At 71.3% G+C, this 114,845-nt stretch carries 101 protein-coding genes, 1 tRNA gene and 3 pseudogenes (1 of these 105 running past the window's edge); 53 read left to right on the top strand and 52 right to left on the bottom strand.

Annotation, left to right across the window (positions count from 1 at the left end; all coding sequences use genetic code 11):
* Positions 1-760 carry the 3' portion of a LysR family transcriptional regulator gene (locus AB0E78_RS08700; protein WP_361829727.1) on the top strand. Its footprint begins 194 nt before the window's first position, so only the last 760 of its 954 coding nucleotides appear in the window; the start codon falls outside the window, past its left edge; the stop codon is at positions 758-760.
* Positions 761-984: 224 nt separating this feature from the next.
* Positions 985-1,236, top strand: a complete 252-nt coding sequence (locus tag AB0E78_RS08695) for a hypothetical protein (protein ID WP_361829725.1) — start codon at positions 985-987, stop codon at positions 1,234-1,236.
* 93 nt (positions 1,237-1,329) lie between these two features.
* Here AB0E78_RS08695 and AB0E78_RS08690 read toward each other — a convergent pair.
* Positions 1,330-2,394, bottom strand: a pseudogene (locus tag AB0E78_RS08690) (pectate lyase); the annotation flags it as partial.
* Positions 2,395-2,673: 279 nt separating this feature from the next.
* On the opposite strand from AB0E78_RS08690, the gene AB0E78_RS08685 reads away from it, so the two are divergent.
* From AB0E78_RS08685 to AB0E78_RS08675, 3 genes are read left to right on the top strand one after another with little or no spacing between them, the layout of a single operon-like run.
* The gene (locus tag AB0E78_RS08685; protein WP_361829724.1) at positions 2,674-3,483 is read left to right on the top strand and encodes an alpha/beta hydrolase; all 810 of its coding nucleotides are present in this window, start codon (positions 2,674-2,676) and stop codon (positions 3,481-3,483) included.
* Complete coding sequence (locus AB0E78_RS08680) at positions 3,483-4,847, top strand: SpoIIE family protein phosphatase (protein WP_361829722.1); 1,365 nt, start codon at positions 3,483-3,485, stop codon at positions 4,845-4,847. The genes AB0E78_RS08685 and AB0E78_RS08680 overlap by 1 nt, the downstream gene beginning before the upstream one ends.
* On the top strand, positions 4,844-5,200 hold the full coding sequence (locus AB0E78_RS08675; protein ID WP_361829720.1) for an STAS domain-containing protein: 357 nt from the start codon (positions 4,844-4,846) through the stop codon (positions 5,198-5,200). Before AB0E78_RS08680 ends, AB0E78_RS08675 begins: the two co-directional genes overlap by 4 nt.
* Here the strand turns inward: AB0E78_RS08675 and AB0E78_RS08670 are convergent.
* Positions 5,157-7,106, bottom strand: coding sequence for a glycoside hydrolase (locus AB0E78_RS08670; RefSeq protein ID WP_361829718.1), 1,950 nt, complete (start codon positions 7,104-7,106; stop codon positions 5,157-5,159). The two genes, AB0E78_RS08675 and AB0E78_RS08670, sit on opposite strands and share 44 nt — an antisense overlap.
* 283 nt (positions 7,107-7,389) lie before the next feature.
* Here AB0E78_RS08670 and AB0E78_RS08665 point away from each other — a divergent pair, with 283 nt between their 5' ends.
* Positions 7,390-8,559 carry an MFS transporter gene (locus AB0E78_RS08665; RefSeq protein WP_361830414.1) on the top strand — a complete coding sequence of 390 codons (1,170 nt, stop codon included), beginning with the start codon at positions 7,390-7,392 and terminating at the stop codon, positions 8,557-8,559.
* A gap of 88 nt (positions 8,560-8,647) precedes the next feature.
* Here AB0E78_RS08665 and AB0E78_RS08660 read toward each other — a convergent pair whose 3' ends face one another.
* Positions 8,648-10,006: a hypothetical protein gene (locus AB0E78_RS08660; RefSeq protein WP_361829716.1), complete on the bottom strand. Its 1,359-nt coding sequence runs from the start codon at positions 10,004-10,006 to the stop codon at positions 8,648-8,650.
* Positions 10,007-10,119: 113 nt separating this feature from the next.
* Here AB0E78_RS08660 and AB0E78_RS08655 point away from each other — a divergent pair, with 113 nt between their 5' ends.
* Together AB0E78_RS08655 and AB0E78_RS08650 are read left to right on the top strand one after the other, a co-directional pair.
* The gene (locus tag AB0E78_RS08655) at positions 10,120-11,391 is read left to right on the top strand and encodes a molybdopterin-dependent oxidoreductase (RefSeq protein ID WP_361829714.1); all 1,272 of its coding nucleotides are present in this window, start codon (positions 10,120-10,122) and stop codon (positions 11,389-11,391) included.
* On the top strand, positions 11,391-11,912 hold the full coding sequence (locus AB0E78_RS08650; protein ID WP_361829713.1) for a hypothetical protein: 522 nt from the start codon (positions 11,391-11,393) through the stop codon (positions 11,910-11,912). The genes AB0E78_RS08655 and AB0E78_RS08650 overlap by 1 nt, the downstream gene beginning before the upstream one ends.
* Here AB0E78_RS08650 and AB0E78_RS08645 read toward each other — a convergent pair.
* Genes AB0E78_RS08645 through AB0E78_RS08635 form a run of 3 tightly spaced genes read right to left on the bottom strand, consistent with a single transcriptional unit; the run spans position 11,855 to position 13,967 of the window.
* Positions 11,855-12,547: a methyltransferase domain-containing protein gene (locus tag AB0E78_RS08645; protein ID WP_361829711.1), complete on the bottom strand. Its 693-nt coding sequence runs from the start codon at positions 12,545-12,547 to the stop codon at positions 11,855-11,857. The two genes, AB0E78_RS08650 and AB0E78_RS08645, sit on opposite strands and share 58 nt — an antisense overlap.
* Positions 12,544-13,209 carry a DUF2064 domain-containing protein gene (locus tag AB0E78_RS08640; protein ID WP_361829709.1) on the bottom strand — a complete coding sequence of 222 codons (666 nt, stop codon included), beginning with the start codon at positions 13,207-13,209 and terminating at the stop codon, positions 12,544-12,546. Before AB0E78_RS08640 ends, AB0E78_RS08645 begins: the two co-directional genes overlap by 4 nt.
* Positions 13,206-13,967, bottom strand: coding sequence for a glycosyltransferase family 2 protein (locus tag AB0E78_RS08635; RefSeq protein ID WP_361829707.1), 762 nt, complete (start codon positions 13,965-13,967; stop codon positions 13,206-13,208). Before AB0E78_RS08635 ends, AB0E78_RS08640 begins: the two co-directional genes overlap by 4 nt.
* A 124-nt stretch (positions 13,968-14,091) precedes the next feature.
* Here AB0E78_RS08635 and AB0E78_RS08630 point away from each other — a divergent pair, with 124 nt between their 5' ends.
* Together AB0E78_RS08630 and AB0E78_RS08625 are read left to right on the top strand one after the other, a co-directional pair.
* Positions 14,092-14,943: a response regulator transcription factor gene (locus AB0E78_RS08630; protein WP_361829705.1), complete on the top strand. Its 852-nt coding sequence runs from the start codon at positions 14,092-14,094 to the stop codon at positions 14,941-14,943.
* A gap of 4 nt (positions 14,944-14,947) precedes the next feature.
* A complete protein-coding gene (locus tag AB0E78_RS08625; protein WP_361829704.1) occupies positions 14,948-16,060 on the top strand; it encodes a HAMP domain-containing sensor histidine kinase in 1,113 nt (370 codons plus the stop codon).
* Positions 16,061-16,384: 324 nt separating this feature from the next.
* Here the strand turns inward: AB0E78_RS08625 and AB0E78_RS08620 are convergent, their stop codons facing one another.
* Complete coding sequence (locus tag AB0E78_RS08620) at positions 16,385-17,434, bottom strand: NAD-dependent epimerase/dehydratase family protein (protein ID WP_361829702.1); 1,050 nt, start codon at positions 17,432-17,434, stop codon at positions 16,385-16,387.
* A 97-nt stretch (positions 17,435-17,531) separates the two neighbouring features.
* Between AB0E78_RS08620 and AB0E78_RS08615 the strand changes: the two genes are divergently transcribed.
* Positions 17,532-17,798: a hypothetical protein gene (locus AB0E78_RS08615; RefSeq protein ID WP_361829700.1), complete on the top strand. Its 267-nt coding sequence runs from the start codon at positions 17,532-17,534 to the stop codon at positions 17,796-17,798.
* A gap of 27 nt (positions 17,799-17,825) precedes the next feature.
* Entirely contained in the window at positions 17,826-17,954 is a 129-nt protein-coding gene (locus AB0E78_RS08610; RefSeq protein WP_361829698.1) for a hypothetical protein, read from the top strand.
* Between the two features lie 48 nt (positions 17,955-18,002).
* Here AB0E78_RS08610 and AB0E78_RS08605 read toward each other — a convergent pair whose 3' ends face one another.
* From AB0E78_RS08605 to AB0E78_RS08595, 3 genes are all read right to left on the bottom strand, one after another.
* Complete coding sequence (locus AB0E78_RS08605) at positions 18,003-19,409, bottom strand: carboxyl transferase domain-containing protein (protein ID WP_361829697.1); 1,407 nt, start codon at positions 19,407-19,409, stop codon at positions 18,003-18,005.
* Complete coding sequence (locus tag AB0E78_RS08600; RefSeq protein WP_361829696.1) at positions 19,402-20,856, bottom strand: acyl-CoA synthetase; 1,455 nt, start codon at positions 20,854-20,856, stop codon at positions 19,402-19,404. Before AB0E78_RS08600 ends, AB0E78_RS08605 begins: the two co-directional genes overlap by 8 nt.
* A 98-nt stretch (positions 20,857-20,954) precedes the next feature.
* Positions 20,955-22,244, bottom strand: coding sequence for an SLC13 family permease (locus tag AB0E78_RS08595; protein WP_361829695.1), 1,290 nt, complete (start codon positions 22,242-22,244; stop codon positions 20,955-20,957).
* 275 nt (positions 22,245-22,519) lie between these two features.
* On the opposite strand from AB0E78_RS08595, the gene AB0E78_RS08590 reads away from it, so the two are divergent.
* The 3 genes from AB0E78_RS08590 (at position 22,520) to AB0E78_RS08580 (ending at position 25,512) form a co-directional block, all read left to right on the top strand.
* Complete coding sequence (locus AB0E78_RS08590; protein ID WP_361829693.1) at positions 22,520-23,269, top strand: FCD domain-containing protein; 750 nt, start codon at positions 22,520-22,522, stop codon at positions 23,267-23,269.
* Between the two features lie 150 nt (positions 23,270-23,419).
* Entirely contained in the window at positions 23,420-24,109 is a 690-nt protein-coding gene (locus tag AB0E78_RS08585) for a triacylglycerol lipase (protein WP_361829692.1), read from the top strand.
* A 113-nt stretch (positions 24,110-24,222) separates the two neighbouring features.
* Complete coding sequence (locus tag AB0E78_RS08580; protein ID WP_361829690.1) at positions 24,223-25,512, top strand: DUF3533 domain-containing protein; 1,290 nt, start codon at positions 24,223-24,225, stop codon at positions 25,510-25,512.
* A 1-nt stretch (position 25,513) separates the two neighbouring features.
* Here AB0E78_RS08580 and AB0E78_RS08575 read toward each other — a convergent pair whose 3' ends face one another.
* The 4 genes from AB0E78_RS08575 to AB0E78_RS08560 form a co-directional block, all read right to left on the bottom strand.
* A complete protein-coding gene (locus AB0E78_RS08575; RefSeq protein WP_361829688.1) occupies positions 25,514-26,560 on the bottom strand; it encodes a YncE family protein in 1,047 nt (348 codons plus the stop codon).
* A 105-nt stretch (positions 26,561-26,665) separates the two neighbouring features.
* Positions 26,666-27,202 (bottom strand): NUDIX hydrolase family protein, encoded by a 537-nt coding sequence (locus tag AB0E78_RS08570; protein ID WP_361829687.1) that lies wholly within the window; start codon positions 27,200-27,202, stop codon positions 26,666-26,668.
* Positions 27,203-27,388: 186 nt separating this feature from the next.
* Positions 27,389-29,227 (bottom strand): ABC transporter ATP-binding protein, encoded by a 1,839-nt coding sequence (locus tag AB0E78_RS08565; RefSeq protein WP_361829686.1) that lies wholly within the window; start codon positions 29,225-29,227, stop codon positions 27,389-27,391.
* Positions 29,224-30,918: an ABC transporter ATP-binding protein gene (locus tag AB0E78_RS08560; RefSeq protein ID WP_361829684.1), complete on the bottom strand. Its 1,695-nt coding sequence runs from the start codon at positions 30,916-30,918 to the stop codon at positions 29,224-29,226. Before AB0E78_RS08560 ends, AB0E78_RS08565 begins: the two co-directional genes overlap by 4 nt.
* A gap of 147 nt (positions 30,919-31,065) precedes the next feature.
* On the opposite strand from AB0E78_RS08560, the gene AB0E78_RS08555 reads away from it, so the two are divergent.
* The 4 genes from AB0E78_RS08555 to AB0E78_RS08540 all read left to right on the top strand — a co-directional run bounded on the left by AB0E78_RS08555 (position 31,066) and on the right by AB0E78_RS08540 (position 33,914).
* Complete coding sequence (locus tag AB0E78_RS08555) at positions 31,066-31,608, top strand: FABP family protein (protein WP_361829682.1); 543 nt, start codon at positions 31,066-31,068, stop codon at positions 31,606-31,608.
* Between the two features lie 150 nt (positions 31,609-31,758).
* Positions 31,759-32,274 (top strand): lytic polysaccharide monooxygenase auxiliary activity family 9 protein, encoded by a 516-nt coding sequence (locus AB0E78_RS08550; protein ID WP_361829681.1) that lies wholly within the window; start codon positions 31,759-31,761, stop codon positions 32,272-32,274.
* Positions 32,275-32,349: 75 nt separating this feature from the next.
* The gene (locus AB0E78_RS08545; RefSeq protein ID WP_361829679.1) at positions 32,350-33,429 is read left to right on the top strand and encodes a dihydrodipicolinate reductase; all 1,080 of its coding nucleotides are present in this window, start codon (positions 32,350-32,352) and stop codon (positions 33,427-33,429) included.
* A 5-nt stretch (positions 33,430-33,434) separates the two neighbouring features.
* Positions 33,435-33,914, top strand: a complete 480-nt coding sequence (locus tag AB0E78_RS08540) for a carboxymuconolactone decarboxylase family protein (RefSeq protein WP_361830412.1) — start codon at positions 33,435-33,437, stop codon at positions 33,912-33,914.
* 13 nt (positions 33,915-33,927) lie between these two features.
* Here the strand turns inward: AB0E78_RS08540 and AB0E78_RS08535 are convergent, their stop codons facing one another.
* Both AB0E78_RS08535 and AB0E78_RS08530 read right to left on the bottom strand, forming a co-directional pair.
* Positions 33,928-35,571, bottom strand: a complete 1,644-nt coding sequence (locus tag AB0E78_RS08535; protein WP_361829677.1) for a GMC oxidoreductase — start codon at positions 35,569-35,571, stop codon at positions 33,928-33,930.
* A 109-nt stretch (positions 35,572-35,680) separates the two neighbouring features.
* Positions 35,681-36,520, bottom strand: a complete 840-nt coding sequence (locus tag AB0E78_RS08530) for a polyphosphate kinase 2 family protein (protein WP_361830411.1) — start codon at positions 36,518-36,520, stop codon at positions 35,681-35,683.
* 249 nt (positions 36,521-36,769) lie between these two features.
* Here AB0E78_RS08530 and AB0E78_RS08525 point away from each other — a divergent pair, with 249 nt between their 5' ends.
* The gene (locus tag AB0E78_RS08525) at positions 36,770-37,441 is read left to right on the top strand and encodes a helix-turn-helix domain-containing protein (RefSeq protein WP_361829675.1); all 672 of its coding nucleotides are present in this window, start codon (positions 36,770-36,772) and stop codon (positions 37,439-37,441) included.
* Positions 37,438-38,703 (top strand): MFS transporter, encoded by a 1,266-nt coding sequence (locus AB0E78_RS08520; RefSeq protein ID WP_361829673.1) that lies wholly within the window; start codon positions 37,438-37,440, stop codon positions 38,701-38,703. Before AB0E78_RS08525 ends, AB0E78_RS08520 begins: the two co-directional genes overlap by 4 nt.
* Positions 38,704-38,716: 13 nt before the next feature.
* Here AB0E78_RS08520 and AB0E78_RS08515 read toward each other — a convergent pair whose 3' ends face one another.
* Positions 38,717-39,883, bottom strand: a complete 1,167-nt coding sequence (locus AB0E78_RS08515; RefSeq protein ID WP_361829671.1) for an NAD(P)/FAD-dependent oxidoreductase — start codon at positions 39,881-39,883, stop codon at positions 38,717-38,719.
* A gap of 139 nt (positions 39,884-40,022) precedes the next feature.
* Here AB0E78_RS08515 and AB0E78_RS08510 point away from each other — a divergent pair, with 139 nt between their 5' ends.
* From AB0E78_RS08510 to AB0E78_RS08470, 9 genes are all read left to right on the top strand, one after another.
* Positions 40,023-40,742: a TetR/AcrR family transcriptional regulator gene (locus tag AB0E78_RS08510; RefSeq protein WP_361829669.1), complete on the top strand. Its 720-nt coding sequence runs from the start codon at positions 40,023-40,025 to the stop codon at positions 40,740-40,742.
* A gap of 21 nt (positions 40,743-40,763) precedes the next feature.
* Positions 40,764-41,354 (top strand): dihydrofolate reductase family protein, encoded by a 591-nt coding sequence (locus AB0E78_RS08505; protein WP_361829667.1) that lies wholly within the window; start codon positions 40,764-40,766, stop codon positions 41,352-41,354.
* Positions 41,355-41,499: 145 nt separating this feature from the next.
* Positions 41,500-42,807 carry an extracellular solute-binding protein gene (locus AB0E78_RS08500; protein ID WP_361829665.1) on the top strand — a complete coding sequence of 436 codons (1,308 nt, stop codon included), beginning with the start codon at positions 41,500-41,502 and terminating at the stop codon, positions 42,805-42,807.
* Entirely contained in the window at positions 42,804-43,796 is a 993-nt protein-coding gene (locus tag AB0E78_RS08495; protein ID WP_361829663.1) for a sugar ABC transporter permease, read from the top strand. Before AB0E78_RS08500 ends, AB0E78_RS08495 begins: the two co-directional genes overlap by 4 nt.
* A gap of 10 nt (positions 43,797-43,806) precedes the next feature.
* Positions 43,807-44,619 carry a carbohydrate ABC transporter permease gene (locus tag AB0E78_RS08490; protein WP_361829661.1) on the top strand — a complete coding sequence of 271 codons (813 nt, stop codon included), beginning with the start codon at positions 43,807-43,809 and terminating at the stop codon, positions 44,617-44,619.
* Between the two features lie 39 nt (positions 44,620-44,658).
* Positions 44,659-47,826 (top strand): alpha-mannosidase, encoded by a 3,168-nt coding sequence (locus AB0E78_RS08485; RefSeq protein WP_361829659.1) that lies wholly within the window; start codon positions 44,659-44,661, stop codon positions 47,824-47,826.
* A gap of 80 nt (positions 47,827-47,906) precedes the next feature.
* Positions 47,907-49,616: a hypothetical protein gene (locus AB0E78_RS08480; RefSeq protein ID WP_361829657.1), complete on the top strand. Its 1,710-nt coding sequence runs from the start codon at positions 47,907-47,909 to the stop codon at positions 49,614-49,616.
* A complete protein-coding gene (locus tag AB0E78_RS08475) occupies positions 49,613-50,473 on the top strand; it encodes an ROK family protein (protein ID WP_361829656.1) in 861 nt (286 codons plus the stop codon). The genes AB0E78_RS08480 and AB0E78_RS08475 overlap by 4 nt, the downstream gene beginning before the upstream one ends.
* A gap of 31 nt (positions 50,474-50,504) precedes the next feature.
* Entirely contained in the window at positions 50,505-51,539 is a 1,035-nt protein-coding gene (locus AB0E78_RS08470) for a LacI family DNA-binding transcriptional regulator (protein ID WP_361830409.1), read from the top strand.
* 17 nt (positions 51,540-51,556) lie between these two features.
* Here AB0E78_RS08470 and AB0E78_RS08465 read toward each other — a convergent pair whose 3' ends face one another.
* Together AB0E78_RS08465 and AB0E78_RS08460 are read right to left on the bottom strand one after the other, a co-directional pair.
* Positions 51,557-52,174, bottom strand: coding sequence for a CGNR zinc finger domain-containing protein (locus AB0E78_RS08465; protein WP_361829654.1), 618 nt, complete (start codon positions 52,172-52,174; stop codon positions 51,557-51,559).
* Positions 52,175-52,304: 130 nt separating this feature from the next.
* On the bottom strand, positions 52,305-53,429 hold the full coding sequence (locus AB0E78_RS08460; RefSeq protein ID WP_361829652.1) for an NADH:flavin oxidoreductase: 1,125 nt from the start codon (positions 53,427-53,429) through the stop codon (positions 52,305-52,307).
* A gap of 278 nt (positions 53,430-53,707) precedes the next feature.
* Between AB0E78_RS08460 and AB0E78_RS08455 the strand changes: the two genes are divergently transcribed.
* The 4 genes from AB0E78_RS08455 (at position 53,708) to AB0E78_RS08440 (ending at position 59,717) form a co-directional block, all read left to right on the top strand.
* A complete protein-coding gene (locus AB0E78_RS08455) occupies positions 53,708-54,802 on the top strand; it encodes a diaminopropionate ammonia-lyase (protein WP_361829650.1) in 1,095 nt (364 codons plus the stop codon).
* A gap of 76 nt (positions 54,803-54,878) precedes the next feature.
* A complete protein-coding gene (locus AB0E78_RS08450; protein WP_361829649.1) occupies positions 54,879-57,482 on the top strand; it encodes an AAA family ATPase in 2,604 nt (867 codons plus the stop codon).
* A gap of 101 nt (positions 57,483-57,583) precedes the next feature.
* Positions 57,584-58,987, top strand: coding sequence for an FAD-binding oxidoreductase (locus AB0E78_RS08445; protein WP_361829647.1), 1,404 nt, complete (start codon positions 57,584-57,586; stop codon positions 58,985-58,987).
* A 55-nt stretch (positions 58,988-59,042) separates the two neighbouring features.
* Positions 59,043-59,717, top strand: a complete 675-nt coding sequence (locus tag AB0E78_RS08440; RefSeq protein WP_361829645.1) for a DUF6629 family protein — start codon at positions 59,043-59,045, stop codon at positions 59,715-59,717.
* On the opposite strand, the gene AB0E78_RS08435 is transcribed toward AB0E78_RS08440, so the two are convergent.
* The 19 genes from AB0E78_RS08435 to AB0E78_RS08345 all read right to left on the bottom strand — a co-directional run bounded on the left by AB0E78_RS08435 (position 59,659) and on the right by AB0E78_RS08345 (position 79,411).
* The gene (locus AB0E78_RS08435; RefSeq protein WP_361829644.1) at positions 59,659-61,455 is read right to left on the bottom strand and encodes an acyl-CoA dehydrogenase; all 1,797 of its coding nucleotides are present in this window, start codon (positions 61,453-61,455) and stop codon (positions 59,659-59,661) included. The two genes, AB0E78_RS08440 and AB0E78_RS08435, sit on opposite strands and share 59 nt — an antisense overlap.
* 115 nt (positions 61,456-61,570) lie before the next feature.
* Entirely contained in the window at positions 61,571-61,975 is a 405-nt protein-coding gene (locus AB0E78_RS08430) for a GntR family transcriptional regulator (protein WP_361829643.1), read from the bottom strand.
* Positions 61,976-62,045: 70 nt separating this feature from the next.
* On the bottom strand, positions 62,046-63,020 hold the full coding sequence (locus AB0E78_RS08425) for an ABC transporter permease (protein WP_361829641.1): 975 nt from the start codon (positions 63,018-63,020) through the stop codon (positions 62,046-62,048).
* Positions 63,017-63,961 carry an ABC transporter ATP-binding protein gene (locus tag AB0E78_RS08420; RefSeq protein WP_361830407.1) on the bottom strand — a complete coding sequence of 315 codons (945 nt, stop codon included), beginning with the start codon at positions 63,959-63,961 and terminating at the stop codon, positions 63,017-63,019. Before AB0E78_RS08420 ends, AB0E78_RS08425 begins: the two co-directional genes overlap by 4 nt.
* 185 nt (positions 63,962-64,146) lie before the next feature.
* Complete coding sequence (locus tag AB0E78_RS08415) at positions 64,147-65,241, bottom strand: mechanosensitive ion channel family protein (RefSeq protein ID WP_361829639.1); 1,095 nt, start codon at positions 65,239-65,241, stop codon at positions 64,147-64,149.
* Between the two features lie 115 nt (positions 65,242-65,356).
* Complete coding sequence (locus AB0E78_RS08410) at positions 65,357-66,256, bottom strand: hypothetical protein (protein ID WP_361829637.1); 900 nt, start codon at positions 66,254-66,256, stop codon at positions 65,357-65,359.
* A complete protein-coding gene (locus tag AB0E78_RS08405) occupies positions 66,253-67,275 on the bottom strand; it encodes an SPFH domain-containing protein (protein ID WP_361829635.1) in 1,023 nt (340 codons plus the stop codon). Before AB0E78_RS08405 ends, AB0E78_RS08410 begins: the two co-directional genes overlap by 4 nt.
* A 117-nt stretch (positions 67,276-67,392) precedes the next feature.
* The gene (locus AB0E78_RS08400) at positions 67,393-68,205 is read right to left on the bottom strand and encodes an SAM-dependent methyltransferase (RefSeq protein ID WP_361829633.1); all 813 of its coding nucleotides are present in this window, start codon (positions 68,203-68,205) and stop codon (positions 67,393-67,395) included.
* An 85-nt stretch (positions 68,206-68,290) separates the two neighbouring features.
* A complete protein-coding gene (locus tag AB0E78_RS08395) occupies positions 68,291-69,028 on the bottom strand; it encodes an Asp/Glu racemase (RefSeq protein WP_361830405.1) in 738 nt (245 codons plus the stop codon).
* 80 nt (positions 69,029-69,108) lie between these two features.
* Positions 69,109-69,609 (bottom strand): MarR family winged helix-turn-helix transcriptional regulator, encoded by a 501-nt coding sequence (locus AB0E78_RS08390; protein ID WP_361829632.1) that lies wholly within the window; start codon positions 69,607-69,609, stop codon positions 69,109-69,111.
* Positions 69,610-69,648: 39 nt separating this feature from the next.
* The gene (locus tag AB0E78_RS08385) at positions 69,649-70,497 is read right to left on the bottom strand and encodes an alpha/beta hydrolase (protein ID WP_361829630.1); all 849 of its coding nucleotides are present in this window, start codon (positions 70,495-70,497) and stop codon (positions 69,649-69,651) included.
* The gene (locus tag AB0E78_RS08380; RefSeq protein ID WP_361829629.1) at positions 70,494-71,153 is read right to left on the bottom strand and encodes an isochorismatase family protein; all 660 of its coding nucleotides are present in this window, start codon (positions 71,151-71,153) and stop codon (positions 70,494-70,496) included. Before AB0E78_RS08380 ends, AB0E78_RS08385 begins: the two co-directional genes overlap by 4 nt.
* Positions 71,150-71,842, bottom strand: coding sequence for an SRPBCC family protein (locus AB0E78_RS08375; protein ID WP_361829628.1), 693 nt, complete (start codon positions 71,840-71,842; stop codon positions 71,150-71,152). Before AB0E78_RS08375 ends, AB0E78_RS08380 begins: the two co-directional genes overlap by 4 nt.
* The gene (locus AB0E78_RS08370) at positions 71,842-72,369 is read right to left on the bottom strand and encodes a (2Fe-2S)-binding protein (RefSeq protein ID WP_361829627.1); all 528 of its coding nucleotides are present in this window, start codon (positions 72,367-72,369) and stop codon (positions 71,842-71,844) included. The genes AB0E78_RS08375 and AB0E78_RS08370 overlap by 1 nt, the downstream gene beginning before the upstream one ends.
* Positions 72,366-74,738: a xanthine dehydrogenase family protein molybdopterin-binding subunit gene (locus AB0E78_RS08365; protein WP_361829626.1), complete on the bottom strand. Its 2,373-nt coding sequence runs from the start codon at positions 74,736-74,738 to the stop codon at positions 72,366-72,368. Before AB0E78_RS08365 ends, AB0E78_RS08370 begins: the two co-directional genes overlap by 4 nt.
* The gene (locus AB0E78_RS08360) at positions 74,735-75,583 is read right to left on the bottom strand and encodes an FAD binding domain-containing protein (protein WP_361829625.1); all 849 of its coding nucleotides are present in this window, start codon (positions 75,581-75,583) and stop codon (positions 74,735-74,737) included. Before AB0E78_RS08360 ends, AB0E78_RS08365 begins: the two co-directional genes overlap by 4 nt.
* 66 nt (positions 75,584-75,649) lie before the next feature.
* Positions 75,650-77,047 carry an MFS transporter gene (locus tag AB0E78_RS08355; protein WP_361829624.1) on the bottom strand — a complete coding sequence of 466 codons (1,398 nt, stop codon included), beginning with the start codon at positions 77,045-77,047 and terminating at the stop codon, positions 75,650-75,652.
* Positions 77,048-77,064: 17 nt separating this feature from the next.
* Positions 77,065-78,336, bottom strand: coding sequence for an FAD-dependent monooxygenase (locus tag AB0E78_RS08350; protein WP_361829622.1), 1,272 nt, complete (start codon positions 78,334-78,336; stop codon positions 77,065-77,067).
* A gap of 43 nt (positions 78,337-78,379) precedes the next feature.
* Positions 78,380-79,411 carry a hypothetical protein gene (locus AB0E78_RS08345; RefSeq protein WP_361829620.1) on the bottom strand — a complete coding sequence of 344 codons (1,032 nt, stop codon included), beginning with the start codon at positions 79,409-79,411 and terminating at the stop codon, positions 78,380-78,382.
* A 396-nt stretch (positions 79,412-79,807) separates the two neighbouring features.
* On the opposite strand from AB0E78_RS08345, the gene AB0E78_RS08340 reads away from it, so the two are divergent.
* The 6 genes from AB0E78_RS08340 to AB0E78_RS08315 all read left to right on the top strand — a co-directional run bounded on the left by AB0E78_RS08340 (position 79,808) and on the right by AB0E78_RS08315 (position 86,168).
* A complete protein-coding gene (locus AB0E78_RS08340) occupies positions 79,808-80,944 on the top strand; it encodes an ROK family transcriptional regulator (RefSeq protein WP_361829618.1) in 1,137 nt (378 codons plus the stop codon).
* 46 nt (positions 80,945-80,990) lie between these two features.
* Complete coding sequence (locus tag AB0E78_RS08335) at positions 80,991-82,247, top strand: sugar ABC transporter substrate-binding protein (protein WP_361829617.1); 1,257 nt, start codon at positions 80,991-80,993, stop codon at positions 82,245-82,247.
* Positions 82,244-83,209, top strand: a complete 966-nt coding sequence (locus AB0E78_RS08330; RefSeq protein WP_361829615.1) for a sugar ABC transporter permease — start codon at positions 82,244-82,246, stop codon at positions 83,207-83,209. The genes AB0E78_RS08335 and AB0E78_RS08330 overlap by 4 nt, the downstream gene beginning before the upstream one ends.
* Positions 83,202-84,056 (top strand): carbohydrate ABC transporter permease, encoded by an 855-nt coding sequence (locus tag AB0E78_RS08325; RefSeq protein WP_361829614.1) that lies wholly within the window; start codon positions 83,202-83,204, stop codon positions 84,054-84,056. The genes AB0E78_RS08330 and AB0E78_RS08325 overlap by 8 nt, the downstream gene beginning before the upstream one ends.
* Positions 84,057-84,135: 79 nt before the next feature.
* Positions 84,136-85,161 (top strand): Gfo/Idh/MocA family oxidoreductase, encoded by a 1,026-nt coding sequence (locus AB0E78_RS08320; RefSeq protein ID WP_361829612.1) that lies wholly within the window; start codon positions 84,136-84,138, stop codon positions 85,159-85,161.
* Positions 85,158-86,168 (top strand): Gfo/Idh/MocA family oxidoreductase, encoded by a 1,011-nt coding sequence (locus tag AB0E78_RS08315; RefSeq protein ID WP_361829610.1) that lies wholly within the window; start codon positions 85,158-85,160, stop codon positions 86,166-86,168. The genes AB0E78_RS08320 and AB0E78_RS08315 overlap by 4 nt, the downstream gene beginning before the upstream one ends.
* A gap of 99 nt (positions 86,169-86,267) precedes the next feature.
* On the opposite strand, the gene AB0E78_RS08310 is transcribed toward AB0E78_RS08315, so the two are convergent.
* Positions 86,268-87,887, bottom strand: a complete 1,620-nt coding sequence (locus tag AB0E78_RS08310) for a CAP domain-containing protein (protein ID WP_361829609.1) — start codon at positions 87,885-87,887, stop codon at positions 86,268-86,270.
* A 219-nt stretch (positions 87,888-88,106) separates the two neighbouring features.
* Here AB0E78_RS08310 and AB0E78_RS08305 point away from each other — a divergent pair, with 219 nt between their 5' ends.
* On the top strand, positions 88,107-89,474 hold the full coding sequence (locus AB0E78_RS08305; protein WP_361829608.1) for a radical SAM protein: 1,368 nt from the start codon (positions 88,107-88,109) through the stop codon (positions 89,472-89,474).
* Here AB0E78_RS08305 and AB0E78_RS08300 read toward each other — a convergent pair.
* The gene (locus tag AB0E78_RS08300) at positions 89,471-90,136 is read right to left on the bottom strand and encodes a TetR/AcrR family transcriptional regulator (protein WP_361829606.1); all 666 of its coding nucleotides are present in this window, start codon (positions 90,134-90,136) and stop codon (positions 89,471-89,473) included. The genes AB0E78_RS08305 and AB0E78_RS08300 overlap by 4 nt on opposite strands.
* An 83-nt stretch (positions 90,137-90,219) precedes the next feature.
* On the opposite strand from AB0E78_RS08300, the gene AB0E78_RS08295 reads away from it, so the two are divergent.
* From AB0E78_RS08295 to AB0E78_RS08280, 4 genes are all read left to right on the top strand, one after another.
* Entirely contained in the window at positions 90,220-91,257 is a 1,038-nt protein-coding gene (locus AB0E78_RS08295) for a saccharopine dehydrogenase NADP-binding domain-containing protein (protein ID WP_361829604.1), read from the top strand.
* A 5-nt stretch (positions 91,258-91,262) separates the two neighbouring features.
* Positions 91,263-92,138, top strand: coding sequence for an NmrA family NAD(P)-binding protein (locus AB0E78_RS08290; RefSeq protein ID WP_361829602.1), 876 nt, complete (start codon positions 91,263-91,265; stop codon positions 92,136-92,138).
* 88 nt (positions 92,139-92,226) lie between these two features.
* Entirely contained in the window at positions 92,227-92,964 is a 738-nt protein-coding gene (locus AB0E78_RS08285) for an SDR family oxidoreductase (RefSeq protein ID WP_361829600.1), read from the top strand.
* A gap of 43 nt (positions 92,965-93,007) precedes the next feature.
* Complete coding sequence (locus AB0E78_RS08280; RefSeq protein WP_361829598.1) at positions 93,008-93,562, top strand: GNAT family protein; 555 nt, start codon at positions 93,008-93,010, stop codon at positions 93,560-93,562.
* 37 nt (positions 93,563-93,599) lie between these two features.
* Here the strand turns inward: AB0E78_RS08280 and AB0E78_RS08275 are convergent, their stop codons facing one another.
* On the bottom strand, positions 93,600-95,129 hold the full coding sequence (locus AB0E78_RS08275; protein WP_361829596.1) for an amino acid permease: 1,530 nt from the start codon (positions 95,127-95,129) through the stop codon (positions 93,600-93,602).
* 73 nt (positions 95,130-95,202) lie between these two features.
* Positions 95,203-96,195: a hypothetical protein gene (locus tag AB0E78_RS08270; protein WP_361829594.1), complete on the bottom strand. Its 993-nt coding sequence runs from the start codon at positions 96,193-96,195 to the stop codon at positions 95,203-95,205.
* A 239-nt stretch (positions 96,196-96,434) separates the two neighbouring features.
* Here AB0E78_RS08270 and AB0E78_RS08265 point away from each other — a divergent pair, with 239 nt between their 5' ends.
* The 7 genes from AB0E78_RS08265 (at position 96,435) to AB0E78_RS08235 (ending at position 105,528) form a co-directional block, all read left to right on the top strand.
* On the top strand, positions 96,435-97,907 hold the full coding sequence (locus AB0E78_RS08265) for an FGGY family carbohydrate kinase (RefSeq protein ID WP_361829592.1): 1,473 nt from the start codon (positions 96,435-96,437) through the stop codon (positions 97,905-97,907).
* Positions 97,904-99,346 carry an FAD-dependent oxidoreductase gene (locus tag AB0E78_RS08260; protein WP_361829590.1) on the top strand — a complete coding sequence of 481 codons (1,443 nt, stop codon included), beginning with the start codon at positions 97,904-97,906 and terminating at the stop codon, positions 99,344-99,346. The genes AB0E78_RS08265 and AB0E78_RS08260 overlap by 4 nt, the downstream gene beginning before the upstream one ends.
* Positions 99,343-100,602, top strand: coding sequence for an FAD-dependent oxidoreductase (locus tag AB0E78_RS08255; RefSeq protein WP_361829588.1), 1,260 nt, complete (start codon positions 99,343-99,345; stop codon positions 100,600-100,602). The genes AB0E78_RS08260 and AB0E78_RS08255 overlap by 4 nt, the downstream gene beginning before the upstream one ends.
* A gap of 276 nt (positions 100,603-100,878) precedes the next feature.
* Positions 100,879-102,066 (top strand): thiolase family protein, encoded by a 1,188-nt coding sequence (locus AB0E78_RS08250; protein ID WP_361829586.1) that lies wholly within the window; start codon positions 100,879-100,881, stop codon positions 102,064-102,066.
* Between the two features lie 102 nt (positions 102,067-102,168).
* Positions 102,169-103,686, top strand: a complete 1,518-nt coding sequence (locus tag AB0E78_RS08245; protein WP_361829584.1) for a long-chain fatty acid--CoA ligase — start codon at positions 102,169-102,171, stop codon at positions 103,684-103,686.
* Between the two features lie 133 nt (positions 103,687-103,819).
* Positions 103,820-104,563, top strand: a complete 744-nt coding sequence (locus AB0E78_RS08240) for a sulfite exporter TauE/SafE family protein (protein WP_361829582.1) — start codon at positions 103,820-103,822, stop codon at positions 104,561-104,563.
* 146 nt (positions 104,564-104,709) lie between these two features.
* Positions 104,710-105,528: a cobalt-precorrin-6A reductase gene (locus tag AB0E78_RS08235; RefSeq protein ID WP_361829580.1), complete on the top strand. Its 819-nt coding sequence runs from the start codon at positions 104,710-104,712 to the stop codon at positions 105,526-105,528.
* Here AB0E78_RS08235 and AB0E78_RS08230 read toward each other — a convergent pair.
* The 3 genes from AB0E78_RS08230 to AB0E78_RS08220 form a co-directional block, all read right to left on the bottom strand.
* The gene (locus AB0E78_RS08230; protein WP_361829578.1) at positions 105,525-107,615 is read right to left on the bottom strand and encodes an MDR family MFS transporter; all 2,091 of its coding nucleotides are present in this window, start codon (positions 107,613-107,615) and stop codon (positions 105,525-105,527) included. The genes AB0E78_RS08235 and AB0E78_RS08230 overlap by 4 nt on opposite strands.
* 88 nt (positions 107,616-107,703) lie before the next feature.
* Positions 107,704-108,492 carry a precorrin-6A synthase (deacetylating) gene (gene cobF, locus AB0E78_RS08225; RefSeq protein WP_361829576.1) on the bottom strand — a complete coding sequence of 263 codons (789 nt, stop codon included), beginning with the start codon at positions 108,490-108,492 and terminating at the stop codon, positions 107,704-107,706.
* Positions 108,493-108,705: 213 nt separating this feature from the next.
* Entirely contained in the window at positions 108,706-109,236 is a 531-nt protein-coding gene (locus AB0E78_RS08220) for a DUF309 domain-containing protein (RefSeq protein WP_361829574.1), read from the bottom strand.
* Between the two features lie 108 nt (positions 109,237-109,344).
* On the opposite strand from AB0E78_RS08220, the gene AB0E78_RS08215 reads away from it, so the two are divergent.
* A tRNA-Pro gene (locus tag AB0E78_RS08215) sits at positions 109,345-109,418 on the top strand.
* Between the two features lie 430 nt (positions 109,419-109,848).
* Here AB0E78_RS08215 and AB0E78_RS08210 read toward each other — a convergent pair.
* The 7 genes and pseudogenes from AB0E78_RS08210 to AB0E78_RS08180 all read right to left on the bottom strand — a co-directional run.
* A complete protein-coding gene (locus tag AB0E78_RS08210; RefSeq protein WP_361829572.1) occupies positions 109,849-110,247 on the bottom strand; it encodes a hypothetical protein in 399 nt (132 codons plus the stop codon).
* Positions 110,241-110,459, bottom strand: a complete 219-nt coding sequence (locus AB0E78_RS08205; protein ID WP_361829570.1) for a hypothetical protein — start codon at positions 110,457-110,459, stop codon at positions 110,241-110,243. Before AB0E78_RS08205 ends, AB0E78_RS08210 begins: the two co-directional genes overlap by 7 nt.
* A 71-nt stretch (positions 110,460-110,530) precedes the next feature.
* Positions 110,531-110,641 (bottom strand): annotated as a pseudogene (locus AB0E78_RS08200) (tyrosine-type recombinase/integrase); the annotation flags it as partial.
* A gap of 67 nt (positions 110,642-110,708) precedes the next feature.
* Complete coding sequence (locus AB0E78_RS08195; RefSeq protein ID WP_361829568.1) at positions 110,709-111,275, bottom strand: hypothetical protein; 567 nt, start codon at positions 111,273-111,275, stop codon at positions 110,709-110,711.
* Positions 111,276-111,284: 9 nt separating this feature from the next.
* Entirely contained in the window at positions 111,285-113,351 is a 2,067-nt protein-coding gene (locus AB0E78_RS08190) for a trypsin-like peptidase domain-containing protein (RefSeq protein ID WP_361829566.1), read from the bottom strand.
* A gap of 990 nt (positions 113,352-114,341) precedes the next feature.
* On the bottom strand, positions 114,342-114,500 hold the full coding sequence (locus tag AB0E78_RS08185) for a hypothetical protein (RefSeq protein WP_361829564.1): 159 nt from the start codon (positions 114,498-114,500) through the stop codon (positions 114,342-114,344).
* Between the two features lie 133 nt (positions 114,501-114,633).
* Positions 114,634-114,845: pseudogene (locus tag AB0E78_RS08180) on the bottom strand (DNA recombination/repair protein RecA); the annotation flags it as partial.

Genomic DNA, 114,845 nt, shown 5'->3' with positions numbered 1-114,845 from the left:
GGCCGATCGCGGCCGGGCCATCCGCCGCGAACTGCGCGCCGCCCAGGCCGACCTGGACTCCTTCACGGCCCTCGACCAGGGCACCTTGCGGCTCGGTTCCTTCCCCACGGCGAGCGCGTCGCTGCTGCCTCTTGCGCTCACGCGGTTCCGGCGCCGCCACGCGGGCATCCGTATCGAGGTACGGGCCGGAGTCCTCGCGGAACTCACGGAAATGCTCCACACCGGCGAAGTGGAGCAGGGGCTGCTCTGGGACTACGAGTGGAACCGCTTCGACGATCCGGCGCTCTCCCTCACCCACCTCCTGGACGACCCCACAGTGCTGGTCGTCCCCGCCGACTCGCCCCTGCGCAACCACCCCTCCGTGCACCTCGCCGACCTCGCCGACCAGGAGTGGATCATCCGCGCCGACAACCACCCTGTCGCCGACGTCCTGCGCCGCAGCTGTCGCCAGGCGGGGTTCGAGCCGCGCATCGCCTACTCCTCGCACGACTACCAGGAGGCGCAGGCCATGGTCGCCGCCGGACTCGGCATCGCCCTCGCACCCCGCCTGGCCCTCACCAGCCGACGCAGCGACGTACGCCTCCTGCCGTTCGCCTCCGATGTCCCGGCCCCCACCCGCCGCATCCTCCTCGCCCGCGCCACGGCCCGCCCCGCCACGCCACCCGCCCAGGCGATGGCCCGAGTCCTGCGCACGGTGGCCCAGCGCTTCACCGCCCCGGGCCTGCACCGGGCCCAACTCGGGGCGGTCCGGCGGGGCTGACGGCGGGAGGGGCCGTAGCGGCGTCGGCGGTATGGCCTGGCAGGTGCAGGCCGGGCCGTTCGCGCCGGACGCATTGTGCTGGGGTGCCCTGTCCCGCGACGATCTCGCCCCGGTGTTCCGCGAGCCGGAGGGCGTCAAGGCGGCCGAGGTGCCGGTGTTGCAGGTACGCGCTCCTTGGACGGCCCCACCGGCAACTGCCAGTCGACGAACAGCGATGGCGACGAATGGGCGCTCACCGCCCCGGTGAACTCGACGGGCCGACCGTCGTGGACATCGCCCGGGGCGGCTGGATCAGCGGCATGGAGCCGCGGGCCACGGAGCGGGACTCGATGGCCCGCATGGTCGTGAAGCTGGTGAACAAGGTCAACGCGGACCTGGACTGCACCGGCACGATCGCCGATCCGGTCGAACGCCTGCCGAAGGCCGCCCGCCTCGGCTGCGGCCCGCTGAAGCTGAAACCGCCGCGGTCGGGCTGACGTGCTCTGTCCGCCAGGGCTTGCGGTCCAGGAGGCGTCCTGACGATGCGGCAGGTGATTGATGTCGCACCGTCAGGAACGTGTCTACATCTAGCAGTTGCCGTCCGACACCTTGAGGCCTGTGCCCGCTCCCGCCGTTCTGCCCACGATGGCCGGCACGCAGTTGGAGCTGTCGAGGGTGTACGCGTAGGGGATGCTCACCGTCGTGTTGGACTTCGGGTTCGGGCCCGCCGGGTTGTACTCGTCGTCGGCGGGGGACCAGGTCACGTTGTCGAACGTGTTGCCGCTGACCTGCCAGTAGCCGGTCGCGTCGGTGTAGAAGGTGCCCAGGACGTCCTTGGAGTTCTTGAAGTAGTTGTTGTCCACCTTGGCCTTGGCCCCGGCACGGGAGTTGATGCCGGACTCGTTCAGGCCCACGTAGTAGTTGTTGTAGATGTGGGCCGTGCCGCCGCGGAGCAGGGGCGTGCGGGAGTCGATGTTCTCGTACTTGTTGTGACTGTACGTGATGTAGCTGTTCGAGACGTCGCTCTCGCTCGATCCGACGAGTCCGCCGCGTCCCGAGTTGCGCAGGATGCTGTACGACAGGGTCACGTACTGCGTGTTGTTCTTCATGTCGAAGAGGCCGTCGTAGCCCTCCGACTCCCCGCCCGACGCCTCCAGGGTCGTATGGTCGACCCAGACGTTGCGGACGTCGCTCTCCATGCCGATGGCGTCGCCGCCGTTGGACGTGGGGGAGCCGGACTTCTTGACGTTCTTGACGGTCACGTTCTGGATGACGATGTTGCTCGAATCCCTTATGTGGATGCCGAGTTGGTCGAACACGGCGCCACTGCCGACGCCCACCAGCGTGACGTTGCTGATCTGCTTGAGCTCGATCACGCCGGCGGCGGTGTTGCAGCTTTCGCCCGACACCTTCGCGGTATTGGCGTGGTTGATCTTCCCCTCCACCTCGATGGTGATCGGGGTGTCGTCGGCGGCACGGCTGCACAGGGCCGTGTGGATCGCGGTGCCCGTCGTGGCCCGCACCGTCTTTCCGCCCGCGCCGCCTGTGGTCCCGCCGTTCTGCGTCGCGTAACCGGTGGCGCCGGTGGCGGCGGCCGAGGCTTTCGGCTGCCCTGATGCCTCCGGTTGCGCTGATGCCTCCGGCAGCGTCAGCATCGCCCCGGTCGCGGCTGTGACGGCCAGCGCGGCCAGCGTGGCGTGCACTCTTCGCGAACGGGCTCGGCTCGTGGTCGGCTCACTGCTCATGGTCGGCTCCCTACTCGTCGTTCCTCGTTGTCCCGGGTGTCGCTGTTCCGTATGCCGTTGTGGTCGCGGTGGTCCCGGAGGTTGCCGCCCAGCCCGGACCGGCTGCCGGGGCCCGGCCCGCGGATCCTTGTACCGGCTCCTCTCGACGCCGCTTCTGAGGCTCTCGGGGCAGGTGGGAGTATGGGACGCATGGATATTCAAGCCAGGAACAATGTGACGGTCACGGGACCGGACGATCAGCCGACGGTGGTCCTGGCCCACGGATTCGGCTGTGATCAGAACATGTGGCGGCTGGCCGTGCCCGCCCTGGCGGAGCGATACCGGGTCGTGCTCTTCGACTACGTCGGCTCCGGCGGTTCGGATCTGTCCGCGTGGAGCCAGGAGCGGTACTCGTCGCTCGACGGCTACGCCCAGGACGTAGTGGACATATGTGATGAGCTGGGCCTGGAGCAGGCGGCGTTCGTCGGGCATTCGGTCAGCGCCATGGTCGGCGTGCTCGCCGCGCGGAGGGCGCCGGAGCGGATCGGGTCGCTGGTGATGGTGGCGCCCTCGCCCTGTTACGTCGACGTCGACGCCGACGGGTACCGGGGCGGCTTCACCGCGCAGGACATCGACGAGCTGCTGGCCTCGCTCGAGTCGAACTATCTGGGCTGGTCGTCCCAGATGGCCCCGGTGATCATGGGTAACCCGGAGCGGCCGGAACTGGGTCAGGAGCTGACCAACAGTTTCTGCGCCACCGACCCGGACATCGCCAGGGTCTTCGCCCGCACCACGTTCCTGTCCGACAGCCGCGAGGACCTGAAGAGCGTGACGGTGCCGACCCTGGTGCTCGAGTGCTCCCAGGACGTGATCGCACCGCGCGAGGTCGGCGCGTATGTGCACGCCGCCATTCCCTCGTCACGCCTGGTCACCCTGGATGCCACCGGGCACTGCCCCCAGTTGAGCGCGCCGGAGGCCACCAACGAGGCCATTCTCGACTTCCTCGGTGCCCGGCGTTGATGTGCCGCGCGGGCGACGAGCCCGAGCCGGCCGGGGCCGGAGAAGCCGCGGGAACGGACGCCGCGGGAACGGATGCCGCGTTCACCGCCCTGCTGGAGGACAGTGCCGAGGACCTGTACGAGTCGGCTCCCTGCGGCTACCTGTCGACGCTGATGGACGGAACCATCGCCAAGGTCAACACCACGCTGCTGAACTGGCTCGGCATGGAGCGCGAAGCAGTGGTGGGGCGGGCCCGTTTCACCGATCTCCTCACCGTCGGCGGAAAGCTGTATCACGAGACGCATTTCGCGCCGCTGCTGCGCATGCAGGGCGAGCTGCGCGGCATCGCGCTGGAGATGAAGGGCGCCGACGGGAGCCGGCTGCCGGTGATGGTGTCCTCCGTGATCAAGCACGGCGGTGAGGGTGACCCGCTGCTGATCCGCACGACTCTCTCCGATGCCTCCGACCGGCGGGCCTACGAGCAGGAACTCCTGCATCGCCGCCAAGAGGCCGAACGCGCCCGCCAGGAAGCAGAGCAGGCCCGTGCCGAGGCCGAGCGGGCGCACGCGGAGGCGGAGCAGGCGCGTCGGCAGGCCGAGGCCGACCGGCAACGGCTGGCCGACTCGCTCTCCGTGCTGCAGCAGTCCCTCGTGCCCACCTCGCTGCCCGCCGTGCCGGGACTCGAAGCCGCCGTCCACTACCACACCGCGTCTCCGGACCGGCTCGGCGGCGACTTCTACGACCTGTTCGCCCTGGGCGACGGCCGGTGGGCCTTCTTCCTCGGGGACGTGTGCGGCAAGGGCCCCCAGGCGGCTTCACTCACCTCGCTGACGCGGTACACGCTGCGGGCCGCCGCACTGCACGACCCCGAACCCGCAGCGGCCCTGACCACGCTGAACGCCGTCCTCCAGGAGCGGTACGGCGCCGGCGGCGACCCTCGCTACTGCACCGTCATCTTCGGGGTCATCCAGCCCGGCGCCGAGGACGGCGCCATCACCGTGCGCCTCGCCTCCGGTGGCCACCCGCCCGCGCTGGTCATGCGGGCCGACGGCGCCGCCGACTACCTCCCTACTCCCGGGGGGTTGCTCGTCGGCGTCCTGCCCACGGCTCGGTTCAGCACCGCGGAGACCACGCTCGCCGCCGGTGACACGCTGCTGCTGTACACCGACGGACTCACCGAGGCCCGTACCGGCTCCACCCGCCAGAGTCTCTTCGGCGACGAGGCTCTGCAGACCTTCGCCGCCGATCTCGCCCCCAGTTCGCCTCATGAGACCATCGCCGCGCTGACCGGGCTTCTGGAGAGCTTCGGTGACGGCCTGGACGATGACACCGCCCTGCTCGCACTGGGCGTCCCCGCCCACCCGGCAACGGATCAAGCGCAATGAGCCCACTGAACATCATCCACCACAGCACTGCCGCCGGACCCGTCCTGCACGTCGTCGGCGAACTCGACCACGAGCAGGCCGCCGTCCTACGGGATCAGGTCGACGGCCTCGTCCTGTCCCCGGGCCAGAGCCTGCTCATCGACCTGTCCCGCCTGGAGTTCTGCGACTCCACCGGCATCAGCGTCCTGCTCGCCGCCCGCCACCGCGCCCTGGCCGCGGATGCCGAACTGATCCTGACCGGCATTCCCGCCAACACGATGCGCATCCTGCGCATCGTCGGCCTGGACCAGGTGTTCACCATCCGCTCCGCTACTGAGCGGGGCAGAGGCGGTGAGGCTTCGGCTCGCTCTTGAGCCTGGCGTCCACGCAGCCGCCGGGCAGCGAACCGTACGCCTTCTTACCGAAGTTGGCCGTCACGGTCAGCTTCCCGCCGCCGAACTCCGAGCGCTGCACGGTCCCGTCACCGGTGAGCCGCCGGTAGCCGGTCATCCGCTCCGTACCCGCGGCCTTGTGCAGCGGTGCGAAATAGCGCTGGAGCGCTGCCATCTCCTTGCCCGTGGACCTCAGGTTCGCGTCCCCGAGCGTGAAGTTGAGCGGGGTGTTGTAGAGGGCGGACATCAACGCCCGGTCCGACTTCTGCGCCGGGAGCTTGTTGTACGGCAGTTCCCAGCGGTCGGTGTTGATGACGGAGTCGTGCAGCGCGGTCTCGTACAGGGGGACGCGGTAGCGCGGGTCGTACATCGCCTTCGACAGTGCGGACGGCAGCTCCACCTGCTTGAAGAAGACCGCCGGTGCGCCCTGCGGCGCGTAGCCGCCCCACTTCTCCTTGTCCTTCTCCAGTTTCCACAGGCCGTCCGCGACCGGCGTCTGCCCGCCGTGGTCGAAGGCGAGCACGGGGGCGGCCCAGGCGCCGGCCGACTCGGAGCCGAGGACGAACCTGTCGTCCGATGCGAGCTTGCGCATGCGCTCCAGACGGTTGGCGCGGTCCTGCTTCTTGTTCATGCGGTGGCCCTCGCTGCTGTCGGTGAACAGCTCGCCCGCCGCGTCGACATCCAGGAAGTAGCTGTCGGCGCCATTGGCCGTCATCTTCTTCGCCCGGTCGGCCAGGTAGTGCTCGGTGGGCTCGGCCTGTCGGAACGCCTGCGTGCTCAGGTAGCAGCCCCGGCCGCCGAAGCCTTCCTTGATCTCACCCTTCCAGTTCCGTACGCAGAAGTCCGGGTAGACCGAACCGGGCCACTTCGAGGAGGGGTTGTCGGCGCTCGCGGAGGGCTGGCCGTTGGCGTAGGAGTCGTACGGGCCGACCAGGTAGCCGTTTCGTTTCGCGGCCCGAACGGCGCTCTTGTCCATCGGCTGGTCGTCGGCGTCGTAGCCGAGCCAGAGCCGGGAGACGCCGAGCTTGCGCAGCTCGTTCACGCCCCCAGCCGTACGGGCCTTGCCCCAGGCGTAGGCGTGCACTGCCCCGAGCAGCCGCCCGACCTCGGGGTTCTCGTGGATCTTCTGCTTCAGCGAGCGCAGCTTGCCTCGTTCGTCGAGGTAGTCGCGGTAATTGGTCGCGGACGAGACCGGGGAGGAGTCGGTGAGGGAGAAGTGCACCGTGTAGTCGCGGGTCTGCTCGCGCCGCGAGAACTCGTGCCGTGCCGTGGAGTTGACGCGGCCGTCCTCCGACGCGAAGCCCAGGGAGGTGCCGACCTCCTCCGGCACGATGTAGCCGACGCCGTGCCCGCCCTGGGTGTAGCCCCAGGCCGGAAGGCTGAGACCGCCCGCGAGTTCGGCCTCCGAGTCCTTGAGGCCGGCCTCGCCGCTGTTCCAGAAGGTGTCGCTCACCGGAATGCGCAGGCCCTCGCCGCGGGGGATCTGAAGAGACGCGTCGGCGCCGGGCGTCGTAGTGGGCCAGGACAATTTCTGGTCGGCATCGGAGTGCACCGTCATGCGCAGCCGACCGTGCTCGCTCTTCGCCGTGACGGTGAGCTTCTTGCCGGGGTAGGACCAGTGGGCCGCACCGCCGTCCACGGTCACCGCGCCGGGCTTGCCGAGCCGCTGTCCCGCCGCGCCGGACACCGGGAGCGACGCCCCGCCCGCGGCGTGACCGGTGACGCGCAGCGACGTGGTGTCCACGCGCGCGGTGCCGCCGCGCAGGGTGAAGTCGACCGAGCCGCCGTGTACTTGGGGCACCGTGTCGGGGGCCCCGCCGCCCGACGGCGGCTCCGCCATGGCCAGATAGCCCGCCGACGCCGTGGTGGCGGTCAACACCACGGCCACGCCGATGCCATACGTACGAAAGCGGCGCCGTCGCTGCGCACCCGCGACGTCACGGTGCCCGCGCCCGTGACCGTGACCCTGCCGAGCTTCCGATATCTGACTGCTGTTGCTGTTCGCGTAGTTCACGGGGAAGAGGGTCGGGGGCGGGCGTAAGAAGTTTCTAAGAGCCGCCCGGACGCGGGCTCCCTGGCCCGTGGCGGGTTACCGGCATCTTCTGGCAGATTATCGGAAGTGCGACACAGGTTCCGGCGTCGACGATGGCGGGGTGCGAAGGAACACGTCCATCACAAGGAACACGTCCATCACTCTGTTGTCCGCCGGGCACGCCTGCGTCGACCTGTACCAGGGCGCCGTCGCGTCCCTGGTGCCGTTCTTCGTCGCCGAGCGCGCCTACAGCTATGCCGCGGTCTCGGGCATCGTGCTCGCCGCCTCCCTGCTCTCGTCAGTGGCCCAACCGGTGTTCGGCATCCTCACCGACCGTCGGACGATGCCGTGGCTGCTCCCGGTCAGCACGCTGCTGGGCGGTGTGGGCATCGCGCTGAGCGGGGTGAGCGGTTCGTATGCGCTGACCCTCTTCTTCGTGGCGGTGTCCGGGATCGGTGTGGCCGCCTATCACCCGGAGTCCGCACGGGTCGCCCGGCTCGCCGCAGGGGGAAGTCACCGGGGGATGGGCTGGTTCTCGCTCGGCGGCAACCTCGGCTTCGCGGTGGCCCCGCTCATGGTCACCGCCGTGGTCGCCGCGGGAGGGCTGCGCCTGACGCCACTGCTGGTGCTGCCCGCGCTCGTCGGCGCCGTGTTGTGCCTGCCCGTGCTGCGTGCGCTGGAGCGGCAACGGCAGGATGCCGGGGACGACAGTACGACGGCTCCGTCGGCCGGAGTGGACGACAGGGCGTCGTTCGTGAAGCTGTCGCTGGCCGTGGTGTGCCGGTCGGTCGTCTTCATCGGCCTGAGCACCTTCATCTCGCTGTTCGCCAAGGAGCGGATGGGCGGCAGTACGGCGGCGGGCACCGCCGCGCTGTTCGTGCTCTACCTCGGCGGCGCGGTGGGCTCCGTGCTCGGTGGCACGCTGGCCGACCGCTGGGACCGCGTCACCGTCGCGCGCTGGTCGTACCTGCTCACGGGCGGCTTCGTCGCGGGTGCGGTGTTCGCGCCCGGACCGGCGTTGTATCCGTGCCTGGCGCTGACCTCGGCAGGGCTGTACGTCCCGTTCTCGCTCCAGGTCACGCTCGGGCAGGACTACTTGCCCTCCCGCATCGGCACCGCGAGCGGGATCACGCTCGGTCTGACCGTCAGCATCGGTGGTCTGGTGAGCCCCCTCATCGGCAGCCTCGCCGACGCGACATCGCTGCGCACCGCGCTGGCCCCCCTGATCCTGATGCCCGCACTGAGCTGGCTGCTGTTCCGCACCCTGCCCGAACCCGCCGTGCCACAGCCCGCGGTTGCCGCCCGCTGACAGGCGCGGCCGCGTACGGCAGCAGCTCGCGCCCGGCGGAGGTCATGCCGCGCTTCCCTTGCTGGTCCTGGCGGGCAGGGGCGCGTCCTCACCACCCCGTGAACAGCAAGTGGTTCACCAGGAGCGCGAGCAGGGCCTGGGCTGTGAGCCAGTGGCGTTGGCTCGGCTTCGGCAGAAGTGCCGGGGCCGCGAGCAGGAACGTGGCGAACGGCAACCAGATGCGTTCCGTTTCCGCCTTGCTCATGCCGGAGAGGTCGGCGGCCAGCAGGGCCATGAGGGCGGTCAGGGTGAGGGTGACCAGGGCGTCCGTAGGGGTCGTTCGGCCGGTGCGCAGGCGTCGGGCCGCGCCGGGCGTCGATGCGATCGCCCTGCGCAGGCCCGCGACCGTCGCGAGGCCGACGACCAGGACCGTGCAGGCGAGGTTGGCCCACACGAAGTAGCCGTACGGCCTGATGCCGCCCGCCCCCTGGTAGTAGCGCTCGACCAGCAGGTGGTACGCCTCCCACCAGTCGAAGCCCACCAGCGTGAAGGCCAGGGGGGCCACGGCTGCTCCTGCGAGGAAGAGGGGGAGCGGGCGCGCGGTACGGCTGAGCAGCAGGACCGCCGCGGCGACGACGGCGAACAGGGGCAGCCCGTACGAGAGGTAGCAGGTGAGGCCGAACAGCAGGCCGGAGCCGAGTGCCGCAGCGGCGGGGAAGCGGACCGTGCGGGTCGCGGCCAGCGCGAGCAGGGCGATCATCCAGGCCGTCACGGCGGCGAAGTAGCCGTCGGCGGAGGTGCCGACCCAGACCGCGGCCGGGGCCAGCACGAGGAAGGGCGCCGCCCGGCGGGCGGTCGCCTCGTCGGCCAGTGCCCGCAGAGTGATCAGGACGGCCAGTACGGCCGTGCTGCCCGCCGTGATGCAGAACGCCCCGGCCCAGGCGCCGCCCCCGAGGCCGACGCGGTCCAGCAGGACGAACGTGAGGGTGGCGGCGGGCGGATGGCCCGCGGTGTGGGCGGGCCAGTGGTCGGGGGAGTCGATGAGGATGTGCCGGGTGAAGTCCCGCAGCGTCGCCGGGATCTCCTCGAAACGGTCGATGACCTGGAGGTATTCGTACTTGGTGGTGAGTCGCTCGGCCACGCCCCGGTGCCGGCCGTCGATCAGCGCGAGCGACCAGATCCAGGCCATGGAAGCGGCCCAGGCGGTGGGCAGGAGCGTCCGCCAGGAGAGCCGGGCGGCGAGGGCGGGGGCGTAGGCGATCACCGCGGCGGCGAGCGCGAGCGCGGCGGGTGTGCCGGGCCCGAGGTGCGGGTCCCACCGGGCGTACAGGGGCGGCCAGTTGAGGTGCAGTGTGCCGTCCGCGTCTTCGATGGACGTGCCGACGACGACGGCCGCGGTGACGAGTAGCGCCGCGATCCCGGCAGCGGCCAGGTCCCGGCGGCGTCCGGTGCGCTCTGTGGTGCTCACCTCTGCACCGTAGGCGCAGGTGGCGCAGGTGAACGGGCTCCTGGGGGCGACGTCAGCGTTTCGTCATGAGTCGTGGACCCACCGGGGCACAGGGTCCGGCATACGGTCGGTTCATGCCCCCCGCACCACGCGTCACCTCTCCCGCCGACCCCGGTTTCTGGCGCAGCCCGCTGCGCGGGCCGTGGCTCACCTCGGTTCTCGGCGTCGTCCTGCTGTTCGGCGTCACCGTGCTGTTCGTGACCGGCCTGCTGTCGTACGCGGCGTACAACCCGAACCTGTCGTCCCTCAACGACAAGACACCCGACAAGGGTCTCCTCGGCTTCTACCTCTTCGACTGGCCGACCGACCCGCACTGGCTCTACCGGCTCAACCAGGGCCTGCACGTCACGCTCGGCATCACGCTGATCCCGGTGCTGCTCGCGAAGCTGTGGTCGGTGATCCCGAAGCTCTTCGCGCTGCCCCCGGCGCGGTCGGTGGGGCACGCGCTCGAGCGGCTGTCGCTGCTCCTGCTGGTCGGCGGCGCGCTGTTCGAGTTCGTCACCGGCGTCCTCAACGTCCAGCTGGAGTACCTCTTCCCCGGGTCGTTCTATCCGCTGCACTTCTACGGCGCCTGGGTGTTCTTCGGCGCGTTCGTGGCCCACGTCGTGCTGCGGATGCCCCAGGTCGTACGCGTTCTGCGCGAGCAGGGGTGGCGCGAGCGGCTGCGGGATCCGCGCCCCGAGCCGGCCGACGAGACGGGGCTGGTGGCGCCCCGCCCCGCCGGGTCGACGGTGTCGCGGCGGGGAGCGCTCGGCATGGTCGGTGCGGGCTCCGCCCTGCTGTTCGTGACGACGGCGGGGCAGACCGTGGACGGGCCCCTGCGCCGCACGGCCCTGTTCGCCCCGCACGGCGGCGGCGATCCGGGAAGCGGGCCGAACGGCTTCCAGATCAACAAGACGGCCGCGAAGGTCGGCATCGAGCGGCGCGACACGGGCGAGGTGTGGCGTCTCGTCGTCGGCGGACCACGGGGAGAGGTCAAGCTCTCCCGGAGTGATCTGCTCCAACTCCCATTGCACAGCGCCGCGTTGCCCATCGCCTGCGTGGAGGGCTGGTCGACGTCGGACCAGTGGTGGCGCGGCGTGCGGCTGCGTGACCTCGCGGCGCTCGCGGGGTTCGACGAGGACCCTCCGGGCGTGCTCGTGGAGTCCCTGCAACGGCATGGGGCCTTCCGCAAGGCCGCGCTGCGCGACAACCAGGTCCGCGACCCGCGCTCCCTCCTCGCGCTGCACGTCAACGGCGAGGATCTGTCGCCGGACCACGGCTATCCGGCGCGGATCATCGTCCCGGCCGCGCCCGGCGTGCTCAACACCAAATGGGTGTCCCGTCTGACCTTCGGGGAGCTGTGATGACCGGTCGCACGCAACGATTCCGGCTCACGGGCCGGCTCCAGTTCACGGACCGGCTTCGGCGGTGGTACGGCGAGGGCCCGCTGCAACTCCTCGTGCTGCTGGCCTCGTTCGCCCTCGCGGGGTACGCGGGAGTGCGCCTCCTGGACGGCGACTGGCTGCTGATCGCCGTCTGGTTCGTCGGGGCGGCGCTGGTGCACGATCTGCTGTTCGTGCCCGCGTACGCACTCGCCGACCGGGCCCTGCGGGCCGCCGCGGGGCGCGGGGAGCGCGGGGAGTGGGTCAACTTCGTACGCGTCCCGGCTTTCCTGTCCGGGCTGCTGTTGCTGGTGTGGTTCCCGCTCATCACCGGGCAGGTGGAGCGGTACGGGTCCTCCACCGGGCTGCCCGCGGGCGTCTATCCGGTGCGCTGGCTGATCGTCACGGCCGTGCTGTTCGCGGGAGCCGCGCTGTGCCGGGTGCTTCAGGTGCGGCGCACGCGGCGCAGCGCCAGGAAGGCGCGGCCCGAGGTGGTCCACTGACCGTCCGGGCTCCAGCCGAGCGGACGGGCGTGGCGCAGCAGGGCGGGGGTGCCGACACGGGCCCAGGGGAACACCTCGCCCGGTGTGCCGCGCCCGTCGTCGACGTGTACGTCCACCCGCTCGTCGACGTCCATCGGCGCGGTCTCGGCGATCAACAGGCCTGACGGCGCCAGGAGTTGAGCGACACGTCTGAGCAGCGCGGTGGGGTCGCCGCCGATCCCCACATTGCCGTCGATGAGCAGGGCCGTCCCCCAGCGCCCTTCGCCGGGGAGCGCGTCGAAGACGGAACGGAGCAGCGCGGTGCCTCCGAGCCGGATTGTGTGGTCGACGGCGGCCTGGCTGACGTCGACGCCCAGGGCGCGGTGGCCCCGGGCAGCCGCCTCGGCCACCAGGCGGCCGGGGCCGCAGCCGATGTCGAGGACGCTGCCCTCGCAGCGGCGCAGCGCGGAGAGGTCCGCCGCGTCGGCGCTCGCGCACCACCGCTCGACGTCGAGGGGCAGCAGCCAGCCGTCGCTGCGGCGCAGGAACAAGGGGCCGTGGCCGTTGCGCAGGGCGTTCGTGTACGGATCCGCGTGCCAGGGCGCGGCCACGGGGGCCGTCGTGCGAAGGCCGGTGTCCGGCGCTGCCGTGCTCATCGGCCACCGCCCGCGCCCGGGTGTCCTGCTTCCGTCGCGAGGCGGGCGAGCGCGCCCGCGAACCGGCTGCCCGGCGCGGCGGCGGCCACCTCCCCGGCGTCCTCGGCCGTGTCGACGTCGCGCAGCGGGGGCAGCTCGCGCACCCGCAGCCCGGCGCCGGTGAGCCGGGCCCGTTGCAGGGCGCCGGTGTCCGGCCGCGACATGGGGACACCGCGCAGCAGCCGCGGATCGGGCTCGGCGAGGCCGAGCGCCCAGAATCCGCCGTCGAGGGCAGGGCCGAACCAGGCGTCGCAGTCCTGCCAGGCGTCGGGGCCGAGCGCGGGGGCGAGCAGACCAGGGGTGATCTGCGGGGTGTCCATGCCGACCAGGAGGGCCGGCCCGGTACAGCCGGCGAACGCCGCGGCGAGCCGTTCGTCCAGGCCGCCCGCGCACTGGGGGACCACCTCGATCCCGGCGGGCAGCCAGGGCCCCGGCCGCCCGTCGAGCACCAGGACGCGGCGGCGGGCGGGCGCGGCGAGCACGGCGGCGAGGGTGTCGGCGAGCGAGGCGGCGGCCAGTTCGGCGGCCTCCTCGGGGGAGTAGGGCGGCGTGAGGCGGGTCTTCACCCGGCCCGGCAGCGGCTCCTTGGCGATGACGAGCAGGGTCGTGTCAGAGGTGGTCACAGCGCACCGCCCGACACGCGCCGCGCGCCGTCGGCGGAGTGCGCCCGCGGTGGTTCCGCGAGCACCGCCCGCATGTCGCGCACCGCGTGCCACGTCCCCCGCCACGTTCCCGTGACCTTCGACTTGCCCTCGCGCGGCAGGTACGGAACGTCGCGCTCCTCGATCCGCCAGCCGGAGTCGGCCGCCCGTACGACCATCTGCAGCGGGTATCCGCTGCGCCGGTCGGTCAACCCGAGCCCGAGCAGGCCCTCGCGCCGCATCGCCCGCATCGGGCCCAGGTCGTGCAGTCGTACGCCGGTACGCCGCCGCAGCATCCGGGCGAGCGCCAGATTGCCCGCCCGCGCGTGCGGCGGCCAGGCGCCGCGTCCCCGCGGGCGCCGCCGTCCGACGACCAGATCGGCCTCTCCGTCCGTCACCCTGCGTACGAAGGTCCGCAGCAGCCCCGGGTCGAGGGAGGCGTCGCAGTCGCAGAAGCACACCACGTCCGCGTCGGACGCCATGAGGCCCGCGTGGCAGGCGGCCCCGAAGCCGCGCCGCGGCTCGTGCACGACGGTGGCGCCCAGGGCGCGGGCGATGTCCGCCGAACCGTCGGTGGAGCCGTTGTCGACGACCAGGGCCCGCCAGCCCGGGGGAATGCGCTCCAGGACCCAGGGCAGCGCCGCGGCCTCGTCGAGGCAGGGCAGGACGACGTCGACCCGGACGGCACGAGCAGCAGAAGCCTCGGGTGCGTCGGGTTCTACGGAGGGGGAGGGCGTCATGTGACTCACCCTATGAATCCGAACCGGACATATTGGACTTGAGGTTCTTACGAAACAGGGACGTCGGCAACCGGAAGCAGGTCTGACCGGCGGGTATCCGCGTGGCAGGTGCGAGGCTTGCCGTATGCAGCCACCACCGCAGGACCGTCCGCCCGCCGGGCCCACGACGACCGGCCCGCTCCGGGTGCTCGTCGTGGACGACGACCCGACGGTCGCCGAGGTCGTCGCGGGCTACCTGGAGCGCGGCGGCTACACGGTCGACCGCGCCGAGGACGGCCCCGGCGCGCTGGAGCGCGCCGCGGCGTTCCGGCCCGACCTCGTCGTCCTCGACCTGATGCTGCCCGGCATGGACGGCCTCGAGGTGTGCCGCCGGCTGCGCGCCACGGGTCCCGTGCCCGTCATCATGCTCACCGCCCGCGGTGACGAGGACGACCGGATCCTGGGCCTGGAAGTCGGCGCCGACGACTACGTCACCAAGCCGTTCAGCCCGCGCGAGCTGGTCCTGCGGGTGGAGTCGGTGCTGCGGCGCAGCAACGCCGCACGCGCTCCCGAGGGGGTCGCCACGCTGGCCGCCGCGGGCCTGCGGGTGGACCCGGCGGCGCGCCGCGCGACGCGGAACGGCGCGGAACTCGCCCTCACGCTGCGGGAGTTCGACCTCCTCACCTTCCTGCTGCGCCATCCGGGCCAGGCCTTCGGGCGGGAAGAACTGATGCGGGAAGTGTGGGGCTGGGAGTTCGGCGACCTGTCCACGGTCACGGTTCATGTCCGCAGGCTGCGCGGCAAGGTCGAGGACGACCCGGCCAGGCCGCGGCTCATTCAGACGGTGTGGGGTTTGGGGTACCGCCTCGACGTACCGGCAGGTGACGCCACGGACGCCACCAACCCCACCGACTCCACCGCGCGGCGCCCGCCCGCCCCTCACGATCTCCGCGACCCGCAGGGCGACCCAGTACCGCCGTCCCGAGCCGAAGGCTGACGCCATGCAGGACATCCTCGTCATCGCCCTCTTCGCCTTCCTGGGGGCCGCGAGCGCCGGGCTGCTCGGCGCCCTGACGCTGCGCCTGCTGCGGCACCGCTCGGTCGTCGTGGCGATGACCGTCGTGGCGGCCGTCGCGGTGCTCGCGATGCTCGCCGGGACGCTCGCGGTGGCCTGGGAGATGTTCCTCTCGCCGCACGACCTGACCGTGGTCACCATCGTCGTGGCGATGGCCGCCGTGGTCTCGCTCGCCACCGCGCTGCTGCTCGGCCGCTGGGTGGTGGCTCGCAGCAACGCCCTCACCCTGGCGGCCCGTTCCTTCGGTGACGGCGGCAGCTTCGCGGCCCCGCCCGAGCCCGTGAGCGCCGAACTTGCAGCCCTCACAAGGGAGTTGGAGTCGACCAGCGCCAAGCTCGCCGAATCCAGGGAGCGCGAGCGGGCCCTGGAACGCTCCCGGCGCGAACTGGTCGCCTGGATCTCGCACGACCTGCGCACCCCGCTGGCCGGACTGCGGGCCATGTCCGAGGCGCTGGAGGACGGCGTGGCCGCCGAACCGGACCGCTATCTGCGCCAGATCCGGACCGAGGTCGAACGCCTCAACTCCATGGTCGGTGACCTCTTCGAGCTGTCCCGCATCCATGCCGGCGCGCTGGCACTCTCACCGGCGCGCATCTCTGTCTACGACCTGGTCGGTGACGCGCTCGCGGGCGTCGATCCGCTGGCCCGCGAGCACCGCGTGCATCTTGTCGGAGACAGCGTCGAGGCCGTCCCCGTGGAGGTCGACAGCAAGGAGATGAGCCGCGTCCTGGGCAACCTCCTGATCAACGCGATCCGCCGTACGCCGGCCGACGGAACCGTCGCGGTGGCCGCGGAGCGCTCCCCGGACGGCGTCGTCCTGTCCGTGACCGACGGCTGCGGCGGCATCCCCGAGGAGGACCTGTCCCGCGTCTTCGACACCGGCTGGCGCGGCAGCCAGTCCCGCACACCCCCGGCGGGCGCGGGCCTCGGCCTCGCGATCGTGCGAGGCATCGTCGAGGCCCACCAGGGCCGCGCGGTCGTACGCAACGTGGCGGGCGGCTGCCGCTTCGAGGTCACGCTGCCGACGGCACCGGCCTGACCGCTGGACCGGTCTTTGGGCCGGGCTACCCGCAGAGCGGCATCTTCGCGAGGGAAGCCGTCCTTCGTGGCGTGGTGGGGATCACCGGGCCCGGGCGGTCGTGCGTGACGTGGTGGGCGGTTGGAGGGTCCGCTGGCCGAGGGCACCGGCTTGATGCCTGGAGCGGCCCGGGCCGGGCTGTCCCCGTAGTGGCGTCCTGGTGAAGGGAGCCGTCCTTCGTGGTGTCGTCGGGGCTCACCGGGGCCGGGTGGCCGGGCGCAATGTGGTTGCCGACCCGCGGTCACGCTGCTGACGGCACCGGCGTAGTAACGGCAGTCCGCGGGGCTACCCCCGTAGCGGTGCCTTCGCGAATGAAGTCATTCCCTCGGTGAAGTCCACCTCGGGCCGCCACCCCAGCTCCGTCCGTAGCCGGGCCGAGTCCGCCGTGACGTGGCGGACGTCGCCGAGGCGGTACTCGCCCGTCACCGCCGGGGCCGGGCCGCCGAACGCCCGCGCCAGCTCGTGGGCCATCTCGCCGACGGTGTGCGGCTCCCCGCTGCCGGTGTTGTACGCCGTGAACGCCCCCGCGGCCCGCTCGCACACCGCTTCCAGCGCCAGCGCATTGGCCGCCGCCACGTCCCGTACGTGCACGAAGTCCCGCCGCTGGCGGCCGTCCTCGAAGACCTGGGGCGCCTCGCCACGCTCCAGCGAGGAACGGAAGAACGAGGCCACACCGGCGTACGGGGTGTCGCGGGGCATGCCGGGTCCGTACACGTTGTGGTAGCGCAGGGACACCGCGCGGCCACCGGTGGCACGCCCCCACGCGGCGGCCAGATGTTCCTGGGCCAGCTTGGTCGAGGCGTACACGTTGCGCGGATCGGCGGGCGCGTCCTCACCCACCAGGCCGGGCCTCAACTCGGCCCCGCAGTCCGGGCAGAGGGGCTCGAAACGCCCGGCGTCCAGATCCGCCGCCGCGCGCGGCCCCGGCCGGACCACCCCGTGCCGGGAGCACTCGTACCGCCCTTCCCCGTACACCACCATCGACCCGGCGAGCACCAGTTCACGCACCCCCGCCCCGGCCATCTCGGCGAGCAGGACGGCCGTGCCCAGGTCGTTGCACCCGACGTACTCGGGGGCGTCCGCGAAGTCCTTGCCGAGGCCCACCATCGCCGCCTGGTGACAGACCGCGTCCACCCCGCGCAGCGCGTCCCGCACCGCGTCGCGGTCCCGGACGTCGGCGACGGTCCACCGCTGTCCGTCGGGTGGCCGCGGCGGATCGGTATGGGCGGACGGCAGCAGGGCGTCGTACACCACCACCTCGTGACCGCGATCGGTGAGGGCTTCGACCACGTGCGATCCGATGAATCCGGCGCCGCCGGTGACAAGTACGCGCATGCGGCCCACGCTAGGCGCCCTGAGCAGGGGTGACGGCCATCGACGTGGCTTCGTCACGGGTCCGTAAGAACCGCTGGACCGAGCCTCGCGGAGCGGGGTGTCGGCGGTGGTCGTGGACTGGGCGGACGTGCCGTTCCTGACCCTGGCCGGAGTGGCCGTGCTGGAGGACTTCCGGGAGGGGAGGGGGCGCTCGAACGCGGGGTCCAGATCCGCCTGGTGGCCTCGCACAGAGTGCCGCGCGGTGCTGCGCATCGTGGGGCTGGACGACGTGCTGGCGATCCACGACACCGTGGAGCAGGCGCTGGCCGGCGGCAAGGCCTCTGGTGAGGGACGGGGTCGGCCCGAGATCGGGAAGACCTCCTGATGCCGGGGGCGGACGGATGGTGCGGACATGACCAATGGCGAACGCCGGCGAAGCCACGGGACCCCGACGAGCCATCTGGGTGACCACCTGGGTCTGATCACCCAGTTCACCGAGCAGGCGCGGGTCGGCCTCGAGGTGGAGAACGACTCAAGGTGACGCGGGACGGCCCAGAAGGGGGTGGTGAGTGAGAGCGAGCGTGGACGATCAGGCGTGCTGAGCCGTCACCACACCGCGCGCCACACCAAGGTCCACCAGATCCTGTGGCCGCAGACGGAGCTGCTCCGCCGTCGACCGGGTCTCCGCGTGCCCTCGCTTGAGGATCGCGGCGGCCTGCTCCGGGGCGATCACCGAGAAGTAGCTGTCAGGCGTCGCCCAGAGGTTGTCCGGTGAGGCGAGCGCGAGCGCGCCGCCGGAGCCGCCCTCGCCGATGACCAGTGAGGTGACCGGAACCGGTGCGGTGGCGACGGCGGCGAACAGGTCGGCGATCGCCGCCCCCGCGCCCGCCCGTTCGGCCTCCGCCCCGTTCGCGGCCCCCGGGGTGTCGATGAGCGTCAGGACGGGAATGCCGAGCCGCCCCGCGAGCCGGACAAGACGGGCCGCGGTGCGGTAACCGGCAGGTGTCGTCGCCGTCCCGCACTGCGCCGCGTAGGCGACCGTCCGCCCCTCGCGGCGCCCGAACCCGCAGAGCATCCCCGGGTCCGTGCCCCCGCACCGATCGCCGCGCAGCGAGGCACGCTCCGTGAAGTAGGCGTCCAAATAGGCGCTGGCGCGCGGGCGTTCGGGGGAGCGGGCCCGGCTGACGGCCTCCCAGCCGGTGGCGGGCAGCTCCACGTGGCCGAGCGCGCCGGGAGGTGCGGGCGCGGCGGGCGTGGGCGCGTCGGCAGGAGGGTGGGCGGCACCGGTGGCGGTCAGCAGCCCGAGGCGCAACGCCAGCGCCTCGCGCAGCTCTTCGGGGCGTACGACGTCATCGATCGCACCCGCCGCCAGCTGGGCCTCAGCGGTGTACGCGGCAGGATCCGCGTCCGCCGGGCGCACCCGGGACCCGGCGAAGCCGACCTGGCTGCCGGGCAGGGCGAGGATCAGGTCGGCGCCGGCGCCCAGGGTGGCCCAGCCGCCGCCCGTGGTCGGATCGCGCAGGACGGCGATCCGAGGCAGGCCCGCGGCGCCGGTGAGCTCGGACTGCCTTGCCACACGCTGTAGTTGGACCAGGGCACGCATGCCCTCCTGCATCCGGCTGCCCCCCGTCGCGATCAGCGAGACGACGGGCAGCCGGTGCTCCCGGGCGTGGCGGTGTGCGGCCTCCAGGCGGTCCCCCGTGCGCTCGCCGAGGGAGCCGCCCAGGAAGCCGAACTCGAAGGAGGCGATCACCGCACGGGTGCCGCCGACGGTGGCGGTGCCGCAGACCACCGACTCCCGCTCGCCGGTGCGCTCCTCGGCGCGGGCGCGGGATTCCGCGTAACCCTGCCAGGCGAGCGGGCCATCGTGCCCCGCCTCGTACAACTCGGTTGATACGAGCGGTAGTTCGCGGAAGCTGTCCTGGTCGGCCACCGCGGTGATGGCCGCGCGGGCTGTCAGGCGGTCGGCCGGGCCGCCAGGCGTCGGCTCAGGCATGGAGGGACCGCTTCATGATCTTCCCCATGTCGTTGCGGGGGAGCTCCGCGAGATGGTGCACGACCCGAGGGCGCTTGTGCGGGGCGAGCTGGGCGGCCACATGATCCGCCAATTCGGCGTCCGTCGGGGGCTGTTCAGGGTACGCCGGAACGATCCACGCGACGATACGCTCCCCCAGGTCGTCGTCGGGCTCCCCGGTCACGGCGGCCTCCCGTACCCCCGGGTGTTCAAGGAGGGCGTTCTCGATCTCGCCCGCGCCGATCTTGTAGCCGCCGCTCTTGATGAGGTCGGTGGCCTTGCGGCCGACGATGCGCACATAGCCGTCGTCGTCGAGCACCGCCATGTCGCCGGTGCGGAACCAGCCGTCGGCGGTGAAGGCGGCGGCGGTGGCGTCGGGCCGGTTCAGATACTCGGTGAACAGATTCGGGCCGCGCACCTCGATCTCGCCGACCTCCCGCGAGTCCGCCGTCGGGGCGCCCGCCTCGTCCACGAGCCGCAGCTCCACACCGCCCAGCGGCACGCCGACGGTTCCGGCGCGCGGTTCGCCGTCGGCCCGCACGCTCGTGTTCATCAGGGTCTCCGTCATGCCGTACCGCTCGATCACCCGGCGCCCGGTGGCTGCCGCGATCCGCTCGTGGTCGTGCACGGGCAGCGCGGCGGACCCGGAGACCAGGATCCGTGCGCCGGACAGGGCCTTGGCGAGACCCGGGTCGGCGGGCAGCGCCTCCGCGATGCGGTGGTACATGGTGGGCACGCCGAACAACATCGTGGCTCCGTCCGCGAGTTCGTGCTTGACCCCCTCGATGGAGAACCGGCCCAGATGCCGTACCGAACCGCCCCGGCGCAGCGGACCGAGGATGCCGAGGATCAGCCCGTGCACATGGAACAGCGGAAGCCCGTGCACCAGCACGTCGTCGGACGTCCACTGCCAGGCGTCCTCCAGGGCGTCCAGGGTGGAGGCGAGGGCCCGGCGCGGCAGCACCGCGCCCTTGGGCGGGCCTGTGGTGCCCGAGGTGTAGACGATCAGGGCGGGGGACTCCGGGCCGGGCTCGGCGGGTGGTGCCGCCGGGGAGGCCGTGGCGCCGGTGAGGGTGACGTCCGTACGCTCCAACGCCCGCAGAGGCGCGGGGAGTTCGTCGCCCGGCGCGGCAAGGACCGCCGTCGGCGCACTGTCCGCGACGATGTGCCCCAGTTCACGCTCGCCGATCTTCGGGTTCAGCGGCACCACGGGCACCCCGGCGAGCAGCGCGGCCACCACGCCGACGGCGGTCTCCAGGGTCGGCGTGGCCCACAGCGCGACGCGGCGCGCCGAGCCGATCGAGGCGGCGAGGGAACCTGCCGCGGCGGCGAGTTCCGCGTACGTCAGCGCGCGTGCGCCGAAGCGCAGGGCGGGGAGGTCGGGGGCCGCGACGAGGGCCGGGAAGAGGGGCGGGTGGGGAGAGTTCACGCTGCGTATCTCCTTTGCGGTGGGCCGTGCGGTGGACCCGTGGCGGGGTCCGCGGTGTGTGCCGTGGACCGTGGTGGCACGTGTGGTGGTGGTTCGTCCTACCCGAATCCTGGCACCACGAGGACGAGCCACACCGCGGCGGGCACCACGGCCACCACGATCCCGCCGTACACCATCAGCTGCCGGAAGAACTGTTCCCGGTCGACGTCGGGGGCGGCGGCGAGCACCAGCGCGCCGTTGGTCGAGAAGGGGCTGACGTCCACGACGGTGGCGGAGACGGACAGCGCCGCGATCATGCCGACCGCGCCGATCTCGCCCTGGGCCAGGAACGGCACGGCGAGCGGGATGAGCGCGCCCATGATCCCGACGGAGGAGGCGAACGCGGAGACGATCGCCCCGATGTAGCAGAGCAGAAGGGCGGCGAGGAGCGGGACACCGATGCCGGAGACGCCTTCACCGGCCCACTTGATGGTGCCCATCTCCTCGAGCACGCCGACGTACGTCAGCACACCGCAGATCAGGAGCACGGTCGGCCAGGCGATCTCGCCGACGGCCTTGCGGCTGGAGTCGGGCCAGAACGCGCTCAGGAGCACGGCCAGCGTGATGGCGCTCAGACCGGCGTCGAGATCGAAGGCGAGGACGGCGACGACGAGGGCGACCAGGGCGGCGAGCGTCGCGATCTTGGCCGGATCGAGCCGTGAATTGTCTTCGTCGACGGCCGACTCGGCCTCCGTGGACCCGTCGCTTTCCCGCTCGCGCCCTCCTTTACCGGTGGTGTCGCGGCCACCCAGCTTCAGCCCGCCGAAGAGGACGAAGACGATCCCGGCGATGAGGAGATTGACGACGAGCGAGGCGAGGAAGAGCGCGACCTCGTTCCCCGGCAGCTTCTCGCGCTCCACGATGCCGTTGACGATCGAGCCGTAGATGCTGATCGGCGAGAAGCCGCCGCCCTGGGCCCCGTGCACCACCATGGCGCCCATCAGGAGCGGGCTGATCCCGTACCGGGCGGCGAAGCTCAGGGCGATCGGCGCGACGATCGCCACGGCGGCCGGACTGACCGCGCCGATCGCGGTGAGCGCCCCGGTGATCACGAACATCACCCAGGGGATCAGGGCTGTCCGCCCGCGCACCAGCCGGATGGACGCGTGCACCAGCCAGTCGGTGGTGCCGTTGGCGCGGGCGATCGCGAACAGATAGGTCACTCCGACCAGGACGACGAACAGGTCGCCGGGGAAGCCGGCGAAGATGCCGTCGGCGTCGAGGTCGGCGGCCAGCTCGCCCACCGCGAAGGCGGCGGCGAAGGCGAGTGCGCCCATGTTGATGGAGCGGGTGGTGGCGATCACGAAGACCACCACGAGTACGAGGATGGAGATGAGTTCGGCGGACATCGTGGGTTCCCGTCCCTGGGGCTGTCCTTGCGGGGCCGTGGTTCGGCCCTGAGCGGTCGAGCGGGCTCGCCCGTTGGCCCTGCGGTGGCCAAGTGGCTGAGCCAATTCGGCTGTTGGCGGAACTCAGCGTCGGGGTATCGGTTTCGGCCGTCAAGAGATCGGGCGCAAATTGGCTGAGCCAATTGGCCACTCGTCCACTGGGTCACCCGCTGTTAGGCTGCGGAACCATCGGCAGGGGGCCAGAATTCGGCACGGGGACCGAACCGGGGGTTGGGATGTCTGACGCGCTGCGCCCCATGGGCCGGACGAGACTGTACGAACAGGTGCTTGACCGGCTGCGCGCCTACGTCGGCGAGGGCGGCCTGCGCTCCGGCGACCGGCTGCCGCCCGAGCGTGAACTGGCCCAGCGCCTCGGCGTGTCCCGCGCCTCCGTCAAGCAGGCCATCGTCGTGCTCGAAGTGCAGGGCCTGGTCGAGGTGCGGCACGGCGGCGGCACCTATCTGGTCAAGGACAGCCTGGACGCCGAGCCCGTCGAGCGGCTGGTGGAGCGCAAGCGGCGGCTGCCCGACGTCCTGGAGGCGCGCGAGGCCCTGGAGACCAAACTCGCCGAACTGGCCGCCGAGCGGCGCACGGACGACGACGTACGGGCGATGCGGGACGCCCTCGGCACGATGGCCCGGGAGATCGAGGCGGGCGAGCACGGGGTCGAGGGCGACCGGCTCTTCCACGCCGCCGTCACGGCGGCCGCCCACAGCGCGCTGCTCGCCGAGTTCATGCGCTCCATCGCCGAGCAGATCACCGAGAGCCGCAACGAGTCGCTGCGCCAGGTGCGGCGCCCCGCCCGCTCCCTCGCCCAGCACCACGCGATCCTCGACGCGATCGAGGCCGGCCGGGGCCGGGCGGCGGCCGCCGCGATGCGCCGCCATGTACGGACGGTCGCGAAGGTGCGGCTCCTCGACTGGAACCCGGAGGCCGAGGCGGGCGGCCCGGATCATGCACCGGATCACGCGCCGGATCACCCCTAGCCCTGATACCCGCGGTAACTTCCCTGCCGCACAGGGCTGTTCATTCGTCGGCCCAGACCTCACCATTCTCGGCACCGCTCAGGTGGCACGCGTCCCGCGTCGGCCCGACGCGGTGAACGTGGTGAAGTCCGCCGGACCGAGGGGGAACCCGTGCTGCGCCGAATGTCCGTTCCGCTCACCGTCGCGGCCGCCGCCGCCCTGCTGATGCCGCTGACCCCGGCCCAGGCGGACACGGCCCCGAGGGCCGCCCGTACTCCGGTGATCTTCGTCCATGGCTACAACGCCGACCCGGGAGTGTGGGGCTCCCTGAGGGACGACTTCAAGGCGTCCGGGTACACGGACGCGGAGCTGTTCTCCTGGGGGTACGACACCAGCAAATCGGTGAACGAGGTGCTCTCCGGCCGGTTCGCCGCGTACGTCGAACAGGTGCGCGCGCAGTCGGGCGCCGCCAAGGTGGACATCGTCGCCCACTCCTTCGGGAGCCTCGTCACCCGCTGGTACGTGAAACACGGCGGCGGCACCGGGAAGGTCGCCCACTGGGCCTCCCTGGCCGGCCCCAACCACGGCACCGCCACGGCCTGGGCCTGCGCCGCCTGGTCGCAGGCCTGCCGTGACATGACGCCGGGTTCGTACGTCCAGGACGGGCTCGCGGAGGGCGACGAGACGCCGGGAGACGTCGCCTACGCGACCTGGTGGTCCCACTGCGACGAAGTCATCAACCCGGACAAGAGCGTGCTCCTCGACGGAGCGACGAACAACGCGGCCGGATGCCTGAAACACAACGACCTGCTGGGGGATGACGGAGTGTCACAGGGGGTGCGGAACTTCATCGGCGGCTAGCCCCCGGTTCCGCGCGAGGCCAGGGCGGACCAGGCGAACCCATTCGCCTGGTTCTTCGCTCCAGGACGTGTTGTTCGCTTCCGGTGCCGTACGCGGCACCGAAGGTGGGCACCATGGACGACGACAGCGCTCCCCGTCACCCCGGCACCGAGGCCCGCGCCTCCGCACTCCTGCGCCGCCCCAAGCTGTGGCTGGTGCCCACCGTCTTGACCGGGCTGCTCGCCCTGCTGCTGTCCCTGCTCTACATGGGCGGCATCATCAGCCCCAACCGCGACCTGCGCGACCTGCCCCTCGCCATCGTCAACGCCGACCGCGGGGAGCCCCCGGCCGGACAGAAGCAGAACCTGGGGACGCAGGTCACCCGGGCCGTCCTGGACGACACGTCCACGGGCAAGGCCGACTGGCGGCCGCTCACCCGGGCCCAGGCACAGGACGAGCTGGACTCCGGCAAGATCTACGGGGCCCTGCTCATCCCCGCGGACTTCACCGACTCCGTCGCCGCGCTCACCACCCCGAGTGCGACGGACCGGCCGACGATGACGGTGCTGACCAACCCCGGCATGGGCAGCCTCGGTTCCTCCCTGGCCAGCAAGATCGCCACCGCGGCCGCCCAGCAGTCGTCGCAGGCGATCGGCGAGCAGCTCAAGTCGGCGGGCGCCGACAAGAAGGCCGGGTCCACCGCGGGCCTGCTGCTCGCCGACCCCGTCGGCATCACCACCGAGGTCGGCCACCCCATCGGCGACAACAGCGGCCTCGGCCTGAGCGCGTTCTACTACACCCTGCTGCTCGTCCTGGCCGGATTCCTCGGCGCCAACCTCATCAGCATGGGCGTCGACACCGCCCTCGGCTACGCCGACAGTGAGATCGGCCCCTGGCACACCCGCCGCCCGACCGTGCCCATCAGCCGTACCCAGACGCTGCTCCTGAAGATGGCCATGACCGCGGGCATCACGGTCCTGACCACCAGCCTGATCATGTTGGCGACCATCGCGATCCTGGGGATGGACGCCACCCACCTGCCGTTGCTGTGGGTCTTCTCGTACTGCGCGAGCCTCGCGGTCGGCCTGGGGGTCCAGGCCATCAACGCCGCCTTCGGCGGGATCGGTCAGCTGGTGTCCATGTTCGTGTTCATCGTCCTGGGCCTGCCGTCCTCCGGGGCCACCATCCCGCTGGAGGCGGTCCCCGGCTTCTACCGCTTCCTCGGCATCTTCGAACCCATGCGCCAGCTCAGCGGGGGCGTCCGCTCCATCCTCTTCTTCGACGCCCGCGCCGACGCCGGACTCGCCCGCGCCTGGATCATGATCACGGTCGGGGTGGCCCTCGCCGCCGCCTTCGGGTTCGCGATGACCCGGTACTACGACCGCAAGGGGCTGCACCGGATGACGCCCCAGCCCTCGCCCTGAATCAGCGGCGGACGCGGAAGCGGGTCATCAGGTCGTCGCCCGCGGGGCCCGATGCCGACTTGTCGACGACGTACGCGGTGCCTTCGGCGACGTGGACGTGGTTGGGCAGGGAGGGGGTGGCCACGGTCTTCACGACGGCTCCCTTGCGCGGGTCGACGACCGTCACGGTGGCCGAGAGGCGGTTGACGGCCAGCACGTGGCCCGAACGGTGGTCGACGGCCACGGACTTGGTGCCTCCGCCGGATGCCACGGACCGGGTGACGGCGCCCTTGCGGAGGTCGACGACCGAGACGGTGCCCGAGGTCTGGTCGCCGGTGTAGGCGGTGCGGCCGTTCTTGGAGAGCGCCACCGAGAGCGGGCCGTCGCCGGCCGGTATGAGCCGCGGGCTTCCGGTGCCCCGGGAGACCTCGATGATCCGGTCGCCGGTGTGGTCGGCCGCGTACACGGACCCGGTCCGCTCGTTCACGGCGAGGCCGGTCGGACCGGCGCCGGGGACGGTGACGCGCCGCTTCTCCTCGAAGGTGCCGGAGTCGAAGGCGACGAGCGTGCCGTCGCCGAAGGCGCTGGCCCACACCAGGTCACGCCGCTCGTCGACGACGATCTCCCGGGAGTGGTGCACGCCGGGCAGGGTGGCGAGGTGTCTGCCGGTGCGCTGGCTGTAGACGGAGACGGAGTTGTCACGGGTGTTCGTCGTCCAGAGGGTGTTGTGCTCGTCGTCCACGGCGATGCCGTAGACGGACTGGACGGCGCCGGTGGCCGCATCGGCGGCCGGCGCGTACGACTTCTCCACCCGCAGCGTGTCCGGGTCGACCTTCAGCAGCCTGGATTCCGTCACGGGCGCGGGCGGCCGGCCCACCGAAGAGGCGACCCAGAGCGCGTCGTTCCGGTCCGAGTACGCGGACTGGTAGAGGCCCGGCGCGATCGGCGTGGAGGCGGCGGGCGAGCCGGTGGCGGCGCCCGCGGACCCGGTCGAGGCCAGGGCGCCGCCCGCGGCGAGCGACACAGCTATCGCGGTGGTACGGCGGGCCCGGCGGATGGTTGAGCTCATGCTGCGTCGATCTCCTTGGCAGATGCGCCTCCGGAGGAAGGCACTCGCCGATCAACTTAGCCGAGCCTTACCTAATTCGTCACCGGGCCCCTCGCCGGACACCGCTCAGGACAGGCAACCCGCGTGCGCCAGGGCCTGCTTGAGGAGGACGCCGTGACCGCCCGGCATCTCGTTCTGGACCACCGCCGACAAGGCTTCCTCCGGACTGAACCAGGCCAGGTTGAGCGCGTCCTGCCGGGGGCGGCAGTCACCGGCGACCGGGACGATGTAGGCGAGGGACACCGCGTGCTGGCGGGGGTCGTGGAACGGCGTGACGCCGAGCGTCGGGAAGTACTCGGCGACGGTGAAGGGCTGCAGGGAGGCCGGGACGCGGGGGAGTGCCGCCGGGCCGAGGTCCTTCTCCAGGTGGCGCAGGAGGGCGTCCCGCACCCGCTCGTGGTGCAGGACCCGGCCGGAGACGAGGGAGCGGCTGACCGCCCCGTCCCGCCCCATTCCCAACAGGAGCCCGATGCTGGTGACTTCGCCGTTGTCGTCGACGCGCACCGGCACGGCCTCGACGTACAGGATCGGCATGCGTGCACGGGCCTGTCCGAGCTCGTCGGAGGTCAGCCAGCCGGGCGTGGTTTCGGTCGTGTCAGACATCGGCTGATCATACGTTCACTGGCTCCCGGCGTGCTGCTCCACCTTGGTCGCGGTGTCGCCGTCGACGGCCTGCGTGAGCTGCGGCACCGGGCGGTCCAGCACGTACGGAAGGCTCAGGACCGACGGGGGTCCTGGCTGCCGAAGGCGAAGATTCCCTCGTACGGAGTGGCCATCACGGCACTGGACTTACCGAGCGCGGGGCTCTTCTGGGTGCGTGGGGACTTCGGTCGTCGCGGTACGGGTGCCGGACCACGCCTCCCACAGGGAGGCGTAGGGCCCGGAGCCCGCGCGCAGTTCGTCGTGGGTGCCGCTCTCCACGATGCGGCCGCCCTCCATGACGACGATCCGGTCCGCGGTCGCGGCCTGGGTGAGGCGGTGCGCGACGACCAGCGCGGTGCGTCCCTCGACCGCACGGCCCGCGGCCTTCTCCAGGAGACGCGCGCCGGTGCTGCCCGCCTCGGCCGTCGCCTCGTCGAGCACGGCCACCGGCGGATCGGCCAGGATCAGCCGGGCCAGGGCGAGTTGCTGCACCTGGGCGGAGGTGAGGCGGTGGCCGCCGTCGCCCACGACGGTGTCCAGTCCTTCGGGCAGCGCTTCGGCCCAGTCCAGGGCGTCCACCGCGGTCAGCGCGGAGCGCAGCTCGTCGTCCGTGGCCCCGGCGTGCGCGAGGCGCAGGTCGTCCGCCAGCGGCCCGGCGAAGATGTGTGTCTCCTGGGTGACCAGGGCCACCGGGAGGCCGTTGCCCCGGGCTGGGGTTCCGGTCAGGTGCACCGAGCCCGACGTCGCCCTGTGCACCCCCGCGATGAGCTTGGCGAGGGTGGTCTTGCCCGCGCCACTGGGGCCGACCAGGGCCACCCGTTCCCCGGCCCGGAGCGTCAGGTCCACGTTCTGCAGGACGGGTTGTCCGGGTACGTACTCGTGGTCGATGCCGAGCACGGTGACGGTACCGTCCGGTTCGGCGGTCTTGCCGAGGGGCGCGTCACACGGCGCCGCGGGTGCGGTCGGCTCGGGGGTCTTCTCGTCGGCGACCCCGACGAGACGGGCGAGCGAGGCGGTCGCCGACTGGGCGTCGTCGAGGAGTACGAGCGCGGAGTTGACCGGCGCGAACAGGCTGTGGAAGTAGAGCGCGGCGGCGGTCGCGGTGCCGATGGACACGGAGTCCGAGCGGACCAGGAGGAACCCGGCGACGAGGACCGCGGCGAGGCCGGTGTACTCGGCGACGTGCAGCCGGTTGTAGAAGTCCAGGACGAGCCGGATGCCGCGCATCTTCAGCGCGACCGCGGCCGACGAGCGCCGGGTCACCCGCGCGGTGTGCTCCTCCTCGATGCGGAAGGCCCGCACCGTGCCCGCGCCGGCGATGGTGTCGAGCAGTTGCTGCTGCTGGGCCCCGGTGGCGATGCGCTGCTGGGCGTAGAGGGGGACGGCGTGGCGGACGTACCAGCGGGCCGTGGACGCCTGGACGGGCACCGCGAGGAGGGCCGCGACCAGGAAGCGCCAGTCGAGCGCCGCCATCGCTACGAGCGTCAGCAGGATGGCCAGCAGGGATCGGGCGAGTTCGGGCAGGGCGCTGCGCACCGCCTCACCCACGACCGAGACGTCCCGGGTCACGCGGGCGGTGAGGTCGCCGGCACCGGCCTTCTCCACCTGCTCCAGCGGCAGCCGCAGGGCTTTCTCCACGAACCGCTCACGCAGGTGCGCGAGCACGGTCTCGCCGAGCCGGGAGACGAGCGTCAGGCCGAGCGAGGTGGTCCCGCCGTGCACGACGGCGACCATGACGAGCAGGACGACCGGCAGCGTGAGGTCGCCGGGCGGGCGCTGGTCGGCCACCAGGTCCACGATGCGGCCGAGCAGCGGCTGCACGAGGAGTCCCACGGCGGTCGCCGCGATCAGCACGGCGAAGCCACCCGCCGCGAGGCCGCGGTGCGGGCGCACCAGTTCGCGGACCGCGGCACGGGTGCGGGGCGCGCTGGCGGTGGGGAGCAGCTCACGGGTGTCCGTGTGCTGCTCGGTCAGGGTCTCGTTCATGCCAGCACCGCCGTGCGATAGGCCTCATGACGTTGGATCAGCTCTGCGTGCGGGGCCGTGTCGGTGACCCGTCCTTCGTTCAGGAGCACCACCCGGTCGGTGACCGAGAGCAGCGCGGGGCTGGTGGTCACCAGGACCGTGGTGCGGCCCTTGCGGATCTCGCGGACACCGGCCGCGATGCCGGCCTCGGTCACGGCGTCGACCGCGGTGGTCGGATCGTGCACCACGAGGACGGGAGGTTCGGCGGCCAGCGCCCGTGCGAGGGCGACACGTTGGCGCTGCCCGCCCGAGAGCGAACGGCCGCGCTCGCCGACCGGCGTGTGCTCGCCGTCCGGCAGGGTCCGGGCGACCTGGGTGACTCCGGCGGCCGCCATCGCCTGCTCCGGGTCGGTGGCGTCGGACGCGGCGGCCGTGACGTTGTCACGGACGGTGCCTTCGAAGAGGTCCGCGTCGTGCTCGGCGACGAGCATCGCCGTGCGCAGTTCGGCCGGGTCGAGGTCCCGCAGGGGGATGCCGTCCAGTTCCACGGTGCCGGTCTCCGGGTCGGTCCGCCGGGCCAGGCAGCGCAGCAGGTCGTTGGCGTGCGCCGGGTCAGTGGCGACCACGCCGAGCAGCTCGCCGGGCGCGATGTCCAGGTCCACTCCGCGCAGCCCGCCGTGCCGTACGCCGTCGAGCCGTACCGCCCCGCGCACCGGGAAGGGCAGGCTCCGGTCCCCGGCGGTGACCACGGGCGCGGTGGCGACGACCTCCGCGATCCGGGTGGCCGACGCCCGGCCCTGGGCGAACTCGGCGTTGACCCAGGCGAGCACCTCCAGGGGGCCGAGCAGGAAGAGCGCGAGCCCGACCGCCGACACCAGCTCGCCCAGGCTGATGCTGCCCTGGGCGGCGAGCCTGCCTCCGACGAGTGCGACGGCGGCGATCAGACACCCGGTCAGGGTCAGCACCATGCCGCTCTGGAAGGCCTGCGCACGCGCCGCCTTCAGGGTGGCGCCGAGGGAGTCGCGGCTGGTGGTGCGGTAGCGGGCGATGGCCGCCGACTCGCCGCCGATGCCCTTGAGGATCCGCAGGCCGGTGACCAGGTCGGCGGCGACGGCCGACGCGTGCGCCGCCCGCTCCTGCTCGGCCTCGCTGCGGCTTTCGAGGGGCTTGCTCAGAAGATGCCCGAGCCAGAGCAGTACCGGCGTGCCGAGCAGGACGACCAGGCCCAGCGTCAGCGACATGCGCAGCAGGACGACCGCGCAGGTGAGGATGCCGGTCAGCGCCGAGATCCCGGACACCAGGGCCATGTTCACGGAGCCGACCCGCTTGGCGTCCTCGGTCGCGATGTTGGCGAGGGCGCCGGGCAGCCTGCCGTCCTCGGCGCCGCCGCCGGGATCGAGGATGCGTCGTACGAGGGAGATGCGCAGGGTGTGCTCGGCGCGGGCGGCGGACCGCTCACCGGCCATGGCGCCGAAGCGGAAGCTCAGCGCGAGCGCCACATAGCCGACGGCGAGCACGCCGAGACACAGGAGCAGGGCGCCGGTGTCGGAGTCGGTGACGGCCTGGTCGATCGCGACGCCGATCAGGACGGGCACCAGCGCCTCGCCTATCTGGTGCCCGGAACCCAGCACCGAGCCGACGGCGACATCGCGCCGCTGGCCCCGTATCGACTCTCTCAGGACGTCCCGCCCCGACGGACTTGAAGTACTCACCCGCCACCTCTCCAGGGCCGGACAGCAAAAACCTAGGTGAGGCTACCCTAAGTTGGTTCTCCGTGGTGTCGGCCCATCGGCCGTCACTTGCCCCCTGGGCCCTAGGCTTCCTCCTGGCATCGGCCCCTATCCCCTGGAGCGCACACCGTGTTCGACCCCGCACCGGAGCACCCGTACCCCGACGGCCACCGGCCGGACGAGGCGCCGGCACCGCACGCGCTGCTCGCGCCCGTGCTCGGTCTGCTGGGTACCTGGCACGGCCGCGGGCAGGGCGAGTACCCCACCCTCGAAGCGGACTTCGCGTACGCCCAGGAGGTCACCTTCAGCCACGACGGCCGCCCCTTCCTGCGCTATGAGGCACGGGCCTGGCTCCTCGACGCCGACGGCGCGCCGCTGCGGCCGTCCGCGCGGGAGAGCGGCTGGTGGCGGCTGCAGCCCGACGGTCGGGTGGAGGCGCTGATCACCCAGCCCACCGGCATCGCGGAGATCGCGGTGGGCCGGGCGGCCGGTGACTCGGTCGACCTCTCCACCAGCGAGGTGGCCCGCACTCCCACCGCCAAGGAGGTCAAGGCCACCCGCCGCCGCTACACGCTCACCGAGGACGGCCACCTCACGTTCGTCCACGACCTCGAAGCGGTGGGTCAGCCCCTGCAGCACCACCTGTCGGCAGAGCTGCGGCGCACGGCGTAGCGGGAGCGGGCCCCGCTGCCCGTACCTGGCGCGAAAACGGCCTTGACCGAGGCCCGCCGAAGTCTATGGTCTGGACTAATCAACCCTCACGAACACCTGGCACCAGCACTTCACGCACACCCCCACAACACCGCCGTGAAGGAGTAACGCATGCACAGGAAGAGGAAGTTGGCCGCCATGATCGGTGCGGGCCTCGCACCGGTACTCGCCCTCACCCTGCCGACCGGTTCGGCCAGCGCGCACGGATACGTCAACGCCCCCGCCAGCCGGCAGGCGCAGTGCGCATCCGGCACGGTCTCGTGCGGTGAGATCAAGTGGGAGCCGCAGAGCGTCGAGGGGCCCAAGGGCCTGCGCAGCTGCAATGGCGGCAACGCCCGGTTCGCCGACCTGAACGACGACAGCAAGGGGTGGAAGGTCAGCAACGTGAGCAGGACGCAGACCTTCACCTGGACCTTCACCGCACGGCACCGCACCGCGAACTACGAGTACTTCGTCGACGGCACGAAGGTCGCCACGATCGACGGCGGCAACCAGCAGCCGCCCGCCACCGTCTCGCACCAGGTCAACCTCGGCAGCGCCACCGGCAGGCACAAGGTGCTCGCGGTCTGGAACATAGGCGACACCTCGAACGCCTTCTACGCGTGCATCGACGTCAACATCCGCTAGAGCGCGTGCTCTTGCTGGAAATCTCTCCGGTCATGGCCCTATGAACTGATACGTCCTCTGGTTACCCTCCGCCGCATGATTTCCACGGTTGTCTGGGGTACCGGAAATGTCGGCCGCGCGGCCATACGTGCCGTCGAGGCGCACCCGGCGCTGAGGCTCGCGGCCGTGCTCGTCCACAGTCCCGACAAGGTCGGCCGCGACGCGGCCGACCTCGCCGGTCTCCAGGGGCAGTTGGGCGTCACGGCGACCGATGACATCGACGCGGTCCTCGCTGCCTCTCCCCAGGCCGTGGTCTACGCGGCCTCCGGCGACATCCGCCCCGACGAGGCACTCGAGGACGTCGGCCGGGCGATCCGGGCCGGAGCCGTCGTCGTCACGCCCGCGCTGTACGCGCTCTACGACCACCGCAGCGCCCCGCCCGAGCTGCGCGACCCGATCCTGGCCGCCGTCGCGGACGGCGGCGGCTCGCTCTTCGTGTCCGGCGTCGACCCCGGCTGGGGCAACGACGTACTGCCGCTCCTGGTCAGCGGACTCGGCAGCACCGTCGACGGGATCCGCTGCCAGGAGATCTTCGACTACTCCACGTACGACCAGGAGGATTCCGTACGCCACCTGATCGGCATGGGGCATCCGATGGACTACGAGCCCCTGATGCTCGCCGAGACCGTCCCGACCATGGTGTGGGGCGGTCAGATCCGGCTGATGGCCAGGGCGCTGGGTGTCGAACTCGAAGACATCCGCGAGACGTTGGAGCGGCGCGCGCTCGACACCACGGTGACCACCCGGACCATGGGCGACTTCGAGGCGGGCACCCAGGGCGCGGTGCGGTTCGAGGTGCAGGGCATCGTCGGCGGCGAACCCCGCATCGTCATCGAGCACGTCACCCGTATCCACCCGTCCTGCGCACCGGACTGGCCGACGCCGCCCGACGGCGCGGGCGCACACCGGGTGATCATCGAGGGGCGTCCGCGCATCGAGGTCACGGTCGAGGCCACCGACGAGGGCGAGAACCGCTCGGCGGGCGGCAACGCCACGGCGGTGGGCCGGCTGGTCGGCGCCATCGACTGGCTCGTGGCGGCGGACCCCGGACTGTACGACGCGCTCGACGTCCCGCTGCGCCCCGCGACCGGCAAGCTCGGAAGGAGCAAGCAATGAGCTCGATGCACATAGACATTCCCGAGGGGCAGGAGCCCATCGGGTACGTGTGGGGCGACATGGTCCCCGGGATCGGCCCGGCGGCGGCGAACTTCTCGCTGTCGGTGTACGAGCACACGACTCTGGGACTGCGGGAGTTCGAGGCCGCGCGGCTGCGGATCGCGCAGATCAACGGGTGCCTGTTCTGCCTCGACTGGCGGACCGAACGCGAGGGCCAGAAGGTCGAGGAGGAGTTCGCCGAAGCGGTCACCCAGTGGCGCACCACCGACGCCTTCGACGACCGGACACGCCTGGCCGCCGAGTACGCCGAGCGGTACGCCCTGGACCACCATGGCCTCGACGAGGAGTTCTGGGCGCGGATGACCGCGTCGTACAGCCAGCGCGAGATCGTGGAGCTGAGTATGAGCATCGGCTCCTGGCTGGCGTTCGGCCGGCTCAACCACGTGCTCGGCCTCGACGCGGTGTGCGTGCTCCCCGGGCACTGAGTGAGGGGCACGGCTACAGATCAGTGGCGATGATCTTCTCGATGTTGCGTTCGGCGAGCGCCGTGATGGTGACGAACGGGTTGACGCTCGTGTTGCCGGGGATCAGCGAGCCGTCGATGACGTACAGGCCCGGATGGCCGTGCAGACGGCCGTAGTTGTCGGTCGCCTTGTTCAGGACGGCGCCGCCGAGCGGGTGGTAGGTGAGGTGGTCGCCCCAGATCTTGTACGTGCCGAACAGATCGGTGCGGTAGATCGTCCCCTCCTTCGAGTTGATCTTGTCGAAGATGGTCTTGGCGGCGTCGATGGACGGCTGCTTCCAGGCCGTCTGCCAGTTCAGCTCCGCCTTGCCCGCCGCGGCGTTCCAGGAGAACGAGGCGCGGTTCGGGTTCTTGGTGATCGACAGGTAGAACGACGCGTAGGTCTCGATACCGGTGGGCAGGGGCGCCACTTCGGCGAACGCGCCACCGGCCGCCCAGTTGTCGATGCCGCCGGTGGGGATGGACGACTGGACCTTGCCGGTCGCGTCCCACAGGTGATTGGCGCGCCCGCACATGACGTTTCCGTTGTCGCCCCACCCCTTGCCGATCTCTCCGTTCAGGTGGGGCAGAGCGCCGGTGGCCTTCAGTTTGACGAGCAGTTTGCTGGTGCCGACGCTGCCCGCGGCGAAGAACACCCGGTCGGCGGTGACGGACTTGGTGGCGGTGGTGTCGCCGGTGGTGTTGAGCTGCTCGATGACGACGGTGTAGCCGCCACCGGACGCGGGGGACACCGTGGTGACCCTGTGCAGCGGTGAGATGGTGACCTTTCCGGTCGCGGTGGCCTTGGCGATGTACGTCTTCTGGAGCGACTTCTTACCGTAGTTGTTGCCATAGAGGATCTCGCCGGCCACAGCCGACTTGGGGACCGTTCCGGCCGCCTCCTGTTTCATGTAGTCCCAGTCGTAGACGCCGGGCACGAAGACGAACGGGAACCCGGAGCGCTGGGCGTGCTTGCGGCCGACCCGGGAGTACTGGTAGCAGTCGACGCTGTCGAACCACGCGGGGTCGATGGTGCTGACGCCGAGACCGGCGTTGGCGCGCGGGTAGTAGGTGGAGTACATCTCGTCTGCGTTGACCGACGGGAGGATGGCGCCGAAGTTCTCGCGCTTGGGCGTGACGGCCATGCCGCCGTTGACGAGTGAGCCGCCGCCGACGCCGCGGCCCTGGTAGACGATGATCCCGCCCATCTCCTCGGCGTCGAGGATCCCGGTGTAGCGGGGGATGGTCTTGTCGATCGGGAAGCCGAGGAAGTTGCTGAGGGGCTGTTTGGTCTTGGTCCGCAGCCAGTAGGAACGGCCGTCGGGCGAGGTCGTGTGGGCGAAGATCTTGCCGTCGGCGCCGGGGGTGTCCCAGGCCATGCCCATCTCGATCATGTGGACGTCGACGCCCGCCTGGGCGAGACGCAGGGCGGCGACGGAGCCGCCGTACCCGGTGCCGATCACCAGTACGGGGACGTGGGCTCCGTCGCCGATGGGTCCGGCCGCGGCTGCGGCGTTCGCCTGGGCAGCGGGGGCGAGACTCGCGAGGGTCGCGACGCCAAGAATAGAACTGGTTCCAGCTATGAATCTTCGGCGTGAAACGCCTCCGGAACCGTTAGAACGCGTGGTGGTGCCACTCATATGATGTTCCTCACTCTCGTAGGAATGGGAACGAGTTCTACTGCTACTGGCGCACTAAGTCACTGCATACCTAGAAGTAACTTCTGCCCGATCTTGTCAGGAGTGATCTTTAATGTCCGATCTTGTGACGGCTTGACGTGAGCTGGTTCCGCGCCACGCCGACGTCGAAGTCCGCCTTCGGGTACTGCGGATCCAGGGCGCTCAGGTGCTCCAGGAGCAGCCTGCTGATCGCCCAGTTGCGGTACCACTTGCGGTCCGCCGGGATGAGGAACCAGGGGGCGTGCGCCGTCGAGCAGCGCTCGAGCGCGATCTCGTACGCCTCCTGATAGGCGGGCCACAGGGCGCGCTCCGCGATGTCGCCCGGGTTGAACTTCCAGTGCTTGTCCGGGTTGTCGAGGCGTTCGAGCAGGCGACGGCGCTGCTGTTCGTACGAGATGTGCAGGAAGCACTTGATGATGGTGACGCCGTCGTCGGCGAGGCTCTGCTCGAAGTGGTTGATCCGGCCGTAGCGGCGGCCGAGGTCGCTGGGCGGCACCAGTTCGCGGACGCGGGCGATCAGGACGTCCTCGTAGTGCGAGCGGTCGAAGATGCCGATCTCGCCGGCCACGGGGAGCGCCTGCGTGATGCGCCAGAGGAAAGGGTGGCTCAACTCCTCGGGGGTGGGCGCCTTGAAGGCCTTGATGCGGCAGCCGGAGGGGTTGAACAGGCCGATGACGTGCTTGACTGTGCCGCCCTTGCCGCTGGTGTCCATGCCCTGCAGCACGAGGAGGACGCGGCGGCGGTCGCCCGCGGTGCTCGCCGCGTACAGCCGCTCCTGGAGGTCGGTGAGCCGTTCGCCCATCCGGGCGGTGGCGAGAACACCGGCGGCCTTGTCCGCGGGGCCCGCGGGCGTCGCGTCGGCCGCGTACGAGGCGAGGTTGACGCGCTCGCCCTCGGGGATGCGGAGCACCTCCCGGAGCGGGGCGGCGGGCTCGCGGGTCTTTTTGCCGCCACCCTTGGTGCCCTTCGCGTTCTTGGCGCCCTTCGCGTCCTTGCCCCGCTTCTTCCGGTCCTTCTTGTCCTTGGCCACTGGGCGGCCCCTTCCTCCGGTGTCCCTCGATCGTGGGCCCGGGGGCGAGGGCCCGCCGGTCGGCCCCGGGGGCGGGGAGCGGCGCGTGACAGCCTTGTAAAGGAATCTTTCTAAAGATAGCTTTACATCATGGAGGAAACCCCGGAGAGCCCCACGCCCACCGAGCGCAGCATTCAGCTCACCGACCCCCGCGCCCTGCGGGCCTACGCCCACCCCACGCGCATGGCCCTGGTCGGTCTGCTGCGGCGGAGCGGCCCGTTCACGGCCACCCGTGCCGCCGAGCTGACCGGCGAGTCCGTGGCCAGCTGCTCGTACCACCTGCGGATACTGGCGAAGTACGGGCTCGTCGAGGAGGCCCCCGGCGGCCGGGGGCGCGAGAAGCCGTGGCGGGCGACCGCCCGGTTCACCGACTGGCCCGGTCACAGCGAGGACCCGGCCGTCGCCGAAGCGTCGGACGCGCTGTCCGCCGCGGTCGCCCGGCGGTACTTCGAACGGGCCGTCCGGGCCATGGAGCAACGCCACACGCTGCCTCGGGCCTGGCGCGAGGCAGAGCAGTTCAGCGACTCGCTGCTGCATCTCACCCCCGAGGAGCTGACCGGCATCGGCGAGCGCATCAACGCGCTGCTGCAGCCCTACGAGGACCGGGGGAGCGATCCGGACCGACGTCCCGACGGTGCGATTCCCGTCAGCGTGGTGCGGCTCGCCTTCGTCGACCGGGAGATTCCCGGTGAAGTCCCGGACGGGGACGGGGAGATGAACGCGGAGACGGAGAGGGCGACGGACAGGGAGGCCGAGGCGTGAGGAAGGTGCGGGAGCGCATACCCGCCCTGTTACGGGAGCGGAGCTTCCGGCGCTACTGGACCGGGCAGACCATCTCGCTCATCGGCGGCGAGATCTCCCTGATCGCCATCCCGCTCGCCGCCGTCCTCGTCCTGGGCGCCGACGCCGCCGAGATGGGCTGGCTCAAGACGGCCGAACTGCTGCCCGCGCTCTTCCTCAACCTCCCCCTTGGCGCCTGGGCCGACCGGCAGGCCCGGCGGCGGCGCGCCATGATCGCCGCCGATCTGGCCCGCGCGGCCCTGCTCGTGACGCTCCCGGTCGCGTATCTGCTCGATGCCCTCACGCTCGGGCAGCTCTACGCGACGGCGTTCGCGATCGGCGCGCTGACCGTGCTCTTCGACGCCTGCAACAACACCCTGTTCGTGGCGCTGGTGTCGAGCGAGCGCTATGTGCAGGCCAACTCCCTGGTCAGCGGCAGCCGTTCGATGTCCTGGCTGGCCGGGCCCGGAGCCGGCGGGCTCCTCGTGCAGTTCCTCACCGCGCCCTTCGCTCTGCTCGCCGACGCCTTCACCTATCTCGTCTCGGCCCGCTTCCTCGCGCGTATCGACCCCGTGGAACCCGTGCCCGAACCCGTCGGCAAGGGGCACTTCACGGCGGGTCTGCGGTGGGTGGTCAAGGAGCCGTCGATGCGGGCACTCTTCGCGTGGTCCGGGACCATCCAGTTCTTCAACTACATGTTCCACACGCTCTTCGTGCTGTACGTGACGGTGGAACTCGGCCTGAGTGCGGGCGTTCTCGGCGCCATCCTGAGCGCGGGAGCCGTCGGCGGTCTGATCGGCGCCGCGAGCAGCGGCAGGATCGTGCGCCGCTTCGGCATCGGCCCCTCGATCCTCTGCGGCTCCGTGGGGTTCACCCTGCCCCTGGTGCTCGTACCGCTCGCCGATGGCCCGCTGCCGCTGGTCGTCGCCACGCTCTTCGCCGCCGAATTCCTCAGCTGCGTGGGCGTGATGGTCATCGACATCGCCGCCGGGTCACTCCAGATGGTGCTGATCCCGCAGACCATCCGCTCACGGGTCATGGGCGCCTACCGCACCCTGAACCACGGTTTCCGCCCCCTGGGCGCCCTGCTCGGCGGCGCACTCGGCACGGCCATCGGTCTGCGCCCCACCCTCTGGATCGGCACCGCCGGAGCGGTCCTCGCGGTGCTGTGGCTCCTGCCGTCGCCCGTACCCGGCACCCGGGAACTGCCCGAGCCCGCCGAACAGGACGCCGTAGCAGCCTAGTTGAGCCGCCCCGTTAGTGCGTGGGGGTGGCGTGGGCGCTCATCCTGCCGAAGAACTCGACCAACCCCCGGGGGGAGTCGTCGGCGAAGCACAGGTCGAGCCCGCGGGCGGACTTCCGGGCGGCGTCCGCGGCGCGCGGGAACATCGCCGTCTCGTACTGGTGGAGCGCGCTCTCGACGTCGGTACCGTGCTCGATCAGCGCGAGGGCCAGCTCACAGGCGTCGTACATCGCGGCGTTCGCGCCCTCACCGGCGAACGGCGACATCAGGTGGGCGGCGTCGCCAACCAGCGTCACGCCAGGGACGCGCGGCCACGCATGGCCGACGGGCAGGGCGTGGACCCGGCGCGCCGTGATCTCGTCGTCGCAGTGGCGGATCAGATCGGTCAGCGCCGGGGTCCAGTCGGCGAACTCCGCCAGCAGGCAGGCGCGGACGGCGGCCACGTCCGACCAGTCGACGCCACGCGTCTCGATCCAGTCCTCGGGCGTCCGCAGCATGGCCCCCAAGTGCAGGTCGCGGCCTCCGTGTCCGCCGATGTTCTTGTTGTCCGACAGGGCGAACAGGCTCCCGGTGCCGACCAGGGCGGCCGAGGCGGGCACCCTGGCCGGGGCATCGGTGACGCGGAAGTCGACGTAGCTGATCCCGGCGTACTCCGGTGCGGCGTCCGAGACGAGGGGGCGGACCCGCGACCAGGCGCCGTCGGCCCCGATCAGCAGATCGGCGCTCCCGCGCGAGCCGTCGGCGAAGACGAGCTCGAACCGGCCGTCGTCCAGACGGCGGGCCCGGCTGAGCTTGTGGTCCCAGACGACCCGTCCCGGGTGCAGTGAATCGAGCAGCAGGGCGCGCAGTTCCGTCCGGTCGATCTCGGGCCGTCCGCCCTCACCCGAACCGTCGTCGGCGGCCTGGTCGATGAAGACGGTGCCCGCCTTGTCCATCACCCGCATCGCCTCCGCCTGCGGCCGGGTGAGCCGGCGGAACCGCTCGTACAGTCCCGCCGCGCGCAGGGCCGCTTGGCCGGACTCGACGTGCAGGTCGAGCAGGCCGCCCTGTCTCCGCGCGTCGGCGGTGGCGTCGAGTTCGTAGACGGTGCTTGCCACGCCGTGCTCCTGGAGGATGCGGGCCAGCACGAGACCACTGAGGCCGCCGCCCACGATGGCGATGTCCACGGTGGATGAAGCCAAGGAGGAAGCCAAGGGGGAGGAAGAGGGCATGTCGATACCTCGGAAGTCGTCGGCGGCGAGACGTGTACAGCGTACGTGACTGGACGCGTACACCGTAAGCGTCCCGTAGGATGCACGCAATCACGCAAGGAGCGCCGCTGTGACCGACGAACCGCCGCCCGTCATCTGGGCCCGTCTCTCCGGTCAGGGGCGGGGGCCCGCGCGCACCCTCGACCACACGGCCATCACCGCGGCCGCGATCGCCCTGGCCGACGAGGACGGCGTCGACGCGGTCTCGATGCGCAAGGTCGCGGGGCGGATGGACCACAGCCCGATGTCGCTCTACCGGCACGTCGGCAACAAGGACGACCTGACCGAGCTGATGTACGACGCGGTCCTCGGCGAGCTGGACCTGACCGGGATGCCGTCCGGGGACTGGCGGGCCGACATCGCCCGGCTGGCCCGGGAGATGCGCCGGCTGCACCACGCCCACCCGTGGATCACCCGCTTCGGGCACCGGCCGACCCTGGGGCCCAACGCCCGCCAGTTCCTCGAGACCGGTCTGGCCTGCGTGGACGGCATCGGTCTCGACATGGACGGAATGATGGATGTGATGTCCACGGCCCTGCAGTTCACCCGGGGTTTTGTCGGGCAGGAACTGGGAGAGGTCGAAGCGCAGCGGCGCACCGGCCTGGACCTGGCGGGCTACCAGCGCCGGGTCGGACCGTTCCTCACCCAGTTGCTGGAGGGGGGGCAGCTGCCGTACCTGCGGCGGCTCGTCGTCGAGGCCGAGGACCACCCCGATCCGGACGTGGTGTTCGAGCGGCGCCTGTCGAGGGTGCTCGACGGGCTCGCGGCCGGAATCGACCGCCAGGGCTGACGGCGGGGATATTCTCGCGCGATGCGACCCCTGCGGTACTCCATCAACATCACCCTGGACGGGTGCTGCGATCATCGCGCGATTCCCGCGAGCGAGGAACTGCACCGGCACGCGGCTGCGATCCTCGCCCGCGCCGACGCCCTCCTCTTTGGCCGGGTGACGTACGAGATGATGGAAGCGGCGTGGCGCCCGGCTCGCACGGGAGGGGGCCCCGACGGGCCGGCGGACCGGATGGACCCCTTCGCCCGGACCATCGACGCCGCGAAGAAGTACGTGGTGTCGAGTTCCCTGGGCGCGGTCGACTGGAACGCGGAGCTCGTGCGCGGGGACCTGCGGGAGGCCGTTCAACGGCTCAAGCAGGAACCGGGCGAGGGGTTGTACGTGGGAGGCGTGCGGCTTCCGCTCGCGTTGGCGGAGCTGGGGCTGATCGACGAGTACGAGTTCGTGGTGCATCCCAGGCTGGCGGGCCACGGACCCACCTTGTTCGCGGGTCTCTCGCAGTACGTCGACCTGGCGCTCGTGGACCGGCTGGAGCTCGGCTCGGGGGCGGTGGCGATGCGGTACGTGCCGCGGAGCCAGCGCGGGGGCCGTGCCGTGCCGCGGCGGGGCTGATCGAACTGCCCGGCCGGAGCGCCCAGTTGAGCCGGTCACGCCTTGCCGCTGCGCGAACCATTGACATCCCACCCCGGCGTAGGGAAGCTCCATCACGCCCGTGTTAACGCTAACACCGGGCAGAGACACACCTGGGGAGCCGCCCATGTCAGGTAGTCGTCACCGCCTTCATCCGGTACCAGGTGCTCCGCTCGACCGTCGTGCCCTCCTCGCCGCGGCCGCCGCCGGGGCGCTCGCCACGGCCTGTGCGACCGCGAGCGGGCAGCCTCCCGGCAAGGTCGCCGTGCTCGGTGACAGTGCCGCCTGGGAGAAGCCGATGGCCGAGGCGGGGGCGGCGATGAAGGCGACGGCGGGGCTGCAGCTGGTTCCCGAGGTGAATCCCTCCCTCGAGTCGTTCGAGCAGGTCGTCAAGTCCTCGCTGCGCACCAACAAGACACCGGACATGCTCAAGTACTGGTCGGGCTACCGGCTCCAGGACCTCGCCCGCACCGGCGGCATCGTCGACCTGACCCGGCAGTGGGACCGTGCCGTCGGCAGAGGCTGGGTCGACGCCTCCTTACGGGACGCGTTCACCTATCGGGGGCGGGTCTACGGACTGCCCATGAACCTCGCGTACTGGGTGTTCTTCTACAACATCGAGGTGTTCGAGGAACATCGACTCCAAGTACCCGGCACCTGGAACGAGTTCCTCGCGGCCTGTGAGCGGCTCAAGAAGAACGGGATCACCCCGCTGCACGGCTCGGCGGCCGACCGCTGGCCCGCCTTCATCTGGTTCCAGGAGATGCTCAGCCGCCAAGACCCGAAGTTCTACGACGACTTGATGAACGGCCGCGCCCGGTACACCGACCCGCGGGCCGAACGCGCCCTGCGCACCCTGGAGTCCTTCTTCGACAAGGACTGGTTCACCTCCATGGACATGAGCCACGCCGATGCCGCCGCGGCCGTCGTCCACGGCAAGGTCGGAATGGTGCCCTGCGGCACCTGGCTCGGCTCGACCCTGGTCGGAGCGGGCGGAAAACCCGGGAAGAACCTCGGCGCCTTCGTGCTGCCCATGGCCGACCCGAAGGCCCGCCCCTGCGTCATCTTCGAGTCCAGTGCCCTCGTCTCCACCGTGAAGGGCCCGGACCGCGACGAGGCGTTGAAGGCGGCGGGCAACTGGCTGCGGCCCGCCGTGATGAAGGCCTTCTCGCACAGCCTCCAGGACGGCTGCCCCAATCCCGGGGTGGAGCCCGCGAACCCGGTGATCGCGGGCCTCGCGAAGAAGGTGCGCGGCGACAAGCTCTGGCTGCTCAACCGGTTCTGGGAGCAGGGCCCGCCCGAACTGGTCGAGGCGACCGTCGACGACCTGGCCGGTTTCCTGCTGAACCCGTCCTCCTACCGCACGGTGCTGCGGACCATGCAGGACCGCGCGGACGAGGCATGGCAGGTATGGCGGGAGGCGGAGGAGACATGACCGAGATCGTGAGCCCCGCCCCCGCCCCGGCCCCGCGTGCCGCGAAGCCCGTAGGCGTCCGGCGCCGCGTCCCGATCCGCACCCCGCACCGGGCGGTCCGCGGCAACGGCAGGCTCGGCGGTCCGCTCGCCGCACTGCCGTGGGCCCTGCCCGCCTTCGCGTTCGTCGGCGTACTCCTCGTCTATCCCTTCTTCCGCAGCGTCTACGACAGCTTCTTCGAGGACAACGGCTTCACCAGCACCTTCACCGGCTTCGACAACTACGCGCGGCTCGCCGATGACCCGATCTTCGGGCGGTCCCTGCTGAACACCCTGATGTGGGTGGCAGGCACCCTGCTCCTGCCCGTCCTCGCCGGACTGCTCATCGCCGTGGCCACGCACCGGATGCGGTTCGGCGGCATCGCCCAGCTGGTGATCGTGCTGCCGTATGCCATCTCCGCCGCCGCCACGGCGGTCCTGTGGAACTTCATGCTGACCTCCGACGGCGCGGTCAATCAGGTGCTGCGCGGGATCGGACTCGACTCGTGGGCGCAGACCTGGCTCCTGGAGTGGCCGCAGAACACCCTCTCGATGATCGTCGCCAGTACGTGGCAGGCCACCGGGCTCAATGTCGTCCTCTTCGCGATCGGGCTGCGCGCCATTCCCCAGGACACCGTCGAGGCGGCGCAGTTGGACGGCGCGAGCGGCTGGCGGATGTTCCGGTACATCACGCTGCCCCAGCTGCGCGCCGTGACGGTCGTCGTGGTCGGGATGGCGATCGTGAACAGCCTCAAGGCGTTCGACATGATCTGGATCCTCACCAAGGGCGGCCCGTCCCGCTCCTCCGAGACCCTCGCCCTGAGCATGTACCGCGAGGCGTTCCGGCTCTTCCACGTCGGCTACGGATCGGCGATCGCCCTCGTCCTCTCAGTGATCGTCGTCGCCTCCTCCTGGATGTACCTGCGCCGCCAGATGCCCGAGGCCGACTCCCACGCCACCACCAAGGCCTGAGGAGGCTCTCATGGGTCGCACCGTGCGCCATCTCTTCATCGCCGGATGCGTGCTGCTCTGGCTGATCCCGCTGTATCTCCTCGTGGTCAACGCGCTGACGCCCGCCGCCGAGTACACGGGCAAGCCCGACTGGACCGTCCAGGGCTTCGACCTCGCCGAGAACCTCAAGACCGCATGGAACGTGGCGGGCATCGGCGACAGCTTCCAGGCCTCGCTGCTCTACGCCGTCGTGTGCGGCCTGGCCGCGGTGCTCGTCGCGGCCATGGCCGCGTTCGCCGTCGTGGTCCTGCCCGTCCCCAGGCCCGCGTTCTGGTTCTGGCTGATCTACTCCGGCACGCTCTTCCCGCTGCAGATGTTCCTCGCACCGCTCTTCGGGCTCTACGCCGACGCCAATCTCTACGACACCAGGCTAGGACTCATGCTGATCTACTCGGCGTGGGCCGTACCCTTCGCCTTCTTCCTGATCCGCAATCAAATGACCACGATGCCGCCAGAGTTGACCGAGGCGGCGCTCATCGACGGCGCCTCCTTCCGGCGGATCTTCTGGCGCATCCACGTACCGCTGATGAAGGCGGGGCTCGGCGCGGCCTTCATCTTCCAGTTCACCGCCGTCTGGAACGACCTTCTCCTGGGCATCACGCTCAGCCGCAGCCCCGACGTGCAGCCGGTGATGGCGGCCCTGACCACCCTCAACAACGCCTACTCCTCGACAGGACCGCCCGTCATCCTGGCCGGCGCGCTGATCGTCTCCCTGCCCACGCTCCTCCTCTTCCTGGTGTTCCGCGGCCTGTTCCTGCGCGGCGTCACCGCATCCGCCCGCTGAGAGCCGCCGAGAACCATCGAGACCAGGAGAGAGAACCGCATGACGACACGGGCCCTTGTCCGCACCACCGACTGGGACAACGACCGGATACGCGACAGCCTGCGCTCCTCCGTCATCACCGCGGAGGGCAGCCTCGGCGGCAGTGCCCTTCGGTTGACGGAGGAACCGCTGCTGCGCAGGGCGCCGGACGGCGACGGCCTCACGCAGTCGCTGCGCGTCGAAGCGGTCAACGGGTCCTTTCTGCCTGCCGAGTTGGCCGTCCGAACCGAGTCCGGTGCCGCGCTGCCCGTCGAGCGGCTCGCGGGCCCGGGCGGCTCCGTACGCCTCTTGGTGCCCGCCGTCGACACCGAGACGCGCCTCACCGTCTGCCTGCCGGACGCCACCGAGGGCATTGACGTCCGCCTGACCCCGCAGCGCCGCTGGACCCTCCACCTCGTCCACCACTCCCACCTCGACATCGGCTACACCGACCCCCAGGGCCACGTCCTCGCCGAGCATCTCTCCTTCCTCGACTCCTGCCTGGAGCTGACCCGGGCCACCGACGACTGGCCCGCCGAGTCCCGATTCCGCTGGTGCGTCGAGTCGCTGTGGTCGTTCCGGCAGTGGGCGGACGCCCGGCCCGCCGAGCAGGTCGAGGAGTTCGTACGACGTGTGCGCGAAGGACGCATCGAGCTGACCGCGCTGCCGTTCAACCTGCACACCGAGACCTGCTCCACCGACGAACTGCACGAACTGCTGCGGCTCGCCCACGACGTGCGCGAGCGCCACGGCGTCACGTTCACCTCCGCCATGCAGACCGACGTGCCGGGCGCGGTCGTCGGCCTGGTCGACGCGCTCTCCGCCGCCGGGGTCAAGTACCTCTCGGTGGCGCACAACTGGGCCGGCCGCTCGGTGCCCCACCTGGTCGGCGGCGAGAAACTCCCGCGGCTGTTCCGGTGGCGCGCCCCCAGCGGCAACAGCGTCCTCGTCTGGGTCACCGACACCCCGCACGGCCTCGCCTACATGGAAGGACCGCTGCTCGGCTTCGACACCGACTACGCGGACGTCGACGACCTGCTGCCCGCCTATCTGACCTCCCTGGCCACCCACCCTTACCCCTACCGCGGCGGCATCTTCGGCTGGGCCATGGACCAGGCCGAGGTCAAGCGCGAGCCCTACCCCTGGGACGTGCTCCACCTGCGCGTCCAGGGCAAGTTCGGCGACAACGCGCCGCCCCGCCGCATCATCGCCGACACCGTCCGCCGCTGGAACGAGACCTGGGCCCACCCCCAGCTGCGGCTCTCCCGCAACGAGGACTTCTTCACCGACGCCGAGGCCAGGCTCGGCGACGCCATCCAGACCTTCGAGGGCGACTGGACCGACTGGTGGGTCGACGGAGTCGGCTCGGGGGCGCGGCCCCTGTCCCTGGCCCGCACCGCCCAGTCCGTGGTCGCCGACGCCCAGACCATCGGCACGTTCGCAGGACTCCTCGGCGCCACGGGGGCGGAGGAAGACAGCGCGGACGCCGCCGGGGTCTACGAGGCGGTGTCGCTCTTCGACGAGCACACCTGGGGCGCCGGCGACCCGTGGACCCACGGCGACGAGGGAGGCCACTCCGGGGAGCACCAGTGGCACTGGAAGTACGGGCAGGCGATGCGCGCGTACGACGACGGGAACGCGCTCCTGGGCAGGGCGAGCGCCCGGCTCGGCCAGCGGCTCGCGGCGGCCCCCGGCGCGGCGGCGACCTACCACGTGATCAACACCTGCTCCTGGCCGCGCACGGACGTCGTGCGGATCTTCCTGCCGGAGAGCAGCGTGCCGCTGGAGCAGCCGGTGGCCGTGCGCGACGCCCGCAGCGGGCGCCGGATCGTCCACGGGGAAGAGGCGCAGACCAACGACGACCACCGGGACGCCGGGCGGTTCCTGGTGGTGCGCGTGGCCGAGGTGCCGCCCGCGGGGTCGGTGCGCCTGGACATCACCCCTGACACGGCGCGGACCGCCGATCGGTCGTCCGCCACGGTCGTGAAGGCCGCCACCGGCTGGAACCCCACCGGCGGCACCGAGCGCGAGGACCCGGCGCGGACCGCCGCCGCGGCACACGCCCGCCCCGAACCGACGCTCCTGGAGAACGAACACCTCGCCGTCCGCGTGGACCTCGCGCACGCCTGCATCGCCTCGGTCGTCGACAAGGCGACCGGCCGCGAACTCGTGCGCCCGGACGCGACCGTCGGTTTCAACGGTTACATCCATGACAGCTACACCACCGCCGGGGCCTTCAACCACAACTCCAGCCGCACGACGGCGTCCGACCGCCTCGAACACCTCGGCGTCCGCGCCGTCGCCCCGCCCGCCGCGCTCATCGCCCGCCACTCGACCGTGACGGCCGAGTCGATCACGTACGAGACGCGTCCTGCGGGAGCCAACCGGCTGCGCACCACCCTCACCCTGCCCGTGGGCGTGCCACGCCTCGACATCGAGAACCGGCTCGACAAGGACAGAACGCTGGGCAAGGAGAGCGCCTACTTCGCCTTTCCCTTCGCCTTCGACGAGCCGGTCGTCCGGATGGAGGCATCGGGTGGACTTACGGGCACCACCCTTCCCGTGGTGCCGGGTTCGGCCCTGCACATGCGAGCCGTGCGCCGCTGGGTGACGCTCGCCGAGGACGGGCTCGCGGTGGCCTGGTCCACGCAGGACGCGCCGCTCGTGCAGTTCGGCAACATCGCGCTGCCGTACGCGCCCTTCCCGAAGACCATGGGGCACGACGAACCCGCGACCGTCTTCTCCTGGATCCACAACAACCTGTGGGACACCAACTTCCCCGGCGAGCAGGGCTTCGAGTTCACCTACCGCTACAGCCTCGCCTGCGGACCGGCCGCCGACGGGCTCGGCCCCCGGACGGCGGCGGCCTGGAGCCGCCCGCTGCGAGCCGTCCGGGCCAGGGGAGCGGAGGGCGGCGGGCAGGCGTCGCTCGCCTTCGCCGAACTCGGGGACACGCGCGTCCGCCTGGTCGGTGCCACCACGCCGGGTGCCGGCCAGGTCCTCCTCCGGCTGCAGTCCTTCGCTGAGGAGCCGGTGGCCTGTCCGGTACGGGTGCACTTTCCGGTGGCGGCCGCTCACAGCGCGGACTACCTGGGCACGGCGGCCGGTGAACTCGCTGTATCTAAGGGCGCGTTGACAGTCGACATCCCGGCCCTCGGCACGACCGCGGTGCTGCTGACACGGCCCTGAACCCGCAGCGAAGACCCTCTGCCAAGCCCCGCCCACGACGAACTCCGCACGAAGAAGAACCTCCGCACGAAGGAGCACGCGTGTACCGGCTCGACCCGCGCTACCCCCCGGCACCGGGGGCCGTACTGGCCTGCGGCTGGGATGCCGTGGCCGCCCAACTGCCCACCGAACCCGCCATCGTGGCCGTCGAAGGGCCTCCGGCAGCCGACTGGGAGACCATCGTCGCGCGGCTCACCGCCGCCTGCCCCCTGCCCGTGCGCACCCTCGACATCCGTACGCGCTACGCGCCCCCCGCCGTGGTGCGCCGCCGCACCATGAGCGCGCCCGACGCCGACGACCCCTACTACTGCAGGCTCGCGGAGAACCCCCTCACCGACCTGTTCGACGAACTCCCGCAGGACGACGGCTGCGCGGACGGCCTGCTGCTTGTGTACGGTCCCGGCGCCTCTCTGGTCCTGCACGACGTGCTCTGGTACGCCGATCTGCCCAAGCGGTACGCGGAGTCCGCGATGGCGGCCGGGGAGGGCAGCAACCTCGGGCTGCCGGGCGAGGGGGCCGAGTTGAAGCGGCTCTTCTACGTGGACTGGCCGATGCTCGACCGCCACCGGGACACGATCGCCCGCCAGCTCGACGGCTGGGTGGACGTGCAGGATCCCGGACGCCCCGTGTTCCTGGACGGGAACGGCCTGCGGGCGAGCTACGCCGCACTCGCGCGGCAGCCCGTGCGCACCAGACCAGTCTTCAACTCCACGCCCTGGGGCGGGCATTGGGGGCAGCGGGCGCTCGGCTTCAACCCCGGCGCACGCAACACCGCGCTCGGCTACGAACTCATCGCCCCCGAAGCGGGCATCCTCATCGGGGACGGCCCCGAGTCCCAGGCGGAGGTCCCCTTCCAGCTCCTGTGCGTCCTGCACCCCGACGAGGTGCTCGGCCCCGAGGCGCACGCCCGCTTCGGCACGTCCTTTCCGATCCGCTTCGACTATCTGGACACCGTGGGAGGCGGCAACCTGTCGGTGCACTGCCACCCCAAGGAGCCGTACATGCGCGAGCGGTTCGGCTGGCACTACACCCAGCACGAGACGTACTACATGACGCTCGGCGGTACCGACACCCGCGTCTATCTCGGCCTGCGCGAGGACACCGACCTCGCCCTCTTCCGCAAGGAGATCGAGGAAGCCGCGCACGACGGGGTGCCGATGGACCCCGCGGACCACGTCATGACGTTCCCTGCCGAACAAGGCAGGCTCTTCATGATCCCCGCGGGCACCCCGCACGCGAGCGGCGCCGGAAACCTCGTACTGGAGATCAGCGCGACCCCGTACCTCTACAGCCTGCGCTTCTACGACTGGCTGCGGCCGGACGTCGACGGCAACCCGCGCCCCCTGCCCTACGAGCACGGCCTGGCCAACCTGGAGACGGAGCGGCGCGGCGCCGCCGTGACACGCGACCTGGTGCAGGAGCCCTACGTCCTGCGGCGCGGGGACGGCTGGCGCGAGGAACTGCTCGGCGCGCTGGACGAGATGTTCTACGAGGTGCGGCGCTACGCGCTCGACGCGGACGCCGTCGCCGCGGACGACACGGCGGGACGGTTCCACGTCCTGAACGTGGTGGAGGGGGAGGGGGTCACCGTGCTGACCTCGGCGGGAGAGCGGCACACGCTGGCGTACGCGGAGACGCTGACGGTGCCCGCGGCGGTCGGCGGCTACCGGCTGGAGTCGCGGGGCGGCCCGGCGAAGGTGGTGAAGGCACTCGTGCGTGACCGCCGTGCCGCGAGCGCGGGGCACACGTGAGAGCCGTCCTGGAGATCGGCGGCACCCACGTCACCGCCGCACTGGTCGACCCGTCGCACGCGCGGGTGAGCCGTCGCGTCCGGCGGCCGCTCGACGCGCGGGGCAACGCCGAGCACCTGCTCGGCACGGTCGTGCGCTGCGCCGGGGACCTGCAGGTGCCCGCCGGTCAGGTGTGGGGCGCCGCCGTACCGGGACCCTTCGACCACGAGAAGGGCATCGCCCGCTTCGAGGGCGTGGGGAAGTTCGACGACCTGTACGGCATCGACGTGCGCTCGGTGCTGCTCGACGGGGTGTGGCCGCGGCCCGCGGACGTGGTGTTCCTGAACGACGCGCACGCGTTCCTCCTCGGAGAGGCGAGCGCGGGAGCCGCGGCCGGCCACCGGCGCTGCGTGGGGATCACCCTGGGCTCGGGGGTGGGGTCGGCGTTCCTCGCGGACGGCGTCGTGTGCAGGGACGGGCCGGGGGTGCCGCCCGAAGGCCGCCTCGACCTGATGCGCTGGTCGGGCGCGCCGCTGGAGCACACCGTTTCGCGCCGGGCGATCCTCGCCCGCTACGGCGGTGACCAGGGCGTGGACGTGCGGGACGTCGCCGAGCGCGCGCGGCGGGGCGAACGCTGGGCCCGACAGGTCCTTGACGAGGCCCTCGCCGCCCTGGGTACTGTCCTCGCCCCGTGCGTACGCGACTTCGGGGCGTCGGTGGTCGTCGTCGGCGGCGCCATGGCGCTGTCCTGGGATGTGGTCGGCCCCGCCCTGCGCACCGGCTTCGGGGATACTCCGGTGAGACCGCGCCCCGGCACGCTGGGCGCGGACGCGGCGCTGATCGGGACCGCCGAGTACGTCCGGGCTGCCGGGAGGTGAGGCGATCCGCCGGGAAAGGAGACACATGACGATGCCCGAACCGCGTCCGCCCATGGACGGTCCGGCCACGCTGCGGGACGTCGCCGAGCGGGTGGGCGTCAGTGCGATGACCGCGTCCAGGGCCCTGCGCGACGACCCGCGCGTGCTCCCGGCCACCCGGGAGCGCATCCGCTCCGCCGCGGCGGAACTCGGCTACCGGCCCAACGAGGTGGCCCGCAGCCTCCGCCTGGGACGCGGCACGGGCCTGGTCGGACTCGTCGTCACGAACCTGGCCAACCCGTTCTACTCACGGTTCGCCCTCGGTGTGGACTCCGTCATCGCGGGCGACGGCTTCAAGACCGTCATCGGGAACACCGGCCAGGACCTGGACGCCGAGCGTGAACTCGTCGCGGACCTGGTGGCCCGGCGCGTCGACGGCATCATCGCTGTCCCCGCCGCGGCGGATCATCGCCATCTCGCCGCGGCGGCCGCCGACGGCGTACCGGTGGTGCTCGCCAGCCGGCCGCCCGAAGGATTCGACGCCGACTGCGTCCTGGTCGACGACTTCGGCGGGGCCCGCGCCGCCACCGCCCGGCTGATCGTCCGCGGCCACCGCCGCATCGGCTTCCTCGGCTCACCGCCCGCCGTCTACACCGGCACCGAGCGCCTGAGGGGGTATGCGGCCGCCCTCGCCGCCCATGGCATCCCCTTCGACGAACACTACGTACGACAAGGGCAGACCGAGCCGCGCGAGGCCCGGCGGGCGGCGGCCGAACTCCTGGCGCTGCCGGAGCCGCCCACCGCGCTGTTCTGCTCCAACAACCGCAACACGATAGGGGCGTTCCGTGCCCTGCGCGCCTCCGGCACCGACACCGCGCTCGCAGGCTTCGACGACTTCGAACTGGCCGACGCGCTCGGCCTGCCGCTCACCCTCGTCGCGTACGACAGCGATGAACTCGGCCGGGCGGCAGGCAGGCTGCTCGCCGACCGGATGCAGGGCAGGGAGTCCGACCCGGGCAGGAAACCGGCGCCGGGCCCCGCGCGACGCATCGTGACGCCCACCAGCCTGGTGGAGTACGGCAGTTGACGGTGGCTCAGGACTCTTCAGGCCTGGGGGTCCGGTGCCGGTTCCGCCTCGGCGCCCGCCCGGCGGCGTTGGCGCGATGCCCGCAGGTTCGCGGCGTTCCCGCAGCCTCGGGTGGAGTGCCAGACGCCGCTGTTGTTGCGGGAGCGGTCGTAGAACGCCCTGCCGCACTGTTCGTTGCGGCAGATCTTCAGGCGCCGCCACTCACCCGTGGTCTGCGCGAGCAGCGCCTCGCACAGGATGGCGGACGTCAGCCAGCGCCAGCCCTCGCCCTCCGGCTCGGTCGTCAGTGCGGCGTCGCCGTGCAGGTTGACCTGGAGGGCACAGGAGGTGAAGCGCGCGGTCTCGCCGCTCGTCGTGCCGCATCGAGAGAGGAGGGCCCGGCGCATCTGCTCGCGCAGCTGCCGCAGTCTGGGCAGGTCCTCTTCGGTGAGGGTGAGCCGCACCGACGCGCGCCCCGTGCGCTCGGCCCAGGTGGGCAGCGCCACGGAGACCCAGGTCTGCGCGGCGGTCACGTCCCCGAGGAGATCGTCCTCCTCCGGACGGCAGGAGGGCACGGTGTTCAGGAGGTCCTGCACGAGCCCCAGGCCGCCGGGGACGGCGGTGGGGAAGCAGCGCTCGGTGGCAGGCCAGGTCATGGGCATATCGTACGCGACGGCGGGTGACAGCAGCGTATGACTTTGGCTACCGTCACGGCGGCTACGGCTCCGGACGTCACCGCGCGTACGGTCCCCGCGGTACCGGGACCGTACGCACAGCGGCTGTCGCTCAGGCCAGGCTCGTCAGCAGCGACTTGTCGAACGGCGTCGCGTCGGCGAGCCGGTTCTCCAGTGCCTTGGCCGCCCACTCCGGGTCGGCGATGAGGGCGCGGCCCACCGCCACCAGGTCGAACTCGTCGCGCTCCAGGCGGTCGACGAGCGGGTCGATGCCGGTGGAGGCGGACGGCGGCGCCCAGCCCTCCGGGCCGATGAACTCCTGGTCGAGGCCTACCGAGCCCACGGTGACCACGGGCAGGCCGGACACCTTCTTGACCCAGCCCGCGAGGTTGAGGTCGCTGCCCTCGAACTCCGGCAGCCAGTAGCGGCGGGTGGAGGCGTGCAGGACGTCGACGCCCGCCTTCACCAGCGGGGCGAGCAGGCGCTCCAGCTCCTCGGGGGACTGGGCGAGCTTCGCGTCGTAGCTGCCGGCCTTCCACTGCGAGAGGCGGAAGAAGATCGGGAAGTCGGGCGAGACGGCGGCCCGTACGGCCGCGACGAGCTCCGCGGCGAAGCGGGTGCGGCCCTCGAGATCGCCGCCGTAGCCGTCGGTGCGCCGGTTGGTGCGCTCCCAGAGGAACTGGTCGATCAAGTAGCCGTGCGCGCCGTGCAGTTCGATGCCGTCGAAGCCGATGCGCTCGGCGGCGGCAGCGGCCTCGGCGAACGCCCGGATCACGTCGTCGAGGTCATCGGCCGTCAGCGCGCTGCCCTTCGGCTCGCCGTCGAGGCCGATCGCGGAGGGGCCGGCCGGGGGAGCGGACGGCACCGGGCCCTTGCCCTCGTCGCGGGTGATGCCGACGTGCCACAGCTGAGGAATGATCTTCCCGCCCGCCGCGTGCACGGCGTCGGCCACCTTGCGCCAGCCTTCGAGGGCGTCGTCCCCGTGGAAGCGCGGCACCCGGTCGCTCGTACCGGCCGACGCGTGACCGACGTACGTCCCCTCGGTGATGATCAGGCCGACACCGGCCGCGGCCCGGCGGGCGTAGTACTCCGCCACGTCCGCGCCGGGCACGCCGCCCGGCGAGAACTCGCGGGTCATGGGGGCCATCACGATGCGGTTGGGCAGGTTGAGGCTGCCGACGCTGAAGGGGCGGTCGAGGGTCTGGGGGGTGCGCGCGGTCTGCGACGGCGAGGTCATGCGTCCTCCTGGCAGGGGATGAGGGCTCGATCTCCGACGATCGATGACGTAAGCGTACGCGCTTTACTCATGTCGCTGAGGAGAGGGTCCCGTGGCGGGTGAGAGGGGGCCCGGCCGGAAGCGGGTACTGGACCGCGGGGCGAGGGTGGCCGCAGGCTGGCCGGATGCCTGAGAACACGGAGAACCGTGAGAATCGTGGGGCCCCTGAGAACTGCGGAGCCCCTGAGAGCTGCGGGGCCCCTGAGGACCGCGGAAACCCTGAGAACGCAGAGAAGCCGGTGGCCTGGTTCGCCCGCCCCGCCGCCCGCGCCTGGAGCTGCCCGCCCGAGCCCGCCGAGGCCCAGGCCTTCCACGCCTCACTCCCCGGCTACGCGACCACCCCGCTCCACGAGCTCGCCTCCCTCGCCGACGAGCTGGGTGTGGGCCGGGTCTTCGTCAAGGACGAGTCCGCGCGCCTGGGGCTGCCCGCGTTCAAGGCGCTCGGCGCGTCCTGGGCGGTGCACCGCGCCCTCGCCGAGCGGGCCGCGAACAGCGGGGCTCCGTCGGGTCCTGTCACGCTGGTCACGGCCACCGATGGCAACCACGGCCGCGCGGTCGCCCGGTTCGCCAGGCTCCTGGGCCAGCGCGCCCACGTCTTCGTGTCCGGGGGAGTGCACCCGGCCGCCTCGGCGGCCATCGCATCCGAGGGTGCCGAGGTCACCCAGGTCGCCGGTCCCTACGACGACGCCGTGCGCAGGGCGGCCGACGCCGCGGCGGACGGGCCCGCCACGCTGCTCGTCCAGGACTCCGCCTGGCCCGGTTACGAGCGCATCCCCCGGTGGATCGTCGAGGGCTACTCGACCCTGTTCACCGAGGTCGACGCCCAGCTCGCCGCAGCCGGTGCGGGGCCGCCCGACCTGGTGGCCGTGCCCGTGGGCGTGGGCTCGCTCGCGCAGGCCGCCGTCACCCACTACCGCAGCCGGCCCGCCGGACGCCCGGCCCCCTCGCTGCTCTCCGTGGAGCCCGAGGCCGCGCCCTGCGTCATCGAGAGCCTCACCCGCGGGGAGCTGACCGGCGTCGTCACCGGTGACACGGCCATGGCGGGACTGAACTGCGGCACCCCCTCCAGCCTCGCCTGGCCCTACCTCCGCTGCGGCATCGACGCCGCCGTCGCCGTCACCGACGCCGCCGGCGCGCGAGCGGCCCGCGCGCTCGCCGCCCTCGGCGTCTCCTCGGGCCCCTGCGGGGCCGCGCCGCTCGCCGGAGTCCGGGCCGCGCTGACGGGTGCCGGCGCAGAGGACCGCCGCGCGGCGCTCGGCCTCGGCCCCGCATCCACCCTCGTACTGCTCAGCACGGAAGGCGCGGACGCCAACCCGCACCACCAGGAGCCCTGATCCGTCGCCGGGCCGCCGCTTGTCGAACCTCCGTACGGGCGACGGAAAAACATGATCGCGTGGCAGAATTTCCCGCGTGGACGGGGGGATCCTCGAGCGGGATCGTGAGCTGGCTCGACTGACCGCCGCCGCACGGGAAGCGGCCGACGGGGCGGGTTCGGTGGCGCTCGTCTTCGGTGAGGCCGGGATCGGCAAGTCGAGCCTCGTGAACGCCCTGCCGGGTGCGCTGTCCGCGCAGGCCAGGGTGCTGGTCGGGCAGTGCGACGACCTCGCCACGCGGCGGCCGCTGGGCCCCTTCCGTGACCTTGTCGGCAGTGTGCGGACCGAGCTGGCGCAGGCGGTGACCGAGGGCGGCGACCGGCACCGGGTGTACGACGCGCTGCGGGCCGAGCTCGGTGACCCGCCGCATCCGACGGTCCTCGTCGTAGAGGACGTGCACTGGGCGGATGAGGCCTCTCTCGACGCGCTGCGGTTCCTGGTACGCCGTGTGGACCGGCTGCCCGCGGTCCTTGTGCTGACCTTCCGCGACGACGAGCTGGGCCGCGAGCATCCGCTGCGGCACCTCCTGGGCCAGGTGTCGAGGGCGGCGCGCGTGCACCGCGTCCCGCTGGCCCGGCTGTCCCGCGACGCGGTGCGCACCTTGAGCGCGGTGAGCCGCCTCGATCCCGCGCAGGTGTACGCCGTGACGTCGGGCAACCCCTTCTACGTGGCCGAGGTCGTCGCGGCGGGCGGCACCGGTGACGTGCCGCCGACCGTGGTCGACGCCGTCCTCGCCCGGCTGCGCGGCCTCGACGACGCGGCGCGCGACGCCCTCGAACAGCTCGCCGTGGTCCCTTCGGCGGCCGAGCACCCGCTGGCCGACGCGCTACTGCCCTACGGGGTGGACCAGTTGACCGCGGCGGAGCGGCGCGGCCTGCTCGTCGTGACCCCGGAGCGTGTGATGTTCCGGCACGAGATCATCCGGCGGGCCATCGCCGACTCGCTGCCCTCGGCGCGGCGGATCGAGCTCAACCGCCGGGTGCTCACCGTCCTGGTGGCGCAGCCCGGCGCCGACGCCTCCCGCATCGTCCACCACGCCGCCCAGGCGGGCGACCAGGACGCCATCGCGCGCTACGGACCCGACGCGGCGAGGGACGCCGCACGCACCGGTGCGCACCGCGAGGCCGCCGCCCAGCTGCGGCTCGTCCTGCGACAGCGCGACCGCTACGGACCGGCCGAACTCGCCGACCTCCTGGAGCGGTTCGCCGTGGAGAGCTACACCATCGCCGACTCACCGGCCGCCGTCGGCGCCCAGCGGGAGGCCGTCGCCCTGCGCCGCTCCCAGGGCGACCTGCGGGCACTCGGCGCCGATCTGCGCTGGCTGTCGCGGATCCACTGGTGGGCGGGCGACGCGGACGCGGCACAGGAGGCCGCCAGGGAAGCCATCGACGTACTCGAACAGGCCGGTGACGAGCGGCTGTTGGCGCTCGCGCTCAGCAACACCTCACAGCTGCGCATGCTCTCCGACCGGTATGTCGAGGCCATCGGCTACGGCGAGCGCGCCATCACCCTCGCCCGGCGCACGAACGACGCGGCGATCCTCTCCCACGCCCTGAACAACGTGGGCACCGCCCGCTGGCGCGGCGGCGATCCGCTGGGGCGACCGCAGTTGGAGGAGAGCCTGGCCGTCGCACTGAAGGCGGGCGAGGCCGAACACGCCTGCCGCGCCTACGCCAATGTCATCTGGACCCTCCTGGAGAACCTCCGGTTCACGGAGGCGGACCACTTCCTCGGACCCGCCATGGAGTTCGCGGACCGCACGGAACATCTGGGGTTCCTCCGCTACCTCCAAGTGGAGCTGGCGCTACGGCAGTTCGCAGCCGGAAAGTGGGACGAGGCGGAGAAGCACGCCGAGTCCGGTGACGCCTACGAATTCCCGCCCGCGCGCTGCCCCGCCCTGACCGTCCTCGCACGGGTACGGATCCGGCGCGGCGCGGAAGGCGGCGACGAACTCCTCGGACGGGCCTGGGAGGTCGCCGCGCGCACCCAGGAACTCCAGCGCACCGCCCCGGTCGCGGCGGCACGGGCGGAGGCCGCCTGGCTGCGCGGCGACCACACGGCCGTGGCCGACGCCGTCGGCCCCCTGTACGCGCAGGCGCGCGGCCTGGCGGCCACGCCCTACCGCGCGGAGCTCGGCCACTGGCTCGCCAAGGCGGGGCACCCCGTCCCCGCGGACGGCTCCGACCATCCGTACGCCCTGCAGGCCGCCGGGCAGTGGCGCCGGGCGGCCGAGGCCTGGCGGGCGGCGGGCTGCCCCTACGAGCACGCCGCCGCCCTCGCGGAGAGCCCGGACCCGGCGGACAAGCTCACCGCGCTCGCCGCTCTCGACGCCCTGGGCGCCGAACCCCTGGCCCGGCTCGTCCGCGCCGACCTGCGCGCCCTGGGTGTCGCCCGCATCCCGCGCGGCCCGCACGCGGCGACCCGTCGCAACCCGGCAGGGCTCACCGGCCGCCAGCTCCAGGTCGGCCGGCTCCTGGCGGAGGGCCTCACCAACATCGAGATCGCCGGCCGGCTCTTCCTGTCCGTGCGCACGGTCGACAACCATGTCCGGGCCGTCCTGGAGAAGCTCGGCGCCCGCACCCGGCGCGAGGTCGCCGCCCGCGCCGCGCAGCTGGGGGTGGAAATCGGCCGCGAAAAGTAGGTAACCGCGACTGTGAGCTGGGTGGCGGGCACGGATATCGGTGCGCCCCGGGCAGCACTAGAAAGGGCGGATCGGGATGTACCGATCCAACGGGGGAGCACATGTCCATCACACCCGCACAGGCAGCGCGCCACGAACTGGCAAGCTTCAAAGGGGAGTTGACAGGTCCGGACGACGCCGGGTACGACGAGGCCCGCGCCGTCTACAACGCGATGGCCGACAAGCGGCCCGCGCTCGTCGCCCGCTGCACCGACGCCGACGACGTGTCCGCTGTCATCGGCTTCGCCCGCGCACACGGGCTGCCGCTCGCGGTCCGCGGCGGCGGCCACCACGGAGCGGGCCTGGGCACCGTCGACGGAGGCGTGGTCGCCGACCTGTCGCCGCTCAAGTCGATCGAGGTCGACGCGGCGGCGCGCACGGCACGGGTCGGCGGCGGCTGCGTCTGGAGCGAGGTGGACCGCGCCACGCACGCGCACGGCCTGGCCACGCCGAGCGGCATCATCTCCTCGACCGGGGTCGGCGGGCTCACCCTCGGCGGCGGCCTCGGCCACCTCACCCGCAGGTTCGGACTGAGCATCGACAACCTCCTGGAAGCCGACCTCGTCCTGGCCGACGGCCGCCAGGTGCGGGCGGGCGCCGACGAGAACCCGGACCTGTACTGGGCGATCCGCGGCGGCGGCGGCAACTTCGGCGTCGTCACCTCCTTCCTCTTCCGGCTGCACGAGCTGAGCACCGTCGTCGCGGGCCCCACCTTCTGGCCCGCCGAACGAGGCGCGGAGGTCCTCGCCGCCTACCGGGACTTCCTGCCCCGGGCGCCGCGCGAGGTGAACGGCTTCTTCATGTACGGCACCGTGCCCCCGGCCCCGCCCTTCCCGGAGAGCCTCCACCTGCGCAAGGTCTGCGGCATCGTGTGGTGCCACACCCACGACGACCCCGACGCGGCGGCCCACGCCATGGCGCCCCTGCTCGACGCGCTGCCCGACCCGCTCCTGCACGCCGTGTCGGAGATGCCGCACCCCGTGCTGCAGTCCATGTTCGACGGGCTCTACCCGCACGGCGACCAGTGGTACTGGCGGGCGGACTTCGTCGACGAGATCCCTGACGACGCCATCGCCCTGCACGGCAAGTTCGGCCCCGACGTGCCGACCATGAAGTCGACGATGCACCTCTACCCCATCGACGGTGCCGCCCACGACCACGGCTCCGCGGACACCGCGTGGAGCTACCGGGGCGCACGCTGGGCCTGTGTCTACGCGGGAGTGGACACAGATCCGGCCAACACCGACCTCGTCAAGCGCTGGGCCGTCGACTACTTCGACGCCCTGCACCCGTACTCCGCGGGCGGCGCCTACGTGAACATGATGATGGAGGAGGGGCAGGAACGGGTGCGGGCGAGCTACCGCGGGAACTACGCACGCCTGGCGCGGGTCAAGGCCGCGTACGACCCGGACAACGTCTTCCGCCTCAACCAGAACATCGAGCCCGACCCGGGCGGGGCCGCGTAACCCCGCCGGACCGCCCGCCGCGCCCCCGGGCGGCGGGGGCCCTAGCGTGGGGATCATGTGCTGGAACGCGACGGCCGATCTCGTGGCAGGCGTGGGTGTCGCAGCCGTGGGGGTCGCCTGTGTGACCCGCGCGGCCCGTGGGGGCCGCCCGCGCGACCTGCCGATGGCCGCGCTCCCGCTGCTGCTCGGCGCGCACCAGATCATCGAGTCCGAGGTCTGGCGCGCCGACGGCGGCACCGGCCCCGCCACCGTCGCCTGGGCCGTGATCGCCCTGCCGCTGCTCCCTCTCTGGCTGCCGCTTGCGGTGCTGTGCCCGGCGCCCCCGAGCGCCCGCCGCCGTCTGCTGGTCCCGCTGGTGGCGGGCGTCGCGACATCGGCGGCGCTCTCCTACTACCTGGCGACCCGCACCGTGACGGCCGAGATCCGCGGCCACACGGTCGGGTACGCGTTCGGCCTGCCCCGGCCCGAGCTGATCATCGCCGGATATCTGCTCGCCACCGTCGGCTCGCTGCTCCTCTCCGGCGACCGGGGCCTGATCCTTTTCGGCGCCTTGGTCGCCGTCGGGGCGACGGTGTGTGTGCTGCTGTGGCGGCACGAGTACATCTCCACGTGGTGCGCGTTCGCGGCGGTGTGCTCGGTGTTCCTGTACTTCTGGGTCGGAAGCCCCTCGGTCAGAAGGCGTTCTCGTCCAGTTCGAGAGCGGTCCGGTCCAGGCTCTCCAGGAGCGTGAACTGGGCTTCTGTCTTGGGCAGTTCATGGCGGAAGAAGTAGCGGCAGGCACCGCGCTTGCCCACGTGGAAGTCCTCGGTGCCGGACTCGGCCGCGAGCAGCTGCTCCAGCCACATCCAGGCCACGACCACGTGCCCGACCGCTTCGAGGTAGACGCTCGCGTTGGCGAGCGCCGTCTGCGGGTCACCGGTCGACCAGAGCCGCTGGGTCACCTCCACCGCACGCGCCGCGGCCGTGTCGAGCGCACGCCCGTACCCGGCCGCGGAACCGCCCACCGCGTTGGCGCGGGCGGACGTCCGCGCGATCCGCTCCACGAGCAGCCGGAGGCCCGCGCCGCCGTCCATGATCACCTTGCGGCCGAGCAGGTCGAGGCCGTGGATGCCGTGCGTGCCCTCGTGGATGGGGTTGAGGCGGTTGTCGCGGTAGAACTGCTCGACGTTGTACTCGCGCGTGTAGCCGTAGCCGCCGTGCACCTGGATCGCCAGGTCGTTGGCCTCCAGGCACCACTGCGACGGCCAGCTCTTGGCGATGGGCGTGAGCACGTCGAGCAGCAGCTTCGCCTCGTCGCGCGCCTCCTGCGAGGTGCCCGTGTGCTGCTCGTCGAGCAGCAGCCCGCAGTACAGGTTGAGCGCCATCGCGCCCTCCACGTACGCCTTCTGGGCGAGGAGCATGCGGCGTACGTCGGCGTGCTCGATGATCGGGACCTGCGCCGACGCCGGGTTCTTCGCGGCGAGCGGCCGGCCCTGCGGGCGGGTGCGCGCGTAGTCGAGGGCGTGCAGATAGCCGGTGTAGCCGAGCGCGGTGGCGCCGAGACCCACGCCGATCCGCGCCTCGTTCATCATGTGGAACATGTACGCGAGCCCGCGGTTCGGCTCCCCGATGAGGTGGCCGACCGCGCCGGGCTCACCGCCGGGCCGGTGGGCGCCCTCGCCGAAGTTCAGCAGGGTGTTCGTGGTGCCCCGGTAACCCATCTTGTGGTTGAGGCCCGCGAGCACGACGTCGTTGCGCTCGCCGAGCGCACCGTCGTCGCCGACGAGCACCTTCGGCACGATGAACAGCGAGAGCCCCTTCACGCCGGGCGGGCCGCCGGGAATCCGGGCGAGGACCAGATGCACGATGTTCTCCGAGAGCTCGTGCTCGCCGCCGGAGATCCACATCTTGTTCCCGAAGAGGCGGTACGTCCCGTCGGGCCGCTCCTCGGCGCGCGTGCGCACATCGGCGAGCGACGAACCGGCCTGCGGCTCGGAGAGGCACATCGTCCCCAGGAAGCGGCCCTCCACCATGGGGCGCACGAAGGTGTCGATCTGCTCCTTCGAGGCGTGCGCGAGGAGCAGATTGGCGTTGCCCATGGTCAGGAAGGGGTACGCGGCCGTGCCGACGTTCGCCGCCTGGAACCACGCGAAGCAGGCCTGCGCCACCACGGCCGGCAGCTGCCCGCCGCCGATCTCGTGATCCATGGCGCTCGCGAGGAGCCCCGAGTCCCCGAAGACCCGCAGCGCCTCCTTCACCTCGGGGATGACGTGCACCCGCTCCCCGTCGAAGGTGGGCTCCTGGGCGTCGTTCTTCTTGTTGTGCGGGGCGAAGTGCCGGGTGGCGATCTGCTCGCTCAGCTCCAGGGCGGCGTCGAACGTCTCGCGGGAGTGGTCCGCGAACCGCTCCCGGCCGGTGAGCGCGGGCACGTCGAGCCACTCGTACAGCAGGAAGTCGAGGTCACGACGGGACAGGAGCAGGGATGCCATGCGGATTCTCCATGCGGTGACGGCGGCGGCAGCGATCCCGGGGCAGGGAGCCCCGCACACCGATACTAAGCGGTCGCTTACGGGGTTTGTCGAGGGCGGCCCTGTGACGCCGGGCTCAGCCGACCGCGTCGCCCTGGAAGGTGGCCGCGTGCACCGCCTCGAACAGCGCCGTGACGTCCTGCCCGGTGAGCCCCGCCGACCGCGCCTCCCGCATCCACTCCATGAGGGCGGTCTGCAGGGGCGAGTCCGGCCCCGCCTGGGGGCGGGCGAGGGAACGGGTGATGAAGGTGCCCGCGCCCTGGCGGACCTCGGCGAGACCCGCGCGCTCCAGCTCGCGGTACGCCTTGAGCGTCGTGTTGGGGTTCACCTTGGTGGCCGCGGCCACCTGGGCCGCGGTGGGCAGCCGGTCACCCTCGACCAACGCGCCCATGCGCAGGGCCTGTTCGACCTGCCGCACGATCTGCAGATACGTGGCCACGCCGCTGCGCCGGTCGATACGGAATTCGACCACTGTCCCCACCTTCCGCACCCTCTGCTCGTCGGTCGATACTTTACGTACTCGCCGTCACCGGCTGCCTCACAGGGCGCTCCTACAGGGGCCGCCGCGTCGTCCACCACAGGATGAAGACCGCCACGACGGCGGTGCCGCCGAGCAGCAGGGCGGCGCCGGTCCACTGCATGCCGGGCATCTGGTCGTAGCCGAAGTACTCGACGACGTCGTTGACGATGCCGTGCTCCTTGATGCAGGCGTTGGTGGCCTTCTCGGTGGGTTCGGAGCACGTGCCCCATCCGTAGAGCTGACCGTCCGCGCTGCCGATCCACCGGTCGTGCTCGACCGCCTGGTCGAGGAACGCCGGGGCGTCGCCGTTCATCGGGTAGGTGACCACACGCGGCGTGGCCAGGCGGTCGCGGAACTCGCCGAAGGCGAACTCCACGACGCCGGCGAAGAGGAACGTCGCCATCATGGCCCGCAGCGTCCGGCGCAGCAGCATGCCGATCGCGATGCCGCAGGTGGTGAAGAACAGGGAGAGCGCCGTGAGCATCGGACCCGTGTTGTCGAACACGACCCCCTGCATCCAGTCCGAGGGGAAGAACTCGCGGTAGGGCTCCCACCACCAGGTGAACAGCGTGGCGAGCACCACGGTGGACACCAGGACCAGCGAAAGGCACCAGGCGAGCTTCGCCGCGAGCCAGCGGCGGCGCGGCACCGACTGCGTGGTGACCAGCTGCGCGGTGCCGTGCTCCTGGTCGCCCGCGATGAGCGGCGCGCCGAGGAAGACACCGAGGGCGACGGGCAGGGAGTTCAGGGCCTGGGTGACGTAGCCGAATCCCTCCGGGGTGGAGGACAGCGTGACGTCCTTGCCGGGCCAGCCGAGCTGATCGAGCAGGTCGGACATCGCGCCGCGCTGCTGGACGATCAGGGCCGCGCCGAGCAGCGTCGCGGCTGCGAGGGTCCACAGAGCGGTGCGGTGCTGGCGTACGACGAGCCAGGTGACCCCGTGCAGCAGTCCCGGCTTCCTGGGCGACCGCGCGGTGCGCTGCTTCTCGGTGAGGGTGGTGCTCATGCGGCGACGTTTCCTTCCGCCTCGATACGGGCGTCCTGCGTGAACAACGGTTTTGCGTCCGGCGAGCGGAGGTGGGCGAGCAGGACCTCCTCCAGACTCGGCTCGGTCACCTCCCAGTCCGGGGCCAGTGGGCCGTGGGGGCGCACGAGGGCTCGGAACTGGCGCCCCTGGACCCGGAATTCGACCACCGTGTGCGGGGCGAGGTCCGCGGGCGGCCTCCCGTCGGGGGCGAGGCCGGTCACCAGGGCGTGGGCCGGGAGCAGTTCCTCGGTGTCGCCCGCCATCCGGATCCGGCCGCCGGCGACGACCAGGAGGTAGTCGCACATGTCCTCCAGCTCGGACAGCATGTGGGAGGACATCACCACCGTCGTGCCGCGCTCGACGGCCTCGGACATCAGCAGCGAACTCATCTCGTCCCGGGCCAGTGGGTCCAGATCTGCCATCGGCTCGTCGAGCAGCAGCAGATCGGGCCGCTTGCCGAAGGCGAGGGCGAACGCGACGCGGGTGCGCTGCCCGCCCGAGAGCGTGCCGACCTTGGCGTCCAGGGGCAGCTGCCCCGCCCGCACGATGCGCTCCGCGGCCTCCGTGTCCCAGCCGGGGTTGAGCTCGCGGCCCATGCGGAGCGTCTCGGCCACGGTGAACCGCTTGAACAGCGGCTTGTCCTGGGAGAGGAACGCGTAGCGGGGCATCGCGGCGGGCTCGCCCGCCGGCACGCCGAAGACGCGCAGTTCGCCCTCGGTGGGGGCCACGAGACGGGTGGCGAGCCCCAACAGGGTGCTCTTTCCTGCTCCGTTGGGGCCGACGAGACCGCAGATCCGCCCGGCGGGCAGCCGGAAGGAACAGTCACGCAGCGCCCATCCGCGGCGGTATCGCTTGCCGAGTCCGCGGGCCTCGAGCGCGGGCGCGCCCGAGGATCCACCGGCCCCGGCGGTGTCGTCCATGGTCGTGTCCACCGCAGCACCTCTCTCGATTCCATTAAACAATTAATGGAATCATGATCTGCGTGATCGGGGTCTGTCAAACAGGGTGTCTGTCCACGGCTGTGGTGGTCGGCGGCCCCGCACGTGGACGAGGGCAGCACCGTGTGACGCGGTGCTGCCCTCGTTGAGGTGTGAGGCGCCTTCCGTTACGACACCGGCTTCGTCGTCGGTGCCACGGCCTCGCGCTGGTGCGGGATCAGGCCCGGCGGCAGCTCGCCCTGCTGGACGTTCACCGTCCTGACCGGGGCGGGCACCCGGATGCCCTCGGCGCGGTAGCGCTGATGGAGCTGCTTGATGAACTCGTGCTTGATGCGGTACTGGTCGCTGAACTCGCCGACGCCCAGGATTACCGTGAAGCTGATCCTGGAGTCGCCGAACGTGTGGAAGCGCACGGCCGGTTCGTGCTCGGGAAGAGCGCCGTCGACGTCCTTCATGACGTTCTCCACGACCTCGGTCGTGACGCGCTCGACCTGCTCCAGGTCGCTGTCGTAGCTGACGCCGACCTGGACCATGATCGACAGATCCTGCTCGGGGCGGCTGAAATTGGTCATGTTGGTGCCCGCGAGCTGGGCGTTGGGGATGATGACGAGGTTGTTCGACAGCTGACGCACCACCGTGTTGCGCCAGTTGATGTCCACGACGTAGCCCTCTTCGCCGCTGCTGAGCTTGATGTAGTCGCCCGGCTGGACCGTCTTCGCGGCGAGGATGTGTACGCCCGCGAAGAGGTTGGCCAGCGTGTCCTGGAGGGCCAGGGCCACCGCGAGGCCGCCGACACCCAGAGCCGTGAGCAGCGGCGCTATGGAGACGCCGAGCGTCTGCAGGACGACGAGGAAGCCCATCGCGAGCACGACGACCCGGGTGATGTTGACGAAGATCGTCGCCGAGCCCGCGACGCCCGACCGGGACTGCGCCAGGGACTTCACCAGACGCGTGACCACGCGGGCCGCCGTCAGGGTCCCGGCCAGGACAAGCAGCGCCGTCAGCGTCATCGAGACGTTGCGGCCGGTCCGGGGAGTGAGCGGGAGAGCGGCCGCCGCGACGGCCAGGCCCGCGGTGATCGCCGCACAGGGGACCAGGGTGCGCACGGCGTCGACGATGACGTCGTCGCCGCTCCACCGGGTCCTGCTGGCCCGTTCACCCAGCCACCGCAGGGTCATGCGCAGCAGCAGACCCGCCGCGATGCCAACGGCCACCGCTATGCCGGCGGTGATCAGGTCGTGCCATGTGAGGGCTCGCTCCATCAGTTCATTCTCCAGGTTGTGCGGGCGCGCCGGACGTATGTTCGTGGTCCGGCGCGAGCGTCATCCTGCCCCATGGGTGCGGCGCCGTTGCCGGGGGCCCGCGTCCAGCCTGCCGTCAACTCAGGAGGCGCAGGGCGATATCAGACATCCCGATCACCACCGTCTGACCCCAGGTCAGTTCCACCGCGTCGCTCTCCACCCCGTCGCCGAAGACGATGAGACGGTCCGACTCGACGGTGACCCGGAGCCGGTCGGCCGCCGTGAGTACCCCCTCCACCTGCGAGGTCCCGGTCGCGGGCGAGGGCCACGCCTCCCGTACGAACCAGATGAGGCCCGGCTGCGCGGGACCCGGCAGCGGCAGGGCGCTGCCGCTCTGCTGCCACAGCGAGCGCAGCCAACCGGTGGCTCCGGTTCCGGTCCCGACCAGGACGCCGGAGGAGGCCTGCGCCTCGGGGGCGGCCGTGTCGGTGTCCGGGCCGATGCGGTAGCGGGCGGTCTGGTGGCCCGGCGGGCCGAGATAGACCTCGTTGAGCGCGAGCAGCCGCTGGGTGTCGTCGGACACCGCCTCCACCATGGTCAGTTCGTCCACCGGGGTCCCGGACGCGACCGCCGCCGGGAGCAGCTTGGCCGCATCCGCGCCCCGGTGACGTACCAGGACGCCGGGGTTGCGCCCCGGCTCGGTGTCGATGCCGATCACCGGCTGCCCGGCGAGGTACTTCGCGGCGTTGGCGACCAGGCCGTCCTGGCCGACGACCACCACCACGTCCTCGGGGCCGAAGAGGAAGCGGTCGAGATCGGCACGCTCCACGCGCGCCTGCCGCCACTGCCGGGGCACCCCGGCGGCCACGTCGGCGAGCGTGCGGTGCGCCCGGTGGTGGCGCTCGGCCACCTCCCGGATGCTCCGGCCGCGCGAGGCGAGGAAGAACTCGGCCTGGCCGTGGGTGCCGTGCCGGGCGAGCAGCTCCTCGTACTCGGTGGTGCGGTGGACCAGCACCGCGCGCGGCGCCAGGCTCATGACCGGGCGTCCCCGTGGTGACCTCCGTGTTGACCCAGCTTCGCGAGCAGGCCGGTGAGGACGTCGGGGGAGAGGGTGAGGCTCTCGATGCGCGGGACGTTCTCGGCGAGCCGGGTGGCCGCCAGGGCGTGCAGGGTGGCGGCGTCCACCGTCGAGTGCGCCGCGAGCCAGGAGGCCTGGGCCGCCGCCCTCGCCTCGCCGACCGTACGCGCGGACTCGGCCTCGGCGCGGGCGAGGCGCTCCGTGCGGGCGGCTTCGGCCTCGGCGCGCACGGCGTCGGCGGCGGCGTTCTCCTCGGCCTCGCGCCGTGCGTTGACACCCCGCCGCTCCACCAGCTCCTGCTCCTGGCGGGCCAGTTCGATGCGGCTGGTGAGTTCGTTCTCGGCGATGGCGCGCTCCCGCTGCACGGCCACGGCCCGCCGTTCGTACGTCGCCCGGTCCGCCTCCTGCTGGATCCGCTCCCGCGCGGGGGTGCGCAGGGCGCGCTCGACCTCCGGCTCGGGGCGGATCGCGATCACACGGACGGCGACGACCTCGATGCCGGTGGCGGGCAGCCTCGGCTCCCCGGCGAGGCCTTCGGAGATCCGCTCACGGACCGAGCTGACACCGTCCGCGAGCGCTTCGGCCAGCGGGGTGCGGGCCAGTACGTCGAGGGCGTTCTGCTGGGCGGACTCCGTGAGCAGGGAACCGAGTTGCTCCAGCGGGGCGCCGCGCCAGGAGCCGGTGTCCGGGTCGACGGCGAAGTCGAGGCGGGACGCGGCGAGCGCCGGATCGCTGATCCGGTAGGTCACCGTGGCCTGCACGGCGACGTCCTGGAAGTCGGCGGTGCGCGCATGGAAGGTGACCGCCAACTCGCGGTCGTCGACCGGTACTTCGGAGAGCGCGGCGCTGAGCGGGCGGAACCAGAAGCTCAGCCCCGGCCCGTCGTGGACGAGCCGGCCGCGCTTGTGGTGGCGGATGTGTGCGGTGGGCGCGGAGCGCAGGTGGTGCGCTCCGAGGCGTCGGGTGATGTCGGCCATGGTGAATCCCTCCCCGTTTTCGTCATGCCGACGTTATGGGGTCACGCTTTTATAGTCAAGGTGACTAAAAAAGAGGGGCAGGGATTCACCGTCGCACCGCCAAAAGGGCCCGCCTGGCTACGGCTTGCGCGCCACCCCCGCGTACAGCGGCACCGGCGACCCGTTCCTGATCTCGTCGACGCCGAGCTCCGCATGCCAGTCCGGCAGCCACACCACGCCGGGGTCGAGCAGCTCCAGACCCCCGAAGAACCGCTCGACATCGGCCCGCTCGCGCGGCACGAGCGTCACGCCGCCCGCCTTGTACATCTCCACCGCCTGCCGCGTCCGCTCCGGATCGAAGTCGCCCGCCATCTGCGACAGGACCAGATGACTGCCGGGCGCGAGGGCCGACACGAGCCGCTCCACGACGTCATAGGCGCCGTCGTCGTCGCTGATGAAGTGCAGCAGCGCGATCAGGGAGAGGGCGATCGGCTGTGTGAAGTCCAGTACCCCCTCGGCCTGTTCGAGGATCTTGTCCGGCTCGCGCGCGTCCACCTGAAGGAACTCCGTCGCCCCCTCGGGCGTGCCCCGCAGCAGCGCCTCCGCGTGCGCCAGGACGATCGGGTCGTTGTCCACGTACACGACACGCGCCTCGGGGGCGGCCGACTGGGCGATGCGGTGGAGGTTCGGTTCGGTGGGGATGCCGGTGCCGATGTCCAGGAACTGGCGTATCCCCTCCTCGCCCGCGAGCCGGCGCGTGGCACGCTGCATGAACCAGCGGTTGTGCTGGGCGCAGTACTTGGTCTGCGGTTCGAGCGACACGATCTGGAGCCCGAGCTCCTCGTCCACCGGATAGTTGTCCTTGCCGCCGAGGAACCAGTCGTAGACCCGGGCAGGGTGCGGCTTGCTGGTGTCGATCGGGTGGGTCTCGGGCGGCGGGATCGCGGCCATGCGTCAACTCCCATGCGGGTGGCGGGTGTTCAGGCACACCGGGTGAGCGTGCGTCCGGTCATCGTGCCCGCTCGGCCCACCGGGCTCAAGCGACACTCGGGTCCCGCAGCAGACTGCCCGCGCCCGGCACGTGCGGCGGCAGGCCGAGCTCACCCAGCACGCGGTACGCCGTCGCGGTGGCCGCCGACAGGACGGGAAGACCCGCGGCGTCCTCCACCGCCTGGATCGACGCGAGCGAGGGCATCTGCACACACGCGGAGAGGACGAGCGCGTCGGCGCGGCCCAGGTCCACGCGGCGCCAGTGGTCGCGCAGGTCGGCGGGGTCGAGCCGGGCCACCGCCAGATTGTCCGGCACCTCCAGGCTGAGCGCGTCCACGACCTCGACCCCGGCGTCCTCGACGTAGTCGGCGACCAGCTGCGTGAGGGGCTTCATGTACGGGGTGATGATCGCGACCCGCGCGGCACCGAGCGCCTTGATGCCGTCCAGCAGGGCGCCCGCGCTGGAGATCACCGGCGCCTGCGCGCCCTCGGAGCGCAGGACTGCGGTGATCTCGTCCTCCGCCGTGCAGTGGTGGCCGGGACCCTGCGCCATGATCGCCACGAGGCAGGCCGTGGCGACCACATCGGGCCTGGCGTCGGCGAGTTCGAGCGCGGCACGCTCGGTCTGCGCGTTCATCGCCCTGAGCTGCTCGGGCGTCACGTGCTTCATGCGCATCCGGCTGCTGTGGAAGACGAACCGGTCCTGCGGGGCCACCGCCTCGCGGTCACGCAGCATGCGCGGCAGCTCCGTCTCCATCGTCAGGTTCGAGCTGGGCACGATCATGCCGATGTGGTGGTCGGTCGCTGTCGTCGCGGTCACTGCCACGGAATCCTCCGGATGTTCTCGTACGGCTGCCCGTACGGCTATGAGTCCTCGGTCAGCCCCTCCCAGTGATCGGCGAGGGACGAGAGGAGATGCATGACGTCTTCGCGCCGCTCGGAGCCGAACGGCTCAAGGAGCCGCTCGTCGAGCTCGCGGGCGCGACGGTTGGAGTCGCGGAGGGTGCGCTCACCCTCCTCGGTCAGATAGAGCAGCTTGCGGCGGCCGTCGTCGGCCGCCGTCCTGCGCAGGATCAGCCCCCGGTTCTCCAGGCGCCGTGCCACGTCCGCCATCGTCGACGTGTCCAGGGCCACCGCCGACGCCATCGACCGCTGGTCGTGGCCCGGCGAGGCGTCCACGGCCTGCAGTACGGCGAACTGCGGCCCGGTGAGTGTCGGGTCCACGGCGCGGATCCAGACCGCGAGATACGCCTGGTAGAGGCGCCTGACCTGGTATCCGGGCGCGGCCGTGAGGGCGGCGGGCGGTCCGGGCTGTCCTGACGTCCTGGCCGTCGCAGGCGTCGTGGTGGAGGTTTCGTCAGCCATGGGGCCCACTTAAGCACGGGGGTTGATCGGTGAGGACGCTCAGGTCAGCATCGGGCGCAGCGCCTCGCGGAGCGCGGCGAGAGCCGCCCCGGAGTTGTCCCAGAACAGCATGTGGCCCGCGTCCGGGATGCTGCTGAGAGCCGCCGCCGGGTGCAGCCGCGCGGCCTCCGCGACGCCCTCGGAGGTGACGACGGGGCTGTCCGCGCCGTACAGGAGCGCCGTCGGCCCCGGCACGGAGGGCCACCAGTCGAAGAAGTCCTCGGTCTCGAAGCCGCGGTGTGTGGCCGTGATCGCCTCCGTGTCGCAGCTCGCCAGCCAGCGGGCCCGCAGTTCCTGCTCCCGGCGCGGCCAGCGCGGCCACGACAGGGCCACCTCGTCCGCGTCGGTGCCGCGCCGGGCCTGTGCCAGCTGGTCGAGGAAGGCGTCCAGGGGTGTCGGATAGGGCCCGCGGCCGGGGCCGCTCATCGGCGGGTCACCGAGCACCGTGCCGCGCAGCGCCACCTTGCCGCGGACCGCGGTCACCGCGGCGATGCGCGCACCCATGGAGTGGCCGAAGAGGACGGGGCGGTCGAGGCCGAGCCCCGTGACGACGGCTTCGACGTCCTCCGCGTACTCCTCCAGGGTGCAGGAGCCACCGCCGTCGGAGAGCCCGCGCCCCCGGATGTCGAGCACCAACGGGCGTGCGACGTCGGTCAGTTCACGCGCCACGAAGTCCATGCTGATGGCCGGGCTGGTGATGCCGGGCAGGACGAGGAGCGGGACGCCGGAGCCGCCGTAGTCCAGTACGTGCAGCCGGGTGGTGCCCGAGCGGACCCAGCGGCCGGTGGCGGGGATGTCGGCCAGGTCGGCGAGCGCGGACTGCGGCAGGCAGCGGTCGGGCGGGGTCATGCGTTCCTCCTGGGGTGCGCGAGGGTGCCGAGGTAGTCGACTGCTTCCTTGAGGTCGATGACGTCGCCGTACTTGGCCTGAATGTCGAAGAGGCTCGCCTCGTGCGGTCCCGCGGCACGGTCGCCGACGCACGCGCGCGGCACGAGCACCGAGAACCCGCTCTGCACGGCGTCGACCGCCGTGGCCCGCACGCAGCCGCTCGTCGTCGCCCCGCACACCAGGACCGTGTCGCAGCCGAGACCGGTCAGCAGCGCGGCGAGCGAGGTCCCGAAGAAGGCCGACGCGCCCTTCTTCACCACCATCAAGTCCCGCTGCTCGTAAGGCAGTCGGGGATCGAGTGCCACCTCCTCGCTGCCCTCGACCAGGGACCGCATGCCCTGGGCCTTGTGCAGCCAGGTGACGGCGTCGCCCGTGGCCTCGGCCGGCGTGTAGGAGATCGCGGTGAAGACGACGGGCACGTCGGCCGGGCGCCCGGCCTCGATCAGCTCACCGACCGCGCCCACCACGTCGCTCAGATCCGCCCCTGAGGGAAAGCCGTCCTCGGTGAAACCGCGCGTCAGGTCGACGACCAGGATGGCGGGGCGGATGCCTCTGCGCACGGGGGCGCCGAATCCCGCTCGTTCGTAGGTACGTTCCGTCTCCTGCCCGTAGTTCACGAGGCCCTCCCCGGCGAGCGCAGGGCCCGCAGCTCCCGCGCCTGCGAGCCGAGCCGCCCGATCAGCCAGCCCTCGAAGAGGCCGAAGGCGAAACCGGCTGCGACAAGGCCGTACTTGGCCGCTGCCGGGCCGAGGAGCATCGAGAGGCCGTCGAGTTCGGCGGTCGCGGGGGTCGTGGCACGAGCCGCGGCTGACGCGGCTGACGCAGCTGGAGCAGGGGCGGCCGGGGACGGTGACGGTGACCGGTCCTGGTCGAGCAAGCTCCCCAGATTCTGCGCGAATTGCTGCAGGATCCGGTCGGACACCGTCGCGATGGCACCCTTGCCGAACTGCGCGATCTTCCCGCGTATCACCAGGTCCGTGGAGATCTGGAGCAGCGCGCCCTCGGGCGCGGAAAGCACCTCAAGGGCGACCTCCGCCTCCGCGTCGCCGCTGCCGTGGGTGTCGGCACCGCGCGCCTGGACCCGCAGCCGCCGCCCTTCGGGGTCGACCTCCAGGAAGCGGACCGTACCGGCGTACGCGGCACTGATCGGACCGACCTTGATCTTCACGGAGCCCTGCCAGGTGTCTCCGTCGCGTCCTTCGAGTGCGGCGCCCGGCATGCACGAGGCCACCCGCTCGACGTCGTTCATCAGGGCGAAGACCTCGTCGGGCGACGCCTTGACCGGGACCGAGTTGGTGAGCTGCATCAGCACTCCTTGGGGCAGCGCCGGGCGACGGCGCATCCGTCGATCGCCTCGACGATGGTCTGGTAGCCGGTGCACCGGCAGAGGTTGGAGGCCACGACCTCGCGGATCTCGCCCTTGGTCGCCTCGGGCCGCTCGGCGAGGAAACCCTCGGCGAGCATCAGGAAGCCGGGGGTGCAGAAGCCGCACTGCAGTCCGTGGTGATCGCTGAACGCCCTTTGCAGATCACTCAGTTCGGGTCCGTCCGAGAGCGACTCGACGGTACGGATCCGTGCACCCTCGGCCTGCGCCGCGAACATCAGGCACGCGCGCACGGGTCGGTCGTCGACCAGGACGGTGCACGCGCCACAGATGCCGTGCTCGCAGCCGACGTGGGTGCCGGTCAGACGCAGATCGTGCCGGAGCACGTCGACGAGGGTGCGGCGGGGCTCGGTGATCACTTCGTGCTGCTCGCCGTTGACATCGAGGTTCAGCAGGAGCACGTTGCAGGTGTCCGTGTCCGTGTCCGTGTCCGTGTCGGTGTCGGTCATGAGGAGAGCTCCAGGTTCAGGGCGCGGTGCACCGTCTCCGGGGTGATGGGGGTGTGGTCGAGCTCGACACCCGTGGGGCGCAGGGCGTTGTTGACGGCGTTGAGCACGGCGGCCGGCGCCCCGATGGTGCCGCCCTCGCCCGCGCCCTTCGCCCCGGTCTCGGTGAACGCGCAGGGCGTTTCCAGATGGTGGATCAGGACGTCGGGGATCTCGTGGGCGGTGGGCACCTTGTAGTCCATGAAGCTGGTCGCCGACGGCTCGCCCTGGGCGTCATACGTCACCTGCTCGAAAAGCGCCCCAGCGATGCCCTGCGCGATCCCGCCGCGGCACTGGCCCTCCACCACCTGCGGGTTGATCGCCACCCCGCAGTCCTCAACGCAGACGTACCGCAGGATCTCCACCTGCCCGGTGCCTTCGTGGAGTTCGACGACCACGCCATGGGTGGCGTTCGAGAAGGTGCCGTCGTTGAAGACGTCGAAGGTGGCGGTGGCGCTCAGGCCCGGCTCGATGTCCTTGGGCAGCAAGTGCGCCTGGAGATAGGCGACATCGGCCAGTTCCTCGTAGGTGAGGACGCGGCCGTCGCGGTGGCGTGCACCGCCGTCCGCGAGTCGCACGTCGTCCGGTGCGGCCTCCCAGCGTGCCGCCGCGATCTTGCACAGCTTCTCGCCGAGCTTCGCCGCCGCGAGCCGCACCGCGCTGCCGCCGACCGTGATGGAGCGGCTCGCGAAGGTGCCCCAGCCGTAGCTGATGCGCTCGGTGTCGCCTTGGTGGAGCCTCACCTTGCAGATGTCCAGGCCCAGTTCATCGGCGACGATCTGCGCCATCGTCGTCTCGTGGCTCTGCCCGTGGCTCATCGTTCCGGTGGTGACGGTCACCGCGCCGCTGGTGTCCATCCGGACCTCGGAGATGTCGAAGCCGGGGACGACCCGCATCTTGCGCTGGGCGAAGGCAGCGGAGCCGTAGCCGGTGCGTTCGCTGAAGCAGGAGTACCCGATGCCGATGTGCCGCCCCGCGGCTGCCGCCGCCGAGCGCTTCTCGTACCAGCCCTCGTCCTTGACGAGCCGCTCGCACAGGTCCAGGGACTCCAGATACGAGCCGGGGTCGTACGTGATGCTGTTGACGCCCGTGTACGGGAACTCGGTGATGACGTTGCGGCGGCGGATCTCGACCGCGTCCAGGCCCAGTTCACGTGCGGCCCGCTCGAAGAGCCGCTCCATCACCATCACGTACTGCGGCCGGCTCACCCCTCGATAGGGCGCGGTGGGCGCCTTGTTGGTGGTGACCGCTCGGCCGCGCACGCGGTAGGCGGGCACCTTGTACACGCCCGGCATCTCCGCCGACGCCATCAGCGGCTCGATGCCCGCGGTGAACGGATAGCAGGAGTAGGCGCCCATGTCGCACACCACATCGGCGTCGAGCCCGAGGATCCTGCCTTGCGCGTCGAAGGCGGCACGCACGTCGTAGTGCTGCTCGCGAGCGAGGAAGGAAGCCGACAGGGCGTCCTTGCGGTCCTCGATGCACTTCACCGGCCTGCGCAGCCGCAGCGCGGCGGCTGCCGCGGCGATCTCCTCGCGCCCGACGACACACTTCTGGCCGAACCCGCCCCCCATGTCGGGCACCACGACCCGCACCGCACGCTCGTCCAGGCGCAGACAACGGGACGCCACCGTCCTGACCTGGTGCGGTACTTGAGTGCAGGTCTGCAGGACGAGCTGCTCCTCGCGGTCGTCCCAGTGGGCGACGACACCCCGCGTCTCCAGGGGGAGGGCGTTCTGCCGTCCGGTCCGCGACTCGACGTGTACGACGCAGGCCGCCGCGTCGAAGATCGCGTCGATGCCGTCCGTGGCGAAGAGCGAGACGTCCACGAGGGTGTTGTGCGCCGCCTCTTCGTGGACGAGAGGCGCACCGGGTGCCAGGGCCGCCTCCTCGGAGGTGACCGGCGGAAGAACCGCGTAACTGACCTTGGCCGCTTCCAGGCCGTCCTCCACGGCGTAGGCGTCCCGTGCCACGACGATCGCGACGGGCTCCCCGACGTAACGGACCCGGTCGCGGGCCAGGACGGGCATCGCCGTCGGCACGAACTCCGTGATTGGACGGCCCAGTTGGGCGGTGATGTCGGTCAGTTCCAGATCGTCGGCCGTGAACGCGGCGACGACGCCCGGCACGTCGCGTACGGCCGTCAGGTCGATCGACGTGATCTCGCCGTGCGCGACCGTGCTGCGCACGAACTGGGCGTGCAGCATGCCCGGAAGCGCGATGTCGTCGACGAACCGGCCGCGCCCGGTGAGCAGCCGGGGGTCCTCGCGCCGGGAAACGGACCGCCCGACCAGCCGGTCCTTCTTCACCGGCTTCTCCACTGACTCGTTCATCGGGCCATCGCCTCCTCACAGGCACGCAGGACGAGCGTGCGGACGAGCTGTTTGCGGTAGTGCGTGCTGCCGGAGGCGTCGGACGGGGGATCGACGGCCGCCGCAGCCGTGGCAGCGCACTCGGCGAAGGAACCGCCGTCGGCGAGGACGGCCTCCGCCTCGGGCACCCGCACCACGGCGGCGGCGACACCGCCGAGTGCGACCCGCCCGCCGCGTACCACGCCACCCCCGGCATCGAGGTCCACGACGGCGGCGACGAGGGCGAAGTCCCCCTGCCGTTCGGCGAATTCGGTGAGCGCGGCGTGCGGCGCCGGACGCGGGAAGACGATCTCGACGAGGATCTCGTCGAAGTCGAGGGCGGTGGTGTAGTAGCCGAGGAAGAAGTCCCCGGCCGCGATCCTGCGCTCGCCGCGCGGCCCGCGGGCCACGAACTCGGCGTCCAGCGCCACGGCGAGCAGACACCACTCGGCGGTGGCGTCGGCGTGCGCGATGCTGCCGCCGACCGTGCCGCGGGTGCGGATCGGCAGATGCCCGATCCACGGCATGGCCCGGCGCAGTACCCCGAAGTCCGCCCCGAGCCGCTCCGCCGGGTCGCTCTCCACGGTGTGATGGGTGGTGAGCGCCCCGATGCGCAGCCCGCCCGCCGCGTCCGTGCGCAGCCCGTCGAGTTCGCGCAGGCCGCCGATGTCGACCAGATGCCGTGGCCGGGCAAGCCGGAAGTTCATCATCGCGACCAGGCTCTGGCCGCCGGCCACGACCTTGGCGTCGTCGCCGAGTTCGGCGAGCAGCCGGGTGGCGCCGTCGAGGTCGCGGGCCCGGTGATAGGCGAAGGGGGCGGGCTTCATGGTCCTCCTGTCGTACGGGGAGCGGTCTTACGGAGCGGGCCGTGCGCGGCCGCGTCCCGGGCGCGGTCAGATGGCCGCCTGCTCGGCGACCGGCAGCGGCGCGGGCGCCGGGGCCCCCTCGTCCCCGCCGTCCAGCTCGCGTCCCTTGGTCTCCGGCGCCGCCACCGCCATCCACGCGACGGCCACCAGGACCGTCCCGCCGAGCACGGCGAACGTCATCGGCAGCCCGAGCACCGGCCACATCACCGAGCCGAAGAGCAGCGGCGCGAACCCGGTGAGCGCCCGGCTGACGGAGGAGGCCCAGCCGAAGCCGCTGGCCCGCAGGGGAGTGGGATAGAGCTCGGAGACGTACGCGTACAGGGCGGGGATGGCGAGCTGGGCCAGGAAGCCGAAGACGCCGATGGCCACGACCGAGCCGGTCGGCAGGTCCCGCACCAGGGCGAAGACGACCAGGGCCAGCGAGGCGACCGGGGCCGAGACACCGATCAGCCACTTGCGGCCGACGAGGTCCACCAGGGCGGTGGAGACCAGGACGCCGACGATGCCGACGCCGCTCATCAGGGTGGTGCTCATGAACGCGGCGGTGTCACCCTGGCCCTCCTCCTTGAGGATCGAGGGCATCCAGCTCAGCGCCGCGTAGTAGACGAGCATGATCGTGGCGAAGAGCAGCCAGGCCGCGGAGGTGATGCGCGGGCTGAAGCGCCAGATGCGGCGCAGCTGGTCGACGGCGGCGGCCACTCCGCGCGGCCCGTCGTCCGGCACCGGCTCGGGGATCACGTAGGGCTCCACGGGCGCCCCGGTCCGCTTGACCAGGTCGTCGATGACCTTGCGTGCCTCGGCCTCGCGGCCCTTCTTGGTCAGGTAGATCGGCGACTCGGGGATGCCGCGCCGGGCCCAGAAGAGCAGCAGCGCGGGCAGCACCATCGTGGCCAGCATCCACCGCCAGTTCCCGTCGAGGGTCAGCATCGCCGTCGAGACGAGCCCGCACAGGGTCACGCCCACCGGCCACCACGCGTCGAGCGCGGTCAGGATCCGGCCCCGGTACTTGCGCGGCGAGAACTCGCCCACCAGGGCGTAGTCCACGGGGATGCAGCCACCGAGCCCCACACCCGCGAGGAACCGCAGGGCGAGGAAGACGGGATAGGTCGGCGCGAGCGCTCCGAGCACGGAGAACATCGCGAAGATCAGCAGTGTGACACTGAACGCCTTCTTGCGGCCGATCCGGTCGGCCACCGCGCCCCAGGCGACGGCACCCACGGCCATCCCCACCAGGTTCGCGGTGGCGACGAGCCCCCGCTCGCTGAGCGAGAGGTCGAAGTGCTTGCCGAGGAGCGGCATGAGGAAGCCGTTCAACGCGATGTCGTACGCGTCGAAGAGGTAGCCGAGGCCACCGATGATGAAGATCTTGCCCTGGACCGACCACCGCCAGGGAAGGTCCTGAACGATCTGATCGCCTGTTTTCACGTTCGCTCCAAAGGGGCTCAGCGTGGGAACTGGTAGGAGAATGCGCCGAGATCGGGGTCGTTGAGCGGGCTGCCGCCCCAGAGCCAGTCGTACGAGAGATCGGACTCGCCGTCGAAGTCCCGGCGGAGCTTCTCGTCCCTGGCCTGCTGCTCGGGGCCGTCGGGGAAGTGGTAGAAGGTCTTGTTCCGCAGTGACGCGTCCTGGACCATCCCGGCGTGCTTGGCGCGCCGGTCGACATAGCGGCGCAGCGCGCCCTCGATGCCGTCCACCGTGACCGCGCCGAGTTCCTCGGCGAGCACGGCGGCGTCCTCCATGGCCTGCGAGGCGCCCTGCGCCTGATAGGGGAGCATCGCGTGGCAGGCGTCGCCGAGCAGGGCGGTGCGGCCGTCCTGCCACACCGGGTCGCGGCGCCGGTGGTAGAGCGCGAAGCAGGAGACGTCCTCCTTCGCCTTGGAGAGCATCGCGGGAACGCGGTCGTCCCAGCCGGGGAAGGCGTCGACGAGGTCCTGCGCGGTCGCGGCCACGCTCCACTTCTCGGCGACCTCGTCCGTGCAGGGCACGCAGGCCACGATGTTGAGGAACTCGCCGCCGCGGATCATGTAGTGGACCAGATGCCGGTCGGGCCCGTACCAGATCGTGGACTGGTAGCGGTCCACCAGCCAGCGCGTCGCCGGGTCGGCCGCGATCAAGTCGCCCGGTATCAGGGCCCGGTAGGCCATCTCGCCGGAGAACTGCAGGGTGTCGGGTGCGCCCATCAGGTCGCGCACCCGGGAGCGGATGCCGTCGGCGCCGATGACGACGTCGGACGCGTACCGCCGCCCGTCGTCCGTGATCGCCACCGGGCGCGCCGGGTCCGTGCGGTCGAGTTCGGCGACCTTGCTCGCGGTGTGCAGCGCGACGACCGGGCCCGGGCCCGCCGGGTCGACGCAGGCGTCCATGAGCACACGGTGCAGGTCGGCCCGGTGGTAGTGCCAGTACGGTGCGTTGAACTGCTCCTTGCAGCGGCGGCCCAGCGAGGTCAGACCGACCACGCTGCCGTCCTTCCAGCGCCGTCGCACCTGGTCGAGCGGTTCGGTGTGGATGGCCTCCAGTTGCCTGCGCAGACCCAGGCCGAGCAGGACGCGGCTTGCGTTCGGCGCCGTCTGGATGCCCGCGCCCACCTCGCCGAGCTGCGCCGCCTGTTCCAGCACGGTGACCCGCAGACCGCGGTGCCGCAGCGCGAGGGCGGCGGTCAGGCCACCGAGACCGCCTCCGACGACGGTGACTTCGTACGACTGGCTGGACGCCACGCTTCCTCCATCTTCCGGATGCCTAGGGGCAGTTGGAGCGCGGTCAGCGCTCGGTGAGACGGCCGCCCGTCACGACCTCGGTGTCGTCGACCGTGACGGTGCAGCCGCGCATGGCGATGTCGAGATGCGCGTACGACTCGCGTCCGAGGACGGGGTGCGGGCCCGTGGACCACAGGAAGTTCCCGGCGAAGGCGCGGGCGTCCATGCCCATCAGGTCGTCCTTGCCGTACATCGCGGTGGCGAACCAGTCGGCCGTGCGCATCAGGCCCCAGCCCATGTGGGAGAGGCTGCGCGCCCACTGGTCGTCCGCGTCCTCGAAGAACGTGTTCAGGAGCTCGGCCTCCGCGCCGCCCGACACCTTCTCGATCCGGCCACCCGAGATCTGCAGGCTGACCGGCTGGCGCACGTACTCCTTGAAGGGCAGCAGGATGTCGCCCTCGGCGAGCACGAGCTGCCCGTCGGAGATCTCCGGCCAGGCGAGGACCATCGTGCTCGGCCAGTGGTCCCAGCGGCCCGGGTCGTCGGCGAATCCGCACTGGAACTCGGGCTTGGATCCGGCGAGTTGCACGGTCAGATCCGTGCCCGCGTCCGAGGTGACCTTCATGACGGCCGACCGCTTGAGCAGTTGGACGCCTTCGAGGACCTCGTCCTTGTCGGACTCCTTGGGCAGGTTGCGGATGAGGACGTCGGGGGCGTCGCAGACGAAGATGATGCGGGTGCCGGCGCGCAGGATCTCCTGCTGGACCGGCGCGTGGATGAAGCCCTCGCGGGTGAGGTCAACGACCAGGTCGGCGGACTTCAGCAGGTCCTGCGCGGTGGAGTCGTTGAGCACGGAGACGAGGCCGGGGCCCGCCCCCGTGTGGGTGCTCGGCATCGGCGCGGGGCTGCCGCCGGGGACGGTCGCGGCGATGACATGGGCGCCGCAGGTCTTCGCGGCGCCGAACGCGGCGGCCACGTAGTCGCCGCGGCTGCCGGGCTCGGAGAGGACGACGACGTGCTCGTCCTCGCGGAGCTTGCACAGTCGCAGTTCTCGGGTGAACGCGTCGAGCAGATCGACGGACGAAAGATCGAACACGGGGGATCCCTTCTTTCGGGCTGCCGCGGGCCGCCTCGGGCATGCGGGCAGCACGACTCCGGACACGTCGTGCGAGGGGGAATGGGGGAGCTGTAGGGGCTCTCGGGCAGGCCTCACCGGCCCGCCGCACAGGGTCTGAACTGCGGATACGAGGCGGTGGGTGACCGCCCGACTGAGATAATCCGAACACGTACTATCTCCCCTTGGCAAGGGGTCGCGCACGGAGTTAACAAGGCTCTTTCCTGACGAGCCTTCAGGTGAAAGAGGCCCGATTCCGGCCCCGCGAAGGGGGTTCCCCGTCGGCCCTGAATATGCAAGTCTCCTCCCTAATCTCCGGGAGCAGCCGTTGACCCGCTGGTCAACGCCCCTGCCCTGGCCTCGACATGGGGTGAAGAAGTGTTGCGGAACGGGACACGGGGACACGACCTCGCCGCGCTGCGCCGGTTGAACACCACCGTCGTGCTGCGCGCCCTGCACCGCCGCAGCCCGCAGACCCTCGCGGAGCTCGCCGCCGGCACCGGACTCTCCCGGCCCACCGTGGAATCCGCCGTCGAGGAGCTGACCGCGCACGGCTGGGCGGGGGAGGCCGAGCGCGATGAATCCGAGCGTGCGCCGGGGCGCCCCGCCCGGCGGTTCCGGTTCCGCGTGGAGGCGGGCCGCGTCGTCGGCGCGGACATCGGCCTGCACAAGATGGTGCTGCTCCTGGCCGATCTCGGCGGGACGGTGCTCGCCGTGCGGCGCGAGGACATCGACCCGGAGCTGGGCGGAGCCCAGCGGCTCGACCTCCTGCGCGAGGGCCTCGAAGCCTTCCTGGACGCACATTCCGTGCGGCGCGACGACATCCTCGCCCGCTGCGTGGGCGTACCGGGCGTCGTCGACGCGGGCGGCACCATCACCTCCCACGTCATCCCCGAGTGGTCCGGCGTCGACCTCGCCCGGCTCCTCTCCGAGGGGGAGGCGGGCCACACCCTCGTCGAGAACGACGTGAACCTCGCCGTGCTCGCCGAGCGCTGGCAGGGCGCCGCCACCCTCGCCGGTGACGTCGTCTGCGTCCTGACCGGTCACCGCGTGGCGTGCAGCCTCACCATCGGCGGGCGGCTGCACCGGGGCCGGCGCGGCGGCGCGGGCGAGCTCGGCCTGCTTCCGCTGCTCGGAATGAACACCGCGCAGGAGGCACTCAGCTGGAACGGCGACCGCCGCTCGGGGGAGTCCGAGGTGGCGGCCCTGGCCCGCGCGGCCGACACCGCGGACCCGCGCGCTCTCGCCGCCGTCGCGGACTTCGCCGACCGCATCGCGCCGGGCATCGCCGCCCTCGCCCTCGCCGTCGACCCGGAGCTCGTGGTGCTGACCGGCGGCGCGACCCCGCTGGGGGGCCATCTCGTGCCGCTGATCGAGGACAGACTGCGCCCGCTGACCCTGCACGTCCCGCGCATCGCGCTGAGCACGCTGGGTGAACAGGGCGTCGCGATCGGCGCCGTACGCAAGGCACTTGACCAGGTCGAAGCCGATCTGCTGGCGGATTCGACGCCGTAGGACACCCGGACGAAGTCCGTGGAAGAGACCGGAAGCGGAGGCGCTCATGCGCAGGAGGACTCTGCTGTATGGAGCGATGGCGGCGCCCCTGCTCGCCGCCTGCTCCGGCCAGAGTGACGACGGCGAGGCGAGCGGTGGCCGGACCACCCTCACCTACGGGGTGTGGGACGTGGCCCAAGTACCGGGGATGCAGAAGGTGATCGACGCCTTCGAGAAGGAGAACCCCGGCATCTCCGTGCGCATGGAGCTCACCCCCTGGTCCAGCTACTGGACCACCCTGAAGACCGCGATGCGCGGCGGGACGGCCCCCGACGTGTTCTGGATGAACGCGGTCAACCTCCAGCTCTACGCCTCCAGCGGCGTCCTGGAACCCCTGAGCGGCCACATCAAGAGCGACGCGACCCCCGTCGACCGCCACCCCGATTCACTCGTGAAGATCTACGCCTATCAGGGCACGCAGTACGGCATACCAAAGGACTTCGACACCATCGGCCTCTGGTACAACAAGGCGCTCTTCGACAAGGCGGGCATCAAGTACCCGGACGCGACGTGGACATGGGACGACGTGCGCGACGCCGCCGCCGAACTCACCGACCCCCGCGCACGGGTGCACGGCATGGCCGCCGAGATGGACCGCCAGGGCCAGCTCTACCCGGCCATCCACGGTGCGGGCGGCTACGTCCTCAAGGACGGAAGGTCCGGCTTCGGTGACGAGCGCTCCATCGAGGGCCTGCGCTACTGGACCGACATGATCGACCGTGGTTGGTCGCCGCCGCAGAGCGCCATGGTCGAGTCCAAGGCCCGCAACCGCTACTGGTCGGAGAAGACCGCCATGGTCTACGACCTCTCCGCGATGGCCGGCCAGATGTACGCCATCCCCGCGCTCAAGGACCACGGCGGCGTCGCCGTCCTGCCCAAGGGCCGGGAGCGCGCCACGATCATCCACGGCCTCGCCAACGTCATCTCTGCCAAGAGCCGCAAGAAGGCGGCGGCCTGGAAGTTCGTCCACTTCATGGCGGGCCGCAGGGCCGCCGAGATCCAGGCATCGGCGGGCGTCACCATCTCCTCGTACGAGGGGACGCAGGACGCCTGGCTCAAGGCGATGCCCGAATTCGACCTGAAGCACTTCATCGAGATGCAGGAGTACGCCGTGCCGTACCCGAGCTCGAAGAACACCGCGGTCTGGGAAAACCTCCAATACCCGCTCCTGGGAGCCGCGTTCAGCGGCAAGGGTGGCATCGAGAGCGCCGCCCGCACCCTGGGCGAGCAGATGGACCGAGCCCTGAAGGAGGAGCGCGCATGATGAGTGTCTTTCCCTCCACGGCCGCCGCGAAGGCGGCAGGGCGCGGCAAACGGGCGGCCGGTGCCGCGTCCGACGCACCCGGGCCGCCCAAGTCCCGCAGCCAGCGCGTCGCTTACCTCTTCATCGCGCCGCTCGGCATCGGCTTCGCCGCCTTCTACTTCTGGCCGCTGCTCCAGACCTTCTTCTACAGCTTTACCGAGTTCGGGGCGTTCGGCGGCAACACTTGGGTCGGCACGGACAATTACGTGCGCGTCCTCAAGGACGTCACCGTCTGGCAGGCGCTCGGCAACACCCTGATCTACTGCGCCATCGGACTGCTCGCCCTGCCGCTCGCGATCGGCGTCGCGGCACTGCTCAACCGGCGCGGACTGCGCGGCGTCCCCGTCTACCGCGCCCTGTACTTCATCCCGTTCGTGACGCTCCCCGTCGCCGTCGGTCTCGTCTGGAACTGGCTCTACAACGGCGACTACGGACTGATCAACGAAGTCCTCGAGCGGTTCGGCGCCGACCGCCGCTACTGGGTCTCCGACCCCTCGACCGCCGTGTACGCCATCGGCGCCGTGATGGTCTGGTCGACCACCGGCTACTACTTGATCATCTTCATGGCGGGCATCAAGGGCATCCCGCAGGACTACTACGAGGCCGCCGAACTGGACGGCGCGGGGCCACTGCGCCGCTTCTTCACGATCACACTGCCGCTGCTCAGCCCGACGATCTTCTTCGCGTCCATCATCTGCATGATCAACTCGCTGCAGACCTTCGACCTGATCTACATCATGATGGCCGAGAAGAACCCGGCGATCGGCGACACCCAGTCGGTGGTGAGCCTCTTCTACAAATGGGCCTTCATCGAGAACGCCCAGGGCGCCGCGGCCGCGCTCGCCTTCCTGCTCATGCTGATCATCGCGGCGCTGACGCTGGTGCAGTTCAGGCTGCAGAAGAGGTGGGTGCACTATGCGTGAGTCCTCGATCCGGCCCACGAGCCGCCGGCGCTTCAACGCCGGTTCGGTCGCCACCCACGCGGCGCTCTCCCTGGGCGCCCTGGTGATGGTCTTCCCGTTCCTGTGGCAGCTGCTCACCGCGGCCAAGTCCCTCGCGGAGACGGCAAAGGTGCCGCCGACCTTCCTGCCCGACACCTGGAACTGGTCGAGCTTCGAGGAGGTCTTCACCGCGCTGCCCTTCCGGGACATGCTGTTCAACAGTGTCCTCAACACCGTGGGACGCACGGTCGGACAGCTGGTGTTCTGCTCGCTCGCCGCCTACGCCTTCGCCCGAATGCAATTCCGGGGCCGCAACGTCCTGTTCGCCCTCTTCCTGTCCGTCCTCATGGTGCCCAGCTCCCTGCTCGTCCTGCCGCAGTACGACATCATCCAGCGGCTCGGCCTGCTCAACTCGGCGCCCGCGCTGTTCCTGCCGGGCATGTTCAGCGCCTTCGGGACCTTCATGCTGCGCCAGTTCTTCCTCACGCTCCCCAAGGAGCTCGAAGAGGCCGCGCGGATCGACGGGGCGAGTTCGTTCCGCATCTTCTGGTCGATCATGCTGCCGCTGGTGCGGCCCGCGCTCGCCGCCCTCGCCGTCATCACGGCGATGTGGTCGTGGAACGACCTCTTGTGGCCGCTGATCGTCAACACCGATCCGCAGAAGATGCCCATCAGCGCCGGACTGACCTCGCTGGAGGGCCAGTTCGAGACCAACTACCCCGTCATGATGGCCGGTTCGCTCATCGCGAGCCTGCCCATGCTCGTCGTCTATGTCTTCCTGCAGCGGCACTTCGTGCAGAGCGTCGCGCTCTCCGGCTCCAAGAGCTGACCCCCATTCCCCACCCGGAACTTCGGAAGCCGACCCCTTTGCCGACCCCTTTCAGGAACCAGGAAAGGTAATCCCCTCCATGCGACCGCTTCACATCGGCCTGATCGGCGCCGGCGGCATCGCCCGCGCCCATCTTCCCGGCTGGCTCGAACTGGGTGCGCGCGTCAGCGTGTACACCGTCGACGGCTCCGCGGAGAAGCTCGCCGCCGAGTACGCGGGGCGCGAGGTCGCCGCGGTGGCGAGCCTCGGCGAACTGCTCGCCCACTGCACCGCCGTCGACATCTGCACCCCCACTCCCACGCACAAAGAGATCGCCCTGGCGGCCGTCGCCGCCGGGCGCCATGTCATCTGCGAGAAGCCCCTCGCGCTCAACGCCACCGACGCCGAGGAGATCGCGGCAGCCGCCGAAGCGGCGGGTGTCCGGCTGCATCCCGCTCATGTCGTGCGCTACTTCCCGGCGTATGCGGCCATGCAACAGGCGGTGGCCCGGGGCGAGTTGGGAGACCTGGCGGTCCTGCGCTTCACACGCGGCGGGGCGCGGCCCCAGTGGGCTCCCTGGTTCGGTGACCCCGCCATGTCCGGCGGCGTCATCATGGACCTGATGGTGCACGACATCGACATCGCCCGCTGGATCGCGGGCGACGTGGTCCGCGTGCACGCGCAGACGCGAGGCGTCGAGCACGTCACGGGCGGCGCCCGGGCCGAGGTCGTCTCGGCGACCGCCGTCCTCACCCACGCCTCCGGCGCGATCAGTCACATCACCGGCCTCTGGGGCCTCCCGGACCAGCGGTTCCGTACGACGTTCCGCATCGCGGGCAGCGACGGACTCCTTCGGCACGACTCCACGTCCGTGCCCGGTTACCGGATCACCGCGCAAGGAGTGCGCGCGGCCAACGAAGGCATTCCGTCCAGCCCGATGACGGAGAGCCCCTACCTCTCCGAGCTGCGGGAGTTCGCGGCTTCCTGGGCGGACGGCGGTGCGGAACCCCGGGTGAGCGCGCGGGACGGGATCGAGGCGGTGCGGATCGCCGAGGCGGCCGTCGAGTCGAGTCGTACGGGCCGGGCGGCAGAGATCCGCACGGGTACTGAGGAGGTCACGCGATGAAGGTCGCCGTGCTGTCGTTCGCCCATGTCCACGCATCCGGATACCTCCGGCTCCTCGCCCGGATGCCGGGCATCGAGGTCATCGGCAGCGACCCGGACAGCTCGTCGGCCGCGCCCGGTGAGGTGCGGGGGCGCGCGTTCGCCGAGGAGCGGGGCGTCGCGTACGCGGAGTCGTACGAGGACGTGTTCGCCTGGGGTGCGGACGCGGTGATCGTCTGCTCCGAGAACGCGCGGCACCGTCCACTGGTGGAACTCGCCGCGTCCCGCGGCGTGGACGTCCTGTGCGAGAAGCCCCTGGCCACGACGGTGACGGACGGCGAGGCGATGCTCAGCGCGTGCCGCGCGGCCGGTGTCCGGCTCGCGGTCGCCTTCCCGGTCCGCTTCAGCCCCGCGTACGCGGCCGTCAAGGCGGCCGTCGCTTCCGGAGAGGCGGGCCGGGTGCTGACCGTGTCCGGCGCGAACAACGGTTCCATGCCGAGCTCGCGGCGCTGGTTCGCCGATCCCGAACTCGCGGGCGGCGGAGCCCTGATGGACCACACGGTCCACATAGCCGACCTCCTGGACGACCTCTTCGGCGAGGCCCGCCCCGTCGACGTATACGCGCAGACGAACAACCGTATGTACGAGGGCGAGGTCGACGCCGAGACCAGCGGTCTGGTCACCGTGACCTACGACAACGGCTCGGTGGCCACGATCGACTGCAGTTGGTCGCATCCCCGCTCGCACCACTCCTGGGGCGGACTCGAACTCACCGTGGTCGCCGAGCGGGCCACCCTGGAGATGGACGCCTTCGACCAGTCGGTCCACGGCTACAGCGAACGCCACCGGCAGGGGCTCGAGCTGCCCTTCGGCGCCGACCTGGACGAGCGGATGCTGCGGGCGTTCCTCTTCGGGCCGGAGCAGGGCGGCATGGAGGTGGCCGACGGCGAGGGCGGGCTGCGGACGCTGAAGATCGTGTCGGCGGGGTACGCGTCGGCGCGCAGCGGGGTTCCGGTGGCGGTGGGCTGAGGGGGCCGCGGTGGGGTGAGCGGGGCCGCGGTGGGCCGGGGGGCGCCGGGCGCCTTCTCCGGCCGAGCGGCCTGTTCCCGTCGCCGCCGCGAGCGCTTCTCAGCCGCCGAACAGCTGCGTCCAGTACGTCCCTGCCGAGCCGCCGCCCGCGAAGCCGACGCCGAGGTGGGTGAAGGAGGGCTTGAGGATGTTGGCCCGGTGGCCGGGGCTGTTCATCCAGCCGTCCACCACCTCGGCGGGTGTGCGCTGCCCGCAGGCGATGTTCTCGCCGATCGCGCGGTGCGTGCTGCCCGCCGCGGACGCCCGGTCCCATGGCTCACCGCCCTCGGGCGACGTGTGGGCGTAGAAGGCACGGGCGACCATGTCCGCGCTGTGGTCCTGCGCCGCGACGGTCAGGAGCGGGTCGGGGGAGAGGGGGCGAAGTCCGGCCGCGGTCCGCTCGGCATTGGTGAGCCGCAGCACGGCCGCTCCCCACTCCGCGAGGCCCTGCGGGCTGAAGGGGCTGGCCCACAACGCCGTCCAGTAGACGTCGCCGGAGCGCGGGTCGGCGGTGTGGGCCACCCCGACGTGCGTGTACGCGCGGCTCCGCATCGTCCGCCCCGACTGCTCCCCGGAGAGGCAGTACTCCACGAAGTCGGCGGGCGAGCGCGGCCCGGAGACCAATTGTTCGCCGATGGCCAGATACGGGTACCCAGCGGCGACAACGCGTTGGTAGAGGGACGTGCCGTCCGCCTCCGAGCCGAGGCTGCCCCGCGCGGCCATCCCGGCGGCGTGTGCGCTCGCGGCGGCCGTCAGCCGGGCGTCGAGGGAGACGGGAGGCGCACCGGCGGACGCCCGAGCGGCGTTGACCAGCGGCAGGAACCCGTCGGGGGCGGGCGGGCCGGAGAAGACGGGCGATCGCCCGATGCCGGCCGACGCGTGCCCACCGGAATCGGACGACCGCCCGGAAGGCGCGGTGCGGAGAAGCGGCGGCGCCCCGGCCGGCGCATTCGGCGGTGGCCCGGAGGAGGTCGGCCGCCGTGCACCGGAAGGGGAGCTCGGCGGTGGACCGGAAGGGAAACGTGGCGGTGCGCCGGAAGGGGAGCTGGGCGGTGCGCCGGAAGGGGAGCGTGGTGTTGCACCCCTAGGGGAGCTCGGCGGTGGACCGGAAGGGGAACGTGGTGGTGCACCCCTAGAGGGGCTCGTCGGTGTACCCGAAGGGGAGCTCGGTGGTGCAGCCCGGGGGGAGCTCCGCGGTGCGCCGGAAGGCGCGGGCGGCTGCGCGTCCTCCTCCGCCACATCCACCCCGAAGTCGCGTGCCACCCCCGCGAGCCCGTCCGCGTACCCCTGACCGAGGGCCCGAAGCTTCCATCCCTGGCCCCGGCGGTAGATCTCCGCGAGCAGCAGCACCGTCTCGCGGTCGGGGCGCGGCGGTGTGAAACACGCCACCAGCCGGCCGCCGGGCCCGTGCACCTGGAGCGCGATGCCCGGCAGCCGGCCCAGGGGAGTGCCCGGCTCGGCGGGGCTCACGGCCACCGTGACGCGGCTCGCACCGGTGCGCAGGCGCCGCCCGTCAACCGTGACCGCGTCCCCCTGGAGCCGGGCGCCGGAGGTGGCGGGCTGGTTGTAGAAGACGAAGTCGCCGTCGCCCGCTACCTTCCCGCTGTCGCCGGTGACGATCACGGACAGGTCGAAGGGGCCGGGCACCCGGAGGGTGACGGCACCGTCCGGCAGCTCCACGTTCCCCCGGCAACCAGCTCGTTCATGCCAGGACAACGCGAGGCCGGCACCGCCGGGTTCCCGGCCCCGGCGGCACGGTGTGAAAGGCCCGGCCGAAGGCCCCGTCCAAGGGCGGAGGGCGGCTGAGACCGGAGGCGGATCCGCGCCGGAAAAGCGGCGTATTAGCGTGGGGGGTACGGGAACGCACAATTCACCGACAGGATCCGAGGTGCCCGGCAGATGGCAAGCCGCAGCGAGAGCCGTACCCAGCTCGTAGAGGGACTCATGGAGCGGTTCCCGCAGGTGCCGCGGGAGGCGGTGATCAAAGAGGACCTGCTCAGGGGCGGCATGGCCTTCGACGAGTCCGCGCTCAGCGACAACGAGGGCGGTGAGATCAAGCCGAAGTCGTACTTCATCTTCTCCTTCGACCACAGCACCCTGCCCGAGCTCGGCGCCGCCGCCCTGCGCCGCCCGCCCGAGGAGATCGTCCTCACCGGCGGCCCCTACGACCTGCGCCGCACGGTCGTCTCGGTCCGCGTGAACCCCTCGTCGCCGTACCGCGTGGCCGCCGACGACAACGGCGTACTCGGTCTCTACCTCGACGGCGTACGCATCTCCGACGTGGGCCTGCCCCCGATGCCGGACTATTACCGGCACACGCTGGAGAACGGCAAGTCCGTGATGGAGGTGGCGCCCACCATCCAGTGGGGCTACCTGATCTATCTGACGGTCTTCCGGGTCTGCCAGTACTTCGGCGCCAAGGAGGAGTGCCAGTACTGCGACATCAACCACAACTGGCGCCAGCAGAAGGCCGCGGGCCGCCCCTACACGGGCGTCAAGCCGATGGACGAGGTCCTCGAGGCCCTCGCCATCATCGACAAGTACGACACCGCGAAGTCCTCCACCGCGTACACGCTCACCGGCGGCGCCATCACCTCGCAGATCGGCGGCAAGGACGAGGCCGACTTCTACGGGCAGTACGCGAAGGCCATCGAGGAGCGCTTCCCCGGCCGCTGGATCGGCAAGGTCGTCGCGCAGGCGCTGCCCAAGGCGGACGTACAGCGCTTCCACGACTACGGCGTGCGGATCTACCACCCCAACTACGAGGTGTGGGACCCGTACCTGTTCGAGCGCTACTGCCCCGGCAAGGAGCGCTACGTCGGTCGTGACGAGTGGCACCGCCGCATCCTGGACTCCGCCGATGTCTTCGGGCCGCGCAACGTCATCCCGAACTTCGTGGCGGGCGTGGAGATGGCGGAACCGTTCGGCTTCAAGACGGTCGGCGAGGCCATCGACTCCACCGTCGAGGGCCTCCAGTACTTCATGTCGCGCGGCATCACGCCCCGCTTCACCACGTGGTGCCCCGAGCCCACGACACCGCTGGGCAAGGCGAACCCGCAGGGCGCGCCGCTGGAGTACCACGTGCGCCTGCTGGAGGCGTACCGCGCGACGATGGAGTCCAACGGCCTCTCGTCGCCTCCCGGTTACGGTCCGGCGGGGCCGGGGCGTGCGGTGTTCTCCGTCTCGTCCTTCATGGACAGCCTCTCCCCGGACGCGGCTGCCCCGGAGGACCAGGTGACCGGGAGCGGCGTCCCCGAGAAGGCCTAGTCCCCGTAACTCCTCGTCCCCAGTCCCTGGGGCGCGGAGAGCGCCGCCAGCAGACGTTCGGCCTCCGCCGTCACCGAGGTGAGGGCGGAGGCCGGGTCGGGCGAGCGGGCCAGGAGCATGCCCGCCTCGCACAGCGCGCCGAACATCAGCTGGCAGCGCACGTCCAGATCCCCGCCTTCGCCGAAGTGGCCTTCGGACGCCGCCATCCGCATGCCCTGCGTCAGCACCCGCAGCGTATGGGCGTACTGGATCTCGCGGACGGTCTCCCAGCCGAGGACCGAGGGCGCGTCGAGCAGCGTGATCCGCCGGAACCCGGGGTCGAGGCAGTGTTCCAGGAAGCGGCGGCAGCCGCGCCGCAGCGCCGACCAGGCGTCGGCCTCCTCGGCCGCCGCGCGCTCCAACTCCGCTGCGATCTCCTGCTGTTCACGGACGAACACCGCGTGGAAGAGGTCCGCCTTGCCCGCGAAGTGGTGGTAGGCCGCCCCCTTGGTGACACCGGCGGAAGCCGCCACGGAGACGATCGACGTCGTCGCGTACCCGTCCCGGCCGAAGAGGTGCTGCGCCGCGGCGACCAACTGTGCGGTGGTCGCATCGGACCGTTCCGCCTGTGTGCGGCGGGCAGTTGGCCGCCCTGACGGTGCTGACGACGCTGACGGGATCACGGCTCGGCTCCTCTTGACGAACATACTCAGGGTACGTAGGTTCCGCACCAGTTGCATACCTTCGGTATGGAAGCGAGTTGAGCATGACAAAGCCGCTCTTCGCGATCTACGGAGCCTATGGCCACACCGGACGCCTCGTGGCGTCCGAACTCCTCGCCAGAGGCGCGGAGTTGCTCCTGGCCGGGCGTGATGCCGAGGCGTTACGGACGCTGGCCGCTGAACTCGACGCGGGGCAGCGGGTGTCGACCCGTACCGCCGCCGTGGACGACGCCCCGGCGCTGCGCGAGGTGATGACGGACGCCGACGTCCTCATCCAGTGCGCGGGCCCCTTCGCCGTCACCGGCGCGCCCGTCGCCGCCGCTGCCGCGGAAGCGGGCTGTCACTACATCGACCACGCGCTCGAACCCCACCACGTGAAAGGAGTCTTCGACACCGCGCAGGCCACGGCAGAGCGCACCGGCGCCGTCATGATCCCCGCTCTCAGCTTCTACGGCGGCCTCGGCGACCTCCTGGCGGGAGCGGTGTCGGAGGGCATCGCGGGCATCGACCGGATCGTCGTCGCGTACGCCGTGAACGGCTGGCGGCTGACCACCGGCGCCAAGAACACCGCTACCCACCTCTTCGCCGAGACCGAACGCCTCACCTTCAGCGACGGCGCCCTGCGCGCGGGCTATGTCGAACCCCGCAACGCGGTCTTCCCCTTCCCGCCGCCGCTCGGCCCGCGCTCGATGATCGCCCCGTTCCCGTCGAGCGAAGTCGTGACGGTCCCGCGCCATGTACCGGCCCGCGCCATCGACTTGATGCTCAGCACCAGCGCCTTCGAGGCGGCCGAGGCATTCGACAGCGAGCACATCGGTGCCGTGGAACGGGCGGAGACCGACTTCACCATCGCCGTCCAGGTGATGGGGGAAGGGGGCAGCGTGGCAGGGCAGTTGACGGGCCATGACCTGTGGCGGGCCGGAGCGCTCGCCTCGGTGGAGGGCGCGGTGCGTATCGCTGAGGGCAGGGGGCCGACGAAGGCCGGGGTCCTCGCACCCGGGGAGGCGTTCCTGGCGGAGCCGTTCCTGCGGGAGCTGGAGCGGCAGGGCGCCTTCACCCTCACGCTGAGCGGAAAGGGGTGAGCGGGATGCCGTCGAACGAACCCGTCCTCGTGACCGGCGCCGCGGGAGGGCAGCAGGGCTCCACCGGCCGCCACGTGGTGCGGCTGCTCCTGGAACAGGGGCAGGCGGTACGCGCCCTGGTGCGGTCCGACGACGCACGTGCCGCCGCGCTGCGGAAGCTGGGTGCAGAGGTGGTCGTCGGCGATCTCCGAGAGATCACGGACGTGCTCGCGGCGGTGCGGGGCGTGCGGCGCGCCTTCTTCACCTACCCGGTGACCGGAGGTCTGCTCGACGCGGCAGGCGCGTTCGCAGCCGCGGCCCGGCGTGCGGGGCTCGAACGCGTCGTCGAGGTGTCACAGCTCGCCGCCGCGCCGGACGCGGGGACACCACGGATGCGGCAGCACTGGGTCGCCGAGGAGGTCTTCGACTGGGCAGGGATCGGGGCGGTACACCTGCGGGCCGGGGTCTTCTTCGAGAACCTCGACTTCCTGGTGCGGGCGGGCGGTGGCCGTGAGCTGGCGATGCCGCTGGGCCCCCTGGACACGGTGCTCCCGCTGATCGCGGGCGAGGACGTGGCACGGGTGGGCGCGGGACTCCTCACGGACCCGCTGCCGAAGTGCCCGGATCCGGTGGTGCTCCTGACCGGGCAGATCCTGACCGTGGGGGAGGTCGTGGAGACGTACGGCCGGGGCCTGAAGTACGTGGACGTGTCGCCGGAGGAGTGGCGGGAGCGCGCCACGGAGCTGTACGGCGACACGCATGTGGTGGCCCACCTGGACAAACTGTGGGAACTGTTCCGCCTGATCGGCTCGCACCACGAGCTGTACGAGGTGACGCCGTCGATCGAGCGGTTCGGGGGGAGGGCGCCGGGGACGTTGCGGGAGTTCGTCAGGGGGCGCTGAAGATCCGGGCCCTCCGGATATCCAGCCCGGGGTGCAGAATGATCGATCAAACGGCAACCTTGAGCCACCCCGCCCTCCGGAGGACAACGTGCACCCCGTAACCGTCATCACCGGCGGCAGCCGCGGCATCGGCGCGGCCATCTCCACCCGTCTCGCCAAGGACGGCCACCACATCGCCCTCGGCTACCACTCCGACGCCGACGCCGCCGAGAAGGTGGCCGCGGAGGTCCGCGCGACGGGCGCCGGCGCCCGCTGCGTCACCGTCCGGATGGACACCGCCGACGAGGCGGACGTCGACCGCCTCTTCGAGACCGCCGCCACGGAACTCGGCCCGGTCACGGGGCTGGTGAACAACGCGGGAATCGGCGCCCCGGTGGGCCCCCTCGCGGACGCGGACGCCGCCGCCATGCGCCGCGCACTCGACGTGAACGTACTCGGCTACCTCCTCTGCGCGCGCCGCGCGATCCGCGACATGAAGCGCACCGGCGCGGGCGGCGGCATCGTGAACATCTCCTCCGCGGCGGCGACCCTCGGCGCCCCGGGCGAGTACGTCCACTACGCCGCCGCCAAGGGAGCCGTCGACACGATGACCGTCGGCCTGTCCAAGGAGGTCGCGGCGGACGGCATCCGCGTCAACGCGGTCGCGCCCGGCGTGATCTGGACCGAGTTCCACGCGGACCCCGAACGCCCGGCGAAGCTCGCCGCGGGCATCCCCCTGGGGCGGTCGGGCCACCCGGACGAGATCGCGGCGGCCGTCGCCTGGCTGCTCTCGGACGAGGCGTCCTACGCGAGCGGCACCGTCCTGCGGGTGGCCGGCGGAAGGTGAGCGGACCGGCCCGCGCGCCTGCCGCAGTCCCTAGGCTTGGCGCATGATCACCGCATCCGCCCGCATCACACCGGACGTCGTCATGCGCCCCGCCACGCTGGAGGACGCGGACGGCCTTGCCCGCGCCTCGCTGCGCAGCCGGGCCCACCTGGAGCCGTGGGAGCCGACCAGGCCCGACGACTTCTTCACCTCGCGGGCGCAGACCGCCCGGCTCCGTGCCCAGCTGGAGGAGGGCCGGGCCGGGCGGGCGGTGCCCTGGGTCCTCGACCGCGAGGGGGAGATCGTCGGCACCGTCACGCTGTCCGGCATCGCCCTCGGTCCGTTCCGCAGCGGAGTGCTCGGCTACTGGATCGACGTGGACCACGTCGGGCGCGGCCTCGCCACCGCCGCCGTCACACGGGCCTGCGCGGCGGCAGACACCGAGCTCGGCCTGCACCGCGTCGAGGCGGGCACCCTCCTGGACAACGTGCCCTCGCAGAGGGTCCTGGCCAAGTGCGGCTTCGAGGAGTTCGGCGTCGCGCCGCAGTACCTGCACATCAACGGCGCCTGGCGCGACCACCGGCTCTTCCAGCGGATCCTCAACGGCCGCACCCCGTAAGGCGATCCCGGGGCACGGCCGTTCGAGACAGGTCCGCCTAAATGATGTCCTCCGCGATCTCCGCCTGCTCCCGCTCCGACCCGTACGCCGACGGCGTGCTGTAGGAGCGACGCGCCACGAACCACCACACCGTGGCGAGGGTCAGCACCACGACGAGCGCGATCGACGCGTAGTTCATCGTGTCGACCGTCACCGGCGAGGCCTGCGGCAGGCAGAACAGGACCGTCACGAACACCACCCAGACCACCGCGATCCAGCCGATGGGCTTGCTCCAGCGGCCCAGGTTCCACGGGCCCGGCTGGAAGCGGTCGCCCGCCCGCAGCCGCAGGTAGATCGGGATGGCGTACGCGGGAGTGATCCCGATGACGTTGATGGCGGTCACGGCCGTGTAGGCGGTCGTCGAGTACAGCGACGGCAGGGCGATGACGGCGGCAAGACCCACCGAGAGCCACACCGCGGGCACCGGCACCTGGGTGCGCGAGCTGACCTTGCGCCACACCTTCGAGCCGGGCAGCGCGTTGTCGCGGCTGAAGGCGAACACCATGCGGCTGGCGGCGGCCGTCTCCGCGTTGCCGCAGAACAGCTGCGCCACGATCACGATGAGCAGCAGGGCGGTCGCACCGGACTCACCGATCGCGTCGATCATGATCTGCGCCGGCGGCACGCCGGTCTCGGTGTTCTGGGTGCCCGCGTAGTCCTGGATCGCGAACGTCAGCCCCGCCAGCAGGACGAAACCGGCGATCCAGGACGCCCAGATGGCACGCACGATGCCGCGCGCCGCGGTCACCGACGCGTTGGAGGTCTCCTCCGAGAGGTGCGCGGAGGCGTCGTACCCGCAGAAGGTGTACTGCGCGAGGAGCAGACCGATCGCCGTCACGTAGAGCGGGTTGTCCCACCCGGTGTGGTTGACGAACTCGCCGAAGACGAAACCGGGCGACTGGTGGTGGTCCGGCACGATCGCCAGGACGCCCACGATCACGGCGACACCGGCCACGTGCCACCACACGCTGATCGAGTTGAGCAGACTGACCAGACGCACGTTGAACAGGTTCAGGACGGCGTGCAGCAGCAGGATGCAGAGGAAGATCAGGAAGGTCTTCTCGGGGGTCGGCGTGAAGCCGAACTTCAGGTTGAGGAACGCCCCGGTGAACAGCGCGGCGCCGTAGTCGATGCCCGCTATCGCGCCGAGCAGGCCGAGCAGGTTCAGCCAGCCCGTGTACCAGCCCCAACGCCGCCCGCCGAGCCGGTCGGCCATGTAGTAGAGCGCGCCCGACGTCGGGTACGCGCTGGTGACCTCGGCGAGCGCCATGCCCACGAAGAGCACGAAGAGGCCGACGCCCGCCCAGCCCCAGAGCATCACCGCCGGGCCGCCGGTGCCGAGCCCGAAGCCGTACAGGGTCATGCAGCCGGAGAGGATGGAGATGACGGAGAAGCTGATGGCGAAGTTGCCGAAGCCGCCCATCCGGCGTGCCAGGACCGGCTGGTAGCCGAGCTCCCTGAGCCTCTGTTCCTCGTCGGGCAGCGGGGCCGCGGTCGATGCGGGACTCGACCAGGTGGTGCGGGACACGGATATACCTCCGTCGGGGAGCGGTGGATCGGGAAGCTGGTGGTGCTGATTCGGGAGGCTGCGGCCGGGGGCGTCAGCCCGGGTCTCGTACGGCGCTCATGCAGCGCGTACGTGCCTGCATGAAGGCCTCGGCCGCCGCGTCCGCGTCACCGGGCGACCGCGTGCGGTACGTCCACGGCGCCACGGTGTAGAAGGGGTCGAGGGCCTCGAACACCCTGGCCGCGTGCTGGAATTCATGCGCGCCCCATAACGCGTGGGCCAGGTGGCTGAGGTCCAGGAGCGAAGTCGCAGCGGGCAGCGCGTGCTCGAACCACAGGTGCAGCGCGCGCAGGGCCGAGCGGGTCGCGTCCTCCCCTATCCAGTGCAGGTCCAGGGCGTGTTCGGCGCCGCCGTCCTTGCGGTACCGCTCGACGCGCACATACAGGGGCAGTGCGTGGAGCGCCGATCCCGCGGGCGCCGAACCCGAGGCCCAGTGGGCGAAGTTGACCGCCTCGGTGAGCGGGCCGCCGGGGCGGCGGGTGTACGCGAACTGCAGCATCCGGTGGTAGGCCTCACGGTTGCCCGGGTCGCGCTTGTCGGCCTCGGCGAGGAGGTGCCAGGGGCCGGGGAACAGCATCGGTTCGGGGGCCGGGACCCGGTGCTCGTCCCAGCGCTGCCCCTTGTCGAGCTGTGCGAGGGCGAGCAGGCAGACCCAGGGCACGGGGTCCTCGGGCGAGGCGTCGATCGTGGCGCCGCACGCCGCTGCCGCCTCGCGCCACAGCTCGTTGGTGTGGCGGTGTCCGGCGCGATGGGCGCGCAGCGTCCGCTCGACGAGGACCCTGGTGTGCAGAACGGTCGCCGCGGCGCTGTGCGGCTCCTCGGCCTGCCAGGTCCTGACCAGATCGGAGCCGGCGACGGCGGCGGCCAGGATCTGCGTGCGTTGCGTCCACAGTCCCCAGTCGGGTGTCGAGTCGAGCAGGTTGCGCGTCGACACCCAGCGACCCGTCTTGAGGTCCTGGAGAACGGCGCGCAACTGTTCGTCGTGGCCCGCCGGGTGGTACACGGGGCGGCCTGACGGAGTGGGCATGAATCCTCTGTGGGGGAGGTGCGGTGGGCTGGTGGCGTGAACTGGCCTAGGACGGAATGATGTTGTTCGGCGGTCAGTGTAGATCTGTAACTTCCATTTTCAGGGCGGTTCGTGGATCTTTTCGGCCCGACTTGTGTTCAACTCGGCGCGCCGGTTGGTAATTTGAGGAAAAGTCAGTCGGGAACCGGCCAGTAGAGGGGCTCTTGACGCCCTCCTGGGCGCTGTAGCAGGCTTCCGCGGTGATCACCAATGGCAGCGGACCGCGCGGCGAGGCTGTTCTCGCCATCGACCAGGGCACGTCCGGCACGAAGGCTCTCGTGCTCTGTCCGGACCGCGGGGTGATCGGTTCAGGTGCCGCGCCCGTACGCCCGCGCCACCTTCCCGGAGGCCGGGTGGAGGTCGATCCGGCGGCGCTCCTCGCCTCGGTCGTCGATGCGGGACGCCGCGCCCTGGCGGACGCGGGGGAGCCCGTCGCCGCGGTCGGCCTCGCCAACCAGGGCGAGACGGTGCTCGCCTGGGACCCCGTGTCGGGCCGCCCGCTGACGGAGGCGATCGTCTGGCAGGACCGGCGCGCGGAGCCGCTGTGCAACGAACTCTCCCCGTACGCCGAAGAGTTGCGGCACCTCACCGGCCTGCCCCTCGACCCCTACTTCGCCGCGCCCAAGATGGCATGGATACGCCGCCACCTCACCCGGGAAGGCGTCGTCACCACCAGCGACACCTGGCTGGTCCACCGGCTCACCGGCGAGTTCGTCACCGACGCGGCGACCGCCGGACGCACCCAGCTTCTCGACCTGGACGACGTCTCGTGGTCACCGCGCGCCCTCGACGTCTTCGGCCTCGCCGACGAGCGGCTGCCACGCGTCGTCGACGCGGCGGGCCCGGTCGGCACCACGAAGGCCTTCGGCCCCGAGCTTCCGCTGACCGGACTCCTCGTCGACCAGCAGGCCGCGCTGCTCGCCCAGGACGTGACCGAGCCCGGCACCGCCAAGTGCACGTACGGCACCGGCGCGTTCCTGCTCGCCCAGACCGGCACCCGGCCGCGGCGCGGCGAATCCGGCCTCGTCAGCTGTGTCGCCTGGCGCCTCGCGGGGGAGAGCAGCTACTGCCTCGACGGGCAGGTGTACACGGCCGCGTCCGCCGTGCGCTGGCTCACGGACCTCGGCGTGATCGAAGGCGCGGCGGACCTCGACCTGGTGGGCTCGTCGGTGGCGGACACGGGCGGTGTCACGTTCGTGCCCGCGCTCGCCGGACTCGCGGCGCCCTGGTGGCGCGGCGACCTGCGCGGCTCGATCACCGGCCTCGGCCTCGACACGGTCCCCGGTCACCTCGTCCGCGCACTGTGCGAGGGTGTCGCCGCCCAGGTGGCTTCCCTCGCCGACGCCGTCGCCGCCGACCTGGGCGAACCCCTGACCAGCCTGCGCGTCGACGGCGGTCTGACCCGCTCGGCCGTCCTGATGCAGACCCAGGCCGACCTCCTTCAACTGCCCGTCGAAGTGTCGGCGTTGCCCGATGTCACCGCCCTCGGCGTGGGTGCCGTCGCCCGCATGGGCCTCGATCCGAAGCTCACGGTGCGGGACGCCGTCCGGCGGTGGCGGCCCGCCACCGTGTACGAGCCGAAGATCGACGCCACGCAGGCCGCCGAGCGCCTCGGGGGCTTCCGCTCCGCCGTCGACGCCCTCCTCGACCGCGCGCCCGTACCGACGCCGTGAGCGTCACCACCAAGGGGCCGCTGCCCGCCGAGCCCTACGACGTGACCGTCGTAGGCGCCGGAGTGGTCGGCTCGGCCATCGCCAGGGAGCTGGCCGGACACCACCGCCTCCGCGTCGCCCTGGTGGAGGCGTCCGGTGATGTGGGGGACGGCACGTCGAAGGCCAACACCGCCATCCTGCACACCGGTTTCGACGCCGTGCCGGGATCCCTGGAGGCCCGTCTCGTACGGGAGGGCAGCCGTCTGCTCGGAGCCTACGCCGCCGAGTCGGGCATCCCCGTCGAACCGGTCGGCGCGCTGCTGGTCGCCTGGGATGAGGAACAACTCGCGGCACTTCCGGGCCTGTTGAAGAAGGCGGAACGCAACGGATACGACGAGGCGCACATCATCGGCGCCGGCGAGGTCCGCGCCCGCGAACCACACCTGGGAGAGGGCGCGTTGGGGGCGCTCTCCGTCCCCGGCGAGTCCATCATCTGCCCCTGGACGACGACACTCGCGTACGCCACCCAGGCCGTGCGCGGGGGAGTGGACCTGCACCTCAACTGCGCGGTGGAGAAGTTCGGTGTGTCGTCGCCCGACGGCTCCGCGTGCCATGAACTGACCACGCCCCGCGGTGTCGTGCACACCCGCTACCTCATCAACGCCGCGGGTCTGCACGCCGACGTGCTCGACCGGCGGCTGCTCGGGCGCGGCGCGTTCACGGTGACCCCGCGCCGCGGCCAGCTCATCGTCTTCGACAAGCTCGCCCGCGACCTGGTCAGTCACATCCTCCTGCCGGTGCCGACCGCGCTCGGCAAGGGCGTCCTTGTGGCGCCCACCGTGTACGGAAACGTCCTTCTCGGCCCCACCGCCGAGGAGTTGGACGACAAGAGGGCGACGGGCACCACCGAGGACGGCCTGGCCGGACTGCGCGCCAAGGGCCGACGCATCCTGCCCGCGCTGCTGGACGAGGAGGTCACGGCGGTCTACGCCGGGCTGCGGGCGGCCACCGAGCACGACGACTACCAGATCCACAGTTCGCCCCAGGAGCGGTACATCACCGTCGGCGGCATCCGGTCCACCGGCCTCACCGCGTCGATGGCGATCGCGGAGTACGTCGTCGGCCTGCTCGCCGAGGCCGCGGGACCCGACCTCGACCTGACCGTGCTCGGCAACCTCGACCCCGTGAGCATGCCGAACCTCGGCGAGGCGTACCCCCGCCCCTACCAGCGCGCCGACCTCATCGCGACCGATCCCGCGTACGGCAGCATCGTCTGCCACTGCGAGCGCGTGACCCGCGGAGAGATCAGGGACGCCCTCATCAGCACGGTCCCGCCCGGATCACTGGACGGACTGCGGCGCAGGACACGCGCGCGAGGCGGACGCTGCCAGGGGTTCTACTGCGGGGCCGCCGTACGTGAACTCTTCGACGGCTGGGGCGAGTCGGGGGTGGCGCGATGAGACGACAGCGACATGTGGACGTACTCGTCGTGGGCGCGGGCCCCGCGGGACTCACCGCGGCCACGCGCCTCGCCGCTTCGGGCGCGGGCAGGGTGGAGGTCCTGGAACGGGAGGCGCGGCCCGGCGGCGTGCCGCGCCACTGCCATCACGGCGGGTTCGGTCGGTGGGGAGTGACGGGACCGCAGTACGCGGAGAGCCTCGTCGAGGCCGCGCTCGGCGCCGGAGCGGCCGTGCGGACCGGGGTGAGCGCCACCGGCTGGGCCGGGGCGATGTCCCTGGACACGACGGGGCCGCACGGCCTGGAGCGGATCACCGCGCGTGCCGTTGTGCTGGCCACGGGTGCGCGGGAGCGGCCACGGACGGCGCGGCTCGTGCCGGGGACGCGCCCGGCCGGGGTGTTCACCACGGGGGAGTTGCAGCAGGCGGTCCACGTCTACCGGCAGGAGATCGGGACCCGGGCGGTCATCGTGGGGGCGGAGCCGGTGAGCTACGCGGCGCTGTCCGCCCTGCGGCACGCCGGCGTGGAGGTCGCCGCGCTCGTCACGGAGGAGGCGCGGGCCCAGGTGAGCCCGGTACGGGCCGCGGCGGCTCGCTTCGGGGTGGCCCGGGTGCCGCTGGTGACCGGGGCGGTGGTGGCCGAACTCCTGGGCCGCGGGCGGCTGTCGGGGGTACGGCTGCGGCGGCGCGACGGCCGGGAGCGGGTGCTCGCCTGCGACACGGTGGTGTTCACCGGCGACTTCGTTCCCGACCACGAGCTGGCCCGGCGCGGGGGAGTGCTTCTCGACCCCGGGACGCGAGGCCCGGCGGTGGACGGTTCGTTCCGCACCGCGTCGCCCGGGATCTTCGCGGTGGGCAACGGGGTGCACGCGGTGGAACCGGCGCGGGTGGCCGCCGAGGAGGGGGTACGGGTCGCGGGCCCGGTGCGAGCCCATCTGGCGGGCGCGGGGTGGCCTTCCGGCGCCGTACCGCTGGTGGTCGAATCCCCGTTGCGGTGGGTGGCGCCGAACCGGGTCGCGCCCGGCGCTCCGGCGGGGGCCGAGGTGGCCGAGGGGGCCGGAGGGCCTGGTGGCCGCTTCGTCCTGCGGACGACGGAAGCCGTGCTCCGCCCCCTCCTGGTGGTCACGCAGGACGGGCGGTGCCTGCACCGGCAGCGGGTGAGGCGCAGGGTGCTGCCCAACCAGGGGTTGTATCTCTCGGGGAGCTGGGCGGGGGACGTCGACGCGGGGGGCGGGCCGGTGCGGGTGGCCGTCGGCTGAGCAGCGCGGGCGCTGATTGCGGCTGGCGTGGTGGTTACGGCTCGTGATTGCGGCTGGCGTAATGGCTACGGCTCGCCCGGCGGTACGGCCCGTTCGGCGGTTGTGGACGAACCCGGCGGCGCCGGTGATCCGCGGCGCGTGAGGCCGGTGGAACAAGTCACCCTTCCCACTGGCGCCCGCTGCCCGTAGACTCCAAAACTAGCAGTGCTAATTTACGTCAAGGCCGTCATGCAGTGACCCCGCAGACGATGACCGCAAACGATCCGGAGCCGTATCGTGCGCCCAGTCCACTTCGCCGCAGCCCGCCGCACCCCCGTCGGCAAACTCCGCGGCAGTCTCTCCTCCGTCCGCCCGGACGACCTCGCCGCCACCGTCGTACGAGGCCTCCTCGCGGGCACCCCCGAGCTGGACCCCGCCCGGATCGACGACATCTACTGGGGCGCCGCCAACCAGGCGGGCGAGGACAACCGCAACGTGGCCCGCATGGCCGCACTCCTCGCCGGTCTCCCGGAATCCGTGCCCGGCGCCACCGTGAACCGGCTCTGCGCCTCCGGCATGGAAGCCGTCACCGCCGCCGCCCGTACGATCGCGTCAGGCGAGGCCGACATCGTCCTCGCGGGCGGCTCCGAGTCGATGAGCCGCGCCCCCTTCGTCCTGCCGCGCCCGGACGAGGCCCTGCCGCACAAGATGGAGACCGCCGACACCCGGCTCGGCTGGCGCCTCGTCAACCCGGCGATGAAGGACCTGCACGGCGTCCTCGCGATGGGTGAGACCGCCGAAGAGGTCGCCGAGCGCTACGGCGTCTCCCGCGAGCGCCAGGACACCTTCGCCCTGCGCAGCCACCAACGCGCCACCGAGGCCCGCAAGAACGGCCACTTCGACGACGAGATCCTTCCCGTCACCCGGCCCGACGGCACCCTCGTCGAGCTCGACGAATGCATCCGCGAGGACACCTCGTACGAGAAGCTCAGCGGCCTGCGCCCCGTCTTCCGCAAGGGCGGCAGCGTCACCGCGGGCAACGCGTCGCCGATGAACGACGGCGCGGCCGGACTCCTCCTCGTCAGCGAGGAAGCCCTGAACGAGCTCGGGCTCGAATCCCTCGGGCGGTACGTCGCCGGTGCCTCCGCCGGTGTGCACCCGGACGTCATGGGCATCGGGCCCGTACCCGCCACGCAGAAGGCGCTCAGCCGCGTCGGCTGGTCCATCGGCGACCTCCAGGAGGCGGAGTTCAACGAGGCGTTCGCGGCCCAGGCGCTCGCCTGCGTCGACGCCCTGGGCATCGATCCGGAGCTGGTGAACCCGACCGGCGGCGCCATCGCCATCGGTCACCCCCTCGGCTGCTCCGGCGCCCGCATCCTGACCACGCTGCTGCACCGCATGCGCCGCACCGGCGCCGCCCGGGGCCTCGCCACGATGTGCGTGGGCGTCGGCCAGGGCAGCGCGCTGCTCGTCGAGCGCGGCTGAGCCCCTCCCCCCCCAAAAGGGCTGCACGGCATCAGAGCTGCACGGCACCAAGCCTGCACGGAATCAAGGCCGCACGGAACGTACGGAAACGGAGCACCACCCATGGCCACGCTGTCCCTCGCCGCGATCCTCGCCGAACCCGCCCGTCGCCGGCCGGACCGTACCGCCCTCGTCGAGGGTGAACTGCGGCTGACGTTCGGCCAGTTGTGGGGGCAGGCCCGCGCGCAGGCGGCGGCGCTGGTGGGGCTCGGGGTGCGGCCGGGGGACCGGGTGGCCCTGATGGCACCCAACACCGCGGAGTTCCCGCGTGCCTATTACGCGATCCTCGCCGCGGGCGGCGTCGTCGTCCCCGTACACCTCCTGCTGTCCGCGGAGGAGGTCGAGCACGTCCTGCGCGACAGCGGCGCCACCCTGCTGCTGTGCCACCCCGCGCAGGCGGCGACGGGCAAGGCCGCTGCCGCCGCCACCGGCGTGCGGATGCTGACCCTCGGCGGAGACGGCGAGCTGGAGACCCTGGCGGGCGCGGCCGAGCCGCTCGCCAGCTATGTCACGCGCGACGCCGACGACCCCGCCGTAGTCTTCTACACCAGCGGCACCACGGGGGTCCCCAAGGGCGCCGTGCTCAGCCACCTCAACCTGGTGATGAACGCGACCGTCTGCGCCTTCGACTCCCACGACGTGCGCCACGACGACATCGCGCTCGGCGCCCTCCCGCTCTTCCACGCGTTCGGCCAGACCGTCTCCATGAACGCGACCTGGCGCGCGGGCGCGACGCTCGTCCTGCTGCCGCGCTTCGACGCGGCGCGGGCCATCGAGCTGATGGCGGCGGAGGGCGTCAACACCTTCCACGGGGTGCCCACGATGTACGTGAACCTCGTGGCCGCCGCGGCCACGGCCCCCGAACTCCCCACGCTGCGGCTCGCGATCTCCGGCGGCGCCTCGCTGCCCGTGGCCGTACTGGAACGCTTCGAGGAGGCCTTCGGCGTACCGGTCTACGAGGGGTACGGGCTCTCCGAGACCTCGCCCACCGCCTCCGTGAACCAGCCCGTCTACGGCACCAGGGCGGGCAGCATCGGCCACCCGCTGTGGGGCGTCGACGTGGAGATCGCCCGAGCCGACGTCGAGGGGCGGATCGAGCTGCTGCCGGCCGGCGAGCTGGGCGAGGTGGTGGTCCGCGGCCACAACGTCTTCTCCGGCTACCTGGGGCGCCCGGAGGCGACCGCCGAGGCCGTCGTCGACGGCTGGTTCCGCACCGGTGACCTCGGCACCAAGGACGCCGACGGGTTCCTGGCCATCGTCGACCGCAAGAAGGACGTCATCATCCGCGGCGGCTTCAACGTCTACCCGCGCGAGGTCGAGGAGGTGCTCATGCGCCACCCGGACGTCGCGCAGGTCGCGGTGATCGGCCTGCCCGACGACGTGCACGGCGAGGAGATCTGCGCCGTCGTCGTCGCGGCTCCGGGCTCCGCCCCCGACGCGGCGGGCATCACCGCGTGGTCCAAGGAACACCTGGGACGCCACAAGTACCCGCGCCGCGTCGAGTTCACCGGCGAACTGCCGCTCGGCCCCAGCATGAAGATCCTCAAGCGGGAGCTGCGCGTCACCTACAGCGGGGCGTAGTCCGGGCTGTCTGGTCCGGGCTGTCTGGTCCGGGCGGCCTGATTCGGGCGGCCTGGTTCGGGCCGCCCCGGCGTCCAGGATGTGGCATCCCCTGACGGCGCAAAGATAGTTGGGTCTAGCATTTGTTTTCGGCATGGACATATCTATCTGGGGTTTCGCCGCGCTCGCCGCCGCGGCAGTGCTCGTCGGCTTCTCGAAGACCGCCGTCAGTGGGGCCAACACGGTCAGCCTGGCGGTCTTCGCGGCGGTCCTTCCGGCCCGCGAATCGACGGGCGTCCTGCTGCCCATCCTGATCGCGGGCGACGTCCTGGCCGTCCTCACCTACCGCAGACATGCCCACTGGCCCACCCTGTGGCGGCTGTTCCCCGCCGTCGCGGGCGGTGTGGTGGCGGGCACGGTCTTCCTGATGTGGGCCGACGACGCCGTCGTCCGTACGTCGATCGGGGCGATCCTGCTGATGATGGCGGCGGTCACGCTGTGGCGCCGCAGGACCCCCGCGGACGAGGCCGGACCCGCGCGCCGCTCCCGGCTCAAGGCCCCTTCCTACGGCGTGCTCGGCGGCTTCACCACCATGGTCGCCAACGCGGGCGGCCCGGTCATGTCGATGTATCTGCTCTCCGCGGGCTTCCGAAAGCTCAGCTTCCTCGGCACATCGGCGTGGTTCTTCCTCATCGTGAACACCTCCAAAGTGCCGTTCAGCGTGGGCCTCGGCCTGATCGACGCGCACTCGCTGCTGCTCGACGCGGCCCTCGTGCTCTTCGTCCTGCCGGGCGCCCTCATCGGCAAGGCTGCCGTGCACCGGATCAACCAGCGTCTCTTCGAGCAGCTCGTGATCGGGGCGACGGTGCTTGGCGGCCTCCAGCTGTTGCTGCGGTGAGCCGCGACTTGTCGTGGTGACCCGCGCAGGTTGCCGCGGTGACGGCGACTTGCCGTGGTGAGATGCAACCTGCGGCGGTGAGCTGCAACCAGCCGTGGTGAACCGCACGGAACCCTCGCTCCACCACGCCGCGTAGCCTCGGGCCCATGCATGTGCTCGTCCTCGGCGGAACCACCGAAGCCCGTCGGCTCGCCGCCTCTCTCGCCGCTCGCCCCGGCGTCCGTGTGACCACCTCGCTCGCGGGGCGCGTCACGAGCCCGGCCGCGCTCGAAGGAGACGTACGCGTCGGGGGGTTCGGCGGCGTGGACGGCCTGGCCGGCTGGCTGCGCGAACAGAAGGTGGACGCCGTCGTGGACGCCACCCATCCCTTCGCCGCCACCATGAGCGAGCACGCGGTCCGCGCGGCGGCGGCCACCGGCGTTCCGTCCGTCATGCTGCGCAGGCCGGGCTGGCTGCCGGAGCCGGGCGACCGCTGGCACGACGCCGTATCACTCGCCGAGGCGGCGGCACTGCTGCCCGCGCTGGGCCGCCGCGTCTTCCTGACCACGGGCCGTCTCGGCCTCGCCACCTTCGCCGACGAGCGGCGGCTGCCGGACCTGGCGGAACTCCACTTCCTCGTACGCTCCGTGGAGGCCCCCGACCCGCCGCTGCCCCGCCACACCGAGGTACTTCTCGACCGTGGTCCCTACACGGTCGAGGGCGAGACGGCGCTGCTGCGCGACCACCGGATCGACGTGCTGGTGACCAAGGACAGCGGGGGCGCGGCCACGGCGGCCAAACTCACCGCCGCCCGCGCGCTCGCCGTACCCGTGGTGATCGTCCGCCGTCCCCCGCCGCCGGAGGGTGCGACGGTGCTGCCGGACGAGGCGGGCGTGCTGTCACACCTGGAACATGTCCTCGGCCTCGACTTCGGTTCCGATTCCGGCCTCGATTCCGGCCTCGATTCCGGTCGCGACCCGAGCTAGGCCGTCCTAGACGGGAGCGGGAGTGGCCGCCGCGCCTCGGGGGCGAGGCCATGCTCCAGGTCCTCCACGAGCAGCCGCTTCGCGATCGCGTCGACCGCCTTGACGAGATCCTGGTCGGCGGGACGGCCGCTGTCCCTCTCCACCTGCTCGCCCAGCCACCCGGACCACGCCCTGCCGATCACGTCGGCCTCGCGTGCGCCGGCGGGGGTGTGCGAGAAGAGCGTGCCCGCGCGGGTGAGGAAGCCTTCCTCGACCATGCGGTTGAAGACGGGCACGAGCACTTCGGGCGGCAGCTGCCGCCGGGCGGCGATCAGGTTCAGGTTGGCGTGCCCGACCATCCGGTCGAAGAGCGCGACCTGCATCACGGCCCATGCACCGGCCATGTCGAGCCGGGTGTCGGACTCGCCGATGACCCGACGGGCGGTGTCCGTGCCGGTACTCCGGATGATGTTCCCGACCGCCAGCTCAAGGACGCGGTCCGGGCTGCCGCCCGACGTCGGCGACGCGAAGCCCTCGCCCATGTCCGCGGAACTCAACCGCGCGCTGTCCCGCAGCTGCACCTGCTTGAGGAAGAGGGCCACCAGGAAACCGAGGAGCGCCACGGGCACCGTCCACAGGAACACCGTGTGCAGCGTGTCCGCGTACGCCTTGATGATGGGCGCGGCCGACTCCGCGGGAAGGCTGTGCAGCCCCTGCGGACTCTGCGCGGCCTTGGCCACCACGGCCGGATCCGCGGACCCGGCCGCAGCCGCGGCGGCGACCCCGTCCTCCAGGTTCGGCTTCAGCGTATTGGCGTAGATGGTGCCGAACACGGCGGTGCCGAAGGAGCTCCCGAGCGTACGGAAGAAGGTGACCCCGGAGGTCGCCGTGCCCAGATCCGCGTAGACGACGGTGTTCTGCACGGCGATCGTCAGGACCTGCATGCAGAGCCCGATGCCGGTGCCGAGGACGAACATGTAGAGCGATTCGAGCCAGGTACTGGTCTCACTGCCCATCAGCGACAGCAGATAGAGCCCGAGCGCCATGACCAGAGCACCCACGATGGGAAAGATCCGATAGGTCCCGGTCTTGCTCACCACGTTGCCGCTGAAGATGGAGGCGATGAGCAGCCCGATCACCATGGGCAGCGTCCGCACGCCCGAGATGGTGGCCGAGTCCCCGTCGACGTACTGCAGATAGGTCGGCAGGAACGTCATCGCGCCCAACATCGCGAAGCCGACGATGAAGCTGAGGATCGAGCAGACCGTGAAGACGGGGTTGGCGAAGAGCCGCATCGGCAGCATCGGTTCGGCGGCCCGCGTCTCGACGACACAGAACAGCGCGAGCGCGATAGCGCCGCCCGCGAACAGCCCGATGATGGTGCCCGAACCCCACGCGTACTGGTTGCCGCCCCAACTCGTGGCCAGAATGAGCGCGCTGGCCCCGATGGCGACGAACGCGATGCCGAGATAGTCGATGACGGGACGCACCGCCGACTTCACGACGGGGATGTTCCGCGACGCGGCGATCACCACGACGATCGCGATGGGCACGTTGACGTAAAAGGCCCAGCGCCAGGTCAGATGATCCGTGAAGAGCCCGCCGAGCAACGGCCCGATGACGGTGGCCACCCCGAAGACGGCACCGATCGCACCCTGGTACTTCCCGCGCTCACGCAGCGGGATGACGTCGGCGATCAACGCCATCGACGTCACCATCAGACCGCCCGCGCCGATGCCCTGAAGGGCGCGCCAGGCGATGAGCAGCGTCATGTTCGTCGAGAGGCCGCACAGGAACGAGCCGGTGATGAAGACGATCGCCGAGACCTGAAAGACGACCTTGCGCCCGAACAGGTCACCGAACTTGCCCACGAGCACCGTGGCAACGGTCTCGGCGAGCAGATACGACGTCACGACCCACGACATGTGCTCGGCGCCGCCCAGATCCGCCACGATCGTGGGCAGCGCGGTGCCCACGATGGTCTGGTCGAGTGCGGCGAGCAGCATGCCCAGCATGATCGTCACGAAGACGATGTTGCGGCGGCGCTTGTCCAGGACGGGTGGCCCCTGGGCGGGGGCCTCGGCGGCGGGCTCGGCGGTGGTGGTCACACGGTCACCCTCACACCGCGCCTGCGCCTGTGCATGCGGGGCCGGTCCGCTCCGGTGACGGCGGGACGCAGCCGCCTCGCCCGTTCGCTCAGTCCAGGTTGCGGCGCAGCAGATAGGTGTCCATGATCCACCCCTTGCGCTCGCGTGCCTCGGCCCGGAGGGCCTCGATGCGGGGAGCGGCCTCGTCGAGGGGCCCGGAGACGAGGATCTCGTCGGCGGTCCCGATATAGGCCCCCCAGTAGATATACATGTCACCACCTCCCTCGCCGTCCGCGCCCTGGTACCGGCGGAACGCCTGATGGGCGTCGAGCATCACCACGACGTCGTCGACGCCCTCGGGGAAGCCGCCGTCGGCGAGGCGCCGCCCGGTGGTGATCTGCACGGGCCGCGCGACGCGGTTCAGGCCGGTGCGGTGCCTGGCGGCGAGCGAGGAGACGCTGCTGATGCCGGGAACGACGTCGTACGAGAAGGTCACGGCCCCCCGCCGGAGGACCTCCTCCAGAATCCCCAGGGTGCTGTCATAGAGCGCGGGATCGCCCCACACCAGGAAGGCACCGCTCTCGTCCTCGCCCAGCTCATCGGCGATGAGCCGCTCATAGATGTCCGCACGGCGACTGCGCCAGTCCCCGACGGCGGGGGAGTAGGCCGCGCCGCCCGCCTTCCGGTCACGCGCGGGATCCCGCGCCTCGACCACGCGGTAGGCACCGTCGGCGCGATGCGCGTCAAGGAGATCACGCCGCAGCTGAACGAGGTCGTCCTTCTCCTCACCCTTGTCGAGGATGAAGAACACGTCACTGCTCTTCAGCGCCTTGACCCCTTGCAGGGTCAACTGATCGGGGTCGCCCGCACCAATACCGATGACACAAATCTTTCGCACCCCGAGAGTCTGCCGTACGGGGGTGGGGCGGTTCGCCGTGGGGCGGTTAGTCCGGGGTGCCGTTTGGCCGGGGTATCCGGGCGCTTCGGCACAGGCTGTGCGGCTCGTCTGCTGTGGCATTGCGTGGCGTCGTCGCCGGCCAGCTGCTCCGGAACCCTGCCCGCAGCTGCCGTGTCACGCGTCGCCGGCCCCGAGGTCTGCCCCGCCAACGGCCTACTCGCCGGGCCCACGCAGCCGTGGCGCGTGCTCGGCGGCGTCCACCGTCGCCCCGTCCCCCTCCAGTGTCGTGGCCAACTCCCGCGCCCACAGCACGAGTCCGTCCACGTCGATCCCGTACGGCCGCTCACCTCTCCTCCCCGCGTCGATCGCGCCAGCCCCCCTGAGCAGCAGCCGCGCCCCGCCCGTGAGGTTGCCGCGGGCCGAGTGGGTCAGCCCAACGGCCAGTTGGGCAAGCCCCTTCCACAGGTCGCGCTCGCTCTCGGGCCCCGACTTCCAGGCGTCCTCGAAGACCTCGTGCGCGTGAAAGGGCCGCCCCGCATCGAGCAGCTCCTGAGCCTGAGTGACCGTCTCCTCGGGGGTACGCGTGACCCCTTCGGGCTGCCGCTCCACGCCTTCGGTGCCGTACGGCAAAGGCCGCCCGAGACCATCACGCGGCCGCGCGTTGCGGGCCCGTCCTTCGGCGTCGCGGTCACGACCACGGGCATCGCGGTCTTCACGGTCATCAGGTCGAGGTGCGGTGCTCATACTGAGATTGTCCCTCGCCAGACCCCCGGCGGGGGGCGCGGACCACCCCTGAACGTGGGGTAAAGTTCTGTCTGCGCGATCACGCAGAACACAGCGGGACACGCGCATCGGGACGTGGCGCAGCTTGGTAGCGCACTTGACTGGGGGTCAAGGGGTCGCAGGTTCAAATCCTGTCGTCCCGACGGAAACGTCGCAGGTAGGGGCCATCTTCGGATGGCCCCTACTTCGTTTTGGGGAGGCAATTCTGGGAGCGGGGAGCCGCTCCCTGCGCTCCCTGGGAGCGGGAGTCTGGGGGCGACGTCAACCGGGGGTGGGCGGATGGTCACCTGATCCGGTCGCTCCCAGGGTGCATCTCCGCTGCCCGGTCTGGTGCACGAGGCAAGGGGTCGCACTGTTCGCCCCCTTCTCCGAATACTCGGCAAGGGGCCGTGCTCCCACTCGACCCCATGACGAGTTACACCGACCCCTTGCCTGAGCGGAGTCCAAGTCTCGGTGCACACGTCATCCAGATCTTGGACGCGGTACCGAGATGGTCTCCAGGTCGGCGGGCATACCGGCTAGGGGCGCCTGCTCCTACGAGTCTGCGCCTGCCGGAAACTCCATCTGTGCAGTTCAAGCGGCGTGTTGGTGCGCGTGGGTGGCTTGGGCGTCCGTTTCAGGTCCATGGCCAGGTTGCGGGCGGCTTGGCACCCAGGCCACGGTGGGGTGTGCGATGGTGCCGAGGATCCGGACGCGGCGGGTGGCGTGTTCGATGACGGCGAGGATGTACTGACGCTGCCCGGTCAGGGGGACGGTCTCAATGAAGTCGCAGGCCATGAGGGCATCGGCCTGGGAGCCCAGGAAGTTGGCCCGGGTGGTGGCGGCTCGGTCGGGGGCCGGGTCGATACCCTCGGATGTGAGGATCTCCCAGACGGTGGAGGCGGCGATCTGGATGCCGAGGGTGGCGAGTTCGCCGTGCACTCGGCGATAGCCCCAGGGCGGGTTCTCCCGGACCAGGCGCAGGATCAGCACGCGGATTGAGCGGACTGTGGGCGGCCGTCCGGGCTTCTTCGGTCGGCACGTGCCGGCGTGGCGCCGTTGATCAGGTCGCGGTGCCAGCGCAGCACGGTGAGTTGATGGCGCAGGGCGAGGATCTCCGCATCCTTGCAGTGGTCGCTCATTGGTAGTAGCCGCAGCGCGGCGAACATGTTGGTGACGCTCAGGTAGGCGAGACGAAGCAGCACGAGTGCTCATCCTGCCGCACCACCCCGACCAGGCTTCTGAGCTGCATGGACGACATTCTCGGCAGGCGCAGGGTGTAGATGTTCAGCGTCATGGCCGCGTTGGTGTGGCCGAGGCGCTCGGAGAGCGTCTTCACGGACTCGCCGTGCTTGATCAGCAGGCTGGCGTAGTGATGCCGGAGGGCCGGGGCGACCGCGTGAGCCTGTGGGCCACGCGGCCGCCCCGCTCACGGGAGACGGCGTTAAGGGGGGTCAGTCCTCGCACCCGTCGACGTCGTCGTCGCATCCGTCCACATCGCCGGGGGCGATCGTGGTGAGGCGCCATGCGATGAGTCCCGTGCCGTTCTGCTCGGCTTCGACGTGCGCCGTGAACGGCTTGCCCGCCGGGAGGTTGAAGTGGTCCGCCTCGCGGTCCCCGCATCCCACCCCGTAGGCCTGCTCGTCCGCACCCCGGGACAGGGTCAGAGTGAGCTCCTCGGCCCCGTCCGTGTCACAGGTGATCTCGAGTCGGTACGGTGTGTCGCCGCTCGCGCGGAAGGACTTCTTCAGGCCTGACCCCAGGTAGGCGGTGCCGGAATCGACGAGCTCCGCTTCCGTACCGTCGTCAGCGGCGGACTTGAGTGCCTGCTCGGCACGCCGCAACGCGTCGTCCGGCTCCCACGGCCTGCGCGTGCCTCCGGAAGACGCCGACGGCTTCGACGGCTGCGTCGAGGCGGCGGCACTCTCCTTGGGGCCGCTCCCGCCCTGCTCGTCCGCGCAGCCGGACATCAGGACGGCCAGGACCGCGGCGGACAGCGGGAGGGTGTGACGTATGCGCATGAAATGACCTTATCCGGGAGGAACGAGCTGGTATTCGCGGCCCAGCGCGTCGGCCTGGGTGTTGCCGTACACGGACACCTCGCCGTCGGACCAGCGCACGAAGACGTCGTCCTCCCAGAGGTTCCCGCCGAACTCGCCCGGAGCGATCACCCGGGCGTGCTTCCAGGTGCCGTTCGGGCCCTTGAGTTGGTTCTCCTCGCCGAGGCCGTGCGCGCCGACATCTTCGTAGATGGTGAGTTCACCGTCCGACCAGCGCACGAAGAGGTCGAAGTCGGAGTTGGCGGTACCGTCGAAGTCTCCGCCCGCGATGACTGAGGCGTGCTGTTTCCAGAGGGTGTTGGGGGCCAGGAGTTGCTGCTCGGCGTGGAAGCCGCCGCCGTCGACGTTGGTGTATTTGGTGACTTCCCCGTCGACCCAGCGGACGACCAGGTCGTCGGCCCACTTGTTGCCGCCGTACTTGCCTGTCGCGATGCCCTTCGCGTACTTCCACGTCGAGCCGGCCTTGGCGACAGTGATCTCGTTTGCCGGGTGCTCGGAGGTGGCGGTGGGCAGCTGGGTGTGCTCGTCGATGTCCTTGTAGATCGTGACCTCGCCGTCGATCCACTTGACCATCAGGTCGTACGCGTTGGAGCCGGTGTAGTCGCCGGCTGTGATGACCTCGGCGTAGTCGGCCCACATCTTGTTCGGCTTGGCGAGGCGCGTCTCACAGGGCTGGCCCTGGGCGCAGCCGGTGTAGAAGCCCTGCGACTGGTCGCCGGGGTAGAGCGTCATTTCCCCGTCGGACCATTTCACGACCAGGTCGCCGTCCTGCGTCTTCTGCGAGGAGGTGTGGAACTGGCCGGTGGCCGCGGCCGTGGCGTGGCGCCAGAGCCCCGCGTCGCCCATGCCCTGGTTCTGGGAGGGCTTGTCCGGCGTGTAGTCGTTCACGGCCTGGTTGTAGAGGCGAACGACGTCGGCGTCGAACTGTGAGGAGTAAGAGACGTTGTCGAACTTGCCGCCGGTCTTGTAGCCGCCGATGACGCCGATGATATCTCCGCGCTTGCCGTCGAAGTTGCGGAGGAACGGCCCGCCGGAGACGCCGGGGGCGAACCCGTCACAGGCGATCTCCAGAAAGCGTCCTGCGTAGGCCTTGGTGGATGTCTTGGGGCACACGCGCGGCGACTTGGAGCTGCCGGGGAAACCGATCAGGGTGACGTTCTTCTGGTTCAGGTTGCCGGAGGCGGGGAGCGTGGTCAGCTCATTGCCCGTCCCCGTCGCGTTCTCCAGGAACTGTCCCTTGGAGTTCGGTCCGGTCCGCAGGAAGGCGAAGTCGAGGTCGTCGGCCTTCTGCGTGCCCAGGGACAGGTAGCGGCCATCGATCCAGACCTTCCCCTTCTTGATCGGGAAGACGCCGTAGGGGGCGATGCCACGGCCCTTGTGCTGCGGATCGGCCTTCCAGCCCGGCGCGAACGCGAGGTTGCGGAACCGGTCGTTGTCGTTGAGGCAGTGCGCGGCCGTGATCACCAGCGACTTGTTGGGCGAAGCCACGGAGGAGGCGGAGCAGAACTGATCGCGCTTGCCCGGATCCGACTGCGGGTCGTCATCCTGGTTGATGAGGAAGACACCGGCTGTGGCGACACCGTTGTTGTTGACGCTGGAGGGGGCGCGCAGCATGTCACCCGCCGTCTTCGGCGCCCCGTCGACAACTCCCTTGTCGGGGTTGGCGGGCACGGCCTTGGAGATGCGGTCCGGAGTCCAGTAGGCCTCTGCCGTCCTGGCTTCGGCGATCTCCTCCGGTGTGGCCTTGAGCGCCGTGTCCTCCTCGGCTTCCTTCTCCTCCTGATCGGGGTGCTTGGGGGAGGCGTCCGGCGTCCCCGTGGGTTCAAGGGCCTTGGCCGGGTCCTGCGTGGCGGAGGATCGTGGAGCCGGGCTGGTCTCGGGAGCGGCGGTGGCGCCGGGTGAGGCCGACAGCGACGGGGTGGGGCTCGCCGGGCTCACGGGATCCGCTGACGCGAGGCCAGGCGAGGCGAGCATCAGGGCACTTGCCGCGACGCCGAGCGCGGCGGTGCGCACGACGGTACGTATTCGTTGGTTCACGTGGATCTTTCACCTGGAGCGCAAAAAGGGCATACGGTGGCGACGCACCGCATGACGCCCAGGACCTTATGTCATTGGTACATACCAATGCACATCTCAAGGGTTTCGTCTCAGACGGTTGTGGAGCCTGGAACGGCGGCAGCACGACCGGCTCCTTACCCCGGCCGCATCCGCTACGCGGCGTGCGAACAGCGGCGTGCTGACAGCTGACCCGGCAGGGGGTTCCCGCGCTGGACCCGGGGGAGCTCGTGCCGTACTCGGCCCGGCAGTACTCCGATCCCGGCTTCCCTTTCCTGTGCCTGCCTGGCTGGCCTCGCTCACCGGCGAAGCGGAATACTCATGCGAAGAACGCTTGGTCCAACTGGCCAACGACTTCAGGGTGCTGGCCCTGACTGCCGGGGTACCCAGGACCCCTGAAGGATGGCTGAAGTACGGATTCGCGGTCCGCGCCGATCCCGAAGAGGCGCCGCCCAAGGCGTTCGCGGAGGCGTACACCCTCCAGAAGACCTCTCACATGCCGGACAATCCCGCCGTGGCCAGATTCTGGGAGCAGAACCGGCCCTGTCCCCTCATCCCTCGAACCATGGCGTCGTGACGGCGGCTACCTCGACTCCTATCAGTCCGGCAGTCGCGATGAGATGGAGCAGTTGTGCCAGCAGCAGCTCTGCCTCGACCGGCGAGCGGCCTACCGTGTAGCCCCGTGGGCCTGGGATCTTCCGGCTGACAGCTGGACAGATGTTCCCCCCTCCCGCGGCGCGCCATCGTTGTCCTGACCGCGGCCGGATTTAAGCGGCCGGTTTGGGCCCAGCGTCCCATGGTGGCGTTCATGCGCGGGATCCGTATGCCGGTGCGCACGACTTGGATGCCTGCGGTGCACAGGATTTCGTCGATGGGGGCTGGGTACTTCGCGTCCCGGTCCTGGATCAGGTATGCGTGGGTCGCCTGTGCGTCAGTGAGGTCCATGGTCAGGTTGCGGGCGGCCCGGGTGACTCAGGCCGCGGTGGGGTGGGCAGTGGTGCCGAGGGCGCGGATGCGGCGGGTGGCGTGCTCGATGGCGGCGAGGATGTGCTGGGCTGGCCGGTCAGGGTGTTGCGCGGCGGAACATCTCCGCTCGTGCGGGATGCGCAACTCCCGGTGCTCCCCCGCCACCTGTGCCTCCAGCCGACTCCCGTGAGGAGGGCGCCATGCCCGACGTGCCCGGCATTCCCGACGCATCCGGCCGCTCCCGACCAGCCGGATCCTGACGGTCGTCGAGCCCCCGGCCGGGCCGCGCCCTTGCCTGTCAGGCGGCGTTTCCCGCCGAGGTCCGTGCGGCTTCGGGGGCCGGGACGGCGTCCGTGTCCTCGGCGACTTCGGCCTTCGCCGGTGACCCGATTCCGAGCTTCTGGAGGATCTTCTTCTCGATCTCGTTGGCGAGGTCGGGGTTGTCCTTGAGGAAGTTGCGGGCGTTCTCCTTGCCCTGGCCGAGCTGGTCGCCCTCGTACGTGTACCAGG

This window comes from Streptomyces sp. NPDC032198 (assembly GCF_040636975.1).
Classification (GTDB): domain Bacteria; phylum Actinomycetota; class Actinomycetes; order Streptomycetales; family Streptomycetaceae; genus Streptomyces.
The sequence above is the reverse complement of the archived record's forward strand: the minus strand, read 5'-3'. Positions and strand labels throughout refer to the sequence as shown.

Bases quoted from the DNA above. Each gene is read 5' to 3' on its own strand.
- AB0E78_RS08470 (WP_361830409.1), top strand. From the start codon at position 50,505: ATGCCCGAACCGCGTCCGCCCATGGACGGTCCGGCCACGCTGCGGGAC.
- AB0E78_RS08420 (WP_361830407.1), bottom strand. From the start codon at position 63,961: ATGGACGACACCGCCGGGGCCGGTGGATCCTCGGGCGCGCCCGCGCTC.
- AB0E78_RS08220 (WP_361829574.1), bottom strand. From the start codon at position 109,236: ATGAGCACCGCACCTCGACCTGATGACCGTGAAGACCGCGATGCCCGT.
- AB0E78_RS08595 (WP_361829695.1), bottom strand. From the start codon at position 22,244: ATGTCCGCCGAACTCATCTCCATCCTCGTACTCGTGGTGGTCTTCGTG.
- AB0E78_RS08405 (WP_361829635.1), bottom strand. From the start codon at position 67,275: ATGGCCGACATCACCCGACGCCTCGGAGCGCACCACCTGCGCTCCGCG.
- AB0E78_RS08540 (WP_361830412.1), top strand. From the start codon at position 33,435: ATGCACATAGACATTCCCGAGGGGCAGGAGCCCATCGGGTACGTGTGG.
- AB0E78_RS08590 (WP_361829693.1), top strand. From the start codon at position 22,520: ATGTCTGACGCGCTGCGCCCCATGGGCCGGACGAGACTGTACGAACAG.
- AB0E78_RS08485 (WP_361829659.1), top strand. From the start codon at position 44,659: ATGACGACACGGGCCCTTGTCCGCACCACCGACTGGGACAACGACCGG.
- AB0E78_RS08580 (WP_361829690.1), top strand. From the start codon at position 24,223: ATGGACGACGACAGCGCTCCCCGTCACCCCGGCACCGAGGCCCGCGCC.
- AB0E78_RS08445 (WP_361829647.1), top strand. From the start codon at position 57,584: ATGTCCATCACACCCGCACAGGCAGCGCGCCACGAACTGGCAAGCTTC.
- AB0E78_RS08255 (WP_361829588.1), top strand. From the start codon at position 99,343: ATGAGACGACAGCGACATGTGGACGTACTCGTCGTGGGCGCGGGCCCC.
- AB0E78_RS08305 (WP_361829608.1), top strand. From the start codon at position 88,107: ATGGCAAGCCGCAGCGAGAGCCGTACCCAGCTCGTAGAGGGACTCATG.
- AB0E78_RS08550 (WP_361829681.1), top strand. From the start codon at position 31,759: ATGCACAGGAAGAGGAAGTTGGCCGCCATGATCGGTGCGGGCCTCGCA.
- AB0E78_RS08400 (WP_361829633.1), bottom strand. From the start codon at position 68,205: ATGGCCGCGATCCCGCCGCCCGAGACCCACCCGATCGACACCAGCAAG.
- AB0E78_RS08335 (WP_361829617.1), top strand. From the start codon at position 80,991: ATGCGCAGGAGGACTCTGCTGTATGGAGCGATGGCGGCGCCCCTGCTC.
- AB0E78_RS08650 (WP_361829713.1), top strand. From the start codon at position 11,391: ATGACCGGTCGCACGCAACGATTCCGGCTCACGGGCCGGCTCCAGTTC.
- AB0E78_RS08385 (WP_361829630.1), bottom strand. From the start codon at position 70,497: ATGACCCCGCCCGACCGCTGCCTGCCGCAGTCCGCGCTCGCCGACCTG.
- AB0E78_RS08365 (WP_361829626.1), bottom strand. From the start codon at position 74,738: ATGAACGAGTCAGTGGAGAAGCCGGTGAAGAAGGACCGGCTGGTCGGG.
- AB0E78_RS08655 (WP_361829714.1), top strand. From the start codon at position 10,120: ATGCCCCCCGCACCACGCGTCACCTCTCCCGCCGACCCCGGTTTCTGG.
- AB0E78_RS08610 (WP_361829698.1), top strand. From the start codon at position 17,826: ATGACCAATGGCGAACGCCGGCGAAGCCACGGGACCCCGACGAGCCAT.
- AB0E78_RS08315 (WP_361829610.1), top strand. From the start codon at position 85,158: ATGAAGGTCGCCGTGCTGTCGTTCGCCCATGTCCACGCATCCGGATAC.
- AB0E78_RS08535 (WP_361829677.1), bottom strand. From the start codon at position 35,571: ATGAGTGGCACCACCACGCGTTCTAACGGTTCCGGAGGCGTTTCACGC.
- AB0E78_RS08565 (WP_361829686.1), bottom strand. From the start codon at position 29,227: ATGAACGAGACCCTGACCGAGCAGCACACGGACACCCGTGAGCTGCTC.
- AB0E78_RS08195 (WP_361829568.1), bottom strand. From the start codon at position 111,275: ATGCGCATACGTCACACCCTCCCGCTGTCCGCCGCGGTCCTGGCCGTC.
- AB0E78_RS08490 (WP_361829661.1), top strand. From the start codon at position 43,807: ATGGGTCGCACCGTGCGCCATCTCTTCATCGCCGGATGCGTGCTGCTC.
- AB0E78_RS08270 (WP_361829594.1), bottom strand. From the start codon at position 96,195: ATGCCCACTCCGTCAGGCCGCCCCGTGTACCACCCGGCGGGCCACGAC.
- AB0E78_RS08465 (WP_361829654.1), bottom strand. From the start codon at position 52,174: ATGACCTGGCCTGCCACCGAGCGCTGCTTCCCCACCGCCGTCCCCGGC.
- AB0E78_RS08320 (WP_361829612.1), top strand. From the start codon at position 84,136: ATGCGACCGCTTCACATCGGCCTGATCGGCGCCGGCGGCATCGCCCGC.
- AB0E78_RS08635 (WP_361829707.1), bottom strand. From the start codon at position 13,967: ATGACGCCCTCCCCCTCCGTAGAACCCGACGCACCCGAGGCTTCTGCT.
- AB0E78_RS08235 (WP_361829580.1), top strand. From the start codon at position 104,710: ATGCATGTGCTCGTCCTCGGCGGAACCACCGAAGCCCGTCGGCTCGCC.
- AB0E78_RS08575 (WP_361829688.1), bottom strand. From the start codon at position 26,560: ATGAGCTCAACCATCCGCCGGGCCCGCCGTACCACCGCGATAGCTGTG.
- AB0E78_RS08330 (WP_361829615.1), top strand. From the start codon at position 82,244: ATGATGAGTGTCTTTCCCTCCACGGCCGCCGCGAAGGCGGCAGGGCGC.
- AB0E78_RS08440 (WP_361829645.1), top strand. From the start codon at position 59,043: ATGTGCTGGAACGCGACGGCCGATCTCGTGGCAGGCGTGGGTGTCGCA.
- AB0E78_RS08570 (WP_361829687.1), bottom strand. From the start codon at position 27,202: ATGTCTGACACGACCGAAACCACGCCCGGCTGGCTGACCTCCGACGAG.
- AB0E78_RS08545 (WP_361829679.1), top strand. From the start codon at position 32,350: ATGATTTCCACGGTTGTCTGGGGTACCGGAAATGTCGGCCGCGCGGCC.
- AB0E78_RS08625 (WP_361829704.1), top strand. From the start codon at position 14,948: ATGCAGGACATCCTCGTCATCGCCCTCTTCGCCTTCCTGGGGGCCGCG.
- AB0E78_RS08280 (WP_361829598.1), top strand. From the start codon at position 93,008: ATGATCACCGCATCCGCCCGCATCACACCGGACGTCGTCATGCGCCCC.
- AB0E78_RS08680 (WP_361829722.1), top strand. From the start codon at position 3,483: ATGTGCCGCGCGGGCGACGAGCCCGAGCCGGCCGGGGCCGGAGAAGCC.
- AB0E78_RS08460 (WP_361829652.1), bottom strand. From the start codon at position 53,429: ATGACCTCGCCGTCGCAGACCGCGCGCACCCCCCAGACCCTCGACCGC.
- AB0E78_RS08390 (WP_361829632.1), bottom strand. From the start codon at position 69,609: ATGGCTGACGAAACCTCCACCACGACGCCTGCGACGGCCAGGACGTCA.
- AB0E78_RS08630 (WP_361829705.1), top strand. From the start codon at position 14,092: ATGCAGCCACCACCGCAGGACCGTCCGCCCGCCGGGCCCACGACGACC.
- AB0E78_RS08525 (WP_361829675.1), top strand. From the start codon at position 36,770: ATGGAGGAAACCCCGGAGAGCCCCACGCCCACCGAGCGCAGCATTCAG.
- AB0E78_RS08695 (WP_361829725.1), top strand. From the start codon at position 985: ATGGGCGCTCACCGCCCCGGTGAACTCGACGGGCCGACCGTCGTGGAC.
- AB0E78_RS08425 (WP_361829641.1), bottom strand. From the start codon at position 63,020: ATGAGCACCACCCTCACCGAGAAGCAGCGCACCGCGCGGTCGCCCAGG.
- AB0E78_RS08500 (WP_361829665.1), top strand. From the start codon at position 41,500: ATGTCAGGTAGTCGTCACCGCCTTCATCCGGTACCAGGTGCTCCGCTC.
- AB0E78_RS08325 (WP_361829614.1), top strand. From the start codon at position 83,202: ATGCGTGAGTCCTCGATCCGGCCCACGAGCCGCCGGCGCTTCAACGCC.
- AB0E78_RS08415 (WP_361829639.1), bottom strand. From the start codon at position 65,241: ATGGAGCGAGCCCTCACATGGCACGACCTGATCACCGCCGGCATAGCG.
- AB0E78_RS08395 (WP_361830405.1), bottom strand. From the start codon at position 69,028: ATGATCGTGCCCAGCTCGAACCTGACGATGGAGACGGAGCTGCCGCGC.
- AB0E78_RS08605 (WP_361829697.1), bottom strand. From the start codon at position 19,409: ATGCCTGAGCCGACGCCTGGCGGCCCGGCCGACCGCCTGACAGCCCGC.
- AB0E78_RS08370 (WP_361829627.1), bottom strand. From the start codon at position 72,369: ATGACCGACACCGACACGGACACGGACACGGACACGGACACCTGCAAC.
- AB0E78_RS08495 (WP_361829663.1), top strand. From the start codon at position 42,804: ATGACCGAGATCGTGAGCCCCGCCCCCGCCCCGGCCCCGCGTGCCGCG.
- AB0E78_RS08410 (WP_361829637.1), bottom strand. From the start codon at position 66,256: ATGAGCCTGGCGCCGCGCGCGGTGCTGGTCCACCGCACCACCGAGTAC.
- AB0E78_RS08685 (WP_361829724.1), top strand. From the start codon at position 2,674: ATGGATATTCAAGCCAGGAACAATGTGACGGTCACGGGACCGGACGAT.
- AB0E78_RS08505 (WP_361829667.1), top strand. From the start codon at position 40,764: ATGCGACCCCTGCGGTACTCCATCAACATCACCCTGGACGGGTGCTGC.
- AB0E78_RS08375 (WP_361829628.1), bottom strand. From the start codon at position 71,842: ATGCAGCTCACCAACTCGGTCCCGGTCAAGGCGTCGCCCGACGAGGTC.
- AB0E78_RS08240 (WP_361829582.1), top strand. From the start codon at position 103,820: ATGGACATATCTATCTGGGGTTTCGCCGCGCTCGCCGCCGCGGCAGTG.
- AB0E78_RS08245 (WP_361829584.1), top strand. From the start codon at position 102,169: ATGGCCACGCTGTCCCTCGCCGCGATCCTCGCCGAACCCGCCCGTCGC.
- AB0E78_RS08435 (WP_361829644.1), bottom strand. From the start codon at position 61,455: ATGGCATCCCTGCTCCTGTCCCGTCGTGACCTCGACTTCCTGCTGTAC.
- AB0E78_RS08295 (WP_361829604.1), top strand. From the start codon at position 90,220: ATGACAAAGCCGCTCTTCGCGATCTACGGAGCCTATGGCCACACCGGA.
- AB0E78_RS08290 (WP_361829602.1), top strand. From the start codon at position 91,263: ATGCCGTCGAACGAACCCGTCCTCGTGACCGGCGCCGCGGGAGGGCAG.
- AB0E78_RS08675 (WP_361829720.1), top strand. From the start codon at position 4,844: ATGAGCCCACTGAACATCATCCACCACAGCACTGCCGCCGGACCCGTC.
- AB0E78_RS08360 (WP_361829625.1), bottom strand. From the start codon at position 75,583: ATGAAGCCCGCCCCCTTCGCCTATCACCGGGCCCGCGACCTCGACGGC.
- AB0E78_RS08645 (WP_361829711.1), bottom strand. From the start codon at position 12,547: ATGAGCACGGCAGCGCCGGACACCGGCCTTCGCACGACGGCCCCCGTG.
- AB0E78_RS08620 (WP_361829702.1), bottom strand. From the start codon at position 17,434: ATGCGCGTACTTGTCACCGGCGGCGCCGGATTCATCGGATCGCACGTG.